This window comes from Antarctobacter aquimaris, from assembly GCF_900184945.1.
GTDB lineage: Bacteria > Pseudomonadota > Alphaproteobacteria > Rhodobacterales > Rhodobacteraceae > Maliponia > Maliponia aquimaris.
Genome location: NZ_FXYF01000010.1, coordinates 1 through 110,418, shown reverse-complemented (window position 1 = coordinate 110,418; position 110,418 = coordinate 1). Strand labels below are relative to the sequence as shown.

Annotated in this window: 118 protein-coding genes, 2 tRNA genes and 1 pseudogene (1 of these 121 only partly in view); 87 read left to right on the top strand and 34 right to left on the bottom strand. The window is 66.1% G+C overall.

From position 1 onward, the window contains the following. The 3 genes from MAA8898_RS17400 to MAA8898_RS17390 form a co-directional block, all read left to right on the top strand. Positions 1-33, top strand: the 3' portion of a protein-coding gene (locus MAA8898_RS17400) for a thymidine kinase (RefSeq protein WP_094022295.1). Its footprint begins 555 nt before the window's first position; 33 of the gene's 588 nt are visible here — the last part of the coding sequence; its start codon lies beyond the left edge, outside the window; it ends in the stop codon at positions 31-33. A 128-nt stretch (positions 34-161) separates the two neighbouring features. Further along, positions 162-791, top strand: coding sequence for an MSMEG_1061 family FMN-dependent PPOX-type flavoprotein (locus MAA8898_RS17395; protein WP_094022294.1), 630 nt, complete (start codon positions 162-164; stop codon positions 789-791). A 203-nt stretch (positions 792-994) separates the two neighbouring features. Then, a complete protein-coding gene (locus MAA8898_RS17390; protein ID WP_094022293.1) occupies positions 995-2,311 on the top strand; it encodes an MFS transporter in 1,317 nt (438 codons plus the stop codon). Here MAA8898_RS17390 and MAA8898_RS17385 read toward each other — a convergent pair. Further along, positions 2,275-3,393: a beta-ketoacyl-ACP synthase III gene (locus MAA8898_RS17385; protein ID WP_094022292.1), complete on the bottom strand. Its 1,119-nt coding sequence runs from the start codon at positions 3,391-3,393 to the stop codon at positions 2,275-2,277. The genes MAA8898_RS17390 and MAA8898_RS17385 overlap by 37 nt on opposite strands. 101 nt (positions 3,394-3,494) lie before the next feature. Between MAA8898_RS17385 and MAA8898_RS17380 the strand changes: the two genes are divergently transcribed. After that, positions 3,495-3,740 carry a hypothetical protein gene (locus MAA8898_RS17380; protein WP_094022291.1) on the top strand — a complete coding sequence of 82 codons (246 nt, stop codon included), beginning with the start codon at positions 3,495-3,497 and terminating at the stop codon, positions 3,738-3,740. Here the strand turns inward: MAA8898_RS17380 and MAA8898_RS17375 are convergent. The 4 genes from MAA8898_RS17375 to pcaQ form a co-directional block, all read right to left on the bottom strand. After that, positions 3,737-4,075: a tRNA-binding protein gene (locus tag MAA8898_RS17375; protein ID WP_094022290.1), complete on the bottom strand. Its 339-nt coding sequence runs from the start codon at positions 4,073-4,075 to the stop codon at positions 3,737-3,739. The two genes, MAA8898_RS17380 and MAA8898_RS17375, sit on opposite strands and share 4 nt — an antisense overlap. Further along, the gene (gene proC, locus MAA8898_RS17370; protein WP_094022289.1) at positions 4,068-4,880 is read right to left on the bottom strand and encodes a pyrroline-5-carboxylate reductase; all 813 of its coding nucleotides are present in this window, start codon (positions 4,878-4,880) and stop codon (positions 4,068-4,070) included. Before proC ends, MAA8898_RS17375 begins: the two co-directional genes overlap by 8 nt. Before the next feature lie 210 nt (positions 4,881-5,090). Next, positions 5,091-5,591, bottom strand: coding sequence for a type III secretion system chaperone family protein (locus MAA8898_RS17365; protein WP_094022288.1), 501 nt, complete (start codon positions 5,589-5,591; stop codon positions 5,091-5,093). Between the two features lie 184 nt (positions 5,592-5,775). After that, positions 5,776-6,699, bottom strand: coding sequence for a pca operon transcription factor PcaQ (pcaQ, locus tag MAA8898_RS17360; RefSeq protein ID WP_094022287.1), 924 nt, complete (start codon positions 6,697-6,699; stop codon positions 5,776-5,778). Positions 6,700-6,791: 92 nt separating this feature from the next. Here pcaQ and pobA point away from each other — a divergent pair, with 92 nt between their 5' ends. The 5 genes from pobA (at position 6,792) to MAA8898_RS17335 (ending at position 10,770) form a co-directional block, all read left to right on the top strand. Then, entirely contained in the window at positions 6,792-7,970 is a 1,179-nt protein-coding gene (gene pobA, locus MAA8898_RS17355; RefSeq protein WP_094022286.1) for a 4-hydroxybenzoate 3-monooxygenase, read from the top strand. Positions 7,971-8,010: 40 nt separating this feature from the next. Next, a complete protein-coding gene (gene pcaC / locus MAA8898_RS17350) occupies positions 8,011-8,412 on the top strand; it encodes a 4-carboxymuconolactone decarboxylase (protein WP_094022285.1) in 402 nt (133 codons plus the stop codon). 12 nt (positions 8,413-8,424) lie between these two features. Further along, a complete protein-coding gene (pcaH, locus tag MAA8898_RS17345) occupies positions 8,425-9,153 on the top strand; it encodes a protocatechuate 3,4-dioxygenase subunit beta (protein ID WP_094022284.1) in 729 nt (242 codons plus the stop codon). Positions 9,154-9,214: 61 nt separating this feature from the next. After that, entirely contained in the window at positions 9,215-9,835 is a 621-nt protein-coding gene (gene pcaG / locus MAA8898_RS17340) for a protocatechuate 3,4-dioxygenase subunit alpha (RefSeq protein ID WP_094022283.1), read from the top strand. Between the two features lie 104 nt (positions 9,836-9,939). Further along, positions 9,940-10,770: a 3-oxoadipate:acetyl-CoA acetyltransferase gene (locus tag MAA8898_RS17335; RefSeq protein ID WP_094022282.1), complete on the top strand. Its 831-nt coding sequence runs from the start codon at positions 9,940-9,942 to the stop codon at positions 10,768-10,770. A 111-nt stretch (positions 10,771-10,881) separates the two neighbouring features. On the opposite strand, the gene MAA8898_RS17330 is transcribed toward MAA8898_RS17335, so the two are convergent. After that, the gene (locus MAA8898_RS17330) at positions 10,882-11,427 is read right to left on the bottom strand and encodes a DUF3859 domain-containing protein (protein ID WP_094022281.1); all 546 of its coding nucleotides are present in this window, start codon (positions 11,425-11,427) and stop codon (positions 10,882-10,884) included. A 144-nt stretch (positions 11,428-11,571) separates the two neighbouring features. After that, a complete protein-coding gene (locus MAA8898_RS17325; RefSeq protein ID WP_094022280.1) occupies positions 11,572-13,170 on the bottom strand; it encodes a phosphoenolpyruvate carboxykinase in 1,599 nt (532 codons plus the stop codon). 324 nt (positions 13,171-13,494) lie between these two features. Here MAA8898_RS17325 and MAA8898_RS17320 point away from each other — a divergent pair, with 324 nt between their 5' ends. The 7 genes from MAA8898_RS17320 to MAA8898_RS17290 are packed head-to-tail and all read left to right on the top strand — an operon-like array spanning position 13,495 to position 18,901. Further along, positions 13,495-14,196: a response regulator transcription factor gene (locus MAA8898_RS17320; protein ID WP_094022279.1), complete on the top strand. Its 702-nt coding sequence runs from the start codon at positions 13,495-13,497 to the stop codon at positions 14,194-14,196. Positions 14,197-14,199: 3 nt separating this feature from the next. Further along, a complete protein-coding gene (locus MAA8898_RS17315) occupies positions 14,200-15,915 on the top strand; it encodes a sensor histidine kinase (RefSeq protein ID WP_094022278.1) in 1,716 nt (571 codons plus the stop codon). Between the two features lie 7 nt (positions 15,916-15,922). Then, a complete protein-coding gene (locus tag MAA8898_RS17310) occupies positions 15,923-16,339 on the top strand; it encodes an HPr kinase/phosphorylase (protein ID WP_094022277.1) in 417 nt (138 codons plus the stop codon). Positions 16,340-16,341: 2 nt separating this feature from the next. Beyond that, on the top strand, positions 16,342-17,271 hold the full coding sequence (rapZ, locus tag MAA8898_RS17305) for an RNase adapter RapZ (RefSeq protein WP_094022276.1): 930 nt from the start codon (positions 16,342-16,344) through the stop codon (positions 17,269-17,271). Continuing rightward, positions 17,268-17,666, top strand: coding sequence for a PTS sugar transporter subunit IIA (locus MAA8898_RS17300; RefSeq protein WP_094022275.1), 399 nt, complete (start codon positions 17,268-17,270; stop codon positions 17,664-17,666). Before rapZ ends, MAA8898_RS17300 begins: the two co-directional genes overlap by 4 nt. A gap of 33 nt (positions 17,667-17,699) precedes the next feature. Next, positions 17,700-17,978 carry an HPr family phosphocarrier protein gene (locus tag MAA8898_RS17295; protein WP_094022274.1) on the top strand — a complete coding sequence of 93 codons (279 nt, stop codon included), beginning with the start codon at positions 17,700-17,702 and terminating at the stop codon, positions 17,976-17,978. 44 nt (positions 17,979-18,022) lie between these two features. Further along, on the top strand, positions 18,023-18,901 hold the full coding sequence (locus tag MAA8898_RS17290) for a lysophospholipid acyltransferase family protein (protein ID WP_094022273.1): 879 nt from the start codon (positions 18,023-18,025) through the stop codon (positions 18,899-18,901). Between the two features lie 45 nt (positions 18,902-18,946). Here the strand turns inward: MAA8898_RS17290 and MAA8898_RS17285 are convergent, their stop codons facing one another. Continuing rightward, a complete protein-coding gene (locus MAA8898_RS17285; protein WP_094022272.1) occupies positions 18,947-19,822 on the bottom strand; it encodes a 3-hydroxybutyryl-CoA dehydrogenase in 876 nt (291 codons plus the stop codon). Positions 19,823-19,978: 156 nt separating this feature from the next. Here MAA8898_RS17285 and MAA8898_RS17280 point away from each other — a divergent pair, with 156 nt between their 5' ends. After that, on the top strand, positions 19,979-20,812 hold the full coding sequence (locus tag MAA8898_RS17280; RefSeq protein ID WP_094022271.1) for a DUF6473 family protein: 834 nt from the start codon (positions 19,979-19,981) through the stop codon (positions 20,810-20,812). Between the two features lie 74 nt (positions 20,813-20,886). On the opposite strand, the gene MAA8898_RS17275 is transcribed toward MAA8898_RS17280, so the two are convergent. The 7 genes from MAA8898_RS17275 to MAA8898_RS17245 form a co-directional block, all read right to left on the bottom strand. Further along, complete coding sequence (locus MAA8898_RS17275) at positions 20,887-21,813, bottom strand: electron transfer flavoprotein subunit alpha/FixB family protein (protein ID WP_094022270.1); 927 nt, start codon at positions 21,811-21,813, stop codon at positions 20,887-20,889. Further along, positions 21,813-22,571 (bottom strand): electron transfer flavoprotein subunit beta/FixA family protein, encoded by a 759-nt coding sequence (locus MAA8898_RS17270; protein ID WP_094022269.1) that lies wholly within the window; start codon positions 22,569-22,571, stop codon positions 21,813-21,815. Before MAA8898_RS17270 ends, MAA8898_RS17275 begins: the two co-directional genes overlap by 1 nt. Before the next feature lie 289 nt (positions 22,572-22,860). After that, a complete protein-coding gene (locus tag MAA8898_RS17265; protein WP_094022268.1) occupies positions 22,861-23,976 on the bottom strand; it encodes a M48 family metallopeptidase in 1,116 nt (371 codons plus the stop codon). Next, positions 23,976-25,199: a YjgN family protein gene (locus MAA8898_RS17260; protein WP_094022267.1), complete on the bottom strand. Its 1,224-nt coding sequence runs from the start codon at positions 25,197-25,199 to the stop codon at positions 23,976-23,978. The genes MAA8898_RS17265 and MAA8898_RS17260 overlap by 1 nt, the downstream gene beginning before the upstream one ends. 121 nt (positions 25,200-25,320) lie before the next feature. Beyond that, the gene (locus MAA8898_RS17255) at positions 25,321-26,433 is read right to left on the bottom strand and encodes a M48 family metallopeptidase (RefSeq protein ID WP_245853452.1); all 1,113 of its coding nucleotides are present in this window, start codon (positions 26,431-26,433) and stop codon (positions 25,321-25,323) included. Beyond that, the gene (locus MAA8898_RS17250) at positions 26,430-27,626 is read right to left on the bottom strand and encodes a DUF898 family protein (RefSeq protein ID WP_245853450.1); all 1,197 of its coding nucleotides are present in this window, start codon (positions 27,624-27,626) and stop codon (positions 26,430-26,432) included. The genes MAA8898_RS17255 and MAA8898_RS17250 overlap by 4 nt, the downstream gene beginning before the upstream one ends. Before the next feature lie 404 nt (positions 27,627-28,030). Further along, positions 28,031-30,454 carry a DNA topoisomerase IV subunit A gene (locus MAA8898_RS17245; protein WP_094022266.1) on the bottom strand — a complete coding sequence of 808 codons (2,424 nt, stop codon included), beginning with the start codon at positions 30,452-30,454 and terminating at the stop codon, positions 28,031-28,033. Positions 30,455-30,567: 113 nt separating this feature from the next. Between MAA8898_RS17245 and MAA8898_RS17240 the strand changes: the two genes are divergently transcribed. The 4 genes from MAA8898_RS17240 to MAA8898_RS17225 are packed head-to-tail and all read left to right on the top strand — an operon-like array spanning position 30,568 to position 33,093. Continuing rightward, entirely contained in the window at positions 30,568-31,395 is an 828-nt protein-coding gene (locus MAA8898_RS17240) for an SH3 domain-containing protein (protein ID WP_176445206.1), read from the top strand. Between the two features lie 32 nt (positions 31,396-31,427). Beyond that, positions 31,428-32,258 (top strand): SDR family NAD(P)-dependent oxidoreductase, encoded by an 831-nt coding sequence (locus tag MAA8898_RS17235; RefSeq protein WP_094022264.1) that lies wholly within the window; start codon positions 31,428-31,430, stop codon positions 32,256-32,258. A gap of 57 nt (positions 32,259-32,315) precedes the next feature. Further along, complete coding sequence (locus tag MAA8898_RS17230) at positions 32,316-32,516, top strand: twin transmembrane helix small protein (RefSeq protein ID WP_094022263.1); 201 nt, start codon at positions 32,316-32,318, stop codon at positions 32,514-32,516. A gap of 1 nt (position 32,517) precedes the next feature. Then, positions 32,518-33,093, top strand: coding sequence for a cob(I)yrinic acid a,c-diamide adenosyltransferase (locus MAA8898_RS17225; RefSeq protein WP_094022262.1), 576 nt, complete (start codon positions 32,518-32,520; stop codon positions 33,091-33,093). Positions 33,094-33,208: 115 nt separating this feature from the next. On the opposite strand, the gene MAA8898_RS17220 is transcribed toward MAA8898_RS17225, so the two are convergent. After that, positions 33,209-34,579, bottom strand: coding sequence for a cytochrome P450 (locus MAA8898_RS17220; RefSeq protein WP_094022261.1), 1,371 nt, complete (start codon positions 34,577-34,579; stop codon positions 33,209-33,211). A gap of 119 nt (positions 34,580-34,698) precedes the next feature. Here MAA8898_RS17220 and MAA8898_RS17215 point away from each other — a divergent pair, with 119 nt between their 5' ends. Both MAA8898_RS17215 and tuf (MAA8898_RS17210) read left to right on the top strand, forming a co-directional pair. Then, entirely contained in the window at positions 34,699-35,268 is a 570-nt protein-coding gene (locus MAA8898_RS17215; RefSeq protein ID WP_094022260.1) for a hypothetical protein, read from the top strand. A gap of 124 nt (positions 35,269-35,392) precedes the next feature. Beyond that, positions 35,393-36,568: an elongation factor Tu gene (tuf, locus tag MAA8898_RS17210; RefSeq protein ID WP_094022243.1), complete on the top strand. Its 1,176-nt coding sequence runs from the start codon at positions 35,393-35,395 to the stop codon at positions 36,566-36,568. A 139-nt stretch (positions 36,569-36,707) separates the two neighbouring features. Here the strand turns inward: tuf (MAA8898_RS17210) and MAA8898_RS17205 are convergent, their stop codons facing one another. Further along, the gene (locus tag MAA8898_RS17205; RefSeq protein ID WP_094022259.1) at positions 36,708-36,929 is read right to left on the bottom strand and encodes a hypothetical protein; all 222 of its coding nucleotides are present in this window, start codon (positions 36,927-36,929) and stop codon (positions 36,708-36,710) included. Positions 36,930-37,034: 105 nt separating this feature from the next. Beyond that, the gene (locus MAA8898_RS26335; RefSeq protein WP_094022259.1) at positions 37,035-37,256 is read right to left on the bottom strand and encodes a hypothetical protein; all 222 of its coding nucleotides are present in this window, start codon (positions 37,254-37,256) and stop codon (positions 37,035-37,037) included. Positions 37,257-37,664: 408 nt separating this feature from the next. On the opposite strand from MAA8898_RS26335, the gene MAA8898_RS17195 reads away from it, so the two are divergent. From MAA8898_RS17195 to rpoC, 14 genes are all read left to right on the top strand, one after another. Continuing rightward, a complete protein-coding gene (locus MAA8898_RS17195; RefSeq protein WP_094022258.1) occupies positions 37,665-38,588 on the top strand; it encodes a hypothetical protein in 924 nt (307 codons plus the stop codon). A 70-nt stretch (positions 38,589-38,658) separates the two neighbouring features. Then, positions 38,659-38,734, top strand: a tRNA-Trp gene (locus tag MAA8898_RS17190). Between the two features lie 120 nt (positions 38,735-38,854). Further along, on the top strand, positions 38,855-39,058 hold the full coding sequence (gene secE / locus MAA8898_RS17185) for a preprotein translocase subunit SecE (RefSeq protein WP_094022257.1): 204 nt from the start codon (positions 38,855-38,857) through the stop codon (positions 39,056-39,058). A 145-nt stretch (positions 39,059-39,203) separates the two neighbouring features. Next, positions 39,204-39,737, top strand: coding sequence for a transcription termination/antitermination protein NusG (nusG, locus tag MAA8898_RS17180; RefSeq protein ID WP_094022256.1), 534 nt, complete (start codon positions 39,204-39,206; stop codon positions 39,735-39,737). A gap of 134 nt (positions 39,738-39,871) precedes the next feature. Continuing rightward, positions 39,872-41,044, top strand: coding sequence for a winged helix-turn-helix domain-containing protein (locus MAA8898_RS17175; protein ID WP_094022255.1), 1,173 nt, complete (start codon positions 39,872-39,874; stop codon positions 41,042-41,044). Between the two features lie 187 nt (positions 41,045-41,231). Further along, entirely contained in the window at positions 41,232-41,684 is a 453-nt protein-coding gene (rplK, locus tag MAA8898_RS17170; RefSeq protein ID WP_094022254.1) for a 50S ribosomal protein L11, read from the top strand. 5 nt (positions 41,685-41,689) lie between these two features. Next, the gene (rplA, locus tag MAA8898_RS17165; RefSeq protein WP_094022253.1) at positions 41,690-42,388 is read left to right on the top strand and encodes a 50S ribosomal protein L1; all 699 of its coding nucleotides are present in this window, start codon (positions 41,690-41,692) and stop codon (positions 42,386-42,388) included. A 128-nt stretch (positions 42,389-42,516) separates the two neighbouring features. Next, complete coding sequence (locus MAA8898_RS17160; RefSeq protein ID WP_245853447.1) at positions 42,517-43,017, top strand: putative pterin-binding protein; 501 nt, start codon at positions 42,517-42,519, stop codon at positions 43,015-43,017. 10 nt (positions 43,018-43,027) lie between these two features. Further along, complete coding sequence (locus MAA8898_RS17155; protein ID WP_094022252.1) at positions 43,028-44,911, top strand: ATP-binding protein; 1,884 nt, start codon at positions 43,028-43,030, stop codon at positions 44,909-44,911. Between the two features lie 28 nt (positions 44,912-44,939). Further along, positions 44,940-45,779 carry a lipoprotein N-acyltransferase Lnb domain-containing protein gene (locus tag MAA8898_RS17150; RefSeq protein WP_094022251.1) on the top strand — a complete coding sequence of 280 codons (840 nt, stop codon included), beginning with the start codon at positions 44,940-44,942 and terminating at the stop codon, positions 45,777-45,779. A gap of 308 nt (positions 45,780-46,087) precedes the next feature. Next, positions 46,088-46,606: a 50S ribosomal protein L10 gene (rplJ, locus tag MAA8898_RS17145; protein WP_094022250.1), complete on the top strand. Its 519-nt coding sequence runs from the start codon at positions 46,088-46,090 to the stop codon at positions 46,604-46,606. A 74-nt stretch (positions 46,607-46,680) separates the two neighbouring features. Continuing rightward, positions 46,681-47,064, top strand: coding sequence for a 50S ribosomal protein L7/L12 (gene rplL, locus MAA8898_RS17140; RefSeq protein WP_094022249.1), 384 nt, complete (start codon positions 46,681-46,683; stop codon positions 47,062-47,064). A gap of 645 nt (positions 47,065-47,709) precedes the next feature. Further along, complete coding sequence (gene rpoB / locus MAA8898_RS17135; RefSeq protein ID WP_094022248.1) at positions 47,710-51,846, top strand: DNA-directed RNA polymerase subunit beta; 4,137 nt, start codon at positions 47,710-47,712, stop codon at positions 51,844-51,846. 119 nt (positions 51,847-51,965) lie between these two features. Continuing rightward, entirely contained in the window at positions 51,966-56,213 is a 4,248-nt protein-coding gene (rpoC, locus tag MAA8898_RS17130) for a DNA-directed RNA polymerase subunit beta' (RefSeq protein WP_094022247.1), read from the top strand. Between the two features lie 175 nt (positions 56,214-56,388). Here the strand turns inward: rpoC and MAA8898_RS17125 are convergent, their stop codons facing one another. After that, positions 56,389-57,192, bottom strand: a complete 804-nt coding sequence (locus MAA8898_RS17125; protein WP_094022246.1) for a putative rhamnosyl transferase — start codon at positions 57,190-57,192, stop codon at positions 56,389-56,391. Positions 57,193-57,559: 367 nt separating this feature from the next. Here MAA8898_RS17125 and rpsL point away from each other — a divergent pair, with 367 nt between their 5' ends. The 14 genes from rpsL to rplP all read left to right on the top strand — a co-directional run bounded on the left by rpsL (position 57,560) and on the right by rplP (position 67,728). After that, complete coding sequence (gene rpsL, locus MAA8898_RS17120) at positions 57,560-57,931, top strand: 30S ribosomal protein S12 (RefSeq protein ID WP_005862801.1); 372 nt, start codon at positions 57,560-57,562, stop codon at positions 57,929-57,931. A 14-nt stretch (positions 57,932-57,945) separates the two neighbouring features. Beyond that, positions 57,946-58,416 carry a 30S ribosomal protein S7 gene (rpsG, locus tag MAA8898_RS17115; RefSeq protein WP_094022245.1) on the top strand — a complete coding sequence of 157 codons (471 nt, stop codon included), beginning with the start codon at positions 57,946-57,948 and terminating at the stop codon, positions 58,414-58,416. Between the two features lie 25 nt (positions 58,417-58,441). Continuing rightward, positions 58,442-60,565: an elongation factor G gene (fusA, locus tag MAA8898_RS17110; RefSeq protein WP_094022244.1), complete on the top strand. Its 2,124-nt coding sequence runs from the start codon at positions 58,442-58,444 to the stop codon at positions 60,563-60,565. Positions 60,566-60,655: 90 nt separating this feature from the next. Then, a complete protein-coding gene (tuf, locus tag MAA8898_RS17105) occupies positions 60,656-61,831 on the top strand; it encodes an elongation factor Tu (RefSeq protein WP_094022243.1) in 1,176 nt (391 codons plus the stop codon). 161 nt (positions 61,832-61,992) lie between these two features. Further along, a complete protein-coding gene (rpsJ, locus tag MAA8898_RS17100; RefSeq protein WP_094022242.1) occupies positions 61,993-62,301 on the top strand; it encodes a 30S ribosomal protein S10 in 309 nt (102 codons plus the stop codon). A 14-nt stretch (positions 62,302-62,315) separates the two neighbouring features. Then, the gene (gene rplC, locus MAA8898_RS17095) at positions 62,316-63,155 is read left to right on the top strand and encodes a 50S ribosomal protein L3 (protein ID WP_094022241.1); all 840 of its coding nucleotides are present in this window, start codon (positions 62,316-62,318) and stop codon (positions 63,153-63,155) included. Continuing rightward, positions 63,152-63,769, top strand: a complete 618-nt coding sequence (gene rplD, locus MAA8898_RS17090; protein WP_094022240.1) for a 50S ribosomal protein L4 — start codon at positions 63,152-63,154, stop codon at positions 63,767-63,769. Before rplC ends, rplD begins: the two co-directional genes overlap by 4 nt. Continuing rightward, a complete protein-coding gene (locus MAA8898_RS17085) occupies positions 63,766-64,062 on the top strand; it encodes a 50S ribosomal protein L23 (protein ID WP_094022239.1) in 297 nt (98 codons plus the stop codon). The genes rplD and MAA8898_RS17085 overlap by 4 nt, the downstream gene beginning before the upstream one ends. Before the next feature lie 197 nt (positions 64,063-64,259). Further along, a complete protein-coding gene (locus MAA8898_RS17080; protein ID WP_094022238.1) occupies positions 64,260-64,730 on the top strand; it encodes a DUF995 domain-containing protein in 471 nt (156 codons plus the stop codon). A 339-nt stretch (positions 64,731-65,069) separates the two neighbouring features. Continuing rightward, entirely contained in the window at positions 65,070-65,912 is an 843-nt protein-coding gene (rplB, locus tag MAA8898_RS17075) for a 50S ribosomal protein L2 (protein WP_094022237.1), read from the top strand. Between the two features lie 3 nt (positions 65,913-65,915). Continuing rightward, on the top strand, positions 65,916-66,194 hold the full coding sequence (gene rpsS / locus MAA8898_RS17070) for a 30S ribosomal protein S19 (RefSeq protein WP_094022236.1): 279 nt from the start codon (positions 65,916-65,918) through the stop codon (positions 66,192-66,194). A gap of 3 nt (positions 66,195-66,197) precedes the next feature. After that, positions 66,198-66,578, top strand: coding sequence for a 50S ribosomal protein L22 (gene rplV, locus MAA8898_RS17065; protein WP_094022235.1), 381 nt, complete (start codon positions 66,198-66,200; stop codon positions 66,576-66,578). Next, positions 66,578-67,312 carry a 30S ribosomal protein S3 gene (gene rpsC / locus MAA8898_RS17060; RefSeq protein ID WP_094022234.1) on the top strand — a complete coding sequence of 245 codons (735 nt, stop codon included), beginning with the start codon at positions 66,578-66,580 and terminating at the stop codon, positions 67,310-67,312. Before rplV ends, rpsC begins: the two co-directional genes overlap by 1 nt. 2 nt (positions 67,313-67,314) lie before the next feature. Next, positions 67,315-67,728, top strand: a complete 414-nt coding sequence (gene rplP / locus MAA8898_RS17055) for a 50S ribosomal protein L16 (protein WP_094022233.1) — start codon at positions 67,315-67,317, stop codon at positions 67,726-67,728. A 75-nt stretch (positions 67,729-67,803) separates the two neighbouring features. Here rplP and MAA8898_RS17050 read toward each other — a convergent pair whose 3' ends face one another. Then, positions 67,804-68,532, bottom strand: a complete 729-nt coding sequence (locus tag MAA8898_RS17050) for a lysozyme family protein (RefSeq protein WP_094022232.1) — start codon at positions 68,530-68,532, stop codon at positions 67,804-67,806. A 102-nt stretch (positions 68,533-68,634) separates the two neighbouring features. Between MAA8898_RS17050 and MAA8898_RS17045 the strand changes: the two genes are divergently transcribed. From MAA8898_RS17045 to MAA8898_RS16975, 15 genes are all read left to right on the top strand, one after another. Beyond that, positions 68,635-69,252 (top strand): 2OG-Fe(II) oxygenase family protein, encoded by a 618-nt coding sequence (locus MAA8898_RS17045; protein WP_094022231.1) that lies wholly within the window; start codon positions 68,635-68,637, stop codon positions 69,250-69,252. 378 nt (positions 69,253-69,630) lie between these two features. Then, complete coding sequence (rpmC, locus tag MAA8898_RS17040) at positions 69,631-69,843, top strand: 50S ribosomal protein L29 (RefSeq protein ID WP_094022359.1); 213 nt, start codon at positions 69,631-69,633, stop codon at positions 69,841-69,843. A 3-nt stretch (positions 69,844-69,846) separates the two neighbouring features. Then, positions 69,847-70,092: a 30S ribosomal protein S17 gene (gene rpsQ, locus MAA8898_RS17035; RefSeq protein ID WP_094022230.1), complete on the top strand. Its 246-nt coding sequence runs from the start codon at positions 69,847-69,849 to the stop codon at positions 70,090-70,092. A 77-nt stretch (positions 70,093-70,169) separates the two neighbouring features. Further along, positions 70,170-70,538 (top strand): 50S ribosomal protein L14, encoded by a 369-nt coding sequence (gene rplN / locus MAA8898_RS17030; RefSeq protein WP_094022229.1) that lies wholly within the window; start codon positions 70,170-70,172, stop codon positions 70,536-70,538. Next, positions 70,538-70,849 (top strand): 50S ribosomal protein L24, encoded by a 312-nt coding sequence (gene rplX / locus MAA8898_RS17025; RefSeq protein ID WP_094022228.1) that lies wholly within the window; start codon positions 70,538-70,540, stop codon positions 70,847-70,849. Before rplN ends, rplX begins: the two co-directional genes overlap by 1 nt. Continuing rightward, positions 70,842-71,423, top strand: coding sequence for a 50S ribosomal protein L5 (gene rplE / locus MAA8898_RS17020; RefSeq protein ID WP_094022227.1), 582 nt, complete (start codon positions 70,842-70,844; stop codon positions 71,421-71,423). Before rplX ends, rplE begins: the two co-directional genes overlap by 8 nt. 11 nt (positions 71,424-71,434) lie before the next feature. Further along, entirely contained in the window at positions 71,435-71,740 is a 306-nt protein-coding gene (gene rpsN / locus MAA8898_RS17015; protein WP_094022226.1) for a 30S ribosomal protein S14, read from the top strand. Between the two features lie 13 nt (positions 71,741-71,753). Continuing rightward, on the top strand, positions 71,754-72,146 hold the full coding sequence (gene rpsH / locus MAA8898_RS17010; RefSeq protein ID WP_094022358.1) for a 30S ribosomal protein S8: 393 nt from the start codon (positions 71,754-71,756) through the stop codon (positions 72,144-72,146). Between the two features lie 12 nt (positions 72,147-72,158). Then, positions 72,159-72,692, top strand: coding sequence for a 50S ribosomal protein L6 (gene rplF, locus MAA8898_RS17005; RefSeq protein ID WP_094022225.1), 534 nt, complete (start codon positions 72,159-72,161; stop codon positions 72,690-72,692). Positions 72,693-72,703: 11 nt separating this feature from the next. Then, positions 72,704-73,063, top strand: coding sequence for a 50S ribosomal protein L18 (gene rplR, locus MAA8898_RS17000; RefSeq protein WP_094022224.1), 360 nt, complete (start codon positions 72,704-72,706; stop codon positions 73,061-73,063). A 190-nt stretch (positions 73,064-73,253) separates the two neighbouring features. Beyond that, complete coding sequence (rpsE, locus tag MAA8898_RS16995) at positions 73,254-73,835, top strand: 30S ribosomal protein S5 (RefSeq protein WP_094022223.1); 582 nt, start codon at positions 73,254-73,256, stop codon at positions 73,833-73,835. Between the two features lie 3 nt (positions 73,836-73,838). Continuing rightward, positions 73,839-74,027 (top strand): 50S ribosomal protein L30, encoded by a 189-nt coding sequence (gene rpmD, locus MAA8898_RS16990; RefSeq protein ID WP_094022222.1) that lies wholly within the window; start codon positions 73,839-73,841, stop codon positions 74,025-74,027. A 223-nt stretch (positions 74,028-74,250) separates the two neighbouring features. After that, on the top strand, positions 74,251-75,036 hold the full coding sequence (locus MAA8898_RS16985; RefSeq protein ID WP_094022221.1) for an MBL fold metallo-hydrolase: 786 nt from the start codon (positions 74,251-74,253) through the stop codon (positions 75,034-75,036). Positions 75,037-75,160: 124 nt separating this feature from the next. After that, positions 75,161-76,366, top strand: coding sequence for a cytochrome P450 (locus tag MAA8898_RS16980; RefSeq protein WP_094022220.1), 1,206 nt, complete (start codon positions 75,161-75,163; stop codon positions 76,364-76,366). Beyond that, positions 76,363-77,517 carry a cytochrome P450 gene (locus tag MAA8898_RS16975; protein ID WP_094022219.1) on the top strand — a complete coding sequence of 385 codons (1,155 nt, stop codon included), beginning with the start codon at positions 76,363-76,365 and terminating at the stop codon, positions 77,515-77,517. The genes MAA8898_RS16980 and MAA8898_RS16975 overlap by 4 nt, the downstream gene beginning before the upstream one ends. A gap of 60 nt (positions 77,518-77,577) precedes the next feature. On the opposite strand, the gene MAA8898_RS16970 is transcribed toward MAA8898_RS16975, so the two are convergent. After that, positions 77,578-78,837 carry a DEAD/DEAH box helicase gene (locus tag MAA8898_RS16970; RefSeq protein ID WP_094022357.1) on the bottom strand — a complete coding sequence of 420 codons (1,260 nt, stop codon included), beginning with the start codon at positions 78,835-78,837 and terminating at the stop codon, positions 77,578-77,580. A 485-nt stretch (positions 78,838-79,322) separates the two neighbouring features. Between MAA8898_RS16970 and rplO the strand changes: the two genes are divergently transcribed. The 7 genes from rplO (at position 79,323) to rplQ (ending at position 84,883) form a co-directional block, all read left to right on the top strand. Beyond that, positions 79,323-79,790 carry a 50S ribosomal protein L15 gene (rplO, locus tag MAA8898_RS16965; RefSeq protein ID WP_094022218.1) on the top strand — a complete coding sequence of 156 codons (468 nt, stop codon included), beginning with the start codon at positions 79,323-79,325 and terminating at the stop codon, positions 79,788-79,790. A 137-nt stretch (positions 79,791-79,927) separates the two neighbouring features. Then, positions 79,928-81,295: a preprotein translocase subunit SecY gene (secY, locus tag MAA8898_RS16960; protein WP_094022217.1), complete on the top strand. Its 1,368-nt coding sequence runs from the start codon at positions 79,928-79,930 to the stop codon at positions 81,293-81,295. After that, positions 81,292-81,936 carry an adenylate kinase gene (locus MAA8898_RS16955; protein WP_094022216.1) on the top strand — a complete coding sequence of 215 codons (645 nt, stop codon included), beginning with the start codon at positions 81,292-81,294 and terminating at the stop codon, positions 81,934-81,936. Before secY ends, MAA8898_RS16955 begins: the two co-directional genes overlap by 4 nt. Before the next feature lie 475 nt (positions 81,937-82,411). Next, a complete protein-coding gene (rpsM, locus tag MAA8898_RS16950; RefSeq protein WP_094022215.1) occupies positions 82,412-82,780 on the top strand; it encodes a 30S ribosomal protein S13 in 369 nt (122 codons plus the stop codon). A gap of 15 nt (positions 82,781-82,795) precedes the next feature. Beyond that, positions 82,796-83,191, top strand: a complete 396-nt coding sequence (gene rpsK / locus MAA8898_RS16945) for a 30S ribosomal protein S11 (RefSeq protein WP_094022214.1) — start codon at positions 82,796-82,798, stop codon at positions 83,189-83,191. A 116-nt stretch (positions 83,192-83,307) separates the two neighbouring features. Then, positions 83,308-84,324 carry a DNA-directed RNA polymerase subunit alpha gene (locus MAA8898_RS16940; protein WP_094022213.1) on the top strand — a complete coding sequence of 339 codons (1,017 nt, stop codon included), beginning with the start codon at positions 83,308-83,310 and terminating at the stop codon, positions 84,322-84,324. A gap of 139 nt (positions 84,325-84,463) precedes the next feature. Beyond that, entirely contained in the window at positions 84,464-84,883 is a 420-nt protein-coding gene (rplQ, locus tag MAA8898_RS16935) for a 50S ribosomal protein L17 (RefSeq protein ID WP_094022212.1), read from the top strand. 117 nt (positions 84,884-85,000) lie between these two features. On the opposite strand, the gene MAA8898_RS16930 is transcribed toward rplQ, so the two are convergent. The 3 genes from MAA8898_RS16930 to dapF are packed head-to-tail and all read right to left on the bottom strand — an operon-like array spanning position 85,001 to position 87,711. Continuing rightward, positions 85,001-85,624, bottom strand: a complete 624-nt coding sequence (locus MAA8898_RS16930; protein WP_094022211.1) for an FMN-binding negative transcriptional regulator — start codon at positions 85,622-85,624, stop codon at positions 85,001-85,003. 3 nt (positions 85,625-85,627) lie between these two features. After that, positions 85,628-86,884 (bottom strand): tRNA (N(6)-L-threonylcarbamoyladenosine(37)-C(2))-methylthiotransferase MtaB, encoded by a 1,257-nt coding sequence (gene mtaB, locus MAA8898_RS16925; RefSeq protein WP_094022210.1) that lies wholly within the window; start codon positions 86,882-86,884, stop codon positions 85,628-85,630. Continuing rightward, the gene (dapF, locus tag MAA8898_RS16920; protein ID WP_094022209.1) at positions 86,881-87,711 is read right to left on the bottom strand and encodes a diaminopimelate epimerase; all 831 of its coding nucleotides are present in this window, start codon (positions 87,709-87,711) and stop codon (positions 86,881-86,883) included. Before dapF ends, mtaB begins: the two co-directional genes overlap by 4 nt. A gap of 127 nt (positions 87,712-87,838) precedes the next feature. Here dapF and MAA8898_RS16915 point away from each other — a divergent pair. Continuing rightward, positions 87,839-87,914: transfer RNA gene (locus MAA8898_RS16915), tRNA-Lys, on the top strand. Positions 87,915-88,090: 176 nt separating this feature from the next. Here MAA8898_RS16915 and MAA8898_RS16910 read toward each other — a convergent pair. Beyond that, complete coding sequence (locus tag MAA8898_RS16910) at positions 88,091-89,119, bottom strand: substrate-binding domain-containing protein (RefSeq protein ID WP_094022208.1); 1,029 nt, start codon at positions 89,117-89,119, stop codon at positions 88,091-88,093. Positions 89,120-89,291: 172 nt separating this feature from the next. Between MAA8898_RS16910 and MAA8898_RS16905 the strand changes: the two genes are divergently transcribed. From MAA8898_RS16905 to MAA8898_RS16860, 11 genes are all read left to right on the top strand, one after another. Further along, entirely contained in the window at positions 89,292-90,332 is a 1,041-nt protein-coding gene (locus MAA8898_RS16905) for a sterol desaturase family protein (protein ID WP_094022207.1), read from the top strand. An 85-nt stretch (positions 90,333-90,417) separates the two neighbouring features. Continuing rightward, the gene (locus MAA8898_RS16900; protein ID WP_094022206.1) at positions 90,418-91,386 is read left to right on the top strand and encodes a substrate-binding domain-containing protein; all 969 of its coding nucleotides are present in this window, start codon (positions 90,418-90,420) and stop codon (positions 91,384-91,386) included. Between the two features lie 74 nt (positions 91,387-91,460). Continuing rightward, positions 91,461-92,489, top strand: a complete 1,029-nt coding sequence (locus MAA8898_RS16895) for an ABC transporter permease (protein WP_094022205.1) — start codon at positions 91,461-91,463, stop codon at positions 92,487-92,489. Positions 92,490-92,492: 3 nt separating this feature from the next. Then, positions 92,493-93,521: an ABC transporter permease gene (locus MAA8898_RS16890; protein ID WP_094022204.1), complete on the top strand. Its 1,029-nt coding sequence runs from the start codon at positions 92,493-92,495 to the stop codon at positions 93,519-93,521. Between the two features lie 45 nt (positions 93,522-93,566). Next, positions 93,567-93,692: a hypothetical protein gene (locus MAA8898_RS27090; protein ID WP_281252894.1), complete on the top strand. Its 126-nt coding sequence runs from the start codon at positions 93,567-93,569 to the stop codon at positions 93,690-93,692. A 9-nt stretch (positions 93,693-93,701) separates the two neighbouring features. Continuing rightward, positions 93,702-94,526, top strand: a complete 825-nt coding sequence (locus MAA8898_RS16885) for an ATP-binding cassette domain-containing protein (RefSeq protein WP_094022203.1) — start codon at positions 93,702-93,704, stop codon at positions 94,524-94,526. Positions 94,527-94,583: 57 nt separating this feature from the next. Next, positions 94,584-95,342: a Gfo/Idh/MocA family protein gene (locus tag MAA8898_RS16880; RefSeq protein ID WP_094022202.1), complete on the top strand. Its 759-nt coding sequence runs from the start codon at positions 94,584-94,586 to the stop codon at positions 95,340-95,342. 32 nt (positions 95,343-95,374) lie between these two features. After that, positions 95,375-95,602, top strand: a complete 228-nt coding sequence (locus MAA8898_RS26585; RefSeq protein ID WP_217900512.1) for a hypothetical protein — start codon at positions 95,375-95,377, stop codon at positions 95,600-95,602. 20 nt (positions 95,603-95,622) lie between these two features. Then, on the top strand, positions 95,623-95,934 hold the full coding sequence (locus MAA8898_RS16870) for a MocE family 2Fe-2S type ferredoxin (protein WP_094022200.1): 312 nt from the start codon (positions 95,623-95,625) through the stop codon (positions 95,932-95,934). 82 nt (positions 95,935-96,016) lie between these two features. Then, positions 96,017-96,790 carry a TIM barrel protein gene (locus tag MAA8898_RS16865; protein ID WP_094022199.1) on the top strand — a complete coding sequence of 258 codons (774 nt, stop codon included), beginning with the start codon at positions 96,017-96,019 and terminating at the stop codon, positions 96,788-96,790. Between the two features lie 193 nt (positions 96,791-96,983). After that, positions 96,984-97,802, top strand: a complete 819-nt coding sequence (locus MAA8898_RS16860; protein WP_094022198.1) for a 3-methyl-2-oxobutanoate hydroxymethyltransferase — start codon at positions 96,984-96,986, stop codon at positions 97,800-97,802. A 683-nt stretch (positions 97,803-98,485) separates the two neighbouring features. Here the strand turns inward: MAA8898_RS16860 and MAA8898_RS16845 are convergent. The 9 genes from MAA8898_RS16845 to MAA8898_RS16805 are packed head-to-tail and all read right to left on the bottom strand — an operon-like array spanning position 98,486 to position 107,611. Continuing rightward, entirely contained in the window at positions 98,486-99,454 is a 969-nt protein-coding gene (locus MAA8898_RS16845) for an ABC transporter ATP-binding protein (protein ID WP_094022195.1), read from the bottom strand. Continuing rightward, entirely contained in the window at positions 99,451-100,392 is a 942-nt protein-coding gene (locus MAA8898_RS16840) for an ABC transporter ATP-binding protein (RefSeq protein WP_094022194.1), read from the bottom strand. Before MAA8898_RS16840 ends, MAA8898_RS16845 begins: the two co-directional genes overlap by 4 nt. Next, the gene (locus MAA8898_RS16835) at positions 100,389-101,957 is read right to left on the bottom strand and encodes a gamma-glutamyltransferase family protein (protein ID WP_217900511.1); all 1,569 of its coding nucleotides are present in this window, start codon (positions 101,955-101,957) and stop codon (positions 100,389-100,391) included. Before MAA8898_RS16835 ends, MAA8898_RS16840 begins: the two co-directional genes overlap by 4 nt. After that, a complete protein-coding gene (locus MAA8898_RS16830) occupies positions 101,954-102,814 on the bottom strand; it encodes a polysaccharide deacetylase family protein (protein WP_094022193.1) in 861 nt (286 codons plus the stop codon). Before MAA8898_RS16830 ends, MAA8898_RS16835 begins: the two co-directional genes overlap by 4 nt. Next, on the bottom strand, positions 102,811-103,569 hold the full coding sequence (locus MAA8898_RS16825; protein WP_094022192.1) for an SDR family NAD(P)-dependent oxidoreductase: 759 nt from the start codon (positions 103,567-103,569) through the stop codon (positions 102,811-102,813). Before MAA8898_RS16825 ends, MAA8898_RS16830 begins: the two co-directional genes overlap by 4 nt. Continuing rightward, positions 103,570-104,418 carry an ABC transporter permease gene (locus MAA8898_RS16820; protein ID WP_094022191.1) on the bottom strand — a complete coding sequence of 283 codons (849 nt, stop codon included), beginning with the start codon at positions 104,416-104,418 and terminating at the stop codon, positions 103,570-103,572. Beyond that, a complete protein-coding gene (locus tag MAA8898_RS16815; RefSeq protein WP_094022190.1) occupies positions 104,415-105,341 on the bottom strand; it encodes an ABC transporter permease in 927 nt (308 codons plus the stop codon). Before MAA8898_RS16815 ends, MAA8898_RS16820 begins: the two co-directional genes overlap by 4 nt. Continuing rightward, positions 105,342-106,832 carry an ABC transporter substrate-binding protein gene (locus tag MAA8898_RS16810; RefSeq protein WP_094022189.1) on the bottom strand — a complete coding sequence of 497 codons (1,491 nt, stop codon included), beginning with the start codon at positions 106,830-106,832 and terminating at the stop codon, positions 105,342-105,344. After that, positions 106,829-107,611 (bottom strand): GntR family transcriptional regulator, encoded by a 783-nt coding sequence (locus MAA8898_RS16805; protein ID WP_094022188.1) that lies wholly within the window; start codon positions 107,609-107,611, stop codon positions 106,829-106,831. The genes MAA8898_RS16810 and MAA8898_RS16805 overlap by 4 nt, the downstream gene beginning before the upstream one ends. Before the next feature lie 439 nt (positions 107,612-108,050). Here MAA8898_RS16805 and MAA8898_RS16800 point away from each other — a divergent pair, with 439 nt between their 5' ends. Beyond that, on the top strand, positions 108,051-108,230 hold the full coding sequence (locus MAA8898_RS16800; RefSeq protein ID WP_094022187.1) for a hypothetical protein: 180 nt from the start codon (positions 108,051-108,053) through the stop codon (positions 108,228-108,230). Positions 108,231-108,917: 687 nt separating this feature from the next. After that, positions 108,918-110,418: pseudogene (locus tag MAA8898_RS16795) on the top strand (hypothetical protein); the annotation flags it as partial.

Here is a 110,418-nt window from a genome sequence, read left to right as displayed (position 1 = left end):
TGGCGCGAGGAAATGGGCGACGCCGCGGGCTGAGCCGGGGCATCGACGCCACGCGAGGACCAGGCCCGGCGGCAAGGGAAATGCCGCCGCTCCGGGCAATTGCCTTGGGGAATTGGCGCAACTTCCCCTAGCCTGTCTCCGTCGGAAAAGGAGACACCGCCATGCCGTTCGCCCTGAAGGACGAAATCACCACGCGGGACCGCCTGCGCGAGATCAACGAACACTGGGAAGGCAACGCAAGCCGCAAGGATCTGGACCATCTCAACGATGTTGCCCGCGCATTCATCGCGCGTTGTCCTTACGTTTTGATCTCCAGCGTCGGTGGCGACGGTCGGCACGACGTCTCGCCCAGGGGCGATGCGCCCGGGTTCGTCGAGGTGGTCGACGACCACACGCTGATCATTCCCGACCGCCTTGGCAACCATCGGCTCGATACCTTCGAAAACCTGTTGGTGAACCCCGGTCTGGGCCTCATCTTCCTGATCCCCGGCTACAAGGAAACCCTGCGCATTTCCGGCACGGGCCGCATCGCCGCCGATCATGACCTGCGCGCCCGTCATGCCGTGAACGGCCGGTTGCCGGACCTCGTGCTGGTGGTGCAGGTGGCGCAGGCCTTCATGCATTGTTCCAAGTCGTCCACCCGCGCGCGGCTCTGGGCGCCGGACCTCTGGCCCGTGCTCGACGGCGTGCCGACACTGGCCCAGTGGGTCAAGGCGGCGGTGGACACCGACCGGACGCTGGACGAGGTGCAGGCCATCCACGACAACGACGCGGCCACACGGCTTTACTGAACGGGACGTGGCCGTGCGTCCTGCCGGATGCCGCGCATGTCGCCCTGCGCCCGGACCTGAAGGCAAGCCCGTTCGGGACCGGGCGACCGCTGCGCAGGCCGCCGCACGCGGCCCTTGCTTGCAGGCCCATTCGCGGGCTGTTCGGGTGCCGAGGTGTTGCTGCCACCCCTTGCAGCTTTGTCCCGTTCCTCTACCCTGCCACGATGATCAGACAGCTTTTCCCCGTCAGCGCGCTTCTTTTCGGCTCCGCCCTCCTGCTGTTTGCCGGAGGGATGCACAGCCTCATCCTGCCGGTGCGCGGCGTGGCCGAAGGGTTTTCGTCCACCTCGCTGGGCCTGCTCGGCACCGGCTGGGCGGTGGGCTACGTTCTGGGCTGCCTCTACGTGCCGCGCATGGTGGGATCGGTCGGACACATCCGCACCTTCGGGGTCATGTGCGCCTTTGCCGCCGTCGCGATCCTGCTTCAGGCGCTGGTCGTGCGCCCCGAGGTCTGGATCCCGGTGCGCGCGGTGTCCGGTTTCTGCTTTGCCGGGGCGGCGATGATCGTCGAAAGCTGGCTGTCCGACCGCGCCAACCCGCAGAACCGCGGGCGCATCTTCGGCATCTACACAATGGTCAACCTGGGCGCGACGACGGCGGGCCAGATGGCCATTGCGCTGGGCGATGCCTCGGGCTTTCTGTTCTTTGCCGTCGCCGCCATCGTCTATTCTCTGGCGCTGGTGCCTACGGCGCTGTCGACCTCGGCCTCGCCCGCGCCGCTGACCTCGGTGCGGCTGAACCTGCCGCTGCTCTGGCGCAACTCCCCGGTGGCGGTGGCGGCGTGTTTCCTTGTCGGCATCTCAAACGGTTCCTTCGGCACGCTGGCGGCGGTCTATGCCGGACAGGTCGGGCTCACGCTGTCGGCCATCGCGCTGTTTTCCTCCATCCCGGTGCTGGCCGGGGCGCTGGCGCAGATCCCGGTTGGCTATGCCTCCGACCGGATGGACCGGCGCAAGGTGCTGGTCCTGGTCGCGGTCGTCGCGCTGGCTGCCGACCTGGGCTTTCTGTTCGCCACGCCGCAGGACCAGCTGACCAACCTGATCCTGGTGTCGGTGTTCGGTGCGGCAATCTATTCGATGTACCCGATCCTGATTGCCCACGCGAACGACCACGCGCCCCAGGGCACCGCGATCCAGGTCTCGGGCGGGCTGCTCATGGTCTTTGGCGTGGGCAACATCATCGGTCCGCTGATCGCCGGTGTCGCCATGGGGCAGACCGGGGCGCAGGGCCTGTTCCTGACCACCGTGGTGGGCCACGTGGTGATGATCCTTTACACCCTGCGCCGGATCACCAAGCGCGCGGCGGTCAAGGACAAGGACAAGACCAAGAAGGGGTTCCAGATCACCATCCCGGCCAAGGCCGCGACGCCCGAAACCATGGTGCTGGCCGAGGGCGAGGAGGAAGGTGGCTCGCTCGAGGAGGCGATGGCCGAGGAAGACGCCGCTCAGGCCCGCTCCAGCAGGACCGAGCCCACGGAATAACCCGCGCCAAAGGAACAGATCACCCCGCGGTCGCCCGGTTGCAGGTCGCCGGAATGGATCGAAAAGGCGATGATCGACCCGGCGGACGAGGTGTTGGCGTAATCTTGCAGGATGTTGGGCTGTTCGCCCGGCTCCGGCACGCGGCCCAGCACCTTCTTGCCGATGAAATCGTTCATCGTCTTGTTGGCCTGGTGCAGCCAGAGGCGTTTCAGCTGGTCCGCGTTCCAGCCCCTGTCCTCCAGGTGGCCCAGGATGTGGTCGGACACCAGCGGCAGCACCTCCTTGAAGACCTTGCGCCCGTTCTGCATGAACTGCATGTCGCGGCGGTCTTCCATCTGGTCGTGCGCCCGGCGGAGGAAGCCGTTGTTGTTGCGGATGTTGTTGGAAAACTGCGTCGCACAGCGGGTCGAAACGATGTCCCAGCGCGCGCCCGTCGCGTCGTCAGACGGTTCCAGCAGGACGGCGGTGCAGACGTCGCCAAAGATGAAATGGCAGTCCCGGTCGCGCCATTCCAGGTGACCCGAGCAGATCTCGGGGTTGACCACCAGGGCGCGCCGCGCGCTGCCCGCGCGGATCATGTCCGCCGCCGCCTGGATGCCGAAGGTGGCCGAGGAACAGGCCACGTTCATGTCGAAGGCAAAGCCGCGAGCGCCCAGCAGCTGCTGGATCTCGATGGCGATGGCGGGATAGGCGCGTTCGTGGTTGGAGGCGGCGCAGATCACCAGGTCCACCTCCGCGCCGGTCCGTCCGGCCATTTCCAGCGCCTTGGTGCAGGCGTCCACCGCCATCTCGGCCATGATCCCCGGTGCCTCGTCCGGCCGTGCGGGCAGGCGCGGGTACATGCGCGCGGGGTTCAGCACGCCGTCCTTGTCCATGACGAAACGCCGCTCGATCCCCGAGGCCGACAGGATGAAGTCGGCGCTGGAATGGGTCATCGGCTCGACCTCGCCCGAGGCGATCTCGGCGCCATGTTCGGCGTTCCAGCTGTCGGCATAGGCGTTGAACGCCACCACCAGCTCTTCGTTCGTGATGCTGAGTGCTGGGGTGAACACCCCGTGGCCGGTGATTGCGGGCGTGGTCATGGCGGCGTCCTCCTGCCATCGACCGAAGCCCAAGCCGGGCCCGAGGTCAAGGGAACCGCCCCCCGGAGCGGTGCGTTTCTCTCACGGAAAGGAGGCTCGACATGGACCGTCTCTCGCTGTTTCTGACCCTGATGAGCGGCAGCACCATCACGGGCACGCTCATCGTCACCTTCTTCAGCTTCGGCTGGTATAACTGGATCGCGATCGGTACCGCCGCCGTGATCGGTTTCGCCCTGGCATGGCCCAGCGCGCGGATCATCTCGAAGCGCATCAAGACGCGCGACCCGCTCTACAAGGTGCACAAAAAGGACGGGCTGATGCCTGACCCGAACGGACCCGAGATCTAGTGCATCCGCGACCCGTTCGGCGCGGCCAGGTCCGGCCCGATCAACACGATGGCGCCGTCCGCATCGGACACGCCCAGCACCAGCACCTCGGATTTCATCGGCCCGATCTGGCGCGGCGGAAAGTTCACCACCGCCATGACCTGCTTGCCGACGAGGCGCTCGGGCTCGTAGTGCACCGTGATCTGGGCCGAGCTTTTCTTTTCGCCGATTTCGGGGCCGAAATCGATCCACAGCTTGATGGCAGGCTTGCGCGCCTCGGGGAACGGCTCGGCCCGCACCACGGTGCCGAGGCGGATGTCGACCTTCAGGAAATCGTCATAGCTGATCTCAGCCATTGGCCAGCTCCTTGGACCGGCGCGTCGCCGCGGCCACGGTGGCATGCATCAGCGGCGGCAGGCCCTTGTCCGCGTCCATCAGCACCGCCAGCCCGGCCTGCGTGGTGCCGTTGGGCGAGGTCACGTTGCGCCGCAGTTGTGCAGGGTCCTCGCCCGTCTCCATCGCCAGCGCGCCTGCGCCCGCCACGGTCGCCCGCGCCAGCGCCAGGGCGAGGTCGGGCGCCAGCCCCTCGGCCTCGCCCGCTGCCGCCAGGCATTCGATCATGTGGAACACGTAGGCCGGGCCCGATCCGCTGACCCCGGTCACCGCGTCCATCTGCGCCTCGGACTCCAGCCGCACGACCTCGCCCACCGCGCGCAGCAACGCCTCGGCCAGGTCCAGATGTGCTGCGCTGCTCGCGCGGTTGCCGACAATCGCCGTGATCCCCTTGCCCACCGCGGCCGGCGTGTTCGGCATGGCGCGCACGATGGGCACCGTGCTCAGGTGCGCCTCGTAGGTCGCCATCGGGATGCCCGCCGCGACCGAGACGAACAGCGTTCCGCCCTTCGGCAAGGCCTTCAGCGCCGGCAGCGCTTCACCCATGACCTGCGGTTTGACCGCGATCAGCACCACCGCCGGCGCGTCGCCAAAGCCCTCGTTGATGTGCACCCCCTGCGCCTTCAGCCAGTCCGAGGGATTTGGGTCCTGCACCCGCACCGACCCCGCCGGCAGCCCGCGTGCCAGCCAGCCTGCCAGCATCGCCGACCCCATCTTGCCGCATCCCAGCAGCGCCAGCCCGCGCCGCGCCAGTTCGCCGTCCTGCATGGTATCCCCTTCTCGTGTCCGTGTTGGCGGGACACTAGGCAAGCCGCGCGCGCGGGGCAACACGGGGCCACCCAAGAATGCCGCGCGGACACCGTTCACCAGAAGCAGGGGCGCCGCCGTCGCGCCGCCCCTGCTTCGTCTTGGGTCAATTATCTCCGGGGGAGTCGCGCTCGGCGCGACGGGGGCAGCGCCCTCATGCCCGGTACGCGATCAGGCGCGCCCGTAGGCCTCGGCGATCGCGATCTGCAAGGCGTCCTTGGGTGTCTTGTCGGTCCAGACCATCAGCTGGAACGCAGGGTAATAGCGTTCGGACGCGGTCACGGCGGCGCCGATCATGGTGTCGATCTGCTCGGCGCTGGCCACGTTGCCGCCCGCCAGCACCAGCCCGTACTTGTAGACCATCAGCTTTTGCGCCGCCCAGTAGCTGAAGGCGCCGGCCCAGCACTGGTCGTTGATCGCGTTCAGCCCTTCGTAGAGCGCGGGCAGCTTGGCCTCGGGTGGCTCCATCTCGAAGGTGCAGATCATGCGCAATGTCTCGTCGTAGTGCGACCAGGCCAGGGTGATGGAGTAGGTCCGCCACTGCCCTTCGACGGCCATCGCGATCTGGTCATCCGCGACCCGCTCGAAGTCCCAGTCGTTGTATTCGGCGATATGCTCAACCAGGTCGATCGGGTGGATATCGTCGGTCAGATACTGCTCGGACAGGGCCATGGTGACACCCCTTTTTTGGTTATGGCGCTGTTGGACTGAAATGCCCCCAGCGCTTGCTGCCTGCTCTAGGGCCTGCGGGCATCCCCGAGGGCCCTTACAACATATGGTGCCTGTCCCCGGGGGGCTGTGTAAAGCAATAAATTGAGGATAACCTCATTAAGTTGTGGACGCGTCCGATTCGTGCTCATGATCTGGGTAAAGCCCCTGCTTCGTGTCGCAGCGCCCTTTCAAACAGCTGGCGGCTGCGCGAGGCGGTGCTTTCCGGCCGGGTCATCAGCCCCACGGGACCGGCCGTAAGCCCCAGGTCCAACGGCAGCGCAGCCAGCGCGCCATCGGCGATTTCCGGCGCGACCACGCCTTCGGAGATGAACCACAGCGCGTCCGACATGCGCAGGAACCGCCGCCCGAACGCGCCAGAGACGCAGTCGATCCGGTCGCGGAACGGCCCCAGCCCCTGCGCCAGGCACCAGCGGTCCACCAGTGGCCGGATCGCCGACCCTTCGGGCGGGTAGAGTACGGGCCAGGCCGCAAGGTCCTGCGGCGCCAGCCCGGGCCTTTCCAGCAGCGGATGCCCGGCGCGGGCCACGCAAACCACCGTCTCCTGGTAGAGCTGGGTAAAGGACACGCCCGCCATCATGTCGGGCGCGCCCATGCGCCCGATCACCAGGTCCAGCGACCCGGCCAGCAGTTCCCGCGTCAGCGCGCCATGCGTGCCGTCGCGCAGCACCAGCAGCGTCGCGGGCGACAACTGGCGAAAGCGGGCCACCACGCGCGGCATCAGCCGCACCGCAACGCTGGGCAGCGATCCCACGCGCAGCACCTCACCCCCGCCCGCGCGCACCTCTGCCACCCCGGCCACGCCCCGGCGCAGCGCGGCCAGGCTCTGGCCCGCGAACTCGAGAAAGACCTCGCCCTCCGGCGTCAGCCGAACGCCGCCCCGGTCGCGGATCATCAGCGCCGCGCCCAGCACCTGTTCCAATTCCTTGAGGGTCTTTGACAGCGCGGGCTGCGTCAGGTTCAGTTCCAAACAGGCCTCCTTGAGGCTGCCCTGGCGTGCAATGGCGGTCACCGCCTCCAGGTGGCGCAGCTTGATCCGGCGGTCCAACATCACGTTTTCCTTTTTCGACAAGTATATCGGCGAAAGCGTCATTTTACATGCCCAAATCCGTCAGCCTAGATGGCGCCCAAAGGGAGGAGCCCATGCGCACCCAGGTTTGTATCATCGGCGGCGGCCCGTCCGGCCTGTTGCTGGCGCAACTGCTGCACCACAGCGGGATCGAGGCTGTCGTGCTGGAGCGCCGGTCGCGCGACCACGTGCTGTCGCGCATCCGGGCCGGGGTGCTCGAACAGGGCTTTTTGCGCCTGCTGGAGCAGGCGAAGGTCGCCACCCGCATGGATACGCTGGGCTATCCGCACGACGGCACCGTGCTGGCCTTTGAAAACCTCCAGGTGCGCGTCGACTTCCGCAAGCACACCGACACGCCCGTCATGGTCTACGGCCAGACCGAGGTGACGCGCGACCTCTACGACGCCCGCGGCGCCACCGGCGGGCTGACCCTGCACGGGGTCGAGGACGTGGAGATCGGCAACGCCGCGCTGGACGGCGACGCGGGCTGCACCGTCAGTTTCACCCACGACGGCCAGCGCAAGCAGATCGCCTGCGACTACATCGCCGGCTGCGACGGCTTTCGCGGCGTGTCGCGCCAGGCGATCCCGGCGGACAAGCGGCAGGAGTTCGAACGGGTCTACCCCTTTGGCTGGCTGGGCATCCTGTCGGAAACCGCCCCCGTGCACCACGAATTGATCTATGCCAATTCCGAGCGCGGCTTTGCCCTGTGTTCCATGCGCAACGACCGGCTGTCGCGCTACTACGTGCAGGCGCCGCTGACAGACCGGCCCGAAGACTGGTCCGACACGGATTTCTGGGACGAGTTGCGCCGCCGCATCCCGGCCAGTTTCGCCGAGACCATCGAAATGGGGCCGTCGATCGAAAAAAGCATCGCGCCGCTGCGCAGCTTTGTCTGCGAGCCGATGCAGTATGGCCGCCTGTTCCTGGCCGGGGACGCCGCGCACATCGTGCCGCCGACCGGCGCCAAGGGGCTGAACACCGCCGCCAGCGACGTCCACTACCTGCACCAGGCGCTGCGCGCGCGCTACCTGGAGCAATATGCGCAGGCACTGGGCCGCTACTCGGAACAGGCGCTGGCGCGGGTCTGGAAGACGCAGCGCTTCAGCTGGTGGATGACCAAGCTGCTGCACCGTTTCCCCGACACCGACCCCTACGAGCTGCGCATCCAGCGCGCCGAGATCGAACACCTGGCCCAGACCGAGGCCGCGCAGGCCACGCTGGCCATCAACTACGTCGGCCTGCCATACTGAGGCGCGCCGCCCTGCGCGCCCGGCCCGACCGGAGGACAGAATGACCGACCGTTACGACACCGGGATGAAAGTGCGCCGCCACGTTCTGGGCGACGCCCACGTCGACCGCGCCGAGGCCGCCAGGACGCCCTTTGACACGCCCTTCCAGACCATGATCACCGAAACCGCCTGGGGCACGGTCTGGGCCTCGGACGGGATCAGCGACCGCGAACGTTCGATGTTGACGCTGGCGCTGCTGGCGGCCTTGGGCAACTTCGAGGAAATCCCGATGCACATCCGCGCCACGGCGCGCACCGGGGCCAGCCGGACCGACGTGCTGGAGGCGTTTCAGCACGTGGCGATCTATGCCGGTGTGCCGCGCGCCAACCACGCGCTGAAACTGGCCAAGCAGACCTATGCCGAGATGGACGCCGAGAGCGGCGCCGCGTCCGGGGACACGTGAGGAGAGACCGAGATGCCGAAACAAGGCGAATTCTACCAGCGGGACCGGCAGCGCCACCCCCCGGCCCATGACCCCAGGTACAAGACCAGCGTCGCGCGCTCGCCGCAATATTCGCTGATCAGCCTGGAGAACACGGTTTCGGAGATCACCGGCCCGGTCTTTGGTCACAACGACATCGACGAGATGGACCGCGACCTGATCTACAACTACGCGCAGCCGGGCGAGAGCGCGATCGGTGAGCGGATCATCCTGCACGGACGGGTGCTGGACGAGAACGCCCGCCCGGTGCCCAACACGCTGGTCGAGATCTGGCAGGCCAACGCGGGTGGACGCTACCGGCACAAAAAGGACACCTACCTCGCGCCGATCGACCCCAACTTTGGCGGCTGCGGGCGGACCCTGACAGACGAGAACGGCTACTACTATTTCCGCACGATCAAGCCGGGCGCCTACCCCTGGCGCAACTACGTCAACTCCTGGCGGCCGGCGCATATCCACGTCTCGGTCTTTGGCACCAGCTTTGCCCAGCGGCTGATCTCACAGGTCTATTTCGAGGGCGATCCGCTGATCCCGAAATGCCCGATCGTGCAGACCATCCCCAGCCAGGAGGCCATCGACAGCCTGATTGCCCTGCTGGACATGAACGCGACCATCCCGCTGGACACCATCGCCTACAAGTTCGACATCGTCCTGCGCGGCCGCCGCTCGACACTGTTCGAAAACCGGCTGGAGGGGAACTGATGCATCTTCAGGAAAAGTGGGAGCCGGTTTTCCGCCCGGAAGAGGCGCAAGGAGAATGACCATGGTCCAGAAACTCGACTACCTCAAGGAAACCCCCTCGCAGACCGCCGGTCCCTACGTGCATATCGGCCTCGCCCCTGGCGCGGCGGGCTTCGACATCTACGAACGCGAGCTGGGCTGGGACATCGCCGGGCCGAACGCCGCCGGAGAGCGCATCCGCATCGAAGGCTTGGTGATCGATGGCACCGGCTCGCCGGTCAAGGACGTCATGCTGGAGGCCTGGCAGGCCAATGCGGCGGGCATCTACGCGCATCCCGAAGGCGGCGGTGCGGTCGAGGAGGGGTTTCGCGGCTGGGGCCGGGTGATCACCGATTTCGCCACCGGCGAATGGGGGTTCGACACCGTCAAGCCGGGCAAGGTGCCGGGGCGCAACCCCACCACGCAGGCGCCGCACATCACCCTGTGGATCGTCGCGCGCGGCATCAATGTCGGGCTGAACACCCGGCTCTACTTCGACGACGAAGGGGAGGCCAACGCCAGCGACCCGGTGCTGAACCTGATCGAATGGGAACGCCGCCGCGGCACCCTGATCGCGAAGCGCACCGAGAAGGACGGCAAGGTGGTTTACCGCTTCGACATCCGCCTGCAGGGCGAGGATGAAACCGTCTTCTTCGACATCTGACAGCCGAGGGGCCGGGGCGGAGAACCGCCTCCCCGGCTTCTTCTCTGGAAAAATACCCACCTCTGTCCTGACCGGCCCTTGCGCCGGCGCCATGGGAGCCCGCCATGACCAAACCCTGCATCATCTGCGTCGCGATCACCGGGTCGGTGCCGCAGAAATCCGACAACCCCGCCGTTCCGATCACCGTCGAGGAACAGGTCGAAAGCACGCAGGCCGCCTTCGAGGCCGGCGCCAGCATCGCGCATTGCCATGTGCGCAACGATGACGGATCCACCACCTCGGACCCGGACCGCTTTGCCCGCCTTGTCGAGGGGCTGAAACGGCACTGCCCGGGCATGATCATCCAGCTGTCGACCGGCGGGCGGTCGGGCGCAGGGCAGGCGCGGGGCGGGATGCTGCCGCTGCGGCCCGACATGGCCTCGCTGTCCGTGGGCTCGAACAACTTTCCGACCCGGGTCTACGAAAATCCGCCGGACCTGGTGGACTGGCTGGCCTCCGAGATGCGCACCTACGAGGTCAAGCCCGAGATCGAGGCCTTCGACTTGTCGCACATCTTCAAGGCGGCCGAGATGAACCGCGACGGGCGCATCTCGGGCAAGCTGTATGTGCAGTTCGTCATGGGGGTAAAGAACGCGATGCCCTGCGACCGCGACGTCTTTGACTACTACATCAAGACGGTGCAGCGGCTGGCGCCGGAGGCCGAGTGGTGCGCGGCCGGGATCGGGCGGCACCAGGTCGAGGTCAACGAATGGTGCATCGCCGCCGGGGGCCACACGCGGACGGGGCTGGAGGACAACGTGCGCTGGGACAAGCAGCGCCTCGCGCCGTCGAACGCGGCGCTGGTGCAGCGGGCTGTCGCCCTGTGCGAGAAATACGAGCGTCCCGTCGCCACTTGGCAACAGGCGCGCGAGATACTGGGGTTGCGGCCGGCCTGAGGCGGTCTGGTTTGGGTGGCGGCGTGGCGGGGTAACCCCGCCCTGCGCACTGGGACGGAGGGCAGGCGGTCCCGGGTCAGGCCCGGGGCGGGATCTGCCCACGGTGTGGTGTCAGGAGATGACCTCGGCGGCGAAACACGCTTTCTGCACCGCCGGAACGCTGCCCGGGGCCGTCACCTCGAAGGGCTGCTGCAACAGCGTCCGGCCTTCGAATTCCAGCTTGAACAACCAGGCGCCCTCGACCAGTTCGTAGTCATGTTCGAAGGTGAAGAGGTTCAGCGAGGGTTCGCCAAAGTTCATCGCCGCTGACCACCGCTCGGTCGTGACACCATCCGGCCCCATCGGCGGATGGATCACGATCACCGTCACCTCGGGCACCGATGCCCCCGGCGTCAAAGTCGTGCGGATGCCAAAGCTGAGGCCGATCTCGGCCGGCACCAGCAGCGAGTCCACGTCGATCGCGCGGTCCTGGTCGATCAGGTTCAGCGTGCCGGACAGCGTCTCTGGCGCGGGGCGGGTGCCTTGCAGTTCCACTTCGCAGATCACGCCGGAGGACTCGAGCACCAAGGGCGGCTCGACAAAGGCGCCGACCTCGGACGCGGCGGCCGTCGCGGCGGACAGAAGGGCGAGCAGGGGGGGAACCAGTCTTGCTAACATGTCGTCTTTTCTCCCGTCGGGGTGGATCGCCAGTCTAGCATGTATCCGAAGTGGGCGCAGGGGCAGGATATGCCGACCCCGCCGCCTCTTGAAACGAAAAAAGCCCCCCGTGAGGGAGGGCTTTTCGACGCTGCCGCGACCAGGTCAGCCGATGGCGACGGCCTTCACGTCATCGTCGATATAGGGCACGTACTGTTCGAAGTTGTCGGCGAACATGTGCACCAGCTTGGCGGCCTGCGCGTCGTAGGCGGCCTTGTCTTCCCAGGTCTTGCGCGGGTCCAGCAGCAGTTCGGGCACGCCCTCGACATGGACCGGCACCTCGAAGCCAAAGTTCGGGTCCTTGCGGAACTCGGCATTGGCCAGCTTGCCCTCCAGCGCGGCATGCAGCAGCGCGCGGGTCGCCTTGATCGGCATGCGCGAGCCGGTGCCGTAGGCGCCGCCGGTCCAGCCGGTGTTGACCAGCCAGCAGGTTGCGCCGTGCTTGGCGATCTTGTCGCGCAGCAGGTTGCCGTAGACCTCGGGGCGGCGCGGCATGAAGGGCGCGCCAAAGCAGGTGCTGAAGGTCGGCTCGGGCTCGGTCACGCCGCGCTCGGTCCCGGCCACCTTGGAGGTGAAGCCGGACAGGAAGTGGTACATCGCCTGCGCCGGGGTCAGCCGCGCGATCGGCGGCAGCACGCCGAAGGCATCGCAGGTCAGCATGATGATGTTCTTGGGGTGACCGCCCAGCGCCGACCTGGACGCGTTGGAGATGTAGTGAAGCGGGTAGGCGCAGCGCATGTTCGCGGTCAGGCTGTCGTCCTCGAAGTCGAGCTCGAAGGTCTCCGGATCGTAGACCATGTTTTCGATCACGGTGCCGAACATCTGCGTGGTGGCGTAGATTTCCGGCTCGGCCTCGGGCGACAGGTTGATGGTCTTGGCATAGCAGCCGCCTTCGAAGTTGAAGGTGCCGCGGTCCGACCAGCCGTGTTCGTCGTCGCCGATCAGCACGCGCGCGGGGTCGGCCGACAGGGTCGTCTTGCCGGTGCCCGACAGGCCAAAGAACACGGCGGTGTCGACCGGGTTGTTGGGCGCATGGTTGGCCGAACAGTGCATCGCCATGATGCCCTTGCCGGGCAGGATGTAGTTCAGCAGGGTAAAGACCGACTTCTTGTTTTCGCCGGCGTATTCGGTGTTGCCGATCAGGATCAGCTTCTTGTCGAAGTTCAGCGCGATCACCGTCTCTGTGCGGCAGCCGTGCCGGGCCGGATCGGCCTTGAAGCTGGGACAGTTGATGATGGTGTAATCGGCGGTAAAGCTGTCCAGGTCCTCGCGGTCGGGGCGGCGCAGCATGTGGCGGATGAACAGGTTGTGCCAGGCCAGTTCGGAAATCACCCGCACGTCGATGGCATTGGCCGGGTCGGCGCCGCCGACGAGGTCCTGCACGTAGTAGTCGCGGCCCTTCATGTGCTCCAGCATGTCGGCGTGCAGCAGGTCAAAGGCGCCGGCCTCCATCGGCTGGTTGTTTTCCCACCAGATGGTGTTTTCGACCGCGGGGGTGCGGACGACGAACTTGTCCTTGGGCGACCGGCCCGTGTACTTGCCCGTGGTCACGAGAAACGCGCCGCCCTTGCCCAGCGTCCCTTCGCCGCGTTTCAGAGCCGCTTCGATCAGCGCTGGCTCCATGAGGTTGTAATAGACATTGCCGAGCCCTTCGATCCCTTGATCTTCAAGCCGGAACTGCGGGTTCACCCGTCCAAATGTCATCTGCCTTGCTCCTGTCGCAGCACTGTTCGAGAATGCGAACCGGCGTCGAAATCTGCCGGTGTCTGAACTCTTAACACGTCGCTTTCCGGCATGAACAGGACGCATGTGCGCAGTTTGCGCTATCAAGAGCCGGATTAGCGATACCATGCCCAGACGTTGTGAATGCAATGGAAACAGGTGAGGCTTTTTAGCCATTCCTTTGCCAAATTCGCGTCACCTGAGGACAGGAGGGTCGCCTGATTCGCAGATTGGCGTTGCTGTAAAGCGGAAAATCGCTGATAGTCGGAAAAAAACAGGCAACCAGAGCAGTACAAGGACAGAACAATGTCAAAAATCGCCCTTGTGGACGATGACAGGAATATCCTGACATCCGTATCGATGACCCTCGAGGCGGAGGGGTTCGAGGTGGAGACCTACAACGACGGTCAGGCGGCGCTAGACGCCTTCAACAAGAAGATGCCCGACATGGCCGTCTTCGACATCAAGATGCCGCGCATGGACGGCATGGACCTGCTGCAGCGGGTGCGGCAGAAATCGAAGATGCCGGTGATCTTTCTGACCTCCAAGGACGACGAGATCGACGAGGTGCTCGGCCTGCGCATGGGCGCGGACGACTACGTCAAGAAACCCTTCTCGCAGCGCCTGCTGGTGGAGCGCATCCGCGCGCTGCTGCGCCGGCAGGAAGCGGTGGCCGGCGACGCGGTGGGCGACACCGAAGAGACCAAGCTGATGGTGCGCGGATCGCTGACCATGGACCCGCTGCGCCATGCCGTGACCTGGAAGGGGCTGGACGTGTCGCTGACCGTGACCGAGTTCCTGCTGCTGCAGGCGCTGGCGCAACGCCCCGGCTTCGTCAAGTCGCGCGATCAGCTGATGGACGTCGCCTATGACGACCAGGTCTATGTCGACGACCGGACCATCGACAGCCACATCAAGCGCCTGCGCAAGAAGATGCGCACCGTCGATACGGAGTTCTCGGCGATCGAGACGCTGTATGGCATCGGTTACCGGTACAACGAAGAGTAAGGGATGGCCCTGGCCGAACAGATCCCCGTGCAGAACGATCGCGAGGGCGCGCGCCGGGATGCCGACGTCGTGCTTGGTGACGATTGGGTCGCGCCGCAAAGCACCGTCGAGAAGGAGCTGCGCGACAGCCGTGCGCGGCGGGGTCTGTTCACGCTGAACCGCTCGCCGCTGGCGCGCAAGATCATCACCTTCAACCTCATCGCGCTCAACGTGTTGGTGGCCGGGATCCTCTGGCTGAACGCGTCGCGCGATACCCTGGCGGTGCAGCGGGTCAACGCGCTGGCCGCCGAGGTCGAGCTGATCGCCGACGTGTTCGAGGCGCAGCTGCCCACCGGTGCGCCGGTCAACCTGGGCACCGGGGACGGGATCGACGTGGACGCCACCGTCGCCGGGATCGACCTGCGCGACGGCGTCACGCTGATGGTCTTCGACAGCGCCAGCTTCCTGGTCGGCGAGACGCAGGGCAACCTCGCACCGCTCATCCCCGCGGTGGAGGAAGACCAGCCGACGCTGATCTCGGACTTCCTCAACACGGTCTGGGACGGCGTGGCGGGCCTGTTCAATCCCGCGAGCGGCCCCGAACTCGTGCTCGAGGACCAGCTGCGCCGCGCCATCGAGGCCGGCGATCCGGCCAGGACGCGGGTCGAGACCGCGGGTGGCGAGGGCCTGACGCTGTTTTTCGCCTTCAGCCCGATCCGGCAGGGTGACCGGCTGATCGGCACCATCGCGCTGGTCTCTCCGGCGGCCGAGATCGACGCCGCGGTCAAGACCGAGCGTGAACGTGTCTTGCAGATGTTCGTCATCGCCACGCTGGTCTCGATCGGCCTGTCGCTGGTGCTGGCCTCGACCATCGCCAACCCGATCTCCGACCTTGCCGACGCGGCCGAGATCGGCCGTGATCGCAACCGCCGAGCCCGCACCCCGGGCCGCGTCCGCATCCCCGACCTGACCGCGCGCCCCGACGAGATCGGCCGCCTGTCGGGCGCGTTGCGCGGCATGGTCGGCGCGCTCTACGACCGGATCGACGCGAACGAACAATTCGCCGCCGACGTCTCGCACGAGATCAAGAACCCGCTCGCCTCGCTGAGCTCGGCGGTGGGCAGCCTGCGCATGGTCAAGAAGGAAGAGCACCGGACCAAGCTGCTGGACGTGATCGAACATGACGTGCGCAGGCTGGACCGGCTGGTCAGCGACATCTCCAACGCCTCGCGGCTGGACGCGGAACTGGTCAAGGAAGAGGAGCAGGAGTTCAACCTGCTCGACATGCTGGGCAACCTGACGGAGATCCTGGGCCAGGACGCGCGCAAGAAGGGCATCGAGTTCATCACCGACCTGCCCAAGAAACCGGTTGTCATCACCGGGCTGGAGCCGCGCCTGGCGCAGGTGTTCATCAACCTGATCACCAATGCCACCAGCTTTTGCGAGGATGGCGACGCGATCCGCGTCTGGGCGCGGCGGCGTGACAATCGCGTGCTCGTGGTGGTCGAGGACACCGGCCCCGGCATCCCCGAAGAGGCGCTGCAGAAGATCTTCAAGCGCTTCTACACCTCGCGGCCGCAGCAGGATTTCGGCAACAACTCGGGCCTCGGGCTGGCGATCTCCAAGCAGATCGTCGAGGCGCACGGCGGCGTGATCTGGGCCGAGAACATCCGCCCGACCGAGGCCGACGTGACCTCGGAGCCGCTGGGCGCGCGTTTCGTGGTCGGCCTGCCGGTCTGACCCGGTCATGCAGACGGTGCTGCACGCCACGTCGGTTGCCGTGGCAGGGCGCGGCCTGCTGATCCGCGGTGCCTCTGGCAGCGGCAAGTCCGGCCTCGCGCTGGAGCTCATGGCGCGGGGCGCAACCCTCGTCGCCGATGACCGGACCATCGTCCGCCGGGTCGGGGACGGCCTGCGCCTGGACGCCCCCGAGGCGATCCGCGGCCTGATCGAGGCGCGTGGGCTTGGCCTCCTGACCGCCGAGGCCGCCGGGAATGTGCCCCTGGCCGCCGTGCTGGACCTGGATGTGGCGGAAACGCACCGCTTGCCGCCCATCCGGGCGGTCCGGCTGCTGGGAGTGGATATCCCATTGCTTCACAATTCTGCGTCGCAGTATTTTCCCGCGCAGCTTCTGCAATATCTAAAGGCCAGTCGTCGAGAGTAGTCATGGGCCAGAGGATCCCCGGAAACGCACGCATCGTCTTTGTCACCGGCCCCTCGGGCGCCGGGCGGTCCAGTGCGATCAACGTGCTGGAGGATCTGGGCTTTGAAACCATCGACAATATCCCGCTCAGCCTGATCCCGCGCCTGCTGGATGGCGACCTGCCATCGGCCCGCCCGCTGGCGCTGGGCATCGACGTGCGCAACCGCGATTTCAGCGCCGAAGGGCTGATGCAGCTCTACGAGACGCTGACCGAGCGGCTGAACGCGCCGGTCGACCTGCTGTATGTCGACTGTTCGACCGAGGTGCTGGTGCGCCGCTATTCCGAAACGCGCCGCCGCCACCCGCTGGCCCCGGACGAAACGCCGGGCGATGGCGTGGTGCGGGAAAAGGCGCTGCTGACCGACGTCCGCAACCGGGCCGACATCCTGATCGACACCTCGGAAATGACGGTGCATGACCTGCGCGCCGAGATGGAGGGCTGGTTCGGCGCAACCACCGGGCAGGGCATGGCCGTCTCGGTCCAGAGCTTTTCCTACAAGCGGGGCCTGCCCCAGGGGCTGGACATGGTGCTGGACTGCCGGTTCCTGCGCAACCCGCACTGGAAGCCGGACCTGCGCCCCTTCACCGGGCTCGATCCCGAGGTGGCGCAGTTCGTGGCCGGCGATCCGCACTACCAGGAGTTCATCGACCGGACCCTTGGGTTGTTGCTGCTGGTCCTGCCCGCCTGCATCGCCGAGGGAAAGGCGCATTTCGCGATCGGTTTCGGCTGTACCGGGGGCAAACACCGGTCGGTTGCCGTCACGGAAAACGTCGCGGCGGCCCTTGCGCCGGAAGGCTGGCGGGTGTCAATTAGGCACCGCGAACTGGAGCGGCGAGGGGCGGCGCCGACGTCCGACCGAATGGTCGGCTTGAGTGGAAAGGTGTCCGGGTGATCGGGATCGTCATTGTCGCGCACGGGGGGCTGGCCCGCGAGTATCTGGCCGCGGTCGAACATGTGGTCGGCCACCAGCCCGGCATGCAGGCCATCTCGATCGAGGCGGACGCCGACCGGGCGCAGAAACAGGCCGAGATCAGCGCCGCCGCGGATGCCGTCGACACCGGCGGCGGTGTGGTGATCGTGACCGACATGTTCGGCGGTTCGCCGTCGAACCTGTCGCTGAACGCCTGCCGCCCGGACAACCGTCGCATCCTCTACGGTGCCAACCTGCCGCTGCTGATCAAGCTCACCAAGAGCCGCCACCTGCCGGTCCCCGAGGCCGTGCGCCACGCCCTCGAAGCCGGGCGCAAGTACATCGACAGCCAGAACATTCCGCCCGAGGCCCCCTGAGCGCGCTGTCTGCCCCAAGGAATACCCCCACCCATGACCTCCACCGTCCGCCGCGCCCTGAAGATCATCAACGAAAAGGGCCTGCACGCCCGCGCTTCGGCCAAGCTGGTCGAGGTTGTCGAAGGTTTCGACGCCCGGGCCGAGGTCAGCCGCGACGGTCAGTCGGCCAGCGGCGACAGCATCATGGGGCTTTTGATGTTGGCAGCCGCCAAAGGAACCACTATTGAGGTTCAAACCTCTGGACCGGATGCCGAGGCGCTGGCCGATGCGGTCGAAGCGCTGGTCGCGGACCGTTTCGGAGAAGACAATTAGGTCCGGCGCCCGGGCCTTGGCTTGAGCGGGACAGTGACAGGCGCATGGTCGACAGCACCCAATCGACATCCCTGAGGGGGCGGAGCGTGTCCAGGAATCCCGCACCATTCGACAAGCGCAAGGTCAGCTACGCGAACACCTTTCCCAACCCGTGGAAGGCGAACACGATCCGCACGCTGGAGTGGCTGACCGGCAAGATCCCGATGCTGCGCATGGTGCGCCGGTTCGAACGGCTGGGCCCGGTCGAGGGGCAGGCGTTCTGGAGTCAGGCGCTGGGCATCATGGGCATCGACCTGCTGACCCCGCCCGAGCAGATTGCCCGGATCCCGGCCAAAGGGCCTGTGGTGATCGTCGCCAACCATCCGCATGGCCTGGTCGACGGCATGGTGCTGGCAGAATTGATCGGCCGGGTGCGCACCGATTACAAGATACTGACGCGCTCGTTGCTGACCGGGGTCAGCGAGATCGAGGAATTCATGATCCCCGTGCCCTTCCCGCACGAAGACGACGCGCGCGAGCAAGGGCTCGAAATGCGGGCGCAGGCGATGGCGCATCTGCGGGCGGGCGGAGTGATCGTGCTGTTTCCGTCCGGGGTCGTCGCCTCGTCGGACAGCTGGTGGGGGCCGGCGGTCGAGCGCAGCTGGAACCCGTTCACCGCCAAGATGATCCAGCGCTCCGGCGCGACGGTGGTGCCGGTCTTCTTTCCCGGCCAGAACAGCCGCGTCTACCAGATCGCCAACCGGGTGTCGGCAACGATCCGTCAGGGTTTGCTGATCCACGAGGTGGTGCATGCCTGCCGCCGGCCGCAGAAACCCGTCGTGGGCGTGCCGATCACCCCGCAGGAGGTCAGCGGCTTTGACGGCGGTCAGCGCGAATTCGTGGCCTGGCTGCGGGACCGGACCCTGGCGCTGCGCGAGGATTGAGCGCGGGCGGTGGGTTGAAAACCCACCCTACCCATTGGGTTGCGGTCAGCGCGTCGGCACCGGCACCTCGCCGCGGTAATCGTAGAATCCGCGCTGCGTCTTGCGGCCCAGCCAGCCGGCCTCGACGTACTTTGTCAGCAGCGGGCAGGGGCGGTATTTCGTGTCGGCCAGCCCGTCGTGCAGCACGTTCATGATCGCCAGGCAGGTGTCCAGCCCGATGAAATCGGCCAGCTCCAGCGGCCCCATCGGGTGGTTCGCGCCCAGCTTCAGCGCCATGTCGATCGACTGCACGTTGCCCACGCCTTCGTACAGCGTGTAGCAGGCTTCGTTGATCATCGGGATCAGGATACGGTTGACGATGAAGGCGGGAAAATCCTCGGCGCTGGCGGCGGTCTTGTCCAGCCGCTCGACCACCGCGAGGCAGCTGTCGTAGGTTTCGCGGTCGGTGGCGATGCCGCGGATCAGCTCGACCAGCTTCATCAGCGGCACCGGGTTCATGAAGTGGAAGCCCATGAACCTTTCCGGCCGGTCGGTGCGCGAGGCCAGCCGGGTGATCGAGATCGACGAGGTGTTCGAGGTCAGGATGGTGTGCGGCAGCAGTTCGGGCACCAGCGCGGCAAAGATCTTGTTCTTGACGGCCTCGTTCTCGGTCGCGGCCTCGATCACCAGGTCGGTCTTGCCCACGTCGGCCAGCGCCTGCGTGGTGCGGATGCGGGCCATGGCGGCGTCGCGATCCTCGGCGCTGATCTTTTCGCGGCTGACCTGGCGGTCCAGGTTCCTGCGGATCAGCTGCACGGCGTTGTCCAGCGCCTCGGCGCTGATGTCGTTGAGGCAGACCTCATAGCCCGCCAGCGCCATCACATGCGCGATGCCGTTGCCCATTTGCCCCGCGCCCACGATGCCGACCGACTTGATCTCCATGGCCCTGTCCTTTGTTGCCCGCGCCACCATGGACCGCGCCGCGAAGCGCTGCAAGACCGCCCGGACCGGGGGCATTCGACTCGCATTGTCGCATTAGCGAAATGGCAAGAGCTTTGCCCGATTCTCCTCTGTGGGTGAGAATATGAGGTGGGTGAAATGTCTGTACATGGCGGGGGCCATGGGGCCCTTGAATACTATCCGTGCCGCTACGGCACGTCACGCGTGCTGTTCCGCGGTCCGCGGCGGCAGCTGGATGGCCCCTACGTGGCCTTCCTGGGCGGGACCGAAACCTATGGGCGGTTCATCGAAACGCCCTTTCCAGTCCTGCTGGAACAGCGGGTCAAGGTCGCCTGCGCCAATTTCGGCGTGGTCAACGCCGGGGTCGATCTGTACCTGAACGACCCCGCGGTGATGGAGATCCTGTCCGAAGCGGACGCCAAGGTGATCCAGGTCATGGGCGCACAGAACCTGTCGAACCGCTACTATTCCGTGCATCCGCGCCGGAACGACAGGTTCCTGCGCGCGTCCGAACGGCTTCAGGGGCTGTACCCCGAGGTGGACTTCACCGAGTTCCACTTTGTCCGGCACATGCTGGGCCGCCTGGCGGAGATCTCGCAGGAGCGCTTTGGCAAGGTGGTGGATGAGCTGCGCATGGCCTGGACCGCCCGGATGAAGCACCTGCTGACGCAGATGCGGGGGCCGGCGGTGCTCTTGTGGTTCGCCGATCATCCGGTGCCGACGGAGATCCCCGCCACGCTGGAGGGCGATCCGCTGTTCGTGAACCGCGACATGATCGAGACGCTGCGCCCGCGGGTAAAGCGGGTGGTCGAGGTCGTGGCCACTGCCGAGGCGCGGATGGAGGGCACGAACGGCATGGTCTTCAGCGATTTCGAAGCCTGCGCGGCGGCCGAACTCATGGGACCCCTGGCGCATGACGAAGTGGTCGCGGCGCTGGAGCCGGTGCTGGCCTCCCTGGTCGGGCCGGTCTGAACGGAAAAAGGCCCGCCGGTAGGGGCGGGCCTTTCGATCACGGGGTAGGGTGGGTTTTCAACCCACCGGGCGCCTCACAGCTTTTCGGTCAGTTCCGGCACGGCCGTGAACAGGTCCGCCACAAGCCCGTAGTCGGCCACCTGAAAGATCGGCGCCTCCTCGTCCTTGTTGATGGCGACGATGACCTTGCTGTCCTTCATGCCAGCCAGGTGCTGGATCGCGCCCGAGATGCCCACGGCGACGTAGAGATTCGGCGCCACGACCTTGCCGGTCTGGCCTACCTGCCAGTCGTTCGGGGCAAAGCCCGAGTCCACGGCGGCGCGGGATGCGCCCACTGCGGCGCCCAGCTTGTCGGCCAGCTTCTCGATCAGGGCAAAGTCTGCCTGCGACCCCACGCCGCGGCCACCCGACACGACGATCCCGGCCGAGGTCAGCTCGGGGCGATCGCTTTCCGCCACCTTGTCCTCGATCCATTCGGACAGGCCCGGGTTGTCGCCCGAGGCGAGATCCTCGACGGGGGCGGATCCGCCGGTGGCGGCCGCCTCGAAGGTCGAGGTGCGGAAGGTGATGACCTTTTTCGCGTCCTTCGACTTCACGGTCTGGATCGCGTTGCCGGCGTAGATCGGGCGCTCAAACGTGTCGGCGTCCACCACGGCTGTGACGTCGGTCAGCACCATGACGTCCAGCAGCGCGGCGACGCGCGGCAGGATGTTCTTGGCGTCGGTCGTGGCGGGCGCGACGATGTGCGAATAGTCCCCCGCCATCGAGGCGATCAGCGCCGAAACAGGCTCGGCCAGGCGGTGGCCGTAGATCGCGTCTTCGGCGACCAGCACCCTGGACACGCCCTGGATGGTCGCGGCCTCGGCGGCGGCGGCCTTGGCCGAGGCACCGGCGGCCAGCACGGTCACGTCGCCCAGCGCCTTGGCGGCGGTCACGGTCTTGGCGGTCGCGTCCATCGACAGCGCGCCATCGGTAATCTCGGCAATCAGCAGAACGGCCATCAGACGATCCCCTTCTCTTTCAGCTTCGCCACCAGTTCGTCGACCGACTTGACGATCTCGCCCGCCGCACGCGACGCCGGTTCCGTGGTCTTGACGATCTCCAGCCGCGGCGCGACGTCGACGCCGTAGTCGGCGGCGGTCTTTTCATCCAGCGGCTTTTTCTTGGCCTTCATGATGTTCGGCAGCGAGGCATAGCGCGGCTCGTTCAGGCGCAGGTCGGTCGAGATGATGGTCGGCATCTTGACCTTGATGGTCTGCAGGCCGCCATCGACCTCGCGGGTCACCACGGCATGGTCGCCCTCGACGTCCACCTTGTTGGCGTACATGGCCTGCGACCAGCCCAGCAGCGCCGACAGCATCTGCCCGGTGGCGCCCAGGTCGTTGTCGATCGCCTGCTTGCCGCAGAGCACGAGGCCCGGCTCTTCTTCCTTGACGATCGCGGCCAGGATCTTGGCCACGGCCAGCGGCTCGATGTCGTTGTGCACGTCATCGGCGGCGACGACGAGGATGGCGCGGTCCGCCCCCATGGCCAGCGCGGTGCGCAGGGTTTCCTGGCTCTGCTTGACGCCGATCGAAACAGCGATGATCTCGGTCGCCTTGCCGGCTTCCTTCAGGCGGATCGCCTCTTCGACGGCAATCTCGTCGAAGGGGTTCATCGACATCTTCACGTTCGCCAGATCGACACCCGATCCGTCCGCCTTGACGCGGACCTTCACGTTGTAGTCGATCACGCGCTTGACGGGTACAAGGACCTTCATCTGCGTGTCTCTCCTCAGGTCAAAATTCGCCGCGGGCGGACCCGCGGGGTTTCCTTGCCCGGTGGTGTAGCCTGCACGCGCGGGTGGAAACAGCGAAAAATCGTCGCGTTGAGGCCTGTCCGCGTCGCCGTGACGGGACGTTTCGCGCCTGGAACGCCGTCCCGGGCCAGACGTGCAGCAACGCCGATCTCGCCCGCTGGCTCGATGGGTTCAAAAGGTCCCGACAACATTCCGCACCCAAGGGCCTGCCGACGCTCTCAGCGGTGAACACCCTGATGAGAGCCCAATCCTAGCGGCAGATGTTGCGCAGCGCGGTCCACTCGGCATCGGTCAGCACCGGGCTGGTCGCGCCCTGGGCCCCGGCAAAGCCGCGCGCCTGTGCGGCGCGTTGCGCGGTGACCGGATGCGTCGCCAGGTAGGCGGGCAGTTTGATGCCGATGTCGTCGAGGTCGTCGAAAAACCGGGCAAAGCCGATGGCGCTGACGCCCGCGTCGTCCAGCATCTGCAACGCAAACAGGTCCGCCGCGGCCTCGGCCTCGCGCGTGTAGGCGGCGGTCATCAGGTGTTCGCCCACCAGCGCGATGGCCGCGCCGCCGGTGAAGTCGCCCAGCAGCATCGACAGCAGCCCGGCCGATCCGGCGGTGCGCAGCGCGTGCCGGGTGGCGTCGCGCGATTCGACATGCGCGATCTCGTGCGCCAGCACGCCGGCCACCTCGTCCGGCCCCCTGGCCTGCTGCAACAGCCCGTCGATGATCACCACCTGCCCGCCGGGCGCGGCGAAGGCATTGACCATCTCGTGATCAAAGACCTGGAGCTGGATGTCGTACTGCATCTCCTGCCCGTCGGTCAGCCGCGTCAGCATCTTTTGCAGCGCCGCCTGACCGGCCAGGTCGTCGCAGCGCAGCCCGCCCAGTTTGGACGCGCCCAGAATGCGCTCCATCTGCGCGGTCACGGTCTTGCCAAAGGCGACCTCGCGCTCGACCGGGATGATTCGCGCCAGCGTGTCGGCCATGGCGGGCAGGATGACGAACAGCATCAGCGCCGAGGCGACCGCCGCGCCGCCGGCGTAGGTCAGCAGCTTTTTCCAGGTGCCGGGGTGCAGGTCGGCCTTGAACAGGCCGGGCCGCGTGCGGCGCATCCAGTCGATCAGCTCGGCATCCTGCAGGATCAGGCGGGCGGGGTCGCGCGGCGCCTCGTCGTCGCTCTCGGCCTTGCGGGTCAGGGTCAGCCGGTCCTTGCGCGCGGTGTCGGCCAGCGCGCGCAGGTCCATCAGCGGCCAGCGCAGCGGAGCGGGCAGGGTGTCGCCGGTGATCTCCAGCGCCATGCGATCCCCCGTCAGGGCGACCTGCACGTCGTGCCGCCCCGCCGTCAGGCCATCAAAGAACTGCGCCTGGCCCGGTTGCATCAGATCGCGCCGCCCACGTCCAGCGCATCGGCAAAGCCTTCGGCATCGACGCCGGTCTCGGCCGCGCGCTGCACGATGCGGTTCAGCGCCGAGGCGTTCCGGACGGTGACGCTCTGGATATAGTGCGCCAGGATCGGCTGGGTGATCAGGATCAGGCTCAGCGCCTGCACCAGCACCAGCGCCACCAGGTAGCCGATGGCCATGACGCCGAAGATCAGCCCCATCTGCACCATGCCGACCGGTCCGCCCGCCAGCATCGGGATGAAGGCGGTGAAGATCGCGCCGACGATGCCGAAGGCGACCGAGGCCAGCAGGCTTAGCAGCAGGCCGCCCAGGATGTAGGTCTTGATCACCGTGCCGGCGCGCGGTTCGGCGTCAAAGCGGATCGCGCCATCCAGCACCTTGTTCCGGGTCAGGTAGCCGAAGGACCGCACGCTGTAGATCACCGACCCGACGATCGTCCAGATGTAGCCGACAAAGACCGCAATGCCGCCCAGCACCACCAGCGCGTCGATCCCGGACAGACTCGCGGCGATCAGCAGCGCGCCGACCACCAGCAGGCCGACGCCGATCAGGATATGCGTCATCGCGGCATAGAGGTCGGTCCACTTGCCCTCCTGCACAAAGCGGCCCGAGCCATAGTAGCTGCGGTCGGCCATGTATTTTTCCAGCCGGAAGGTCGCCAGCGGGGTCAGCGCGCCCAGCGTGACGGCGGCCAGCAGGTAATAGCCCAGCGCGCGCCAGACATAGCCCCAGGCGCCCTTTTCCATGCCAAAGCGGATGCCCCGCCAGCGGGTGCGCGCCATCTTGTAGCGCCGCGCGCGGTAGACCGCGAACAGCAGGAAGGGCAGCACCGCCAAGAAGGTGATGTAGATGGCCAGCGTCTGCGCCAGCATCTCCTGCGGCGAGGCGGTCTGCGTGTCCACCATCACGCTGAGGCCGACGTAGAACAGCACCATCTGCACCAGGCCGATGTAGACCGCGAGGAAGACCACTGCGACAAGGAAGCCCAGGAACTTCTCGATGCCGGTGCCGGTGTATTCGAAGCCGTCGCCATCCGCCTCGACCGAGGACCAGATGTACTTGCGGATCCGGGTCTTCTGCCAGAAGCGGTAGATGCCCACCGTCAGCACGGTCAGGAGCCCGGTCTTGAAGGCAAGGTTGAACAGCGGGCCTTTTTCGCCCGTGTAGCGGAAGGTCAGAATGTCCTGGTCGGAATGCATCGGCTCTACTCTTTGGTCTGCGGAAATGTTGGACGTTGCGTGTGTGGCCTGACCACGATGGGCGAGCCGTTTGCCAAGGTAAAGTGGGGAATGCCTGCCCCCTTGGCGGGAAAGGCGGTGTTCAGAACAGCGAGTCGCCCTTGCAGATGTCCTTGAGCGCCGCCCATTCGGCCGGCGTCAGCAGCGGGCGGGGGACAAAGCCCGGCGGCGTCGCCTCCTGTGCGGCGGCGATGCGGTCGCCCAGCTGCGGATGCGACATGAAATGCGCCAGCAGGCCCTCGGCATCGCCCCCCAGCTTGCGGAAGGTTTCGAACATCGCGGCCAGCGACGATGGCGCGATCTGCGCCTTGCGCATCATGTCGTGGGCAAAGCCGTCCGCCGCAGCCTCGGCATCCTGGCTGTATTGCGCCTGGATCAGCTGTTCGGTCAGCATCAGCACGACAAAGCCGCCGGCGAAATCGCCAAAGATCAGCCCCAGCACCCCCAGCGACCCGGCCGAGCGCAGCGCGTGCCGGGTGGGATCGCGGCTGACCACGTGGCCGATCTCGTGCGCAAAGACGGCGGCGATTTCTTCCGGCGTGCCGGCCTCGTCCAGCAGCCCGCGAAAGAACACCACGTGCCCGCCCGGCAGCGCAAAGGCGTTGACCATCTCGTGGTTCAGCACGTGCACCGTGATGTCGACCGGCGGGTCCATGGTGGCGACCAGCCGCGCCTCGATCTTTCTCAGCGCGGCCTCGCCGTAGGGATCGGTGCAGAAGCTCAGCGCCCCCAGCCCGGTTTCGTCCAGCGCCTCGCGGATCTGGGTCAGCGTCACCTCTCCCAGCGCCTTTTCGCCCTCGGGCGGGATGAACTCGGCCAGCTGGTCGGCCATGGTGGGCACCAGCACGAAGAGGATCAGCGCGACCGAGGCCACCGCCCCCACCGCCCAGGCCATCAGCCGCCCACGCCGGACCAGCGGCGCGGCGCGGGTGCGGTTGGGCAGGCGGGGGCGGATCGACGCGTCCTTCAGGATCAGCCGGGCGACCTCGTCGTCCTTCAGCCGCAGGATCACCAGGTCCGCCCCCGCCACGTCGGTCAACTCGCGGATCTCGTCCAGCGGCCAGTCGATCCCCTCGGCCACCAGAGCGCGGCGGTCCTCGTCGATCCGCAGGGTGACGGGGCGCGCTTCGGCGGTGAGACCGTCGAAATACAGGCCCTCGGCCTCGAACGGGCCGGTGTGCAGCGGCAGGATCACAGCGAGGCCCCCACGTCCAGCGCATCGGCAAAGCCTTCGGCCTCCACATGCTCGTCACGCGGGCGCTGGCGGATGCGGGGCAGCATGTCGGCGCCTTCGATGGTCAGGCTGCGCGCATAGTGGCGCGTCAGCGGCAGCGTCAGCAGCGCGGTCGACACCGCCGACCAGACCAGGAAGATGGCAAAGTAGCTCATCACCGCCAGCGCGATCAGCACCCAGGTGTCGGCATCCTCCAGCGCCGGGGCGATGTCGCCTACCTCGGTCCCGCCCAGCGCGCCCAGCGATTGCATCTCGACAAACAGCAGCGCGAGAAAGCCGGTGGGGATCGAGGCCAGGAACAGCGTCGACAGGTAGCCGAAGAAGAAGATCAGGAAGACGTGAAAGGGACTGGCCTCCAGCCGCAGCCGCATCTCGCCCAGCCGCTTGGCCGAGGTCAGGCGTTTCAGCGTCTCGACCCGGTAGTAGACCAGGGCGTAGAGCAGCAGCAGCCCGGCCACGGCATAGAGCGTGATCGCCAGCGGTGCGATCCCCGCGCCCAGCAGCAGCGTGGCCAGCACAACCAGGCCCAGCGTCACGAAATGCCATTTCAGCGCGCCAAAGAGCATCGTCCACTTGCCGCCCTGTTCCATCTTGTGGTCGCCGAACCATGTGCGGTCGGTGCGGTATTTCTCCAGCCAGAAGGTCATGCGCGGCCACAGGAGGCCCAGCGTGATGATGGTCAGGAAGCCATGCCACAGCGCGCGGCCCGCGTAGCCCCAGGCGCCCGGCTCCAGGCCAAAGCGCAGGCCCATCCAGCGGGTGCGCGCCAGCACGTAACGCCGCGCGCGGTAGCGGGCATAGAACCAGATCGGAAAGACGCCGATCAGGCTGAGCAGGTAGGCCGTCACGTTGCCCTGGAACAGCGAGAAACTGACGAACATCAGCGCCAGGTTCACGATGCCGATGTAGAAAGACAGGATGACGACGGCGATCAGGAAGCCCAGCAGCTTTTCCCAGGGATCGCCGACGTATTCCAGAGGATGGCCGCCCGGGCGCACCGCCGACCAGTACCAGCGCCGCACGCGGGTCTTTTGCCAGAACCGGTAGATGCCCAGGGTCAGCACGGTCAGGATGCCGGTCCACAGCGTCAGGCCGAAGATGCGCCAGCGTTTGCCGGAAAATGCCGTGGCCAGAGGGTCTTCCCGCGTTGCCAAGGTCGTTTCGGCCGGGGTGGCCGCCGCGGGGGGTGTTTCATCGCCTGGCAATCGGGTGTCCGCCCTGTCTCGACCGTCTGGCCGCAGATTGGCGCTTTGCAGCCGGGGGCGCAACAGGGAGCAGGGCGGGCAGGCGCCCGGATTGACGTGGTAACACCCCCAAATCCCGGAACACGCCCGCAGGGCGCCGGGCGAGCGGCGGACCGTCCCGGCGGTCTGCCGCTTTGCTGAGGTCGCGCACCGCACGGGTACTTCGGATGTGTCCCGAAAGAGCGCACCCGATCACCCGTTGGCGCGGCATCCAATGGTCCGCCGCCCGCCCGGTTCGTGCAGTGACTTGCAGGGCGGATCGAGGTGCCAGGTTAACCATCTGTTAACAAACGGATGTTTCGCGCGCGAAACGCTCAGGTAAAGCGGTTGTCCCGGGGAAAGCCGCGCGGCGCCATGCGACCGGCGCTGGCGCGCTTGCCGATCCATTCCTCGAGGTCGGTCTCGGTCCTTGTGCGCCCCGCCGGGTCCAGCCAGCTGAGCCCCTCGGCCAGCGTGAAGGTCCGCGCGTCCGACAGCCCGCCGTCCTTGTACTTTTGCAGCCGCACGCCCTTGCCGCGCCCCATCTCGGGCAGTTCGTCCAGCGCGAACACCAGCACCTTGCGGTTGTCGCCCACCACGGCCACATGGTCGCCCGACACCGCACGGCAGACCCGCGCCCGTGCCGGCGCGCGCACGTTCAGCACCTGCTTGCCGCTGCGCGTCTGGGCGATGACCTCGTCCTCGGGCACGACAAAGCCATCGCCCGCGTCGGAGGCCACCAGCAGCTTGCGCCCTGGCAAATGGATGAAGATGTCGATGATCTCGGCCTCGTTGGGCAGGTCCACCATCAGGCGCAGCGGCTCACCCATGCCGCGCCCGCCTGGCAGGCTGGCCGCCGAGACGGTGTAGAATCGCCCCGTCGAGGCGAACACCAGCAGCCGGTCCGTGGTTTCGGCGTGGAAGGTAAAGCGCGGGCCATCGCCGTCCTTGAACTTCAGCTCCGAGTTCAGGTCGATGTGCCCCTTCATGGCGCGGATCCAGCCCATCTGCGAACAGACCACGGTGATCGGCTCGCGCTCGATCATCGCCTCGATCGGCACTTCTTCGGCTTCGGTCGCCTCGGCAAAGGCGGTCAGGCGCGCGCCGCGCTCCAGCCCCTTGCCGAACTTCTTCTTCACGTCCTTCAGCTCTTCGGAGATGCGCGCCCACTGCAACTCGTCGCTGTCGAGCAGGTCCTCGAGGTCGGCGCGTTCGGCCATCAGGGCGTCACGCTCGTTGACCAGCTCCAGTTCCTCCAGCCGGCGCAACGACCGCAGGCGCATGTTGAGGATCGCCTCGGCTTGCACGTCCGACAGCCCCTCGGAGCGGCCGACGAAACGGGCGGGCACCTTGGCGTCGGTGCCGTCATCGGCCAGCACGCCGCGCGCGATGGCCTCCGGGTCTTCGCGCAGGTCCAGCGTCCTGACGTCGATCCCGGCCAGCGGCGAGACATAGTCGGTTTCATCGTTGGCGCGGACGATCGTGGCCTGGTGCGGCTTCGACCAGTCCTCGTACATCAGCGCGGCCTTGGGGTCGTCATCGTAGCGGATGATGTCGATCACCCGGTCGAGATTCAGAAAGGCGACGATCAGCCCCTCCAGCACCTCCAGCCGGTTGTCGATCTTGGCCATGCGGTGTTTCGCCCGGCGGATCAGCACCTCGCGGCGGAAGTCGAGGAAGGCGCGCAGCACCTCCTTGAGCGAGCAGACCTTGGGCGTCACGCCGTCGATCAGCACGTTCATGTTCAGCGAAAAGCGGATTTCCAGATCCGAGTTGCGGAACAGCATCGCCATCAGCGTGTCGGGATCGACGCCGCGTGACTTCGGCTCCAGCACCATGCGCACGTCCTCGGCGCTCTCGTCGCGCACGTCGGCGAGAATCGGCACCTTCTTGGTCTGGATCAGTTCGGCCAGCCGTTCGACCAGCTTGGACTTCTGCACCTGGTAGGGGATCTCGGTCACGACGATCTGCCAGGTGCCGCGGCCCAGGTCCTCGACATGCCATTTCGCGCGCAGGCGGATGCTGCCGCGCCCGGTGCGGTAGGCCTGCGCGATGTTGTCCGCCGGTTCGACGATCACGCCGCCGGTCGGGAAATCCGGCCCCGGCACGTATTGCATCAGGGTGTCGTCCACCGCGTTCGGCGACTTGATCAGGTGCAGGCAGGCGTTGATCAACTCGCCGATATTGTGCGGCGGGATGTTGGTCGCCATGCCGACCGCGATGCCGCTGGACCCGTTGGCCAGCAGGTTCGGGTAGGAGGCCGGCAGCACGATGGGTTCCATCAGGCGGCCGTCGTAGTTGGGGCGGAAATCGACCGAGTTCTCGTCCAGCCCTTCGATCAGCGCCTCGGACATCACGGTCATGCGCGCTTCGGTGTAGCGCGAGGCGGCGGGGTTGTCGCCGTCGATGTTGCCAAAATTGCCCTGACCGTCGACCAGCGGGTAGCGGATGGTGAAGTCCTGCGCCAGCCGCGCCATGGCGTCGTAGATCGCCGCGTCGCCGTGCGGGTGGAAATCCCCCATCGTGTCGCCGCTGATCTTGGCCGATTTCAGAAAGCCACCGGTGGAACTGAGACGCAGCCTGCGCATTGCATAGAGGATGCGGCGGTGCACCGGCTTCAGCCCGTCGCGGGCGTCCGGCAGGGCGCGGTGCATGATTGTGCTGAGCGCATAGGTGAGATAGCGCTCGCCAATCGCGCGGCGCAGTGTCTCGGAGGTGTTGCGCGGGGTGATGTTGGGGGTATCGGCGTCGTCATCCATAGATGTTGTGATAGCGACGCGTTGCCGGCGCAGCAAGCGGTGGGGCGGGAAAAACCGGGGGATTTTCCCTTAGAGGAACGCCGGGAATCGGTTAACAACAGGCGATGCTGCGAATGAGACACATACTTGGGTCGGTGCAGGCCGGTGGGCGCGACGCGTTGCGGCGCGTCCGGGGGGCTGCCTGGCGTCTTGGCCTGATGGGCGTGACCTTCGCCGCGCTGGGCTGGGCCTGGTACGCCATGTCTGGTGGCAGTGAGTTCGAGCCCGGCGAGCATGGCGTCACGATCCTGGCCGAGGTGAAGCCCGCCGCGCCCGTCGTCGCGCCGCGCCCGGCCGGGCTGACGATCCAGCCGCGCGAACTGGCCCCGGTGGTCGAGGTCGAGCCGCGCGTCAGTTCCTTGCAGACGCGCGATCCGCTGCCATCGAAATCCGTGCGCGTGCCCGAGCGCGTGGTAGAAGCGCCCGCGCCCGCCGCCCCTGCACCCGAACCCCTGGTCGAAACGCCCGACCCCGAGACGCTGCGCGACCAGCTGGGCGACGATTTCACGCTGGCGATCACGCAGGCGATTCAGGACAGCGACGTCACGCCGCCGCCGGCCGAGAGTTTTGACATCGGCGAGCCTGTGGACCCGGCGGCCGAGACACCCTTCATCGCCGGGCTGGGGGCTGCGCAGCCGCTGGGCACGCCGCTGGCCGAAGGGACGCCTGTTCTCGCACAACCCGACCTGCTGTCCGCTGAGCCGGAGTTTCGAACCGTGACGGGCACCCGGGTGAACCTGCGCGACGGCCCCGCCACAAGCTTTGACGTGGTGACGCAGCTGTTCGAGGGCGACGAGGTCGAGGTGCTGGAGGACAGCGGTGACGGCTGGGTCAGGCTGCGCACCCTGAACGGCGAACAGGTGGGCTGGATGTCCGACGATTTCCTGGAACGGCGCAACTAGCTTTTGCCGCCGGGCTGATCTACAGCGCGCGGATGACCGACCGTTCCATTCTCATCACCGGCTGTTCCTCGGGGATCGGTTTCGACGCGGCGCAGGGACTGCGGGCGCGCGGCTGGCGGGTGTTTGCCTCCTGCCGTCAACAGGCGGACTGCGACCGCCTGCGCGCGCTGGGTTTCGAGGCCCCGCAACTGGACTACACCGACCCCGCCAGCATCGACCGGGCCCTGGCCGAGGTGCTGGAGGCGACCGGCGGCACGCTGGGGGCGCTGTTCAACAACGGCGCCTACGCCATGCCCGGCGCCGCCGAGGACCTGCCGACCGAGGCGCTGCGCGCGATCTTCGAGGCCAACGTCTTTGGCTGGCACAGCCTGACCCGCGCGGTGATCCCGGTGATGCGGGCGCAGGGATACGGGCGGATCGTCAACCATTCCTCGGTGCTGGGGCTGGTCTACGCGCCCTGGCGGGCGGCCTACACGGCGACGAAATTCGCCACCGAGGGGCTGACCGACACCCTGCGGATCGAGATGCGCGACACGCCGATCCACGTCGTCACGCTGAACACCGGGCCGGTGACGTCGAAGATCCGGCAGAACGCGATCCCGCATTTCGAACGCTGGATCGACTGGCAGGCCAGCCCCCGCCGCGCGCAGTACGAGGCGAAACTGCTGAAGCGTCTGTACGAAGAGCGCGGTCCGGACGCCTTTGAACTGCCGCCCTCGGCGGTGACGGCCAGGCTGATCCACGCACTGGAAAGCCCGCGCCCGCGCCCGCGCTACTACATTACCAAGGTGACCTGGATGATGTCGGCGGCGCAGCGGCTGCTGCCGACCCGGGCGCTGGACTGGTTGACGGCCAAGGGCTAGGACTCTTCGCTTTTCCCCTGGGCTCCGCTATGTCCTGCCCAAACCACGGGAGTCGTCATGACCAAGGACCCATTGTTCATCGTCATCGCCGTCGTCATGCTGGGCGTCGTCGGTATCCTGCTCTTTGGCATCGGCAGTTTTGCCAAGGGCGGGGAGTTCAACAAGAAACATGCGAACAGGGCGATGCGCTGGCGGATCGGGGCGCAGTTCGTCGCGGTCCTGCTGATCCTGCTGTTCGTCTGGCTGCGGAGAAGCTGACATGGTCGTGCTGAGCAAGATTTACACCAAGACCGGCGATGCCGGCGAAACCGCGCTGGGCAACGGCGCGCGGGTGGCCAAGTTTGCCACCCGGGTCACCGCCTATGGCACGGTGGACGAACTGAACTCGGTCGTCGGGTTGGCGCGTTTGCAGGCCACGGGGGACCTGGACGGGCAACTGAGCCGCATCCAGAACGACCTGTTCGACCTGGGCGCGGACCTCTGCACGCCGGACATGGAGAAGGACGCGGAAAAGGAATACCCGCCGCTGCGCATGGTGGCAGGGCAGGTCACCCGTCTGGAGCGCGAGATCGACGCGATGAACACCCGGCTGCAACCGCTGCGCAGTTTCATCCTGCCGGGCGGGTCGGCGCTGGCGGCGCACCTGCACCATTGCCGCACGGTGGCGCGGCGGGCGGAACGCTTTACCGTCGAACTGGCGACGATGGAGACGGTCAACACCGAGGCGGTAAAGTACCTCAACCGCCTGTCGGACTGGTTCTTTGTCGCCGCGCGCATCGCCAACGACGACGGCAAGGCCGATGTCTTGTGGGTTCCGGGCGCGAACCGGTCGTAGACCGGCGGGGCGTCCAGTGGACGCCGCGGCGACCGGAAGGGCGCAGCCCTGGCCCAAAGGGCGGGCGCGAATCGCGAGTGACCTTTTGCGGCGGAGCGGCTGGGTTGTCCTGCGCTCAGAGCCTTTCCGCCTCCAGCCAGACGCCGCCCTCGGGGCGCAGGGTCAGGATCATCACCGGTTTCGGGTCGCGGCCCTTCACGGCGGTAAACCGGAAGTTGGCCAACAGGGTGGCCAGCACGATCACCGTCTCCTGCAAGGCAAAGCTGGCGCCGATGCAGATGCGGGGGCCGTCGCCGAAGGGCAGGTAGGCGTAGCGGTCGGGCTTGCGCGCGCTCCAGCGGTCCGGGCGGAAGGCGTGCGGCGCCTCCCACAGGTCGAAATGCCGATGCACGGCATAGATCGGAATCATCACGGTGTCGCCCGGCTCGATCCGCGTACCGCACAGCTCGTCCACCCCCTGCGCGGTGCGCGAGACCAGCCCGCCCGGCGGATAGAGGCGCAACGCCTCGTCCACCACCTGCCGGATGAAGGTCAGGCCGGGCAGGTCCGCGCCCTGCGCCACGCCGTCCCGGACAACTGCCCGCGCCTCGGCCCGTGCCCGATCTTGCGCCGCCTGGTCAAAGGCCAGCAGGTACAGCGACCAGGACAGCGCCAGCGCCGTCGTCTCGTGCCCCGCCACGATGAAGGTCAGCAGGTTGTCGCGCAGCTCGGCCGGGGTCATGCGCCGGCCGCTTTCGGGGTCTGTCCCGTCGCGCAACAGGTCCAGCAGATCGGGAACACCTTCGGTCCCGCGCCGCGCGCGATCGGCGATGGCGCGGTCGGCAACCTTGCGCATGTCCGCCACCCCGCCCGCCCCGAAGGCACGGCCAGGTCGCGGCACCCAGTCCGGGAAGCCGAGTATGTCAAATAGCGAGATCTTGCCCGCCTCGGCGATATAGGCGTCGATCGCGCGGTGCACGGCATCGCGCTCGAACCCTGCGCCTGACGAAAACGTGACCGCCGAGATCACGTCAAAGGTGACGGTGACCATCTCCTGCATCAGGTCCACCGCGCGCGGTCCGGCCGCGGCGATGCGGTCCACGGAGCGCGCCGCCGCCGCCGACATGACCGGGGCCAGGTTCATCACGTTGCGGTGCGAAAAGACCGGCGCGGCGGTGCGCCGCTGCCAGCGCCAGTGCGCCCCCTCGGCGATGAACAGGCTTTCGCCCACGGCGGGGCGCAGCAAGTTCTTGGTGATCACCGATTTGGGGTAATTGTCCAGGTTTTCCAGAAGGATGCGTCGAATCGCGGCGGGTTGCATCAGCATGTGCCAGCGTTTGCCCGTCCGGCCCGAGACGATCGGCAGGCGCAGCGCGACCTCGGGGATGATCGACAGCACGTTCTCGCGCGAGGCACGCAGGCTGGCGAGCATGTTCAGCGGACGGGTCGCCAGGGGCACCTGCACGGGCAGCGCGGCGGGTCTGCCGAGGGGAGGCTTGAGGGTCATCTGTGGCTCCACGGTCTCTGTCGTCAACATAGCGGTGCGCGGGGGGTCGACAAAGGGGCGCGCCGATTGCAGGCAGGTGCAGGCCGCGCTATCGGAGGCGCGGTTTTGGAGGGATGTCGATGATCCGTATCGCTGCCGCCCTGGCTTTCGTGCTGGGACTCGCCGCCTGCACCGACGCGACCAGGGACCTGTCGGAGCCGACAGAGCCGCTGGGCAATTTCGTGCTGGGCTATGTCGCGGCCGTCGCGGAAAAACCGGAACCGGCCAAGCTGCTGGTGTCGCGCGACGCCACCGCCGAAGAGTGGATCGCGGTCGTCGACACGGCGGCCAAGGCGCGGTTCGAACGCTTCGAGGGGGACAGTATCTACCACCTCGGGCTGAAGGTGATGGCCTATTCGCTGCCGCCGCCGGTGGTGCCGGGGAAATCGGCGCTGCACCTGGCGGTGACGGTGTTCGACGACGCCAATTGCATCAAGATGAACCCCAAGGTGCACGACGTGATGGTCATCCAGGTGTTCGAATCCCGTCTGAACCTGACGCGCGAACAGCAGATGCAGCGCCTGGCCGAAACCGCGGCCAAGGAGATCGAGACCTGGCTGCGCGAGCAGATGGAAAGCGACGGCTGGTTCACCGAGGGCTACAAGCCGCCGAGGGGCGCGACCCGCGTCGCCGGTGGCTGCGGCGCCTGATCCCGGCGGATCGGCGGGGCAATTATCCAAGTGGTGCTTGATTTTCGCTGCCCGACTCAATAAACGGCGCGCGATGAAACCGGGGCGCGTCAGCGGCCCCCTCAACCCGTGAGGCGTCTGGAAGATGGCAAAGGAAAAGTTCGCGCGCAACAAGCCGCACTGCAACATCGGCACGATCGGTCACGTCGACCATGGCAAGACGACGCTGACGGCGGCGATCACGAAGTATTTCGGCGACTTCAAGGCCTACGACCAGATCGACGCGGCGCCGGAAGAGAAGGCGCGCGGGATCACGATCTCGACCGCGCACGTGGAGTACGAGACCGAGGCGCGGCACTACGCGCACGTCGACTGCCCCGGCCACGCCGACTACGTCAAGAACATGATCACCGGTGCGGCGCAGATGGACGGCGCGATCCTGGTGGTGAACGCGGCTGACGGCCCGATGCCGCAGACCCGCGAGCACATCCTGCTGGGCCGCCAGGTCGGCATTCCGGCGATGGTGGTGTTCCTCAACAAGGTCGACCAGGTGGACGACGCGGAACTGCTGGAACTGGTCGAGATGGAAGTGCGCGAACTGCTGTCCGTGTACGATTTCCCGGGCGACGACATCCCGATCATCGCCGGCTCGGCGCTGGCCGCGCTGGAAGGCCGTGACCCGGAGATCGGCGAGAACAAGATCCGCGAACTGATGGCCGCCGTGGACGATTACATTCCGCAGCCGCCGCGCGCCACCGACCAGCCGTTCCTGATGCCGATCGAGGACGTGTTCTCGATCTCGGGCCGCGGCACCGTGGTGACCGGCCGGGTCGAGCGTGGCGTGGTGAACGTCGGCGACGAACTGGAGATCGTGGGCATCCGCGACACCCGCAAGACGACCTGCACCGGCGTCGAGATGTTCCGCAAGCTGCTGGATCGCGGCGAGGCCGGCGACAACATCGGCGCGCTGCTGCGCGGCGTGGACCGTGAAGGCGTGGAGCGCGGCCAGGTGCTGTGCAAGCCCGGCTCGGTCAAGCCGCACACCGAGTTCGAGTGCGAGGTCTACATCCTGACCAAGGAAGAAGGCGGCCGCCACACGCCGTTCTTCAAGAACTACCGGCCGCAGTTCTACTTCCGCACGACGGACGTGACCGGGACGGTGAACCTGCCGGAAGGCACCGAGATGGTGATGCCGGGCGACAACCTGAAGTTCAACGTCGAACTGATCGCCCCGATCGCCATGGAAGACGGCCTGCGCTTTGCCATCCGCGAAGGCGGCCGGACCGTCGGTTCGGGCGTCGTCACCAAGATCCTGAAGTAACCGGACCGCCTGCCTGCCGCCGCATGGGTGGCAGGCATGGCGCTCAGGCTGACACGGAAAAGCCGCCCCTCGGGGCGGCTTTTTTCTTGGCTGCCCACCTGCCGCGCGACCGGACGCGCGGCAGGTGGCGCGGTGCGCGTCAGCGCAGCAGTCCACGGATGGCGGCCTGCTTGTCGCCGTTGCTGCCGTCGCCGTGCACGATGTTGATCAGCGCGTGGATCTCGGCGTTGGTCAGGCCGGAGAAATCCGCACCGGGCACGATGGCGCTGGCTTCGCTGGGGATAGACGGGGCGGTCATGGCCTGGGCGGTACCGGCGATGGTGGCGGCGGCGATCAGGGCGGAAGCGATGAAGGTTTTCATGAGGGGTTCCTTTCTTGAGGGGTCGGGGGCGCAACGCGGCCCGCCGGTCGTCAGGAAGTGCCAGTCAGTCTGCCTGGCAGGGTGCAATTCTGGTCGGCTGAGATGTCAGCGCAGCAGCCCGCGGATGGCGGCCTGCTTGTCGCCGTTGCTGCCGTCGCCGTGCACGATGTTGATCAGCGCGTGGATCTCGGCGTTGGTCAGGCCAGAGAAATCCGCGCCGGGCACGATTGCGCTGGCTTCGCTGGGGATAGACGGGGCGGTCATGGCCTGGGCGGTGCCGGCGATGGTGGCGGCGGCGATCAGGGCGGAGGCGATGAAGGTTTTCATGTCTGTTTCCTTTTCTGCTGTTGTCCGTGCGGCGGATCGTTCCGCCGCGGTCGTCTGGGTGCCGGTCTGTCTGTCCGACATCTCAGCAGGTAGGGGCTCCGGATCGGGGAGGGAAATCACGTCGCGCTCGCGCGGCTTCACGCCGATTTCATGTTGATTTTCATTTTGTTGAACAGGTCAGTGTGAGGTTTTGCACAGGCTTGGTGCGGGTCAGGATTTGCAGGGGCACGCGCCGGTTCCCTCGCCTGGCGATCCTTGTGATCGGCGGCGAGGACTGCGGCGTTGTCAGGCTTTTCACATGTTTTTGAGAACGGCCATTGGGGTGCGGCGCATCTGCCCGGCGCTTGTTCCCGGCGCGACTTGGCCGCATGGTACACACAAACCGCAACGTCAGACCCGAGGTCCCGCGTGACACCACCCCCTGAAGGCTCCGCAGACCCTCTGCCGAGGTTTTTCGCCGAGAAAAGCTGGGAGCGGGCCACCGCCGCCGACATCGGGCGGGCCGCGCTGGTGCCGACCATGCTACAGTTCGACGAACAGGCCTACTATGTCGCGCTGACGCGGGACTGGGCGCGCGGTGACGGGGCGATCGTCGACCTTGGCTCTTTCGCCGGCGGCTCGGCGGCCTGCCTGGCCGAAGGCGTTGCCCAGGCCGGGCGTCAGCAGGTGGTCTACGGCTACGACAAGTTCGACGTCACCGATTACGATGTCTTCGCCGAACGCTACCGCGCCTATTGCGCCAGCCCGCCCGCCAGCGAATGCGGCCTGCCCCCGATGCCACTGCCAGAGCCGCACGGCACCGACCTTCTGCCCGTCGCGGCAGAGTTCCTGCGGCCCTGGGGGCAGGGAATCGAGCTGCGCAAGGGGCAGATCGAGGACATCGGCTGGCCGGGCGGCGAGATCGAGGTGCTGGTCATGGATGCCTCCAAGACCGCCGAGTCGATGGACCAGATGAGCGCGCAGTTCCTGCCGCACCTGATCCCGGGGCGGTCCGTGGTGGTGCAGCAGGATTTCCTGTGGTGGCAGCAGCCCTGGATCGCCGCGCAGATGGCGCTGTTGCGCGATTACCTGGTGCCGCTGGTCCATGTGCCACGGGATTCGGTGTCGTTTCTCTGCGTGCGGGCGATTCCCTCGGGCCTGCTGGAGGGGCTGACCCTGGCCGCCATGCCGGACGAGGAGATGATCCGCCTGCACCGGGAGATGAAGCAGATGGTCAAGCCGCTGCGCATCGACCGCCAGATGCGCCGCCTGACGGCCTCGGTCCGGGCCAATCCCGGCGTGCGCAAGGCGTTCGGCTTTCGCAACAAGCCGGAAACCGGCGACAAGGGGTGATTTCCGCGCTGCGGGGCGGAGTTTCGCTCTTGAATTCCGCGGGACGATTCCGTAACTCTCGGCGCACTCGAGGGGTATAGCTCAGCTGGTAGAGCGACGGTCTCCAAAACCGTAGGTCGCGGGTTCGAACCCTGCTGCCCCTGCCAACTCTCCGGACATCCTTGGCGGACTGCATCACGGGACGCTTTGACCGGGGCTTGGCCTTGTATTTGCCGGCGGCTGGGCGTATCTCCGGGCAAACCTTGGAAGGCACGGGAACACCCAGCATGGCAACCACCAACCCGCTTCAGTTCATCCAGCAGGTGCGGACAGAGGTCGGCAAGATCGTCTGGCCGACCCGCCGCGAAGTGCTTCTGACCACCATCATGGTCTTCATCATGGCGACGCTGACGGCGATCTTCTTCGCGCTGGTGGACCTCGGGATCCGGTCCGGCCTGCAGGGCCTGCTGTCGGTCATCGGCCACAGCTGAGCGCTGCCGCGGGCGCGAGAAGCGCTTGCATCGGGTCCGAAACGACGGTAGGACCCCGCCGAGAAGGGCGCGCGGCGGAAAGGTTGCGCGCCGCTTTTTTGTTTCTGGAACGCCCGTCCGGGGCAGGCAAGATCACAGGTGGACTATGGCAAAGCGGTGGTATTCGGTGAGCGTCCTCTCGAACTTCGAGAAGAAGATCGCTGAACAGATCCGGACGTCGGTCGAGGAGCAGGGGCTTCAGGACCAGATCGACGAGGTGCTCGTGCCCACCGAAGAGGTGATCGAGGTGCGCCGCGGCAAGAAGGTCACGACCGAGCGCCGCTTCATGCCCGGCTACGTCCTGGTGCACATGGAAATGTCCGACCGGGGCTATCACCTGATCAACTCGATCAACCGCGTTACCGGCTTCCTGGGGCCGCAGGGCCGCCCGATGCCGATGCGCGACGCCGAGGTCGAGGCGATCCTGGGCCGCGTGCAGGAGAACGAGGACCAGCCGCGCACGCTGATCCACTTCGAGATCGGCGAGCGGGTCAAGGTCAACGACGGCCCGTTCGAAGGCTTTGACGGCATGGTCGAGGGCGTCGACGACGACAACCAGCGCCTGACGGTGGCGGTGTCGATCTTTGGCCGCGAAACCCCGGTCGAGCTGGAGTTCACCCAGGTGTCCAAGCAGGGCTGAGCCTTTTCTGTCAGGATGTAAGAGGGCGCGTTGCGAGGGCAGCGCGCCTTTTGCGTTGTGGGCCGTCGCGTCATTGCGCACTGGCGCAGGGTGTCGCATTCAGGGGCATTCTCTGAGGTCGTGCCGGGGTCGCCGTGACGGAACTGCGAATTTCCAACCAGGACGCCCGGCGGCTGTGGCTGGCCGCGCACGGGCTGGCCGAGCCGCCGGTCGGCGCGCGCGAGACGATGGCGATCATCCGCGACCTGGGGTTCGTGCAGCTGGACACGATCCAGGTGGTCAGCCGCGCCCATCATCATATCCTGTGGAGCCGCAACCAGAGCTACCGCGAGCCCGACCTGGACCGGCTGTTGCGCGGCCGCAATGTGTTCGAGCATTTCACCCACGATGCCTCGGTCCTGCCGATGGAGATGCTGCCGCTGTGGCGGCGGCAGTTCGACCGGATGCGGCAGAAGGCCGAACGCTGGTCCTGGTACGTCGGGCGCGGCGACGATGCCCTGATGGACGAGATCCGGGGGCGAATCCGCGACGAGGGGGCGCTGTGCACGCGCGATTTCGACACGCAGATTGAGGGCGAGCGTGCCATGTGGCAGCGCCCGCCGCACAAGAAGGCGCTGGATTACCTGTGGTATGCCGGCGAACTGGCGACCTGCCACCGGGACGGCGTCATCAAGTACTACGATCTGGCCGAACGGGTCTTTCCCGAGGACTTGCGGTTCGAGGTGCTGCCCGACCAGGCGCAGGTCGACGGGCTGTGCCGCGCGGCGCTGGCGCGTCTGGGCTTTGGCACCCTGGGCGAGATCCGCAAGTTCTGGGAGGCGGCAGAGGTCGACGAGGTGGCGTCCTGGGCCGAGCGGGATGCGGGGCAGCTGGTGCCGGTGCTGATCGAGGGCGTGGACGGCCGTTGGACCAGGGGGGTTGCCTGCGTCGATATCGAGGACCGCCTGGCCAGCGCGCCCCAGCCCACGTCGCGCCTGCGCATCCTCAACCCGTTTGATCCGGCCATCCGTGACAGGGCGCGGGTGCGGCGGCTGTTCGGCTTCGACTACACGGTCGAGATGTTCGTGCCGGCGGCGCAGCGGCAATGGGGCTATTACGTCTATCCCCTGCTGGAGGGGGACCGGCTTGTCGGCCGCGTCGAGGCCAAGGCCGAGCGCGCCAATGGCCGCCTGACGGTGCAGAACCTGTGGTGGGAGCCGGGGGTGCGGCCCGGCGCGGGGCGTCTGTCGCGGCTGGAGGCGGAACTGTCCCGCCTGGCCCGGCTTGCCGGGGTCGAGGATGTCGTCTGGACCTGCGACCGCGTCTGACCGCGGCGGCGGTTGCGGCCCCTTGCCAAGGACCCGGCCTTGGTCTAGACGGCGCCTTCATGCTGTCCCGAGGTGACTCGGGGTGCATCCGCAGTGGGAGGCGAGGGCGTCGCGATGTCCGGACCGCACCACGCCACATCAACGCCCCGAGGTCGCGACCGAGGGGAGATGGACAAGGAGAAAGCTCATGGCCAAGAAGCTGATGGGCAAGATGAAGCTGCAGATCCCTGCAGGCAAGGCCACCCCCTCCCCGCCGGTGGGCCCTGCGCTGGGTCAGCGCGGCATCAACATCATGGAATTCTGCAAGGCGTTCAACGCCAAGACGCAGGAGATGGATCCCGGCGCGCCGTGCCCGACCGTGATTACCTACTACCAGGACAAGTCCTTTACCATGGACATCAAGACGCCGCCGGCGTCGTGGTTCCTCAAGCGCGCGGCGGGCCTCAAGCCGGTCGGCAAGCGTAACCGCCCCAAGGGCGCCGTGAAGCCGGGACGCGAGACCATCGCCACCGTCACCGTGGCCCAGGTGCGCGAGATCGCCGAAGCCAAGATGAAGGACCTGTCGGCGAACGACGTCGAGGCAGCAATGCAGATCATCCTTGGCTCGGCCAAGTCGATGGGCATCGAGGTGAAGGGGTAACTACCATGGCAAAGCTTGGAAAACGCACCCGCGCATCCCGCGAGGCCTTTGCCGGCAAGGACAACATCACCGTCGAAGACGCGGTGAAGCTGATCAAGTCGTGCTCGGCCACCAAGTTCGACGAAACCGTCGAGATCGCGATGAACCTGGGCGTCGATCCGCGCCACGCGGACCAGATGGTGCGCGGCGTGGTTTCGCTGCCCAACGGCACCGGCAAGGTGACCCGTGTCGCCGTGTTCGCCCGTGGCGCCAAGGCCGATGAGGCCAAGGCGGCAGGCGCGGACATCGTCGGCGCCGAAGACCTGATGGAATCCATCCAGGGCGGCACCATCGATTTCGACCGCTGCATCGCGACCCCGGACATGATGCCGATCGTCGGTCGCCTGGGCAAGATCCTGGGCCCGCGCAACCTGATGCCGAACCCCAAGGTCGGCACCGTGACCATGGACGTCACCGAGGCCGTCAATGCGGCCAAGGGCGGCCAGGTGCAGTTCAAGGCCGAAAAGGCCGGCGTGGTGCACGCAGGCGTCGGCAAGGTGTCCTTTGACGAGGCCAAGCTGGTCGAGAACATCCGCGCCTTTGTCGGCGCGGTCTCGGCCGCCAAGCCGACGGGCGCCAAGGGCACCTACATGAAGAAGATCTCGCTCAGCTCGACGATGGGCCCGGGTGTGACACTGGACATCGCGAGCGCGACCGGCAACTGAGCCGCTTGCGTGACCGGACGGATAGGGCGGGCCTTCGGGTCCGCCCTTTTTCGTTGCGGGGAAACCCGCCGTTAAGGGCGCTGGCGTATGCGGGTTGTCAGGACCATCCCGGACAGGAGCCGCTGCCCATGCCCCGATACCTGATCTTAGCCCTTTCCATGCTGGCCAGCCTGGCCTGCGGACCGGTTCTTGCGCTGGATGCGCCCGCCGGCAGCCCGCTGCTGACCGTGTCCGGCGACCTGACCGTCACCAACGCCGATGATGTCGCGGTCTTCGACCTCGACATGCTCCACGCCCTCGAGTGGCGCGAGATCGACACGTACACCCCCTATTCCGAGGGGCCGCAGCGCTTTGCCGGTCCGACCCTGGCGTCGCTGCTGGAGGCGCTGGGCGTCACGGAGGGCACGCTGCTGGCCATTGCGCTGAACGATTACGCCATCGACATCCCGGTGTCGGATGCGCGCGACTTCGACGTGCTCTTGGCGATCGAGCATAACGGCGAGGCCATGCGCCCGCGCAACAAGGGGCCGATCTGGGTGATTTACCCGATGAACGGGACGGAACCGCTGACCGAGGCGCATGGCTCCCGCATGATCTGGCAATTGAACCGGATCACGGTCAGGCCCTGAGACCAGATTGATGTGGCGCTGGCTGTCCGACTACGCGCGCGCGATCAGGGCGCTGCTGGCGCTCTGTTGCGCCCTGGGGCTGGCGCTCATGCTCTACGAGTTCGAGCAGACGCACCAGCGCAACCGGGCAGAGACCGTCAACGAGGTCAACAATACCCTCTGGGCGATGAGCGAACTGCAGTTCGAAAGCCAGCGCCTGGTGGGCGCGGTCGAAACCTATGCGGCCGGCCGGGCCGACCTCACCCAACTGCGCCTTCGGTTCGACATCCTGTGGAGCCGGGTCGACGTGGCCGAGCGGGAATCGGTCAGCCTTGGCGGGACCTTTCTGCCGGTCCTGGCCGACTACCGCCGCGTCCTTCAGCACTACGATCCGGTCGTGTACGCCCCGGCCACCGATACAGAAGACCTGTTCCGGATGGCCGAGGATGTCGGTGCACTGGTGCTGCACTCGCGGGACATCTGGACACAGGCGTTCGGCACCCAGAGCCCGGCCGATCGTTTTGCCGCGTCCCAGGAGGTCATCGACCGCCGCAAGCAGACCGAAATGGCGGCGATATTCCTGATCGCTGTGCTGATGATCTACGTGCTGGCCGAGGTCTATTTCGCCAACAAGGGCATGCAGGCAGAGGCCACGCTGCGCAGGGCCGCGGCAGAGGCCAGCGCGGCCAAGTCACGCTTTCTCGCCAATGTCAGCCACGAGATCCGGACCCCGCTGAACGGCATCCTCGGCATGGCCTCGGAACTGGCCGAGACCCCGCTGTCGACCGACCAGGCGCAATGCCTGCGGGTGATCGAACAGTCGGGCAACGTGCTGCTGGGCACGATCAACGACGTGCTGGACCTGAGCCGGGTCGAGGCGGGCCAGCTGTCCACCGAGGATCGCCCCTTTGTGCTGCGCGACCTGGTCGAGGCGGCCTGCGCGCTCTACAGCGCCCGCGCCCGGGAAAAGCAACTGACGCTGACCTTGCAGGTGCAGGAAAACCTGCCGCCCGTCGTCGTGGGGGACGAAACCCGCATCCGGCAAGTGCTGCACAACCTCGTCGCCAACGCGGTCAAGTTCACCGAGGCCGGCAAGGTGACGGTCCGCGTCCGCGCCGACCTGAACGGGCAACGGCTGGTCATCGCGGTGCAGGACAGCGGGCCAGGCATCGAACGCGAGGCGCAGGCGCGCATCTTCGAACCCTTCGTGCAGGCCGATGCCAGCGTCACCCGGCGGCATGGCGGCAGCGGCCTGGGGCTGACGATCTCGCGTCAGCTGTGCCAGGCGATGGGCGGCGACCTGTCCGTGGTCAGCCGGCCCGGGCACGGCGCGACCTTTTTCTGCGACCTGCCGCTGCGCACGGCGAGCACCGAACAGATGCGCGCCATCCGCAACGAGCCGCTGCAAATCCCCGATCTGTCCGGGGTGAGCGTGCTGATCGCCGACGACAACGCGACCAACCGGCTGATCCTGCGGCGGTTCATGGGGGCCACGCGGGCCGACCTGCGCTTTGCCGAGACCGGCGAAGAGGCGGTCGAGCAGTGCCGCGCCGCTGCCTGCGAGGTGGTGCTGATGGACGTCCAGATGCCGGTGCTGGACGGGGTCGCGGCCACGCAGCAACTGCGGCAACTGGAGCGGGAGACCGGGCGCGCGCCGTCGCTGATCGTGGCGGTGACGGCGAATGTCCTGAGCCACCAGGTCGACGGCTATGTCGCGGCCGGCATGAACGAGGTCCTGGGCAAGCCGGTGTCCAAGCGCGACCTGATGGCGCTGCTGGCACGGCACCTCGACGGGATCAAGGCACCCGACGGCCAGGCCGCGCCGACACAGGACCGGCAGACGCAGGCCCGGCAAGCAGGGGAGGGGCAGACGCGCGAAAGGCAGACGCGCGAGGGGCGCAGGCAGACTTCCTGATCGCGGCGCTTTCGGCTAGACCTGCCGCATGAAATGGTATTTTGCCCTGCTCCCGCTTGCCCTGGTCGGGGGGCTGTTGCTGAACTGGCAGCTGTCGCAGCCCTCGCACACGCGCGCCTGGCGCGCCGACCACAGCCGCCTGCCCGAGGTGACCGAAGCCGGCGGCATCTACCGCGTGGCGAACATCCGCAACTGGGACTACGCGACCGACGGGTCGGTCACGCGGCAGGAGTGGATCGCGGCCGAGATCGACCCGGACAGGCTGGTTGGCACCGGCTTCCTGGTCGAGCCTTTCGGCGGTCATGACGCCATCGCCCACACCATGTTGAGCTTCAGCTTTTCCGACGGCGCCAGCTATATCGCCTCGATCGAGGCGCGGCGCGAGGTGGGCGAGGAGTACAGTGCGGTCAAGGCGGCGGTCCTGCCGATCTTCGAGTACCTGTTCGTCTGGACGACCGAGCGCGACATGTACCTCAACAGCGAATTCATGTCCGGCGACCAGCTGTACCTGTATCCCCTCGACATCCCGCTGGATCAGCAAAGGGCGGTGCTGAAAGCCATGCTCGCGGAAACGGCCGAGATCCAGGCGCAGCCGCGCTGGTACAACACGCTGTTTTCCAATTGCACCAACGTGCTGGCACGCACGGTCAACAAATTCGCGCCAGACGCGGTGCCCTTTGACAAGGCATGGGTCCTGACCGGCTACGCCGCCGAGTTTCTGTACGAACAGGGGTTTTTCGGGACCGCGCTGACCTTTCACGAGGCACGGGCGCGGGCCCACATCTCGCCGCTGATCCGCGAGTTTCACGGCATCGCGGACCCGGTCGCGTTCTCGCAGGCGATCCGGGCGCGGCGGTCCGGAGGCTGACACGCCGGCGCGGAAAATCGCGATCGCCCCTTGGCTTTGCGGCCAATGATGGTATTGGACTGCCTTGCTTGCCGGTCGCGATTCGTCGCGGCCACGCGGGCATTTCGTCCGAGACGGTGGGTTGGACCCTGGTCCTGTAATTCCTGCCCGAGACGGGAAGAGACATCTTTCGGAACGGCTCCACCCGTTCCGGTCGGAACGGCCCCGGCCTTTCCGTGATGCGTCGACCCTCATCGGACATGCCGTCCGGGGTAACCCCCGGGCAAAATGAGCCGGAGGGTCCGCCCTCCAACAACTGGAGTGAAACTGTGGATAGAGCTCAGAAAGAAAAGGTGGTCGAGGAACTCGGCCAGATCTTCGAAAGCTCTGGCGTCGTGGTGGTTGCCCGCTACGAAGGTCTCACGGTTGCCGAGATGACGGATCTGCGCGGTCGCGCCCGCAAGGGTGAGGCCCAGGTCCGTGTCGCCAAGAACAGGCTCGCCAAGATCGCCGTCGAGGGGACGCCGTGCGCAGGCATCGCGTCGCTGCTCGAGGGCATGACCGTTCTGACCTTCTCCGAGGATCCCGTGGCTGCGGCCAAGGTCGTCGAAGAGTTCGCCAAAGATAACAAGAAGTTCGAAATCCTTGGCGGTGCAATGGCTGGAACGGCCCTGGACCGGGCCGGTGTCGAGGCCGTGTCGAAAATGCCGTCGCGCGAGGAGCTCATCGCTTCGATCGTCGGCTGCATCGGCGCACCTGCTTCGAACATCGCCGGTGCGATTGGCGCACCTGCATCGAACATCGCTTCGATCCTCTCGACCATCGAGGAAAAGGCCGAAGCGGCCTAAGGCAAACCGGAACGATCTGCGTGGGGTGAATGCCCCGGCGTTGGAACACAACAACCTACGGAAAGAGTCTCAAAATGGCTGATCTGAAAGCACTTGCAGAGCAAATCGTCAACCTGACGCTGCTCCAGGCACAAGAACTGAAAACCATCCTCAAGGATGAGTACGGCATCGAGCCCGCCGCTGGCGGCGCCGTCATGATGGCAGGCCCGGCCGGTGGTGGCGAAGCCGCCGCAGCCGAAGAGGAAAAGACCGAGTTCGACGTCATCCTCAAGACCGCTGGCGACAAGAAGATCAACGTGATCAAGGAAGTCCGCGCGATCACCGGCCTGGGCCTGAAAGAAGCCAAGGACCTGGTCGAAGCCGGAGGCAAGGCCGTCAAGGAAGGCGTGTCCAAGGCCGAAGCCGAGGACATCAAGAAGAAGCTCGTCGAGGCTGGCGCCGAAGTCGAGATCAAGTGATCGCGGGAGGCCTGGCCTCCTTCGCACTGTCGGGGCGCTTCCGGATCATCCGGGAGCGCCTTTTTCGTTGCGTGTCAAGGATCCGCGCGCAAGGGTGGGTGCCCGCCCGCGCCCCGGTGCTGCCGCTTCCCGGCTTGACGATCGAGGCAACATTTGTCATTGTCGGGGAATGTGGATAAACGCAAATCCCGTTGTCGGGGGTTGCGTTCGCGTGCTTCACCGAATATTCGGAAATCTCCCGCGGGGTCGAGCGATTCGAACCCGCCATTCGTCTGTTTCCGGATCGGGAGGTGTCGGCGCGATCACTTGAATTGTCTCAACATCGTCCCCGGCTTGCAGCGGTTCCCGGAATTTGCAGGTGCCAGGCGGAGGCCCGGACAGGGAAGGGATGTTCTCCACAAGGACACAAGGCCCACGAGACAAGGCCCACGAGACAAGGCCCACTAGGACACACGGCACGCCCCGGACTTGGCAAGCCCCTCTGCGAGAGGGGTTTTCCAAGGCAGGGCAGACCGGATCGAGTGGTGCGCGGTGGGACGCGCGCCGAGAATGGATCCGGTTGTCTGTCATCACTGACGCGCCGACGGCTGTGGCCCCCGACAGCCAGTCCGCGCGGACAGAGAACACGAAAGGGTGGCTCCACTCATGGCGCAAAGTTTCCTCGGGCAGAAACGCCTTCGTCGGTATTACGGCAAGATCCGCGAAGTCCTTGAAATGCCGAACCTCATCGAGGTTCAGAAATCGAGCTACGAGCTGTTCCTGAAGTCCGGCGACCAGCCGAAACCGATGGACGGCGAAGGCATCAAGGGTGTCTTCCAGTCGGTCTTTCCGATCAAGGACTTCAACGAGACGGCGGTGCTGGAATTCGTCGACTACGAGCTGGAAAAGCCCAAGTACGACGTCGAAGAATGCATGCAGCGCGACATGACCTACAGCGCGCCGCTGAAGGTCACCCTGCGGCTGATCGTGTTCGATATCGACGAGGACACCGGCGCCAAGTCCGTCAAGGACATCAAGGAGCAGGACGTCTTCATGGGCGACATGCCCCTGATGACGCCGAACGGCACCTTCATCGTCAACGGCACCGAGCGCGTCATCGTTTCCCAGATGCACCGTTCGCCGGGCGTGTTCTTTGACCACGACAAGGGCAAGACGCATTCCTCGGGCAAGCTGCTGTTCGCCTGCCGGATCATTCCCTACCGCGGCTCCTGGCTGGACTTCGAGTTCGACGCCAAGGACCTGGTGTTCGCCCGCATCGACCGCCGCCGCAAGCTGCCCGTGACGACCCTGCTCTATGCCCTTGGCATGGATCAGGAAAACATCATGGACGCCTATTATGACACGGTGACCTTCCGGCACCGCAAGGGAGAAGGCTGGGCGACCAAGTTCTTCCCCGAGCGGGTCCGCGGCACGCGTCCGACCTTTGACCTGGTCGACGCCGACAGCGGCGAAGTGATCGGCGAAGCCGGCAAGAAGGTGACCCCGCGCGCGGTCAAGCAGCTGATCGACGACGGCAAGGTCAAGAACCTGCTGGTGCCGTTCATGCACATCGTCGGCAAGTATGTCTCCAAGGACATCATCAACGAAGAGACCGGCGCGATCTACGTCGAGGCCGGTGACGAGCTGACCTGGACCGTCGACAAGGACGGCGAAGTGACCGGCGGCACCCTCAAGGAGCTGCTGGACGCCGGCGTGACCGAGATCCCGGTGCTGGACATCGACAACATCAACGTCGGTCCGTACATCCGCAACACCATGGCGAACGACAAGAACATGAACCGCGACACCGCGCTCATGGACATCTACCGCGTCATGCGTCCGGGTGAACCGCCGACCGTCGAGGCCGCCTCGAGCCTGTTCGACACGCTGTTTTTCGACAGCGAACGCTATGACCTGTCCGCCGTGGGCCGGGTCAAGATGAACATGCGCCTGGCGCTGGACAAGCCCGACACCCAGCGCACGCTGGACCGCGAGGACATCGTGGCCTGCGTCAAGGCGCTGGTCGAGCTGCGCGACGGCAAGGGCGAGATCGACGACATCGACCACCTCGGCAACCGCCGGGTGCGCTCGGTCGGCGAGCTGATGGAAAACCAGTACCGCGTCGGCCTGCTGCGGATGGAGCGCGCGATCAAGGAACGCATGTCCTCGGTCGAGATCGACACCGTGATGCCGCAGGACCTGATCAACGCCAAGCCAGCCGCCGCTGCGGTGCGGGAATTCTTCGGCTCCTCGCAGCTGTCGCAGTTCATGGACCAGACCAATCCGCTGTCCGAAGTGACGCACAAGCGTCGCCTCTCGGCCCTCGGGCCGGGCGGCCTGACGCGCGAGCGCGCCGGCTTCGAGGTGCGCGACGTGCACCCGACGCACTATGGCCGGATGTGCCCGATCGAAACGCCGGAAGGCCCGAACATCGGCCTGATCAACTCGCTGGCGACCTTTGCCCGCGTGAACAAGTACGGCTTTATCGAGACCCCGTACCGCGTGGTCAAGGACGCCAAGGTCACCGACGAAGTCCACTACATGTCCGCGACCGAGGAAATGCGCCACACCGTGGCGCAGGCCAACGCCTCGCTGGACGAGGAAGGCCGTTTCCGCAACGACCTCGTCTCGACTCGCAAGTCGGGCGACTACACCCTCAGCCCGCGTGAGAACGTGGACCTGATCGACGTGTCGCCGAAACAGTTGGTGTCGGTCGCGGCCTCGCTGATCCCGTTCCTCGAGAACGACGACGCGAACCGCGCGCTGATGGGCTCGAACATGCAGCGGCAGGCGGTGCCGACGCTGCGTTCCGAGGCGCCGCTGATCGGCACGGGCATCGAGGAGGTCGTGGCACGCGACTCTGGCGCCGCCGTTCTGGCCAAGCGCGCCGGGGTAATCGACCAGGTCGACGCCATGCGCATCGTGGTCCGCGCCACCGAAGACATGGACCCGGGTGACCCGGGGGTCGACATCTACCGGATGCGCAAGTTCCAGCGCTCGAACCAGAACACCTGCATCAACCAGCGTCCGCTGGTGAAGGTGGGTCAGAAGGTCGAGAAGGGCGAGGTCATCGCAGACGGCCCGTCCACCGACATGGGGGAACTGGCGCTCGGCAAGAACGTCGTCGTCGCCTTCATGCCGTGGAACGGCTACAACTACGAGGACTCGATCCTGATCTCCGAGCGGATCGCGCGGGATGACGTGTTCACCTCCGTCCACATCGAGGAATTCGAAGTGGCGGCGCGCGACACCAAGCTCGGCCCCGAGGAAATCACCCGCGACATCCCGAACGTCGGTGAAGAGGCGCTGCGCAACCTCGACGAGGCGGGCATCGTCTACATCGGCGCCGACGTGGAGCCGGGCGACATCCTGGTGGGCAAGATCACCCCAAAGGGCGAGAGCCCGATGACGCCGGAAGAAAAGCTGCTGCGCGCCATCTTCGGCGAAAAGGCATCGGACGTGCGCGACACCTCGCTGCGGGTGAAGCCGGGCGACTACGGCACCGTGGTCGAGGTCCGCGTGTTCAACCGCCACGGGGTGGAGAAGGACGAGCGCGCCCTGCAGATCGAGCGCGAAGAGATCGAACAGCTGGCCCGTGACCGGGACGACGAGCTGGCGATCCTCGACCGCAACATCTACGCGCGTCTCAAGGACATGATCCTGGGCAAGACCGCCGTGAAGGGCCCGAAAGGCATCAAGGCGAACTCGGAGATCACCGAGGAGCTGCTGGACACGCTGACCCGCGGTCAGTGGTGGCAGCTGGCCCTGGGCGAGGAAGAGGACGCCAAGCACGTCGAGGCGCTGCACGACCAATACGAAGCCCAGAAGCGGGCGCTGGACGCGCGTTTTGAGGACAAGGTCGAAAAGGTCCGTCGCGGCGACGACCTGCCTCCGGGCGTGATGAAGATGGTCAAGGTCTTCATCGCGGTGAAGCGGAAGCTTCAGCCGGGCGACAAGATGGCCGGCCGTCACGGCAACAAGGGCGTGGTCAGCCGCGTGGTGCCGATGGAGGACATGCCGTTCCTCGCCGACGGTACGCCGGTCGACTTCTGCCTCAACCCGCTGGGCGTGCCTTCGCGCATGAACGTCGGGCAGATCCTCGAGACCCACATGGGCTGGGCCGCGCGCGGCCTGGGCATCCAGGTGGACGAGGCGCTGCAAGAGTACCGCCGGTCGGGTGACCTGACCCCGGTGCGCGAGGCGATGCGCATCGCCTATGGCGACGAGGTCTATGACGAGGGTCTTGCCGGGATGGACGAGGACCACCTCGTCGAGGCGGCGTCGAACATCATCAACGGCGTGCCGATCGCGACGCCGGTCTTCGACGGCGCCAAGGAGGCGGACGTGAACGACGCGCTGCGCCGTGCCGGCTTCGACGAGAGCGGCCAGTCCGATCTCTTCGACGGCCGCACGGGCGAGCAGTTCTCGCGTCAGGTGACGGTGGGGGTGAAGTACCTGCTCAAGCTGCACCACCTGGTCGACGACAAGATCCACGCGCGCTCCACCGGGCCGTACAGCCTCGTCACCCAGCAGCCGCTGGGCGGCAAGGCGCAGTTCGGCGGCCAGCGTTTCGGCGAGATGGAGGTCTGGGCGCTGGAAGCTTACGGCGCGGCCTACACCCTGCAGGAGATGCTGACGGTGAAGTCGGACGACGTGGCGGGCCGGACCAAGGTCTACGAGAGCATCGTCAAGGGCGAGGACAACTTCGAGGCCGGCGTGCCGGAATCGTTCAACGTTCTCGTCAAAGAGGTCCGCGGCCTGGGTCTCAACATGGAACTCCTGGATGCGGAGGAAGACGAGTGAGGAGAAAGGCGTTTGGAAACGCCTTTCAAAGCGGCTTTGCAGCCGCTTTGCGAAGGGCCTTCGAAGGCCCTTCCCCCGCCCTCGCCCCCACCGCACCCTCTGAACTCTGAGGACAAGACATGAACCAGGAACTCACCAACAACCCGTTCAACCCGGTTGCGCCGGTCAAGACCTTCGACGAGATCAAGGTCTCGCTGGCCTCGCCCGAACGGATCCTCTCGTGGTCCTTCGGCGAGATCAAGAAGCCCGAAACCATCAACTACCGCACGTTCAAACCCGAGCGTGACGGCCTGTTCTGCGCGCGCATCTTTGGCCCGATCAAGGACTACGAGTGCCTCTGCGGCAAGTACAAGCGCATGAAGTACCGCGGCGTCGTCTGCGAGAAATGCGGCGTCGAAGTCACCCTGCAGAAGGTCCGGCGCGAGCGCATGGGCCATATCGAGCTGGCGGCGCCCTGCGCCCACATCTGGTTCCTCAAGTCGCTGCCCTCGCGCATCGGCCTGATGCTGGACATGACACTGCGCGACCTCGAGCGCGTGCTCTACTTTGAAAACTACGTGGTGATCGAGCCCGGTCTCACCGACCTGACCTATGGCCAGATGCTGACCGAGGAGGAATTCCTCGACGCGCAGGACCAGTATGGCATGGACGCCTTCACCGCCAACATCGGCGCCGAGGCGATCCGCGAGATGCTGGCCGCCATCGACCTGGAGTCCGAGGCCGAGACCCTGCGCGCCGACCTCAAGGAAGCCACCGGCGAGCTGAAGCCCAAGAAGATCATCAAGCGGCTGAAGGTCGTGGAATCCTTCCTCGAGTCGGGCAACCGCCCCGAGTGGATGATCCTGACCGTGATCCCGGTCATCCCGCCGGAACTGCGCCCGCTGGTACCGCTGGACGGCGGCCGCTTTGCCACCTCCGACCTGAACGACCTGTACCGCCGCGTGATCAACCGGAACAACCGCCTCAAGCGGCTGATCGAACTGCGCGCGCCGGACATCATTGTCCGCAACGAAAAGCGGATGCTGCAGGAATCGGTCGACGCCCTCTTTGACAACGGCCGCCGCGGCCGCGTCATCACCGGTGCCAACAAGCGCCCGCTGAAGTCGCTGTCGGACATGCTGAAGGGCAAGCAGGGCCGCTTCCGCCAGAACCTTCTGGGCAAGCGGGTCGACTTCTCCGGCCGTTCGGTCATCGTGACCGGCCCGGAATTGAAGCTGCACCAGTGCGGCCTGCCCAAGAAGATGGCGCTGGAACTGTTCAAGCCGTTCATCTACTCGCGGCTCGAGGCCAAGGGCCTGTCGTCGACCGTCAAACAGGCCAAGAAGCTGGTGGAAAAGGAGCGTCCCGAGGTCTGGGACATCCTCGACGAGGTCATCCGCGAGCACCCGGTGCTGCTGAACCGCGCGCCGACGCTGCACCGCCTGGGCATCCAGGCGTTCGAGCCGATCCTGATCGAGGGCAAGGCGATTCAGCTGCACCCGCTGGTCTGCTCGGCCTTCAACGCGGACTTCGACGGTGACCAGATGGCCGTGCACGTCCCGCTGAGCCTCGAGGCCCAGCTGGAAGCGCGCGTGCTGATGATGTCGACGAACAACGTCCTGTCGCCGGCCAACGGCTCGCCCATCATCGTTCCGTCGCAGGACATGATCCTGGGCCTGTACTACGTGTCGATCCAGCGCGAGGGCATGATTGGCGAAGGCATGGTCTTTTCCTCGCCGGAAGAGGTCGAGCACGCGCTCAACGCCGGCGAAGTGCACCTGCACTCCAAGATCCAGTGCCGCGTCAAGCAGATCGACGAGGAAGGCAACGAGGTCTGGCAGCGGTTTGAAACCACTCCGGGCCGCGTGCGGCTGGGCGGCCTGCTGCCGCTCAACGCCAAGGCACCGTTCGAACTGGTGAACCGGCTGCTGCGCAAGGGCGACGTACAGACCGTCATCGACACCGTCTACCGCTACTGTGGGCAGAAGGAGTCGGTCATCTTCTGCGACCAGATCATGCGGCTGGGCTTTGTCGAGGCGTTCAAGGCGGGCATCTCGTTCGGCAAGGACGACATGGTGATCCCCGACAACAAGTGGACGCTGGTCGACGAGACACGCGACCAGGTCAAGGATTTCGAACAGCAGTACATGGACGGCCTGATCACCCAGGGTGAGAAGTACAACAAGGTCGTCGATGCCTGGTCGAAGTGCAACGACAAGGTCACCGAGGCCATGATGAACACCATCTCGGCCAAGCGCTACGACGAGCAGGGCCGCGAGCAGGAGCCGAACTCGGTCTACATGATGGCGCACTCCAAGGCGCGGGGCTCGGTCACGCAGATGAAGCAGCTGGGTGCCATGCGCGGCCTGATGGCCAAGCCCAACGGCGACATCATCGAGACGCCGATCATCTCGAACTTCAAGGAAGGCCTGACCGTTCTCGAGTACTTCAACTCGACCCACGGCGCCCGCAAGGGCCTGTCCGACACCGCGCTCAAGACGGCGAACTCGGGCTACCTGACCCGCCGTCTGGTGGACGTGGCGCAGGACTGCATCATCCGCCTGAACGATTGCGGCACCGACCGGGCGATCACCGCCGTGGCCGCGATCAACGACGGCGAAGTGGTCGCCACGCTGGGCGAGCGCATCCTGGGCCGCGTCGCGGCCGAGGACCTGGTGCACCCGGAGACCGGCGACATGCTGGTGCGTGAAGGCGAGCTGATCGACGAACGCACCGCGGATCTCGTCGAGGATTCGGGCCTGCAATCGGCGCGCATCCGTTCGCCGCTGACCTGCGAGGCCGAGGAGGGTGTCTGCGCCACCTGCTACGGCCGCGACCTGGCGCGCGGCACCAAGGTGAACGTCGGCGAGGCTGTCGGCATCATCGCCGCGCAGTCGATCGGTGAACCGGGCACGCAGCTGACCATGCGGACCTTCCACATGGGCGGCGTTGCGCAGGGCTCGTCGCGCTCGTTCCTCGAGTCGAGCCAGAACGGCAAGGTGGCCTTTGCCAATCCGCTGCTGATCTCGAACGCGGCGGGCGAGCAGATCGTCATGAACCGCAACATGCAGATCCTCATCCTGAACGACCAGGGCGAGGAGATCGCGTCGCACAAGCTGGGCTACGGCTCCAAGCTGTTCGTGACCGAAGGCCAGCAGGTCAAGCGCGGCGACAAGCTGTTCGAGTGGGACCCCTACACCCTGCCGATCATCGCCGAGAAGGACGGTATCGCCAAACACGTGGACCTGGTGACGGGTATCGCCGTGCGCGACGAGACCGACGATGCCACCGGCATGACCCAGAAGATCGTGATCGACTGGCGGGCCGCGCCCAAGGGCAACGAGCTCAAGCCCGAGATCATCCTGATGGATGCCGACGGCGAGCCGGTGCGCAACGACCAGGGCAACCCGATCACCTACACCATGTCGGTGGACGCCATCCTGTCGGTCGAAGACGGGCAGGAGATCAAGGCCGGCGACGTCGTGGCGCGTATCCCGCGCGAAGGTGCGAAGACCAAGGACATCACCGGTGGTCTGCCGCGGGTGGCCGAACTCTTCGAGGCGCGCCGTCCGAAGGATCACGCGATCATCGCGGAAATCGACGGCTACGTGCGGTTTGGCAAGGACTACAAGAACAAGCGCCGGATCACCATCGAACCGGTGGACGAGAGCCTCGAGCCCAAGGAATACATGATCCCCAAGGGCAAGCACATCCCGGTGGCTGAAGGCGACTTCGTCCAGAAGGGCGACTACATCATGGACGGCAACCCGGCCCCGCACGACATCCTGTCGATCATGGGGATCGAGGCCCTAGCCAACTACATGATCGACGAGGTGCAGGACGTCTACCGGCTGCAGGGCGTGAAGATCAACGACAAGCACGTCGAGGTCATCGTCCGCCAGATGCTGCAGAAGTGGGAGATCCAGGACTCGGGTGACACCACGCTGCTGAAGGGCGAGCACGTCGACAAGATGGAGTTCGACGAGGCGAACGCCAAGGTCGAGAAGAAGGGCGGCCGCCCCGCACAGGGCGAACCGATCCTGCTGGGCATCACCAAGGCCTCGCTGCAGACCCGCTCGTTCATCTCGGCGGCCTCGTTCCAGGAGACGACCCGCGTGCTGACCGAAGCCTCTGTTCAGGGCAAGGTCGACAAGCTGGTGGGCCTCAAGGAGAACGTCATCGTCGGCCGTCTGATCCCGGCGGGCACCGGTGGCGCGACCAAGAAGGTGCGCCGCATCGCGCAGGAGCGGGACAACGTGGTGATCGAGGCCCGCCGCGAGGAGGCCGAAGCCGCCGCCGCGCTGGCGGCCCCGGACATGATGGAAGACGTGGTGGGCGGCGACGAGTTCGACACCCTGATCGTCGACACGCCCGAGAGCCGCGAGTAAGCGCCGCTTTCAGGCCTGAACATGACAAAGCCCGCTCCTCAGGAGCGGGCTTTTCTTCGCGTGCATGGGAACGGGGCGGACCAAGGCCATTCGAATGGCCTTGGAAAAACGCGTTTGCAAACGCGTTTTGAAAGCGGTTTCGAAACCGCTTTTTCAAGCCGCTTCGAAGCGGCTTTCAGCCCCCGAACACCCGGCGCACATGGTCGACATCAATGGCGAAACGCGCCTTCACATCGGCCTCGCCCTCGGCGTCCAGACGGGGAAGTTTCACCCGCTTCACATGTTTCCCTTGGCGCGAGTCGTTGTGGTCATTGTGTCCGCGCAGGTACATGATCTCATCGGTGAAGGTCACGGTGGGCATGAACTGGTTCAGCTTGTTGTGGCCAAAGTTCATGATGCTCTGGCGCACGCCTGGCTGCACCGCCACGGCCTGCGCCACGCCCCAGTAGGGGGTCACCTGCACCTCGGCGCAGAGGCCCTGCGCGTCCGGCCTGCCGACATAGCCGCGGTTCCAGTCGAAACCCACCAGCCGGTGCCGCGCCAGCAGTGGCGCCACGTCGACCGCCGCCTGGCGCAACTTCGCCACGAAATCCACCGACACCGCGTCGTCGTCGTCGTGGCGGAACTCCAGGCAGGGCCGGGACAGGTCGCGCAGCCCGTTGATCACCTCCTGGCAGACCTTGCGGTGCGGACCGGGCGGGCGGGACACCACCATGGCCTGCGGAAAATCCGCGATCAGCGCCGCCAGCCGCTCCCTCCACGGCGCGGGCATGGCGTCGCCCACCAGGATCGCAAAGACGAAATCGGGGTCGGTCTGGGCCTTCAGGCCGGGCAGGCAGAGGCACTCGAAATGGCGCAGCCGCTCTTCCATCCGGGCCGGCGCATAGAGGTAGTCCATGCGTTCCGACAGCGAGCCGTGCTCGACCTGGAAACCGCCCTCGGCGGGATAGGAAAATCGACAGAATCCGATGACTTGCATGTTCCGGTCCGGCGGTGCATGACACTCTCTCCTGCATGACACCGGCGCGTGCCGGGGGCAAGCCCGGTGGGCTGTTGACAAGGTCCGCGACTCCCCCTATACGCGCCGCTAATTCGCATCGGCCGTGGCCTTTGCGCCTTACAGAACCAAGCGGTCAAGATCCGGGCCTTGTGCCCCGATCCTCTGGACACCCACCGCGTCGTTCCCGTGTACGAGGGAACGCATGCGGTTTTTTGCGTCGTCGGGATTTTTCCTCGCGGGCGCGACCGAACCGGGGCAGCGCGCCATCGCGGGGCCCCACAACATGAACCTCCGCACGGGATGACCCGTGCAGCACAAATGTGAGAAGCACGGGGAAGTATCCGGAATGCCCACGATCCAGCAGCTGATCCGCAAGCCGCGGCAGCCCAAAGTCAAGCGCTCGAAGTCGCAGCACCTCGAGCAGTGCCCGCAGAAGCGCGGCGTCTGCACCCGCGTCTACACCACCACACCGAAGAAGCCGAACTCGGCCATGCGGAAGGTGGCCAAGGTGCGTCTGACCAACGGCTACGAGGTGATCAGCTACATCCCCGGCGAAAGCCACAACCTTCAGGAACACTCCGTGGTCCTGATCCGGGGCGGCCGGGTGAAGGACCTTCCCGGCGTGCGTTACCACATCCTGCGCGGTGTTCTGGACACCCAGGGCGTCAAGGACCGGAAGCAGCGCCGCTCGAAGTACGGCGCGAAGCGTCCCAAGTAAGAGGATAATCACAGATGTCTCGTCGTCACGCCGCCGAAAAACGCGAAGTCCTGCCCGACGCCAAGTATGGCGACCGCGTTCTGACCAAGTTCATGAACAACCTGATGTACGACGGCAAGAAGTCCGTCGCCGAAAGCATCGTGTACAACGCGCTTGAGCGGGTCGAAACCAAGGTCAAGCGCGCCCCCGTGGAAATCTTTCACGAAGCGCTGGACAACATCAAGCCGTCGGTCGAGGTCCGCTCGCGCCGCGTCGGTGGTGCCACCTACCAGGTTCCGGTCGAAGTGCGCCCCGAGCGCCGCGAGGCACTGGCCATCCGCTGGCTGATCAACGCCGCGCGCGCCCGCAACGAACACACCATGGAAGAGCGCCTTGCCGGCGAACTGATCGACGCCGTGCAGTCGCGCGGTGCCGCGGTCAAGAAGCGGGAAGACACCCACAAGATGGCCGACGCCAACAAGGCGTTCAGCCATTACCGCTGGTAAACTCATTAGCTCAAGGACCTGACACATGGCCCGCGATTATCCCCTCACCCGCTACCGCAACTTCGGGATCATGGCGCACATCGACGCCGGCAAGACCACGACGACGGAGCGTATCCTTTACTACACCGGCAAGTCCCACAAGCTCGGCGAAGTGCATGACGGCGCCGCGACGATGGACTGGATGGAGCAGGAGCAGGAACGCGGGATCACCATCACGTCCGCCGCGACCACCACGTTCTGGCAGCGTCAGGAAGATCCGACCGCCGAAGGCACCTCGGACACCAAGTACCGCTTCAACATCATCGACACCCCCGGACACGTGGACTTCACCATCGAGGTCGAACGTTCGCTCGCCGTTCTCGACGGCGCGATCTGCCTGCTGGACGGCAACGCCGGTGTCGAGCCGCAGACCGAAACCGTGTGGCGTCAGGCTGACCGCTACAAGGTTCCGCGCATCGTGTTCGTCAACAAGATGGACAAGATCGGCGCCGACTTCTTCAACTGCGTCAAGATGATCAAGGACCGCACCGGTGCGATCCCGGCCCCCATCGCGCTGCCGATCGGCGCCGAGGACAAGCTGGAAGGCATCGTCGACCTGCTGAAGATGGAAGAGTGGGTCTATCAGAGCGAAGACTTGGGCGCCTCGTGGAAGCGTCAGCCGATTCGGGACGAGCTTCAGGACCTGGCCGAAGAATGGCGCGCCAAGCTGATCGAGGTTGCCGTCGAAGTCGATGACGACGCGATGGAAAAGTACCTCGACGGCATCGAGCCCGACGAGGCCACCCTGCGCAAGCTGATCCGCAAGGGCACGCTGTCGCTGGCCTTCGTTCCCGTGACCGCCGGTTCGGCGTTCAAGAACAAGGGTGTGCAGCCGCTGCTGAACGCCGTGATCGACTACCTGCCCTCGCCGCTGGATGTGCCCGCCTACATGGGTTTCAGCCCGGACGACGAGACCGAAGAGCGCAACATCGCCCGTTCGGCGGACGATGCACAGCCCTTCGCGGCGCTGGCGTTCAAGATCATGAACGACCCCTTTGTCGGCTCGCTGACCTTCACCCGGATCTACTCGGGCACCCTCAAGAAGGGTGACAGCATGATCAACTCGACCAAGGGCAAGCGCGAGCGTGTCGGCCGGATGATGATGATGCACGCCATCAACCGCGAAGAGATCGAAGAGGCCTTTGCCGGCGACATCATCGCGCTGGCCGGTCTGAAGGAAACCACCACGGGCGACACGCTCTGCGATCCGCAGAAGCAGGTGGTCCTGGAAACCATGACCTTCCCCGAGCCGGTGATCGAGATCGCCGTCGAGCCGAAGACCAAGAACGACCAGGAAAAGATGTCGGCGGGCCTGGCCCGTCTGGCGGCAGAAGACCCGTCCTTCCGCGTCGAGACCGACCTCGAGTCCGGTCAGACGATCATGAAGGGCATGGGCGAACTGCACCTCGACATCCTGGTCGACCGTCTGAAGCGCGAGTTCAAGGTCGAGGCCAACATCGGCGCGCCGCAGGTGGCCTACCGTGAAACGATCTCGCACAAGATCGAGCACACCTACACCCACAAGAAACAGTCGGGTGGTTCGGGCCAGTTCGCCGAGGTCAAGCTGCAGATCATCCCGACCGAGCCGGGCGAAGGCTACTCGTTCGAGAGCAAGATCGTCGGTGGTTCGGTGCCCAAGGAATACATCCCCGGTGTCGAAAAGGGCATCAAGTCGGTCATGGACTCCGGTCCGCTGGCAGGCTTCCCGGTGATCGACTTCAAGGTGGCGCTGATCGACGGCAAGTTCCACGACGTGGACTCCTCGGTCCTGGCCTTCGAGATCGCCGCGCGGATGTGCATGCGCGAAGGTCTCAAGAAGGCCGGCGCCAAGCTGCTCGAGCCGATGATGAAGGTCGAAGTGGTGACGCCGGAAGAATACACCGGCAACGTCATCGGCGACCTGACTTCGCGCCGGGGCATGGTGCAGGGGCAGGACACCCGCGGCAACGCGATCGCGATCACCGCGATGGTGCCGCTGGCCAACATGTTCGGCTACATCAACAACCTGCGCTCCATGTCCTCGGGCCGCGCGCAGTTCACGATGCAGTTCGACCACTACGACCCGGTGCCGCAGAACATCTCCGACGAGATTCAAGCCAAGTACGCTTAAACGGGATGCCGGGCTGACGCCCGGCCTACCCATCACCGTAGGCCGGGCCCCGCGCCCGGCACCCGACAAGAAGAAAAGGGAGCCACTTCCATGGCAAAGGAAAAGTTCGCGCGCAACAAGCCGCACTGCAACATCGGCACGATCGGTCACGTCGACCATGGCAAGACGACGCTGACGGCGGCGATCACGAAGTATTTCGGCGACTTCAAGGCCTACGACCAGATCGACGCGGCGCCGGAAGAGAAGGCGCGCGGGATCACGATCTCGACCGCGCACGTGGAGTACGAGACCGAGGCGCGGCACTACGCGCACGTCGACTGCCCCGGCCACGCCGACTACGTCAAGAACATGATCACCGGTGCGGCGCAGATGGACGGCGCGATCCTGGTGGTGAACGCGGCTGACGGCCCTATGCCGCAGACCCGCGAGCACATCCTGCTGGGCCGCCAGGTCGGCATCCCGGCGATGGTGGTGTTCCTGAACAAGGTCGACCAGGTGGACGACGCGGAACTGCTCGAACTGGTCGAGATGGAAGTGCGCGAGCTTCTGTCCGTCTACGACTTCCCGGGCGACGACATCCCGATCATCGCCGGTTCGGCGCTGGCCGCGCTGGAAGGCCGTGACCCGGAGATCGGCGAGAACAAGATCCGCGAACTGATGGCCGCCGTGGACGATTACATTCCGCAGCCGCCGCGCGCCACCGACCAGCCGTTCCTGATGCCGATCGAGGACGTGTTCTCGATCTCGGGCCGCGGCACCGTGGTGACCGGCCGGGTCGAGCGTGGCGTGGTGAACGTCGGCGACGAACTGGAGATCGTGGGCATCCGCGACACCCGCAAGACGACCTGCACCGGCGTCGAGATGTTCCGCAAGCTGCTGGATCGCGGCGAGGCCGGCGACAACATCGGCGCGCTGCTGCGCGGCGTGGACCGTGAAGGCGTGGAGCGCGGCCAGGTGCTGTGCAAGCCCGGCTCGGTCAAGCCGCACACCGAGTTCGAGTGCGAGGTCTACATCCTGACCAAGGAAGAAGGCGGCCGCCACACGCCGTTCTTCAAGAACTACCGGCCGCAGTTCTACTTCCGCACGACGGACGTGACCGGGACGGTGAACCTGCCGGAAGGCACCGAGATGGTGATGCCGGGCGACAACCTGAAGTTCAACGTCGAACTGATCGCCCCGATCGCCATGGAAGACGGCCTGCGCTTTGCCATCCGCGAAGGCGGCCGGACCGTCGGTTCGGGCGTCGTCACCAAGATCCTGAAGTAACCGGACCGCCTGCCTGCCGCCGCATGGGTGGCAGGCATGGCGCCGATACCAGGAACTCTTAGGGCGGGGCCCGGCCCCGCCTTCCATATTCCGGGTTCGACGAGGGGGACGGGTGGTCCGTCCTCCTCCTCTCAACCCCAACGCCAAGATAGGCTGAGAACATGCAAGGCCAGAATATCCGTATCCGGCTCAAGGCGTTCGACTACCGCGTCCTCGATGCGTCGACGCAGGAGATCGTGAACACCGCCAAGCGCACCGGCGCAACGGTCCGGGGCCCCATCCCGCTGCCGAACAAGATCGAGAAATACACCGTTCTGCGTGGTCCGCACGTCAACAAGAAGTCGCGCGACCAGTTCGAGATCCGCACCCACAAGCGGATGCTGGACATCGTCGATCCGACTCCGCAGACCGTGGACGCCCTGATGAAGCTCGACCTCGCCGCCGGCGTGGACGTCGAGATCAAGGTTTGAGGGGGGCTGATCAGATGCGCTCTGGAGTGATCGCAAAGAAGATCGGCATGACCCGTCTCTTCATGGAAGACGGCCGCCAGGTCCCCGTAACCGTTCTGCAGTTGGACAGCCTCCAGGTTGTCGCGCAGCGCACCAATGACGAGCACGGCTACACCGCCGTCCAGCTGGGCGCCGGCAATGCCAAGCCCAAGCGCGTGAGCCAGGCAATGCGCGGCCACTTTGCCGTTGCCAACGTCGCGCCCAAGCGCAAGGTGGCCGAGTTCCGTGTCAGCCCCGAGAACCTGATCGGTGTGGGCGAGGAAATCATCGCCGACCATTACTTCGAAGGTCAGTTCGTCGACGTGTCGGGCATCACCATCGGCAAGGGTTTTGCCGGCGGCATGAAGCGCCACAACTTCGGCGGCCTGCGTGCCTCGCACGGCGTGTCGGTGTCGCACCGTTCGCACGGTTCGACCGGCCAGTGCCAGAACCCCGGCAAGGTGTTCAAGGGCAAGAAGATGGCCGGCCACATGGGCTCTGTCCGTGTCACCACGCAGAACCTGCAGGTGGTCAAGACCGACAGCGACCGTGGCATCATCATGATCAAGGGCGCCGTTCCCGGCCCCAAGGGATCCTGGGTGACCGTCAAGGACGCCGTCAAGAAGCCGTTCCCGGACAACGCCATCCAGCCCGCGGGCCTGATGAGCTCCCGCAAGGAAGCGCAGCGCATGGCCGAAGAAGCCGCCGCGGCCGCAGCCGCCGAGGCCGAAGCCGAAGCCAAGCGTCTGGCCGAAGAACAGGCCGCAGTAGAAGCCGCCGCGCTGAAGGCAGCTGAAGCCGGCGACGCCACCGAGAAGAAGGAAGGCGACGAATGAAACTCGACGTGATCAATCTCGACGGCTCCGCTGCCGGTGAGGTCGAGCTGGACGAGGCGCTTTTCGGTCTCGAGCCGCGCGCCGACCTCCTGCACCGCGTGGTCCGCTGGCAGCGCAACAAGGCGCAGGCCGGCACCCACAAGGTCAAGACCCGCTCGGAAGTCAGCTACTCGACCAAGAAGATCTATCGCCAGAAGGGCACCGGCGGCGCACGCCACGGGTCCCGCAAGGCGCCGATCTTCCGCAAGGGCGGCATCTACAAGGGTCCGACCCCGCGCAGCCACGCGCACGACCTGCCCAAGAAGGTCCGCAAGCTGGGCCTGATGCACGCGCTGTCGTCCAAGGTGAAGGACGGCGCGCTGGTCATCATCGCGACGGCGGACTGCGACGGCAAGACCAACACGCTGGCCAAGCAGATCGCAAACCTCGGCTGGAAGCGCGCGCTGATCATCGACGGCGCCGCGGTCAACGAGAACTTTGCCCGCGCAGCGGCCAACATCGACGGTCTCGATGTGCTGCCGAGCATGGGCGCAAACGTCTATGACATCCTCAAGCGCGACACGCTCGTGCTGACCAAGGCGGGTGTCGAAGCACTGGAGGCCCGGCTGAAATGAGCGCGAAGGCAGAACACTACGACGTGATCCGCAAGCCGATCATTACCGAAAAGGCAACCATGGCGTCCGAGCACGGCGCGGTTGTCTTCGAAGTGGCGATGGATGCGGCCAAGCCGCAGATCAAGGAAGCGGTCGAAGCGCTGTTCGGCGTCAAGGTGAAGTCGGTCAACACGACGATCACCAAGGGCAAGGTCAAGAAGTTCCGCGGCATGCTGGGCCGTCGGAACAACGTGAAAAAGGCCTACGTGATGCTCGAAGAGGGCAACACGATCGACGTGAACACCGGCCTGTAAGGCAGGCTCCACGTCCCGAGCGAAGTCATCCGGAAGCCCCCGCACAGCGGGGGCTTTCTGTTCTTGGCGCCACGGATCGGTGCCACGACCCGCGCCGATCTCACATTGTATTGCAGGGTCAGCAGCCATTTGACGCCACCCGGTTTTTGGCAGAAAGATCGTACGTTCCTGGGGCGGAGCACGCATCGGAGGGTGCCATGAAGACATTTCTGAAAACAATCCTGATCGCCGTCCTGGCTTTGGCCGCAGTACCCGGGTTGGCCGCCGGTCCCGACCAGAAAAACGCCGTCAGTGCGGAAGAGGTGGCCGCCCTCTACGCGGACAAGACCTGGATTTGGTCGGACGACTCCGATGAGTCGGGCAGTTACTGGGGCCCCAAGGGCCAGTTCGAGGCCGTCTGGAAAGGCTCCGTCGGTGTCGGCAAGTGGTATGCAACCGACAAGGGAAACCTCTGCTACGAGGCCAAGTGGAAGCGCAACGCCAAGGACAGGGAAGTGGTGGTCAAGCGCTGCTGGCGCCACGTCAAGGACAGCACCGGCGCCTGGTGGAAGCAGGACCCCGAAACCCGGAAATGGTACGACGCGGGGGAAGAGTTGACCGAGAGCATGCAGGACGGCAACCAGATGAAGGCCTCGGTCGAGAAGCTGCGCAAGAAATTCGGTCTTTGATCTCTTGAGCAGGACGGGGCGACGGGGGACTGCCTGAAAGGGCAGGGGCGGATGCACCAGGCAACCCACGGCATTGATTCGCCCGACGATCGGAGGCAGCAACACGCCTTGTCGGTTGACCTGGCGAACCCACCCGTCGGGATGAGCCCTTGACCCCCGGTCTGTCCTCCCATAAACGACCTCATCCGCAACGGCCCCGGATTCGTCCGGGGCTTCGTTTTTGTCCGCGGACCTGACGAACCGGGCACCTTCGGGGGCCTATACCACTGGCCACCTTCGGGGGGCTGAAACATAACCCCGGATCAAGTCCGGGGTGCTAGCTAACGGAAGACAGAAAGCATGGCACTCAAGTCGTACAAGCCGACGACGCCGGGCCAGCGCGGGCTGGTGCTGATCGACCGTTCGGAGCTGTACAAAGGACGTCCCGTCAAGGCCCTCACCGAGGGTCTGACGAAATCGGGCGGCCGCAACAACACCGGACGGATCACGATGCGTCGGACGGGCGGGGGCGCAAAGCGTCTTTACCGCATCGTCGATTTCAAGCGGAACAAACTCGATGTCGAAGGCATCGTGGTCCGCATCGAATACGACCCGAACCGCACCGCCTTTATTGCGCTGATCCAGTACAACGACGGCGAACAGAATTACATCCTGGCGCCGCAGCGCCTGGGGATCGGCGACAAGATCGTCGCGTCGCAGAAGGCCGACATCAAGCCGGGCAACGCGATGCCGTTCAGCGGCATGCCGATCGGCACGATCGTCCACAACATCGAGCTGAAGCCCGGCAAGGGCGGCCAGATCGCACGCGCCGCGGGCACCTATGCCCAGTTCGTCGGCCGTGACGGCGGCTACGCCCAGATCCGCCTCAGCTCGGGCGAACTGCGCATGGTCCGCCAGGAGTGCATGGCAACGGTTGGCGCGGTCTCGAACCCCGACAACTCGAACCAGAACTTCGGCAAGGCCGGCCGGATGCGCCACAAGGGCATTCGCCCTTCCGTCCGCGGCGTCGTCATGAACCCGATCGACCACCCGCACGGTGGTGGTGAAGGCCGGACTTCGGGCGGCCGTCACCCGGTGACCCCGTGGGGCAAGCCGACAAAGGGCAAGAAGACCCGCAACACCAACAAGGCGTCGCAAAAGCTGATCATCCGCTCGCGCCACGCCAAGAAGAAGGGGCGGTAATCCATGTCGCGCTCTGTTTGGAAAGGTCCCTTCGTCGACTCCTACGTCCTGAAAAAGGCCGAGAAGGTTCGCGAATCGGGCAAGAACGAAGTCATCAAGATCTGGTCGCGCCGCTCGACGATCCTGCCCCAGTTCGTGGGCCTGACGTTTGGCGTCTACAACGGCCAGAAGCACATTCCGGTCAACGTGTCCGAGGACATGATCGGCCAGAAGTTCGGTGAATACGCGCCGACCCGGACCTACTACGGTCACGCGGCGGACAAGAAAGCCAAGAGGAAGTAAGCCATGGGCAAGGATAAGAATCCCCGCCGCGTGGCGGAAAACGAAGCGATGGCCAAGCTGCGCATGCTGCGCACCAGCCCGCAGAAGCTGAACCTCGTCGCCGCGATGATCCGTGGCAAGAAGGTGGACAAGGCCCTCACGGACCTGACCTTCTCGAACAAGCGGATCGCCGGTGACGTCAAGAAGTGCCTGCAATCCGCGATCGCCAACGCCGAGAACAACCACGGCCTGGACGTCGATGAACTGGTCGTCGCCGAGGCCTACGTCGGCAAGAACCTGATCATGAAGCGGGGTCGTCCGCGGGCCCGTGGCCGCTTTGGCCGGATCAACAAGCCGTTCTCGGAACTGACCATCAAAGTGCGTCAAGTTGAGGAGCAAGCCTGATGGGTAACAAGACCAATCCGATCGGCATGCGCCTGCAGGTGAATCGCACCTGGGACAGCCGCTGGTACGCCGACACCAAGGACTACGGGAACCTGCTGCTCGAGGATCTCAAGATCCGCGACTTCATTTTCTCGGAGTACAAGAACCCGCCGAAGCAGGCCGGCATCAGCCGCGTGATCATCGAACGTCCGCACAAGAAGTGCCGCGTCACGGTGCACACCGCGCGTCCGGGCGTCATCATCGGCAAGAAGGGCGCGGACATCGAGGTGCTTCGCAAGAAGCTCGCGTCGATGACCAAGTCCGAGCTGCACCTCAACATCGTCGAGGTCCGCAAGCCGGAGCTGGACGCGCAACTGGTGGGTGAATCGATCGCCCAGCAGCTTGAGCGTCGGGTGTCCTTCCGCCGCGCGATGAAGCGGGCCGTTCAGAACGCCATGCGCATGGGCGCCCTGGGAATCCGGGTGAACGTCGCGGGCCGTCTGGGTGGCGCGGAAATCGCACGGACCGAATGGTACCGCGAAGGCCGCGTGCCGCTGCACACGCTGCGCGCCGACATCGACTATGCCAACGTCGAGGCCACCACACCTTACGGCATCATCGGCATCAAGGTCTGGATCTTCAAGGGCGAGATCATGGAACATGATCCTCAGGCCCGTGATCGCAAGGCACAGGAAATCCAGGACGGTCCGGCACCTCGTGGTGCTGGTGGCGGCCGCCGGGATGATCGGAGGTAATCATGCTTCAGCCTAAGCGCACAAAATTCCGGAAGATGTTCAAAGGCCGCATCAAGGGTGAGGCCAAGGGCGGTTCGGATCTCAACTTTGGCCACTTCGGTCTGAAGGCTCTCGAGCCCGAGCGTGTCACCGCACGCCAGATCGAAGCAGCCCGTCGTGCCATGACGCGTCACATGAAGCGTCAGGGTCGCGTCTGGATCCGCATCTTCCCGGACACCCCGGTGACGGCAAAGCCGATCGAAGTCCGGATGGGTAAGGGCAAGGGCTCGGTCGACCGCTGGACCTGCAAGGTCAAGCCCGGCCGCGTCATGTTCGAGATCGACGGCGTGGGTGAGGACGTTGCCCGCGAGGCGCTGCGTCTGGCAGCCATGAAGCTGCCGATCAAGACCCGCGTCGTGGTCCGCGAGGACTGGTAAGCGGCGGGGTAACCCCCGCCCTGCGAAATCAAACCCCCGGCGCGGAAGCGGCGGGGGTTTTTCGTTGTCGCTGCGTCAGCCGGGAAAGATTCGTGCCATCGCGCCATCGAAACGCGCCCATGTCATCGTGGCCTTGTTGCCGGCGTAGCCTTGGTAATAGCTCTCGCCCGAGGGCAGCGGGAATCCTGCCCAGATCTTGGCCAGCCGGTACATGAAGCTGCGGCGCGTGATCTCGCCATTCTCCAGCGCGTTGATCCCGGCCTCGGCCAGCAGTTGGTCGGCCAGGCGATCCTGCACGTCAGGGGTGAAGCGCGCGCGCGGGCTGATCCCGGTCTCTTTCACGACACGGCGCAGGGTGTCGGGGATGAACTGGTATCGGCCGATGGCATGTGGCTGGCCCGGGGTGGCGTCGATCCAGTCGTAGATTTCCTGCACAGTCATCTCGGTGGGCAGTTTCGGCGTCTTGACTCGCGCGCCGTGAATGACGGCGTCGTAGTCGGCGGGCCCAGCCTCGGCCTCGGCGATGAGGGCGCGCAACTGTTCGACGGCTGAGCCGGACAGCGCGCGATAGGCGGGCGCACGGTCGGGGTCGCGGCTGCGGGGTTCCTCGGGCAGGGGGGCAAAGAGACCGGCCCGGGGTGCTGTCGAAAACAGGCTGGCGGCGTGGCCGGGCGCGGGATGGGCTGCCGGGCGCATGGCGATCAGGGGCGCACGGGCCGCGCCCTCGGCCGCAAAGAGCGAGGCGGACTGGGCCCACAGCGGCCCGGCAAGGACCAGTGCGGCCAACAGGATGAAAAAGCGCATGGGCGAACGTTCTGCTCGATGAGTTCCGTGTGGCAGGCAGACTGGCGCGCAGAGGTTGAGATTCCATTTCCCCCGGCCATCGGCTTGGGATAAAGCGCGGCAATGACCCAGATCCGTTCGCTTTTCGCCACCCGCCTCTACCACGCCGCCCTCTCCGAGCAGGGCAAGATCGACACTTCCGAGCTGGAGGCGTCGTGCTATTCCATCGCCGAGGACGACGAGGCCGGGCAGGACTGGTGCGACGAGAACGGTTATCCCGGCTACACCTCCTATGCCTCGCTGACGGATCTGCCCTGGCGGTTTCCGATCTTCGCCGAGTTGCAGAAGGTGCTGGACAAGCACGTCGCCGCCTTTGCCCAGGATCTCGAGTTCGACCTCGGCGACAAGGCGCTGGTGCTGGAGGACATCTGGATCAACATCCTGCCCGAGGGCGGCACCCATTCCAGCCATATCCACCCGCATTCGGTGATCTCCGGCACGACCTACGTCGCCATGCCCGAGGGCGCCTCGGCGCTCAAGCTGGAGGACCCGCGGCTGGCCATGATGATGGCCGCGCCGACCCGGAAAAAGGGCTGCCGCGAGGAACTGAAGTCCTTCATCTACGTCGCGCCGCAGGTGGGCGACGTGCTGCTGTGGGAAAGCTGGCTGCGCCACGAGGTGCCGCTGAACATGGCCGAGGACAACCGCGTCTCGGTCAGCTTCAACTACAAGTGGGAGTGAGGCGCGACGGCGGCCCGCTCGCGCGACGGAAAAAGGGCTTTCGAAAGCCCTTTTGAACGCGCTTCGAAGCGCGTTTTCCCCTGTGGGCCTGTCAGCAAGGACCTCATCGGTCGCTCCGCCTGCGTGCGCAACGGCCATTCGCACGCCGCGCTCGCGCGCGTCATTCCGCAAAGACCCTGAGGGTGGCCATTGCGCTCGGACACCACGCCCAGCAAGCAGACCGCTCCGCCAATCGGCCCTGGCACCACTCGGGCCTTGCCAATCCGCCCGATCCCGCCTATAGCGGCCGCTCATCCACGGACTCCACCGGAATCAGGGTGACCCTGTATGCACGCAAGCAGGGGCCTACCGGTGATGTTGCTCAAAGAGGAGAGGCGCATGAACGCCCACGAACTCCGTGACAAGACCCCGGACGAGCTCCGGGACATGCTTGTCCAGCTCAAGAAGGAGGCCTTCAACCTCCGCTTCCAGCAGGCCACCGCCCAGCTGGAAAATTCCGCGCGTGTGCGTCAGGTCCGCCGTGACGTCGCCCGCGTGAAAACCGTCCTGAATGAAAAAGCCGCTGCTGCGGCCTCGACTGCGGAGGCATAACAGATGCCCAAGCGTATCCTGCAAGGCACCGTGACCTCCACGGCCAACAAGCAGACGGTCACCGTCCAGGTCGTCCGCCGCTTCAAGCACCCGGTTCTTCAGAAGACGATCAAGAAGTCCAAGAAGTACCGCGCCCACGACGAACACGAGCAGTTCAACGTCGGCGACAGCGTGCGCATCATCGAATGCGCGCCGAAGTCGAAAACCAAACGCTGGGAGGTTCTGGTCGATCAGCCTGCAGAGGCCTGAGACACCGAACCGTTCCGGTTTGATCGAAACCCGGTGGCCAACAACAGAACAGCCACCGAAGGTCGGGAGAAACCATAATGATCCAGATGCAGACCAATCTGGATGTCGCTGACAACTCCGGCGCTCGCCGGGTGCAGTGCATCAAGGTCCTCGGCGGTTCGCATCGCCGCTATGCATCGGTCGGCGATATCATCGTCGTCTCGGTGAAGGAGGCCATTCCGCGCGGCCGCGTGAAAAAGGGGGACGTCCGCAAGGCCGTCGTCGTGCGCACCGCCAAGGAAGTCCGCCGTGAAGACGGCACCACGATCCGCTTTGACCGCAACGCCGCCGTGATCCTGAACAACGCGGGCGAGCCGGTCGGCACCCGTATCTTCGGGCCGGTCGTGCGCGAACTGCGCGCCAAGAACTTCATGAAGATCATCTCGTTGGCTCCGGAGGTGCTCTGATGGCTGCGAAACTCAAGAAGGGTGACACCGTCATCGTCCTGACCGGCAAGGACAAGGGCAAGACCGGCGAGATCGTCAGCGTCGACCCCAAGGCCGGCAAGGCCGTGGTTGACGGGCTGAACATCGCCATCCGTCACCAGCGCCAGACCCAGAACAGCCAGGGCGGCCGCCTGCCCAAGGCCCTGCCGATCGACCTGTCGAACCTCGCCTTCGTCGATGCCAACGGCAAGCCGACGCGCGTGGGCTTCCGCATGGAAGGCGACAAGAAGGTCCGCTACGCCAAGACCACGGGGGACGTGATCGATGCTTGATACTGCGAACTATACCCCGCGCCTGAAGTCCCAGTTCCGGGACACGATCAAGGCCGCGATGCGCGAGCAGTTCGGTTACACGAACGACATGCAGATCCCGCGCCTGGAAAAGATCGTGCTGAACATCGGCTGCGGCGCCGAGGCCGTGCGCGACTCCAAGAAGGCCAAGTCGGCCATCGAGGACCTGACCAAGATCGCCGGCCAGCAGGCCGTCGGCACCAAGGCCAAGCAGTCGCACGCGCCGTTCCGCCTGCGCGAAGGCATGACCATCGGCGCCAAGGTCACCCTGCGTGACGTGCGCATGTACGAATTCCTCGACCGCCTGATCACCGTGGCCATGCCGCGCATCCGCGACTTCCGCGGTGTGAAGCCGGCCTTCGACGGCCGTGGCAACTTTGCCATGGGCCTCAAGGAACACATCGTGTTCCCGGAGATCGATTTCGACAAGGTCGACGAGGTGTGGGGGATGGACGTGATCATCACCACCAACGCCAAACCCTATGGCGAACACACCGCAGACGCGCAGGCCAAAGCCCTGCTCACCGCATTCAACATGCCGTTCACCAAGGCGTAAGAGGACAGAACATGGCGAAAAAATCCATGATCGAGCGCGAGAAGAAGCGCCAGCGCCTGGTGGCCCGGTATGCCGCCAAGCGCGTTGAACTGAAAGAAATCGCAACCGACGAAGCCCGTCCGATGGAGGAGCGCTTCAAGGCGCGCCTCAAGCTGGCCAAGCTGCCGCGCAACTCGGCCCCGAGCCGCCTGCACAACCGCTGCCAGCTGACGGGCCGTCCGCACGCGTACTACCGCAAGCTGAAGATCAGCCGGATCATGCTGCGCGAGCTCGGCTCGAACGGTCAGCTGCCCGGCGTCGTGAAATCGAGCTGGTAAGGGAGGGTATATGATGAACGATCCTATCGGCGATATGCTCACCCGGATCCGCAACGCGCAGATGCGCGGCAAGTCCACCGTTTCGACGCCGGCCTCCAAGCTGCGCGCCTGGGTGCTGGACGTGCTGGCGGACGAAGGCTACATCCGCGGCTACGAGACGGGGACCGACGCGACCGGCCACCCGACGCTCGAAATCAGCCTGAAGTACTTCGATGGCGCCCCTGTCATTCGCGAGGTCAAGCGGGTTTCCAAGCCCGGCCGCCGCGTCTACATGAGCGTCAAGGACATTCCGCTGGTCCGTCAGGGCCTGGGTGTGTCGATTGTCTCCACCCCCAAGGGTGTGATGTCGGACGCAAACGCACGCGCAGCCAACGTTGGCGGCGAAGTGCTTTGCACCGTGTTCTAAGGAGGCGCACAGATGTCTCGTATTGGTAAGAAGCCGGTCGACCTGCCTTCGGGCGTTTCGGCCAGCATGTCCGGCCAGACCATCGAAGTGAAGGGGCCGAAAGGCACCCAGACCTTCACGGCCACGGACGACGTGACCATCACCATCGCGGACAACGCGATCAGCGTGACCCCGCGCGGCAGCTCCAAGCGCGCGCGCCAGCAGTGGGGCATGTCCCGCACGGTGGTCGCGAACCTGGTGCACGGTGTCCAGAACACCTTCAAGAAAGAGCTGGAAATCCAGGGCGTGGGTTACCGGGCGGCGCTGGCAGGCAATGTCCTGAAGCTGAACCTGGGCCTGTCGCACGATGTCGACTTTCCGATCCCGGACGGCGTCACCGTGACCTGCCCGAAGCCCACCGAGATCATCATTGAGGGGCACGACATCCAGCAGGTTGGCCAGGTGGCCGCGGACATCCGCGACTGGCGGCGGCCGGAGCCGTACAAGGGGAAGGGTATCCGCTACAAGGGCGAATACATCTTCCAGAAGGAAGGCAAGAAGAAGTAAGGACGCGGAACATGGCAAACAACAAACGTACGTTGTTCCTCAAGCGCCGTATGCGCGTCCGGAACAAACTCCGTCAGGTGAACGCGGGCCGCGTTCGACTTTCGGTTCATCGCTCGAACAAGAACATCTCCGTCCAGCTGATCGACGACGTGGCCGGGCGCACGCTCGCCGCCGCATCGACGCTGGAACCGGCGCTGGGCATGGTCGGCAAGAACAACGTCGAGGCCGCGGCCAAGGTGGGTGCGGCGATCGCCGAGCGCGCCAAGGCGGCCGGTGTCGAGGAAGCATACTTCGACCGTGGCGGTTTCCTCTTCCACGGCAAGGTGAAGGCCCTGGCCGACGCCGCCCGCGAAGCGGGTCTGAAGATCTGATGGTCGGGCCGGGTGCAAGCCCGGCCTGCCGTCCTTTCCGGCGTTCGACGCCGGGCATGTAGGCCGGGCCCGGTCCCGGCGTGCGGTGCAGGCGGAAACGCCTCGATGATCCGGGCCCGGACCTGATCCGGCGCACCATGGATTGGACCAGTCAGGTGCTCTTGGGCACCACGAGATAAAGGAATGCCTAATGGCAGAACGTGATAACCGCCGCGAAGGTGGCCGGGGCCGCCGCGACCGCGAAGAGCAGGCGCCCGAATTCGCCGATCGCCTTGTCGCGATCAACCGTGTGTCCAAGACCGTCAAGGGCGGCAAGCGCTTCGGCTTTGCCGCGCTCGTCGTCGTCGGCGACCAGAAGGGCCGCGTCGGCTTTGGCAAGGGCAAGGCCAAGGAGGTCCCCGAGGCCATCCGCAAGGCCACCGAGCAGGCCAAGCGCAAGATGATCCGCGTGCCGCTCAAGGAAGGCCGCACGCTGCACCATGACGGCAAGGGCCATGCCGGCGCCGGTCACATCGTGATGCGGACCGCGCCGCAGGGTACCGGCATCATCGCCGGCGGCCCGATGCGCGCCGTGTTCGAGATGCTGGGCATCCAGGACGTGGTTGCCAAGTCGACCGGGTCGCAAAACCCTTACGCGATGATCCACGCCACGCTGGACGCCCTCAAGCACCAGCAGTCGCCGCGCCTGGTCGCGCAGCGTCGTGGCAAGAAGGTCGCCGACATCCTGCCGAAGCGCGACGAAGCGCCGGCGGCCGAGACCGAGGAGGCTTGATCCATGGCCAAGACTATCGTTGTGAAGCAGGTCGGCTCTCCGATCCGTCGTCCCGCCATCCAGCGCCAGACGCTGATCGGCCTGGGCCTGAACAAGATGCACCGCGTCCGGGAACTCGAGGACACGCCCTCGGTCCGCGGCATGGTCAACAAGATCCCGCACCTGGTCGAGATCATCGAAGAGCGCGACTGACGCAAATTCCTTGACCAAGGAATTTGCAAATCGCGTCAACGCGATTTGTCGCTCTGCGTGACGAACAGGCGCCCCCGGGAAACCGAGGGGCGCTTTTTTGTATCGGGACTGCGGCAGACACATGTGCGTGCAGGCAGGGTGACGGTTTTGCGGCGGGTTGAATTGGCAGTTTCCCTGTTGCGCACTACCATAGAGGCATTGGCTTTACCTGGAGTGTCTTCTCATGGACATGAACCGTCGTAGCTTTCTGTCCAGCACCGCCGCCGCGGGCGGGATCACCGTGTTGCCCTTTGGCGCCCGCGCCGGCGGCCATCTGCCGAACGAATTCAAGACCTCGCAGGGCACGCTGACTGTCCACCCGGTGCATCATGCCTCGATCGTGATGGAGACGCCGGCCGGAGTGCTCTACGTCGACCCGGTCGGCGACATCGCCGACTATGCGGATTTCCCGGCCGCCGACCTGATCCTGGTAACGCATGAGCACGGCGACCACTACAACATGGACGTGCTGAAGGCGCTCAAGGCCGAGTCGACCCCGCTGTTGGCCAATCCGGCCGTGTTCGACATGCTGCCGGCCGAGCTCAAGCCCAACGCCAGCGCGCTTGCGAATGGCGCCACGGCCAGCCTGACCGGCGTGCAGGTGGACGCGATCCCGGCCTACAACATCACCGAAGAGCGCAAGAACTTTCACCCGCAGGGCCGCGACAACGGGTACATCCTGACGATGGACGATTTCCGTGTCTACGTGTCGGGCGACACCGAGGATACGCCGGAAATGCGTGCCCTGCAGGGCGTCGACCTCGCCTTTGTCTGCATGAACCTGCCCTTTACCATGCCGGCCGAGGCCGCGGCGGACGCCGTGCGCGCCTTCCGCCCGACCTTTGTCTATCCCTACCACTTCCGCGGCCGCGATGGCGGCACGCAGGACCCGGCGAAGTTCGCCGAACTGGTGGGCGATGCCGCGACGGTCAAGTTCGGCGACTGGTACGCGCCGGGCGAGTTGGGCTGACACCTGGTCACAAGACCAGGCGTTTGGGCGGGCGGGGAATTCCCCGCCCGTTGCATGTTCGCGGGATATCCTCCCCCTTGCCTTGATCAAGGGTGCCGCGCAGGATGATCGGGGAGGAGCGATCATGCTGGATGTCGCGGGATTCGACCTCAACCGCATCGGGCCGGCGTTCATCGAGAACCCGCACCCGGTGCTGCACCGGCTGCGCGCCGAACGTCCGTTGCACCGCAACGCGGATGGATCGGTCTACCTGACCCGGCATGACGATTGCCTCAAGGTCTACCAGAGCCGCCACATGTCGTCGGACAAGACCGAGGCCTTTGGCGCCAAGTTCGGCCGTTGCCCGCTCTTCACCCACCACACCACGTCCCTGGTCTTTACCGATCCGCCCTACCACACCGTGGTGCGCAAGCTGATCTCGGGCGCCTTCACCCCGCGCAAGCTGGCCGAGTTCGAGCCGCTGATCGACGGCATCGTCGACCGGCTGCTGGACCGGGTCGAGGAGCTGGGCGAGTTGGACCTGATCGAGGATTTTGCAAAGGTCCTGCCGACCGAAATCATCAGCTTCATGCTGGGCATCCCCGAAGAATATCGCGCGCGCCTGCGCGGCTATTCTCTGGCGATCCTGGGCGCGCTGGATCCTGTGGTCTCACCCGAGCGGCTGGCGGCGGGCAACAGGGCGGTGGAGGAATTCGGCGCGATCCTGAACGACCTCATCAGTTTCCGCCGTGCCCACCCCGAGGGCGCGCACCAGGGCGAGGTGCTGGACGCGCTGATCTTTGGTGAACATGACGGCCGGCGGCTGACGCAGGAGGAACTGATCCAGAACTGCATCTTTTTGCTGAACGCGGGGCACGAGACGACGACCAGCTTTGTCGGCAACTCGGTGGGCCTGCTGCTGGACAATCCAGTTCAGCACAGGATGCTGCGGGACGATCCGGACCTGATCACCCCCGCGGTGGAGGAATTCCTGCGGCTGGAGAGCCCCTTGCAGATTGGCAACCGGCTGGCGGGGGAAGACATCGAACTGTCCACCGGCGTGCTGCCCAAGGGGACCTACATCCACACCTCCATCGCGGCGGCAAACCGCGATCCGGCGGTCTTTGCCGATCCCGACCGGATGGACATCACGCGGCGGCCGAACCGGCACATTGCTTTCATCACCGGCATCCACGTCTGCCTCGGCGCGTCGCTGGCGCGGGTGGAGGGGCGCATCGCGCTGGGGAAATTCGTGGCGCGCTTTCCCAGGGTCCAGCCGAACGGGCCGCGCGTGCGGGTGCCGCTGGCGCGGTTCCGGGGCTATGCCACCCTGCCGGTGCGCGTGTCATGAGCGATGCGCCCGTTGTGGACCTGGACCCGGTGGACCTGACCGCCGACCCCTATCCCGCCTTGGGGCGCTTGCAGGCGGAGACGCCCATTGCCTACGTCCCGCAGCTGGGCGCGACACTGATCACCCGGCGCGACGTGATCCATGCGCAGGAAAAGCGGATCGAGGTATTTTCCTCGCACCAGCCGCAGGGGCTGATGACCCGCCTGATGGGCGAGAACATGATGCGCAAGGACGGCGAGGCCCACCAGGCCGAGCGGCGCGCCTGCTTCCCGGCCTTCAGCCCGCGCACGGTGAGGGACCGCTGGGCGGCGCAGTTCCGCGCGGCGGCGCAGGAGATCCTGGCCGAGTTGAAACCGCGCGGCCATTGCGACCTGGTGGCAGACTACGCCATGCGCCTGTCGGGCGAGGCGCTGCGGATCATCACCGGGGTGCGCGGCCTCAGCTGGCAGGAAGTGGACGCCACCAGCCAGGCGATGATCGACGGAATCGCCAACTACGCCGGTCACCCGGAGGTCGAAGCGCGCTGCCATGCCGCGACGGCGCGGATCGACGCGGCGATCGAAGCGCAGGTAGCCGACCCGCCGGACCTGTCCCTGCTGGATGTACAGTTGCGCGCGGGCCTGCCGATGGACAGCGTCAAGGCCAACATCAAGCTGGCGATTTCCGGCGGCCAGAACGAGCCGCGCGACGCCATCGCCGGTTGTGTCTGGGCGCTGCTGACCCACCCGGACCAGTTGGCGCTGATCGGCAGCGGCAAGGCGCGCTGGCAGGACGCCTTCGAGGAATACGCCCGCTGGATCGCCCCCATCGGGATGAGCCCGCGCCAGGTGGCGCGGCCGGATACCGTCGAGGGAGTGCGCTTTGACACCGGCGACCGGGTGTTCCTGATGTTCGGCATCGGCAATCGCGACCCGGCGGTGTTCGACCGGCCGGATGATTTAGACATCACGCGCGACACCGGGCCCAGCCTGGCCTTTGGCGCGGGGCCGCATTTCTGCGCCGGGGCGGCGGCTTCGCGCAGCCTGATCGCCGAGGTGGCGCTGCCCATGCTGTTCGACGCCTTGCCGGGGATGGCGCTGGACGGGCCCGTGCAATTCACCGGCTGGGCGTTCCGGGGGCCAAGGGCGGTGCCGGTGCGCTGGGAGACCTGACAGCAATAGACCCGCCGGAGAGGCTCCGACGGGTCCAGGTCTTGTCACCGACGTGAAGTGTCAGGCGGCCTTGCGGCGATTGCTGTTGCGACGCGGGCGTGCCGACTTGGGCGCGCCCTCGGAGCGGTAACCGCCGCCACCGCCACCGCCATTGCGACGGCCACGGCCGCCACCGCCACCGCCGCCGCGCGCGGGACGTTCCACTTCCCAGATCTCGCCGCCGGCCACGTCGATCTCGCGGCCCACCAGCTTCTGGATGGCGCGGAATTCGCCCATCTCCTCGGGCGAGCAGAAGGCGACGGCGGTGCCGTCACGCCCGGCGCGGGCGGTCCGGCCGATGCGGTGGACGTAGTTGTCCGGCACGTTCGGCAGGTCAAAGTTGTAGACATAGCGCACCGAGGGGATGTCAATGCCGCGCGCCGCCACGTCGGTGGCCACGAGCACAGTCAGTTCCCCTTCGCGGAAGGCGCTGAGGGCGCGGTCGCGCTGCCCCTGGCTCTTGTTGCCGTGGATCGACCCGGCGGAAAAGCCCTTGGCCTCGAGGTGCTTTTTCAGCCGCTCGGCGCCGTGCTTGGTGCGGGCAAAGACCAGCGCCGCCTCGGTGCGGTGCGCGTCCAGGTGGTTGGCCAGCAGCGAGGTCTTGTTCGACTGCTCGACGAAATGCACGCTCTGCGCGATCTTTTCCACCGGCTTGCCCGGGGGCGATACCTCGATCCGGATCGGATCCTTGAGATAGGCGGCGGCAATCTCGGACATCTGCTTGGGCATGGTGGCCGAGAACAGCATGGTCTGACGCTGCGCCGGCAGCAGCTTGGCGATCTGGCGCAGGGCGTGGATGAAGCCCAGATCAAGCATCTGGTCGGCCTCGTCCAGCACCAGGAAACGGGTCTGGTCTAGGTGCAGCGACTTGCGCTCGAGGTGGTCGATCAGCCGGCCGGGTGTGGCGACCAGCAGGTCGAGCCCCTTGGCCAGCTTCTGCGTCTGGGCGCCGATCGAGGAACCGCCGACCACGAGACCGATGCGCACCTGGGTGCCTTCGGCGTAGTCGCGCAGGTTGTCGAGGATCTGCTTGGCCAGTTCGCGCGTCGGCGCGAGGATCAGGCCGCGCGTCGTCTTGGGCGCGGCGCGCCCTTCCATCCGCATCAGCGCAGACAGCAGCGGCAGGCCAAAGGCAGCGGTCTTGCCGGTGCCGGTCTGGGCAAGGCCCATCACGTCACGGCCGTTCATGGCGTGAGGGATGGCCTGTTTCTGGATCGGGGTCGGGTCGGTGAAGTTCAGTGCGGCCAGGTTGGCCTGAAGGCGGGACGGAAGTCCCAGCATGTCGAAATCCAAAAGATCGTCCTTTGTGCGCAAAAGCGCGTGATGGCCCGGCGAATGTATCGCGCGGACGCTGGGTGCCCGGAACGCCGGACCTGCGCCGGATGCGCAAGGCCTGTCTCGGGTCTGGACCCATGCGTGATGTGGGAGCCATGTCAGGGATGGTTGCCGTGCGGACCAATGCGCCCAGCTGCCCCGCTCACGCGGCGGGTGCGGCAATAGGGGGGATATGGCGGCGAACCCCTCTCGAGTCAATGATTTATTCTGCGACGCAGCGGATGAACGCTGCGTGCCTTCGACATCAGGCCATCGGGCGGCGACAGCGGCAAGGCCCGCACAAGGGGGTGTCCGCCCGCGCCGCGCCCTTGCCATGTGCAGTCTCGCCCGCTATACGCGCCCGGTGGCCATCCGGCCCGACTCACAACAGCAAGAAAAGCCGTGGTTGACCCGTTACGCTTCGGGGGTCACATCCGGCAAGGAGAAGCGACATGAAACTGCATGAACTCCGGGACAATCCCGGCGCCACCAAGACCAAGAAACGCGTCGCGCGCGGCCCGGGCTCGGGCAAGGGCAAGACCGCCGGTCGCGGTATCAAGGGTCAGAAATCGCGCTCGGGCGTGGCTCTCAACGGCTACGAAGGCGGCCAGATGCCGCTGTATCAGCGTCTGCCCAAGCGGGGCTTCAACAAGCCCAACAAGAAGCATTTCGCCGTGGTGAACCTGGGCCTGATCCAGAAGTTCGTCGACGCCGGCAAGCTGGACGCCGCCAACATCACCGAGGAAACGCTGGTGTCGTCGGGCCTCGTGCGCCGCGCGCTGGACGGCATCCGCGTGCTGGCCAAGGGCGAGGTTTCCTCGGCACTGACCATCACGGTCACCGGCGCTTCGGCCTCCGCCATCGAGGCGGTCGCCGGCAAGGGCGGCTCGCTGACCGTTGCTGCGGCAGCCGCGGAATAACGCCCCGCGCCGCACCTGCGGCGCAATCGCGGCTTGTGAGCGGCGTCCCAGCCGCTTACATGTCCATTAAGTTTTCCAATGCGCGCCGCCCGACGGAAAACCGTCCGGGCGGCGTTTGAGCGAAAAGAGAGATCCGCATGGTATCCGCTGCAGAGCAAATGGCCGCCAACACCAGCTGGGCGGCGCTTGGCAAAGCCACCGACCTGCGCAACCGCATCTTCTTCACCCTCGCACTGCTGATCGTCTACCGCCTGGGCACCTACATCCCCGTTCCGGGGATCGACGGTGCGGCGCTGCGCCAGTTCGTCGAGGCGGCAGGGCAGGGCGTTGCAGGCATGGTGTCGATGTTCACCGGCGGCGCGCTGGGACGCATGGGGATCTTCGCGCTGGGGATCATGCCCTACATCTCGGCCTCGATCATGGTGCAGCTCCTGACGGCCATGGTGCCGGCGCTGGAGCAACTCAAGAAAGAGGGTGAGCAGGGCCGCAAGAAGATCAACCAGTACACCCGCTACGGCACCGTGGCGCTGGCGATCCTCCAGTCCTATGGCCTGGCCGTCAGCCTCGAGGCCGGCGACCTGGTGACCGATCCGGGCTGGTACTTCCGCGCCTCGTGCATGATCACCCTGGTCGGCGGCACCATGTTCCTGATGTGGCTGGGCGAGCAGATCACCCAGCGCGGCATCGGCAACGGCATTTCGCTGATCATCTTCGTCGGCATCATTGCCGAGGTTCCCGCCGCGCTGGCGCAGTTCTTTGCCTCCGGCCGGTCGGGCGCAATCAGCCCGGCGCTGATCGTCGGGGTGATCCTGATGGTCGTGGGGGTGATCACCTTCGTGGTGTTCATGGAGCGGGCGCTGCGCAAGATCACCATCCAGTACCCGCGCCGCCAGGTCGGCATGAAGATGACCGAGGCGCAGTCCAGCCACTTGCCGGTCAAGGTCAACCCGGCCGGCGTGATCCCGGCGATCTTTGCCTCGTCGCTGCTGCTGCTGCCGGTCACCATCTCGACCTTCTCGGGGGGTGACAGCGCCAGCCCGATCATGTCGACGATCCTGGCCTACTTCGGCCCCGGACAGCCCCTGTACCTGCTGTTCTTCGGCAGCATGATCGTGTTCTTCGCCTACTTCTACACCTTCAACGTCTCGTTCAAACCCGATGACGTTGCCGACAACCTCAAGAACCAGAACGGTTTCGTTCCCGGCATCCGCCCCGGAAAGAAGACGGCGGAATACCTCGAATACGTCGTGAACCGCGTGCTTGTTCTGGGGTCGATGTACCTGACGGCGGTCTGCCTGCTGCCCGAGATCCTGCGCACGCAATATGCCATTCCGTTCTACTTTGGCGGCACCTCTGTCCTGATCGTGGTCAGCGTGACCATGGACACGATCCAACAGGTCCAGAGCCACCTGCTGGCTCATCAATACGAAGGTCTTATTCAGAAATCGCAACTGCGCGGCAAGGGTAAGACACGCAAGAAACGGGGAGCGCCGGCGCGTCGATGAACATCATACTGTTGGGACCGCCAGGGGCGGGGAAGGGGACGCAGGCGCGCCTTCTGGAAGAAGAGCGCGGCATGGTGCAGCTGTCCACCGGGGACATGCTGCGCGAGGCCAAGGACAGCGGCACCGAGATGGGCAAGATCGTCGCCGACGTGATGGCACGCGGCGAACTGGTCACCGACGAGATCGTGATCGGGCTGATCCGCGAAAAGCTGGAAACCGTGAAGTCGAACGGCTTCATCTTCGATGGCTTCCCCCGCACGCTGGCGCAGGCCGACGCGCTGGGCGACCTGCTGCGCGAGGAGGGCCAGTCGCTGGACGCGGTGATCGAGATGCAGGTGGACGATGCCGCGCTGGTGGCGCGCATCACCGCCCGCGCGACCTGCGCCAATTGCGGCGAGGTCTACAACGACCACACCAAGCCGATCCCGGCGGATGGCGTCTGCACCGCCTGCGGTGAAAAGGCCGAGTTCAAGCGCCGCGCCGACGACAACGAGGACAGCCTCAGGACCCGGCTGATGGAATACTACAAGAAGACCTCGCCGCTGATCGGCTACTACTATGCCAAGGGCGACCTGAAGTCGATCGACGGCATGGGCGACATGGCCACGGTCAAGGCCGAGATCGACGCCATCCTGGGCTGAGGTCAGACCTCGTGGACAAAAGCGCCGCGCCTGATCCGGGTGCGGCGCTTTTTCGTGTTCGGGGGACAATGGGGCGGTCAGCCATCAAGCTCCAGGTTCATGCGGAACTCTGCCGTCGTGTCGCCGGAAGGGCAGGGTACATCGGGCACCGGCACGCCCGGACCGGCGCCGATGACAGACAGGGGCATGTGGATATCCCGAAGAATGCTGTGTTAGGCCAGCTTGGCAAGCGCCGCGTCCCGCCTCTGGCAAAACGTCGAAGGGCCGTTGGAACAATGTGCTTGACAGGGGGTTGACGTTCTGCGCCTGCCCCCATAGTTAGCCCCATCCCGCTGGGATACCCACGTCCGAATCGTGTCTTGCGGTTAGGGCAGATCACCTGAGATATGACAGACGCCCGGCGGCCGCGCGCTCCGGGCTTCCGTTGTGAAAAAAGGGCCTGGAGCTACGGGCTCGCAACGAAAGGAATACAGACTTGGCACGTATTGCCGGCGTCAACATCCCGACCAACAAGCGCGTCCCGATCGCGTTGACCTACATCCACGGCATTGGCCCGGCTGTCGCCAAGGCCATCTGCGACGCGACCAACATCGACCAGTCGCGCCGCGTGAACCAGCTTTCGGACGCCGAAGTGCTGGCGATGCGCGAATACATCGACGCGAACCTGACCGTCGAAGGCGACCTGCGCCGCGAAGTGCAGATGAACATCAAGCGCCTGATGGACCTCGGCTGCTACCGCGGCCTGCGCCATCGCCGCAATCTCCCCGTGCGCGGTCAGCGTACCCATACCAACGCCCGTACCCGCAAGGGCCCGGCCAAGCCGATCGCCGGCAAGAAGAAGTAAGGGGAGAACGGAAACATGGCACGCGATACACGCCGCGCTGGCGGCAAGAAGAAGGTTTCGAAGAACATTGCTGCCGGTGTGGCGCATGTGAACTCGTCCTTCAACAACACCAAGATCCTGATCTCGGACGTGCAGGGCAACGCGATCTCCTGGTCGTCCGCCGGCACCATGGGCTTCAAGGGCTCGCGCAAGTCGACCCCCTACGCCGCCCAGCTCGCCGCCGAAGACGCCGGCAAGAAGGCGCAGGAACATGGCGTCAAGACACTGGAAGTCGAAGTTCAGGGCCCCGGTTCGGGCCGTGAATCGGCGCTGCGCGCTCTGGCTGCCGTCGGCTTCAACATCACGTCGATCCGTGACGTGACCCCGATCGCGCACAACGGATGCCGGCCGCCGAAGCGCCGCCGCGTCTGACCAGCGGAACAGGATAATACGGGGCCGGGTCTTTGCCCGGCCTCGTGTCGTCGTTTTGAAACCTCGGGCGTCGGCTCCTTTGGACATGAGGGGCTGGCAGGTATGGAGGGAACTGCATGATCCACAAGAACTGGGCTGAACTGATCAAGCCGACGCAGCTTGAGATCAAGCCGGGCGCCGATCCGTCGCGCATGGCGACCGTCGTCGCAGAACCGCTGGAGCGTGGCTTTGGCCTGACGCTGGGCAACGCCCTGCGCCGGGTGCTGCTGTCGAGCCTTCAGGGCGCGGCCATCACCTCGGTGCAGATCGACAACGTGCTGCACGAGTTCTCCAGCGTGGCCGGTGTGCGTGAAGACGTCACCGACATCATCCTGAACCTCAAGGGTGTGTCGCTGCGCATGGAAGTCGAAGGACCCAAGCGCCTGTCGGTGACCGGCAAGGGCCCGGGCGTCGTCACCGCCGGGGACATCGCCGAGACCAACGGCATCGAGATCCTGAACCGCGAACACGTGATCTGTCACGTGGACGAAGGCGCCGAAGTGTACATGGAGTTCACCGTGAACACCGGCAAGGGCTATGTCTCGGCCGACAAGAACAAGCCGGAAGACGCCCCGATCGGCCTGATCCCGATCGACGCGATCTATTCGCCGGTCAAACGGGTCGCCTACGAGGTGCAGCCGACCCGCGAGGGCCAGGTGCTGGACTACGACAAGCTGACCATGAAGGTGGAGACCGACGGCTCGGTCACGCCCGAGGATGCCATCGCCTTTGCGGCGCGCATCCTGCAGGATCAGCTGTCGATCTTCGTGAACTTCGAAGAGCCCGAGTCGGCCACCCGTCAGGATGACGACGACGGCCTCGAGTTCAACCCGCTGCTGCTCAAGAAGGTGGACGAGCTGGAACTGTCGGTGCGCTCGGCCAACTGCCTGAAGAACGACAACATCGTCTACATCGGCGACCTGATCCAGAAGACCGAAGCCGAGATGCTGCGCACCCCGAACTTTGGCCGCAAGTCGCTGAACGAGATCAAGGAAGTGCTGTCGGGCATGGGCCTGCACCTGGGCATGGACGTCGAGGACTGGCCGCCGGACAACATCGAGGACCTGGCCAAGAAGCTGGAAGACTCGTTCTGAGTAAAGGTGGGTTGAAAACCCACCCTACGGCGAGGCGGAGACGCCTCGTCCGGGCCACGTGCCCCAAGGAGAGCGGCCCGCACGCATGGGCTGCCGGACAAAGCAAAACCGCCCGTAGAGGGCAAACGGAGTAAGACACATGCGTCACGCAAAAGGCTACCGCCGCCTGAACCGCACCCACGAGCACCGCAAGGCGCTGTGGGCGAACATGGCCGGCTCGCTCATCGAACATGAGCAGATCAAGACCACCTTGCCCAAGGCCAAGGAACTCAAGCGCGTCGCCGACAAGCTGATCACCCTGGGCAAGCGCGGCGACCTGCACGCCCGCCGCCAGGCGGCCGCGATCCTGAAGGAAGACAAGGACGTCGCCAAGCTGTTCGAGATCCTCGGCCCGCGCTACGCCGAGCGTGCAGGTGGTTACACCCGCGTGCTGAAGGCCGGCTTCCGCTATGGCGACATGGCGCCGATGGCGATCATCGAACTGGTCGACCGCGACGTCAGCGCCAAGGGCGCCGCCGACAAGGCGCGCGTGGCGGCTTTGGAAGAAGTCGAAGAGTAACTTCGCCTCTTCAACGGATTGAGGGCCCTGCCGGCGACGGCGGGGCCTTTTTCTTGATGCGAGGCGCAGTTGTCGGCGCGGCGCCGGGGAGTATTTGAGCAGAGAAGAAGCCCGGGGTCAGTCCTGTCGCGGCGGGGTGCGCATCCATCGGGCCAGCGCGGCGAGGTCGCTGCCCAGCCCGGTCTGCACGCTGTCGGCGGCGGCGTGGCGCGCGGCATCGGGCTTGTTCTGGTTGAGCTTGAAGGTGCTCTGGACGTCGTCAATCTGCAGCCTGAAGGGCAGGATCATGCGCAGGAAGCGTGTCCTGGTGTCGGCGGTCATCTTGTCCATCGTCCAGGGCGGTTTGGGCTGCAGGCGTGCCTCAAAGGCGGCGCTCTGGTCCGCCAGCATGGGTTCCAGGTCTTCGATCGGCAGCGGGTGCAGCGTGCCGGTCAGGTGGACTGCGAGGTAATTCCAGGTCGGTACCTGGTCATCCAACCCGTACCAGTCGGGCGAGATGTAGCCGTCCGGCCCGCTGACGGCCAGCGTGGCGGCGAGCGGCTGCGCGCAGGCGCGGCAGATCGGGTTCGAGCGGACAAGGTGCAGCCGGGCCTGCGTGCCATCGTCCGACAGCAGGAACGGCACGTGCGACAGCAGCGGCGCGCCCTGCGCAGAGAGCGCCAGCAGGCCAAACCCGCGCGTCCGGGCAAGGCTGAGAGCCTCCTGCGCGGCGGTCTGGCGGAAGGTGGGGTTCGGGTGCACGTCTCAGGCCGTCAGCTGGTGGCCGGACTGGCCGGTGATCGTGCAGCGCACGATCTGGCCGACCGGCTGCGGCGTGGCAAAGCGGACCTCGGTGAACTGTTCGGTGCGGCCCATGTCCGGCGCCTCCGTCAGCACCGCATGGGCGCGGCCCTGCTGCGCTTGCAGGTGGGTCTGCACGCGGGCGTCACCGGCGGCGCGCAGGCGGGCGGCGCGGTCCTTGATCACGGCGCCGTTGACCTTCTGCGGGATGCGGGCGGCGGGGGTGCCGGGGCGGGACGAGTAGGGGAAGACGTGCAGCCAGGTCAGGCCGCAGTCCTCCACCAGCTTAAGGCTGTTGTCGAAATGCGCCTCGGTTTCGGTCGGGAAGCCTGCGATGATGTCGGCGCCAAAGGTCATGTCGGGCCGCAGCTTGCGCGCCTCTTCGCAGAAACGGATGGCGTCGTCGCGCAGGTGGCGGCGCTTCATCCGCTTGAGGATCAGGTCATCGCCGTGTTGCAGCGACAGGTGCAGGTGGGGCATCAGGCGCGGCTCGCTGGCGATGGCAAGCATCAGGTTCTCGTCCGCCTCGATCGAATCGATGGACGACAGGCGGAGGCGGGGCAGGCCGGGGACAAGGCGCAGGAGGCGCATCACCAGGTCCCCCAGGCGCGGCGCGCCGGGCAGGTCCGCGCCCCAGGAGGTCAAGTCGACCCCGGTCAGCACGACCTCGTTGTAGCCCTGGTCGACCAGTCGCAGGACCTGGTCCACGACCACCCCGGCGGGGACCGAGCGCGAGTTGCCGCGGCCATAGGGAATGATGCAGAAGGTGCAGCGATGGTCGCAGCCGTTCTGGATCTGGACGTAGGCGCGCGAGCGGGTGCCAAAACCGTCGATCAGGTGGCCGGCGGTTTCGGTCACCGACATGATGTCGTTGACCTGCACCTTTTCCGTCTCGCCGATGAAGTCGGCGGCAAGGCCCTGCCAGGTCTCCGGGGCCATCTTTTCGGTATTGCCGATGACGGCGTCGACCTCCGCCATGGCGGCAAAGCTGTCCGGGTCGATCTGCGCCGCGCAGCCGGTGACGATCAGCCGGGCGTCGGGGTTTTCGCGGCGCAGGCGGCGGATTTCCTGCCGGGCCTTGCGGACGGCCTCCTGCGTGACGGCGCAGGTGTTGATCACCACGGCGTCGCCCAGCCCGGCCTGCTCGGCCAGCGCTTTCATGGCCTCCGTCTCGTAGGCGTTCAGGCGGCAGCCCAGGGTGGTGAACCTGGGCGCGCTCACGGGTGCGCCCTCAGCCAGGCGGCAGTGAACTGGCCGTCGAAGACATGGGCGGAGGCGCCGGTCATCCAGACGCCATCCTCGCGCCAGTCGACGTGCAGCGTGCCGCCGTCGAGGTCGATCCGCACCTTGCGCCCGGTCAGCCCCCGGCGCGCGGCGGCGACGGCGGTGGCGCAGGAGGACGAACCGGAGGCCAGCGTCACGCCGACCCCGCGTTCCCAGACGCGCATGCGGATGTGATCGGGGCCTATGATGCTGGCCACCTGCACGTTGGTGCGCTGCGGGTAGAGCGGGTGGTATTCGTAACGCGGGCCGAACTGCTCCAGCGGGATCGCCTCGGCATTCTCGACAAAGAAGGTGCAATGCGGGTTGCCCATGCCGGTCGCCGTCGGGCTGCCCTCGATCGGCAGCTCCAGCGTGTCCATGGCCTCGGCCAGCGGGATCTCGGGCCAGTCCAGCTGCGGCGGCCCCATGTTGACCGAGGTCAGCCCGTCGCCCGCGTCCACCGCCCGAAGCGTGCCGCGATCTGTGGTCAGGGTCAGCTGGGCCTGGCCGGTCTGGTCCATGATGTGCCGCGCGATGCAGCGCGTGGCGTTGCCGCAGGCGGCCGAGGTGGAGCCGTCCGAGTTGTAGAAGGTCAGGTGTGGCTGGTCGCCGCGCAGCGCGATCACCGCCAGCTGGTCAAAGCCGACACCTGTGTGCCGGTCGGCGATGGCGGTGATCCGGGCAGGGGACAAAGGGACGGCGCCCGTGCGGGCGTCGATCACCACGAAATCATTGCCGAGCCCGTGCATCTTCATGAAGGGCAGAGGGTGCGCATCCTGTGTCATGGCGCGGCATATACGCCCCTTGCTCGGCGCTTTCCAGTGGCGGTGCAAGCACGGCGGCCGGACCACGAAAAAAACGTGATTTTATGGCTTGACCATGTCGGGCGCTCTTCTTAGACAGGCGCTCCGTGGGCCGTTAGCTCAGTTGGTAGAGCAACTGACTTTTAATCAGTGGGTCGCAGGTTCGAATCCTGCACGGCTCACCACTGAAATCAGAGAGTTGGACTGATGATTTGCGTGCCGCAGGCGCGTCCCGGCGTCGTTTTCAGGTCTTTGAGGAACTGCATTTCAAGCGGAATACAGGGCCCCCTGTGAGCAACCCGGTATTTGAGCCCAATTGCCCGGTCGAAATGCGGGCTGGTTTAAGCCTCGCGACCGGGCTTCATACGTTTTCCGGAGTATAGATATCAAAACTCAGGGCGACGCGTTGCGCGCCGCCATCGGCACCGGATCGCCGTGCCTTGATCATGGTCTGGATCGTCTCGGTCGCGAGGGTCTGCATGGGGTGAGAGATGACCATGCTGAGCGTCCCGTCGATCAGCGCGGCGCGGGTGGCATCGAACAACTCATACCCGACAGCGACAAAATCCGAGCGGTGAGGCGCGTCGCGCAGCGCGGCGATGGCACCGGTGATCCCGCCGCCTGATACAAACAGCCCGCAGAGGTCGGGATGCTGCTTCAGCAGTCCTTCGACCAACTCGCGCGCCGCAGCGGCCGATTCATAGGTGGCAATGGGCTCCAGCAGGGTGAAGGCGCTGTTGTGTTCGCGGAAATAGGACCGAAAGCCACTCTCGTTCATTTCCTGGTTCCGGTAGCGGTGGTTGCCGAGGAGGATGCCGATCTTGCCCGGTTGCCTGACGATGTTGACAAAGGCCCAGGCGGCGGTGCGCCCGACCTTCCAGTTGTCCAGCCCGACAAAGCTCACGTTGCCGGAGGCGGACAGCGGGGCGATGATGGCGGTGACGGGCACGCCGCGGGCCATGACCGTGTCGATGGCATCGGCAACCAGGGGATGCTGCGCAGCGACCAGCGCGACAGAGTCCGCTTCGTTCGACAAGGCCACCAGTTGCGCTGCGACCTTGTCGGGGGAAAGGTCGTCCATGTAGCTCAAGGTCAGTTCGACCGAGCACCCTGTCTGCGCCGAGGCCGCCCGCCGCAGGGCAGCCCCGAGGTTGTTGTAGAAGGTCCGGCCTTCCTGTTGCAAAAGGATGCCCAGCCGGTGGGTTTCCTGGCCGGCGCGCACCGCGTGCTGGATCGTGCCAAGCCCGTAAAAACCGATTTCCTCGGCGGCGTTCATCACCCGTTGGCGGGTCGGTTGGCGGACTGAGTCGGGCTGGTTCAGAACCCGGTTCACGGTCGACACGGAAACGCCCGCCGCTTCGGCCAGGTCGGGGATGGTCGGTCGTTTCATCGCGCGCCCTCGGTTCATTTGGTTTCAAAAGCTGGCCAAGTTGATCTGAAATGATACGAAAAGGGCCGATAGGTTTAAGATATCTTGATTTGATCTGGATCAACCTGTCAAGAAAATCTGCATCGCGGGGACATCATTTAAGTTCGAGTCGCCGCTTGTGGGAGGATGCAGAATGGACGACCTGCAATACGGCGCCCGAGACAAGCGCGGCAACTGGACGCCCGGCACGCCTCTTCATGTCGCGCCTTTCTGGGAAGGGCGCTGGAGCCGGATGGGCCATTTCGTGGTGGAGTACCTGTGGCCGTGGAACGCCTTTCACATGACGGTCACGCTGGCCTATTGGTTCCTGATCATCCAGCCCAACCTGGCTGAGTTCTCCACCTGGTCGTGGAAATGGGTCGCGATCCTCTATGCGATCAACGCGGGCGGCATCTTTGTCATGTATGGCTCGATCGAGCTGTTTTACTACGTCAAGCGCATCCAGGGCACGCGCTTCAAGTACAACGCCAGGTTCCCGGCCGAAAACCCGTCTGACGTGTTCTGGTTCAAATCCCAGAACCTCGACAACTTCCTGCGCAGCTTTTTCGTGTCGATCCCGATCTGGACGCTGATCCAGGTGATCTTCTTCTGGTGCCATGCCAACGGCTACCACGCCTTTGCCTGGCTGGGCTGGGAACAGCACTGGCTGTGGTTGGTCGTGCTGACGCTGCTGGTGCCTGCCATCCACGAAATCCACTTCTTCTGCGGCCACTGGCTGATCCATCAGGGCGCGCTCTACAAGCATGTCCACTCGGTCCACCACAACTCGATCAACCCAAGCCCGTGGTCCTCGATGTCGATGCACCCGGTGGAATCCGCGATCTTCTTTTCGGAAATGCTGTGGCACCTGCTGATCCCGTCGAACCCGGTGGTGGCGCTGTTCCAGCTGAACTCGACGGCCTATGGCGCGATCAACGGGCACATCGGCTTTGAAAAGCTCGAGTTCGACGGCGAAGCGGGCGACAAGGCGATGAACAGCCACGCCTACGCCCATTACCTGCACCACAAGTATTTCGAGGTGAATTACGGCGGTGAGGGGCTTGTTCCGCTCGATAAGTGGTTCGGCACCTGGCACGACGGCTCCAAGGATGCCGACGAACAGATGAAGGCCCGTTTTCGCGCCAAGAAGGAGCGCCTGAAGGCCAAACAGTCCAAGGCGACCCCGGCGGAATAGCCGGATCGGCCCGCGAAGAGGCGGGCCGAAAGACCCCAAGCACAACCAATCGCCGCACTGCGCGGCACATCGGGAGGAGACCCACATGAAACCGAGCAAGATCCTTGCCACCGCGGTGGTCATGGCGCTGGGCGCCGGCACGGCCCATGCCGAAGGCGCAAACATCTTTGTCATCGGCGGCAAGCCCGACGATCCGTTCTGGTCCATCGTCAAGAAAGGCGCCGAGGATGCCGGTCTGGTCGTCGAAGCGCAGGGCGGAAAGGTGACGTGGCTCGGGCCGCAGAACTACGACAACCTGGGTGTCGACGCGGCGGAACTGATCCGCCAGGCGATCGACCAGGGCGCCACCGGCGTCGTCGGTCCCAACTGGGTGCCCGAAGCGATGGACCCGGCGTTCCAGGCGGTTGTCGATGCGGGCATTCCGCTGGTGATCTACAACGCCGGTGGGATCGCGGCAGCGGACCGTCTGGGCGCGCTGAACTACGTGGGGGCGGTCGACTACAAGGCTGGCGTCGCTGGTGGCGAATGGCTGGGCAACAATGGCGCAACCAACGGGTTGTGCGTGAACTCGCTGCCGGGTGCGGCCAACATCGAAGACTACTGCAACGGCTTTGCCGAGGGCATGGCCAACGCGGGCAAGACCGCCTCGACCATGCCGCTGCCCGCCACCGCGCAGGGCAATGTGACCGCTGTCGCCCAGGCCGTGCGCGCGCATCTGCTGCAGAACCCGGAGATCGACGCCGTGTTCGCCACCGCCAACCTCGACGCCGTCGGCATCGTGCAGGGCATCCAGCAGGCGGGCAAGGCCGGTCAGGTGCAGGTCTGCGGCATCAACTTCGATGAAGCGATCCTGAACCAGATCTCGACCGGCGCACAATCCTGCGCCATCGACCAGCAGGGCTATCAGCAGGGCTTTTACGCCGTGTCGATCCTGAACGGTCACATCAACTACGGCCTGTCGATCCCGACGCGTGAAATCCTGACCGGCCCCGGCGTCGTCGATGCCACCAACATCGCGGCCACGATGACCGGTGCCAAGTCCGGCACGCGCTGAGCGTCCAAGACATGGGGTCGCGTCCGTCGCGGCCCCATCAAGGCAGGACCGACAGGCTGTCCGGGGGGAGAAACATGTCAACTGATCCAACAGAGAAACGCGACATGGCCGATACGGTCGGCCAGCTGATCCGGCGGCCCGAATTCGGCACGCTGATCGGGACGGTCGTCGTGTACGTGTTCTTTGCGTCACTCGGTGGCTCGGTCTTTCTGGGTGCGCCGGGCTGGTCGGCCTTTCTGACCATGGCGGCCGAGGTCGGCATCATCGCCTTGCCCGTGGGCCTGCTGATGATCGCGGGCGAACTCGACATCTCGGTTGGCGCGGTCGTGCCTGCCGCGGCCCTGACCACGGCGCTTGTCTCCGGCCATTATGACCTGCCCACGTGGTATGGCGTCTTTGCCGGGCTGGCGGTTGGACTTGGCGTGGGTTTCGTCAATGGCCAGCTTGTGACGCGCACGGGCATTCCATCGCTGATCATCACCATCGGAACGATGTTCGGCACGATGGGCCTGACGCTGGGCTTTACCGTGATGATCGCCGGATCGACCGGTGTCTTCATGACCCCGGACCCCTCGGCCAAGGCGCTGCTGGGGTCGTCGATCAACTTCATGTTCCGCGCGACGATCTTCTGGTGGATGGGTTTCGCCGGGCTGGTCTATTTCTTCCTGCACCTGTCACCCTGGGGGAACTGGGTGTTCGCCCTGGGCGGCGACCGCGAAAGCGCGCGCAACGCGGGTATCCCGGTCACCCGCACCACGATCGGGCTGTATATGCTGAGCGGGTTCGCGGCGGCCTTTGTCGGGGTCAGCCAGGTGCTGACCTTCGGCAGCGCGCAGGTCGCGGCGGGGCAAGCCTTCATCTTCAACTCGATCATGTGCGTGGTGATCGGCGGCGTGCTGCTGACCGGCGGATCGGGGTCGGTGATCGGCATCGTTCTGGGCACCCTGACATTTGCCATCGTCAACCAGGGCATCTTCTTTTCCGGGATCGACCCGAACTATGGCTCGATCATCATCGGCGCGCTGCTGCTGATCGCGGTAATGTCGAATGATAGCTTCCGCAGCCTGGCGCTGTCCTATGCTACCAAGAAAAAGGCGGGCTGAGCCATGCGCGATGCTTTCGGAACCTTCCTCCGCCAGCCCGGTGCGGGCGCCGTCCTGAGCCTGATCGGCATCCTGCTGTTCTTTGTGATTTTCGGCGGCGTCGACCTGGTCAGCCTCATGGGGGCGGCAAGCTGGGTGAACTTCGCGGCCAACATGGGCCTCGTTGCGATCCCGGTCGGGCTGCTCATGATCGCCGGGGAACTGGACATCTCGATCGGCGCGATGATCCCGGCCGGCTCGATGACGGTCGCCATCGTCTCCGGCCACTACGAACTGCCGATCATCTTCGGCATGATCGCGGCGCTGGGGCTGGGGGTGATCGTCGGCACCATCAACGGTATGCTGACGATCCGCACCACGGTGCCGTCGCTGATCATCACGCTGGGCACGCTGGTGGCCATGCAGGGGATCGTGCTGACCGCCTCCAAGGTGCTGACCGGCGCCGCGAGCGTCGCCGTCACCGCGCCGGGCTGGGCCAAGTTCGCCTTTGGCAGCCTGATGGGGGCCAGTCACCAGGTGATCATCGTCTGGTGGGTGATCGCGGCGGTCGTCTTCTGGTTCGTGGTCCACAAGCAGCGCTTTGGCAACTGGCTGTTCGCCATGGGCGGCGACCGCGAAAGCGCGCGCAACGCCGGTATCCCGGTAGACCGCATGACAATCACGCTGTTCATCCTGTCCGCCACCGCCGCCAGCTTTGTCGGCATGTGCCAGGCGATCCTGTTCAACTCGGCCCAGGTGTCGGGCGGCATGGGGATCATCTTCAACGTGATCGTCAGCGTGGTCGTCGGAGGCACACTGCTGTCCGGCGGGTTCGGATCGGTGATCGGCATCTTTGTCGGCACGTTGACCTTCGCGGTGGTCAACCAGGGCATCTATTTTACCGAGATCGACCGCAACTGGTCGAACCTGATCATCGGCGCGACGCTACTGGTTGCCGTCGCCATGAACGAGAGCTTTCGCTCGCTGGCCCTGTCACTGGTCCCGCGAAAGAAGAAACCGGTAACCGCGGCAAAAGCCGTCGCCCGGCTGTAAGCAATATCGACCGGCGTTGTCTCTGGGAAGCTGACCTTTGGCATCGTGTTCCAGGGGATCAAATTCACCGCCTTCGACAAGGACCTGAACATGCACTTCATCGGGGCGATGATTGTGAGCGACACCTTCCGAAACCCGGCGACCAGCGCGTCGACCACCAAGACAAAGTGAGGGCAACAGATGTCTGACAAGACCCCCGTTCTGGAGATGCGCAAGGTCGACAAGAGCTTTGGCCCGATCGACGTGCTTCATGAAATCAGCCTGAAGGTCAACGAAGGCGAGGTGCTCTGCCTTCTGGGCGACAACGGTGCCGGCAAATCGACGCTGATCAAGACGCTGTCCGGTGTCTATCAGCCGACCCGAGGTGAGATGCTGATGGACGGCAAGCCGGTCCGCTTTGACCGCCCCCGCGACGCGCAGGAAATGGGCATCGCCACGGTGCACCAGTTCGGCGGCACCTACCCGCTGATGTCCATCGGGCGCAACTTCTTTGCCGGCAATGAGCCCACCAGGGGGATCGGCCCGTTCAAGGTCTTTGACCGGCACAAGGCGAACCGGATCGCCGTGGACGAGGTCCAGAAGATGGGCATCACCCGCATCACCGATGGCGACCGTCTCGTCGGGGGCCTGTCGGGGGGCGAACGGCAATCGCTGGCCATCGCCCGCGCGGTGTATTTCGGCGCGCGCGTGCTGATCCTGGACGAGCCGACCGCCGCGCTGGGGGTGAAACAGGCCGCGCACGTGCTCCGCATCGTGAACGAGGCCAAGCGGCGCGGTCTGGCGGTGATCTTCATCACCCACCAGGTCATGCACGCGATGGCGGTGGGCGATCACTTTGCCGTTCTGATCCGGGGCGCCATCGCCGCCGACTTCCGCAAGGGTGAAAAGACCCGCGAGGAAATTGCCGACCTGATGGCCGGGGGCGAATCCATGGCCGATCTCGAAGCGAATATCGAAGGCTACATGGACACTCATGACGGACATGTGCCGGAACCCGCGCATTGAGGCACCCGCCCGGGGCCTGACCCGGGATCACCACACTTCATCGAAAGCACGAAACGAATGACCCTTCGCATTGCCGTCATCGGCGCCGACCACGCCCGCATCGTCGCCGAGGCGCTTCCCGGCGCAATCCTTCAGGTGGTTTGCGACATGGATGCTGCCCGCGCCAGGTTCATCGCCGACCGGGACGGGGCCGAGTCTGCAAGCGACGCGCAGGCCACCATCGCCCGCGACGACGTGGACGCCGTGATCGTCACCTCGCCCGATTTCACCCACGCGCCGCTGAGCCCCGCCTGTATCGAGGCGGGCAAGGAGGTGATGCGCGAAACGCCCCTCTCGCAGTCCTCGGCGGAACGCCTTGACGTGATGCAGGCCGAAGAGACTGCTGGCGAGCGGCACATCATGCAGGGCTTCATGCGCCGCAACGATCCGGCCTGCCGGCAGATGCGCAAGGTCCTGCACCATGGCAGGATCGGCCGCGCGCTGATGAGGCACAACTGGCACCGCAACGTGGCGACGCCCGCCGCCGCTTTCGCCGGCACGATCTCGACCAACCTAGTCAGCCATGCGCGCGTCGATCAGGACGGCGCCAGGACCCTGGGACACGATCCCGACTGGCGCGACCGCGACGCCGAGGCCTGTCGCCGGCAGAACCGGGCCTTTGTCAAATGGGCGCGGGGCGGGGCCTATCCCGAATTGGCGTCCTCCGCCTGGGACGGCTACGCCGCCGCCGGGATCGCCGAGGCGGGCGCGCGCGCTTTGGCGAGTGGTGCGCGTGAAGACACCTCCCTGGTCTCCAGGCCGGCGTTCTGTACATGAAACCGGGTTTCGTATCCGACAGCTACGGGGGCATGTCCTTCACGGCCGTGGTGGACAATGCGCAGCGCATGGGTGTCGGCAGGGTCGAGGTCAACGCCTGCGGCTGGTCTGCTGCGCCGCATTGCTGGGTGGCTGGCCTCACGAACAATGCCAAGGCGTTGCCCGCGCCCTGCCGTCAGGGCAAAGATCCCCATCTCCGGCACGCGATGCCGGAGACCGCAAACCCCTGTCACGATGGACCGGCCACCCCGGCCGCCTGACACCAACGAGGAGAACAATCATGGCACAATGGGTAGATGCCTGCGCGACGGGCGATGTCGACGCCGAGGACGTGATCCGCTTTGATCACGGTGCGCGGACCTTTGTCATCATCCGCGATCACGAGGACAATTACTATTGCACCGACGGTCTGTGCACCCACGAGGATGTGCACCTGGAGGGCGGGCTGGTGGTCGAGGCGACCATCGAATGCCCCAAGCATTCCTCGATCTTTGATTGCAAATCCGGCGAGGTCGAAACCCCGCCGGCCTGTGAGAGCCTTTGCACCTACCCCGTCAAACTCGACGGCGGCCGGGTTTTCGTCGAGATATGAACCGGGCGAGCAAGCGCCTGCAAAGACGCTTGTCCAAGGCGCTCCGAAGCGCCTTGCCCCCGTCCCAAATGGAGCGCGCGACATGACGTTTCAACTGGCTGCCTGCGCCGAGATGCTCTGGCGTGACAAGCCCATCGACTGGCGGGCCTCGCGCCTGAAGGAGATGGGCTTTGGTGTCGGTCTCTGGAACTGGCCGGAACACGACCTGGCCAGGCTGGAGGCCACGGGCGCGAATTTCACCATCATGAACGGATACTTGGTGGGGCGGCTGTCGGATGCCGAGGGCGCCGATGCGCTGCTGGCCTCTGCGCATGAAACCGCGCAGGTCGGCAAGCGGCTGGGCGTCGACCGGCTGAACCTGCACGGCACGGGCCTGGGCGACAGGGGCGTGCCGATCCCGCTGATCGGGTCCTTTGCGCCGGGCTTTGAACAGCGCGCCCGCGACACGCTGCACCGCATCTGCGATATGGCCGAGGGGGAGGGCGTGACCTTCACCCTGGAAAACCTCAACCCGATCGACCATCCCGGTTGCCCGTTTGGCAGCACCGCCGAGGTGCTGGCGCTGGTCAGCGCCGTCAACCGCCCGCAGTTGCGCATCAACCTCGATCTCTACCACACGCAGATCGGCGAGGGCGACCTGATCCGCTGGTGCCGGGCCTGCCTGCCATGGATCGGCGAAGTCCAGGTCGCCGACAACCCGGGCCGCTGCGAACCGGGCACGGGCGAGATCAACTACGCAGGTGTCGCCAAGGCCCTGAACGACATGGGCTATCGCGGCCCGGTCGGGATGGAGGCCTTTGCGGCAGGCGATCCCGAAGCCGCGCTCGACGCCTTTCGTGCAGCCTTCACGGTTTAGTGGTGGGGGGCATGGTCATCCTCGGGGCAGGGGGGCGCGGCGGGCATCGGGCCGGACAACGCCACGTCGAAGGACATCCGCGTCTTCGACGAACTCGATGACCGGGCGGCCGTCGACGCCGACGTGTTGGCCGACCCCGAACAGAACCTCAAGCGGCTGATGAAAGCCGCGTGAGCCAACACAGGATTGACACATGTATCACAACCGTCCGCACGTCGAAGACATCCGCGCCATGAAGGCGCGCGGCGAGAAGATCTCGATGCTCTTCGTCACCACCCCCGAGGAAGCCGCCGCCGCCCACGCCGCGGGCATCCACATGCTGTCCATCGAGGGCAAGTTCTTTGACGCCGAGATGCGCGAGGCGGCGGGCGATTGCTTTGTGCAGGTCGGTCTTCCCTACGGCGGCTGGGGCCGGTTCGAGGGCCGTGCCATCGCCACCGGCGAGGACTACCTCCGCGCGGCCTTCCACTACGCGGGCCTGGGCGGCGACGCCTATTACTGCTCGGCCAGCTATGACATCCAGAAGCTGCTCTGCGACAACCACTTGCCGGTCGTCGGGCACATCGGCCTGATCCCGTCCTACATCACCTGGACCGGGTGGCGCGCCGTGGGCAAGACGGCGGACGAGGCCGCGAAGCTGTGGAAACACGCCCGGATGCTGGAAAGGATCGGTGTCTTTGCCGCCGAGCTGGAGGTTGTTCCGGATCGCGTGGCCAGGTTCCTGACCGAGAATTCGTCGCTCGTCATGCTGGGCATGGGCGCGGGCAGATATGCCGACGCGCAATACCTGTTCACCGAGGACGTGTGCGGCTATGGCAGGAACCACATGCCACGTCACGGCAAGGCCTATCGCAACTTCGCCCCCGAATTCGAACGCCTGCAAAACGAACGCATCGCCGCGTTCCGGGAATTCAAGGCCGACGTCGATAGCGGTGGCTATCCCGAGGCGGGTCATTCCGTGGCCATCAAGGATGACGAATTCGACGCCTTCATGGCACAGGTGCAGGGCTGATGCTTTGGATCGGCGCTGTGCCGACCTCGATGACGGACCGATCATCGCGCGGGACATCATTCCTGTCACGCATGTGCACGGCTGCGAGGATGAGGTGTCGCTGGGCCGCGATGTCGGGGCACAGGTGATTGCCCGCGCCATCCATACCCGTATTCATGGCCGCGTTTTCTTGAACGGGACCAAATCCGTGCTCTTTCCAGCCTGTTCGGGTCCCTGCGCGTCGGAGCGCATGGGCAGATGAAAGGGGATGGCAAAAGGTCCAGCCCCCTGCATCTGATCACGATCGGCCGCGCGGGCGTGGATATGTACGGCGCGCAGATTTGCGGACGGCTGGAGGATATGTCCTCTTTCGGAAAGGCGATCAGCCGCGCCGGTGACGAGCATATGAGGCGGACCCTCGTCTTTGCGGGCGAGGACAGCGGTGCGGAGGGTTGTTCGACTGGCGCTCTGACGATCCCGCCTCGCCGCTGAACTGCTTTACGCCAAGGGCGCCGACCAGGACAGCGCGATCGACCAGCGTGCGGTCCATCCGGTGCGTGATCACGCACTGGATCCCGCCGCCGCCCCAGCGGTCGACTCCACGCAAGGGGCGGTGCGGGCTGACGAACCAGGGACAGGCGTTCGGCGCCGATCTGCCCGGCCAGTACGCCGCCAAGTCCTGCCGGTCCTGGCAAGCCTGGGACCTACCCGAGGCTTCGGCGCAGGCAGGCGACCTGGTGTTTGCCCATACCGGGCGCCAGGTCCGGGCGCACTTCGGCGCAGCCCGGTTCGGCGATCGGGCAGCGCGTGCGGAACGGGCAGCCAGAGGGGGGCGAGATCGGGCTTGGCAGGTCGCCCTGCAACAGGATTCGGTCCCGCCGCGCGCCTGGCTCGGGGCGGGGGATCGCGGACAGCAGCGCCTCGGTATAGGGGTGGACCGGATTGCCAAAGACCTCGGCGGCGGGGCCGATCTCGACCACGGTGCCCAGGTACATGACGGCGACCCGGTCGGCGATATGGCGCACCACGCTCAGGTCGTGGCTGATGAACAAGTAGCTCAGCGACAGTTCGGATTGCAGGCGCATCAGCAGGTTCAGGATCTGGCTCTGGATCGACACGTCGAGCGCGCTGACCGGCTCGTCGCAGATCACCAGCCGGGGGTTCAGCGCCAGCGCGCGGGCGATCACCACGCGTTGCCTCTGGCCGCCTGACAGCGCGCCGGGCCGCCGGTCGCGCTGGTCGGGGTTGAGGCCGACCAGGTCCATCAACTCGTCGACCCGGGGGCGGATCTGGCCGCGCGGGGTGCCGTGGATCTCCAGCGGTTCGGCGATGGACTGCGCGATGCTGCGGCGCGGGTTCAGCGCCGAGACCGGGTCCTGAAAGACGACCTGCATGTCGCGCCACACGCCCTTGCGGCCCTCAGCATCCAGCGTCGACAGGTCGCGCCCGTCAAAACGGATGCGCCCCGAGGTCACCGGCGCGAGGCCCAGCACCGCGTTGCCGGTCGTGGACTTGCCACAGCCGGACTCGCCCACCAGGGCCAGCGTTTCCCGTGCCGCCAGCGTCAGCGAGACGCCGTCGACCGCCTTGACCACGGCCTTGTCGCCGCCAAAGCGGCCGGTGCGCACCGGGAAATGCACCTTGAGGTTCTCGATCTCCAGCAGGGCGGTCATGGCGCCTCCATTGGATGGACGCAGGCCACGCGATGGCCTGTCCCGGTCAGCACAGGACGCCGGCGACAGGCCGCGTCCGCGCGCGGACAGCGGGTGCGAAAGCGGCAGCCTTCGGGCCAGTCGCGCGGGCTGGGCACGTTGCCGCGGATCACGAACAGCTCCTGCCGGGGCGGATCGGTCAGGCGCGGGATCGTGCGCAGCAGCATCGCCGTGTAGGGATGGCGCGGCGCGGCGAACAGGTCGGCGACCGGCCCCTGTTCGACGACGCGGCCGCCGTACATGACGCAGACGCGGTCGGCGAGTTCCGCGACCACGCCCATGTCATGCGTGATGAACAGCACGGCGGTTCCCACTTCGCGCGCCAGATCGCCGATCAGCGCGAGGATCTGCGCCTGGATCGTCACGTCCAGCGCGGTGGTTGGCTCGTCCGCGATCAGCAGGCGGGGGCGCGAGATCAGCGCGGCCGCGATCATCACGCGCTGGCACATCCCGCCCGAAAGCTCGGCGGGCAACTGGTCGGCGCGGCGCTCGGGGTCGGGGATGCCGACGCGGCGCAGCATGTCGATGGCCTTGATGCGCGCCTCGGCGGCGGAGGCGCGGCCATGGACGATCAGGCTCTCGGCCACCTGCGCGCCCACCGGCATCAGCGGGTTGAGCGACGACACCGGCTCCTGGAAGATCATCGCGAGGTCGAGGCCCCGCAACCGGGCCAGACGCCGGGCGGTCAATGGCTCGCCGTCCAGCCGCACCTGACCGCCGGTCACCTGCAACCCCTCGGCCAGCAGCCCCATGATCGACAGCGCGGTGAGCGACTTGCCCGAGCCGCTTTCGCCCACCAGCGCGACCACCTCGCCCGGCCGGATGTCGAGGTCGACGCCCTCGACCAGCGACAGGTCCCCCGCCTGCACCGACAGACCTTCGACCTGCAACAGGGTCATGCCGCGCCCTCGGCCACCGCGGCGGCCCAGGGGCTGGGCGGGTGCGCGGCGCCGATGTTGGGCCCGCGCCCCTGACCGGATACCGCCAGCGACGGGATCGAGAACCGCACCGGGTAGACGCCGTCTTCGGTGATCTGCACCGGGTGGTTGGCCGAGATCGCGGTCGCCACGTCCCGTGCGGCGCGCCGGTTGACCAGGATCGTCGGCGTGCTGGCGTCGAGGCGCGGCGCGTGCAGCGCGTCCTGCGGCGACCGGCCAAGGTCGATCAGCCCGGACAGCACCTGGAGGACGGCGGGAAAGATCTGCCGCCCGCCCGCCGCACCCAGCGCGATCTCGGGTTTGCCGTCCTGTGTCACGATCACCGGGCACATGTTGGCAAGCGGCCGCGCGCCCGGCGCGATGCCGTTGGGCTGGCCGGGGCGCGGGTCGAACCACATCATGCCGTTGTTGAGCAGCAGGCCCAGCGAGGGAGATATCACCTTGGAGCCGAAGCGCGACAGCAGCGTATTGGTCAGCGCGACCATGTTGCCATGCCGGTCGACGACCGAGACATGGCTGGTGCAATCCCCCGCGCCCGCGGCGTGGCCCATCGTCTTCAGCCGCTGTTCGTAGGCGGCGCGGATGGTGTCGGCGTAGAGCGCGGCGCGCGCTGCCTCGTCCAAGGCGCCTATCTCGTGGTGCGACAGCTGCGCCAGCGCCTCCAGCAGGCTTGGTCCGCCGGACAGACCCGGGATCGCGTGTACCTGCCGGTCGCGATAGGGGGCGCTGACCGGCGCGCGCCATTCGGCACGGTAGCGGGCAAGATCGGCAGAGGTGACGGGTGCGCCCATTGCCGCGAGGTCGGCCGAAAGCGCCCGGGCGATCTGGCCTTCGTAGAAGTCGCGCGCGCCCGCCTCGGCCAGGCGGCGCAGCATCGCCGCCTTCTTCGGCATCGGCAGCAGGTCGCCGCCCGGCCCGGCCGGGTCCGCCACGCGCCTGTCCGGGTCCAGGAACAGCCCCCGCGCCTCGGGGTCGCGCGACAGGCCGGGGCGGTCGATGGCAAAGGCGAGGTCGGCGAACCAGTCCACCCGCATCCCGCGTTCGGCGATCTCGATCGCCGGGGCCAGCGCCTCGGCCCAGGACAGGCGGCCATGCTGTTCCAGCGCCGTGGACAGCCCCGCCACCGCCCCCGGCACGCAGATCGACGTCGGTCCGACCAGGTTGCGGTCGTCCTTGACCGCCGGCCAATTGAACCAGTCGCCCCCGGACCCGCCCGCCAGCGGATAGGCGGCGGGGTCGACTCCCTGACCGGCGACCAGGTTGAAATCCAGCGTTTCGACCGTGCCGTTCGCGGCGCCGTGCACCAGGAACCCGCCGCCGCCCAGGCCCGACAGCCAGGGTTCGACCACCGAGAGCACGCAGGCGGTGACCACCGCCGCGTCCATCGCGGTGCCACCGGCCTCCAGCACACGCGCCCCGGCGCGCGCGGCCTCGGCGTTCTGGGCGACCACGATGCCGCCGTCGCTGACGACCTGCGGTTTCGTCAGCGTCCAGGTCTGCGCGGGCGGGCGGCTGTCCTGCATCATGATGGCCGCTCCCCGACCGGCGTGATCGGCGCGGTCGTCGTCTCGAACCCGCCTTGGCGCGCGTGATGCGCCGCGATCTCGCCGCAGGTGGCGATCCAGACATCGCCCCGCTCGGCGATCCCCTGCCACAGGCGTTCCAGCATCCGCACCCGCGCGGCCCGCCCCGAGATCCAGTCATGGACCGTCAGCATGAACAATCCTCCGTCTTCGACCTGCGCCTCCGCCTCGTCGGCCCAGGTCGCGCCGATCTCAAGGTGCCCGCGCGGCGCGCGGTCGCCCGCGCCGAGGAACTTGAAGAAGATCGCGTCGTCGTTGTCCCAGCGCACCGGCACCTCGGTCACGCCGTCGATGGTGTAGGGCAGGTCATGCCCCATCAGCGAGCTGTCCCAGAGGCCAAAGCGGCGCAGGTCGGCCAGCATGTGCGGCGTCATTTCCCAGGCGGGCGAGCGGAATCCGGCGGGCGCCTGCCCGGTCTGGGCCTTGAAGAGCGCGATGGAGCGTTCCAGCGCCTCGGTGAACTGCGCGTCGCTGATGTCGGCCACGATCTCGTGGAAATAGCCGTGCAACCCGATCTCGTGCCCGCGTGCCAGCAGGCCCGGCAGCAGGCCGGGGTTTTCTTCGGCCACGACGCCGGGGACGAAGAAACTGCCGCGCAGGCCCAGCCGGTCCAGCATGTCGACCATCCGCGCCAGCCCTCGGCGCATGCCGTAGCGCCGGTGCTCGACGGCGGCCAGCGTCCCCGGCACACCGTCGCGCATCTGCCAGAGCCAGGGCGACAGCGCGTCCACGTCGACGCTGAAGCAGGCGGCGGCGCGCTTGCCACTGGGCCAGCGATAGTCAGGCGCCTCCCAGATCATAGCGGGTGCTTCTTGGCCTGGTAGACGTCCATGACGCCCGCCGAATTGCCGCCATCCACCGCAAGCGAGGTGCCGGTGACATTCCTGGCCGCCGAGGACGCGAGGTACAGCGCCGCCTGGCCGATATCCTCGGCAGTGGTCTGCGCCTTGAGCGGGATGTTGTTGGTCACGCGGTCGATGTGCTCCTGGCTGAGGGACGACACCGCGCTGCCCGGTGCGAAACCGGGTTCCAGGCAGTTCACCCGGATGCCGAATTCCGCCAGTTCCAGCGCAAAGCCCTTGGACATGCGGTCCAGCGCCGTCTTGGACATGCAGTAGGTCACGGCCGTGCGCCGCATCTTGCGCGCCGCACCCGAGGAGATGTTGATGAAGTTGCCCTTTACCCCGGCCTTGATCATCTGCAGCGCAAAGCCGCGCATCAGCACCATCGGGGCGCGCACGTTCAGGTCCATGATGCGGTCCCAGTCGGCGATGCTCATGTCGAGGAGGAAGGCCGAAGGGTACAGTGCGGCGTTGTTCACCACCACGTCCGGCGCGCCCCATTTTACCGCGACCGCGGACAGCAGCGTCTCGAGCCCATCGTCCGTGGTCAGGTCGGCGGCGACGGCAAGGCCCGGCAGTCCCTCGGTCGTCAGGTCCGAGGCGCAGACCTCGGCGCCTGCGGTGGCGAACTGGTCCACCAGCGCGCGGCCCATGACACCCGCCGCCCCTGTGACGACCACGCGTTTGCCCTTGAATTCGTCTCCGAAGTCCATTCAGCGTCCCTTTCCGATTGCGTCGCCCATCCGGTCGCCGATCATGTTGGCCGAAAGGACAAGCAGAAACAGAGCAAGCCCCGGAAAGGTGGCGATCCACCAGGCCGTGGCGATGTAGTTGCGGCCCGTCGACAGCATCGCGCCCCAGCTGGCCATCGGCGGCTGCACCCCGAGGCCGAGGAACGACAGACCCGCCTCGAACAGCACCATCAGGCCGAATTCCAGCGTCGCGACCACCAGCAGCGGACCGGCGATGTTGGGCAGGATGTGGCGCAACAGGACACGCGGCGTGCCCGCGCCCATCGCCCGCGACAGCTGTACAAAGGGCCGGTCGGCGAGCGCCAGCGTCTGGCCATAGGCGACGCGCGCGTAGCGCGGCCAGCGGGTCAGCGCCAGCACGAGGATCACGTTGACAAAGCCGGGGCCCAGCACCGCCACGGTGATGATCGCCAGCAGGATCGCCGGGATCGACAGGAAGATGTCCACCAGCCGCATCAGCACCGTCTCCGTCCAGCCGCGCAGGTAGCCCGCCGCCATGCCCACGGTCACGCCCACAACGCCCGACAGCAGCACCGACAGCACCGCGACAGAGATCGACACCCGCGCGCCATGGATCACGCGCGACAGCACGTCGCGCCCCAGCTCGTCCGAGCCCAGCCAGTAGACCGCGCCGCGCGCCTCGAAACCCGGCGCCTTGAGCCGCGCCAGCAGGTTCTGGCGGTCCGGGTCCAGCGGTGCCAGCCAGGGCGCGAAGACGGCGCAGAGCGCCAGCAGGGCCAGCAGCCAGGCCGGCCACCAGGACAGCGCCCCGCCCAGGCGCGCCCGCGCAGAGAGGGCGGCGACGCTCATGCCTTGCCCGTCAGCCGCACGCGCGGGTCGACCACGGTGTAGAGGATGTCGGCGGCAAGGTTCGCCGCGATGGTGACGAAGGCGCCCAGCAGCACCACCGCCTGCACCACCATGAAGTCGCGCGCCGCGATGCTCTGCACGGTCAGCAGACCCAGGCCCGGCCAGGCGAATACCGTCTCGACGATGACCGCCCCGGCCAGCAGCTGCGACAGCTCCAGCGCGGTGATGGAAATGACCGGAATCGCGGAATTGCGCAGCAGGTGGCGGCGGACCAGCCGCCCGGTGCCGACGCCCCGCGCGCGGGCCGAGCGGACGTAGTCCTTGCCCAGTTCGTCGATCACCGAGGCCCGCGCGATCCGCGCATAGGTCGCCAGCGACAGCAGGCCCAGCGCGATGGAGGGCATCACCAGGTGCGCCGGCGTGCCGGTGCCGGAGGGCGGCAGCCATTTCAGCCAGACGCCGAAGACGAGGATCATCATGATCCCGCTCCAGAAGGTCGGCAGCGACTGAAAGGCCAGCACCACGCCCATGATCAGCCGCGACACCGCCTTGCCCTGCGTCAGCGCCATCACCAGCCCCAGCGGCAGGCCGATCAGCAACGCCACCGCCAGCGCTCCGGCGGCCAGTTGCAGGGTGTGCGGGATGCGGCTGAGCAGGATGTCCCAGACCGGCGCGTTCTGGACAAAGCTGCGGCCGAGGTCCAGGCACAGCATGTCATAGAGAAAGTCGAGGTATTGCACGCCCAGGGCGCGATCGAGGCCAAGCGTCACGCGCATGGCCTCGATGTCCTGCTCGGTCGCGGTTTCCGGCACCAGAAGCAGCACGGGGTCGCCGGTCAGGCGCTGGATGAAGAACACCAGCGTCACGACCCCGAACACCGCCACCAGCGCCTGGCCGCCCCGTCGCAGGAGAAAGCGCTGCATTTACTCGGACCAGCTCATGCGGTTGAGGAACAGGCTTTCGTTGGCCGTGGGCGTGAACTGCAACTCGGCCTTGGCGCCATACAGCACCGCCGCCTGGTAGATCGGCCGCACGAGGTAGTCGTCGCGCACGATCTGGTGCACCTTGTCATAGGCGGCCTGCCGCACGCTTTCGTCCAGCGAGGTGCGGGCCTCGTCCAGCAGCGCGTCCAGTTCGGGGCGGCTGACCCGGCTCCACGAGCTTTCCGAATGCAGCAAGGGGTAGGCGATGCCATCCGCGTCCTGGCAGGCGCAGGACCAGCGGCCAAAGTTCAGCTCGGGACGCTCGGCCCGGTCGGGCGCGCGCGCGGCGGCAAGGTAGGTCGGCATGTCGGTCATGCTGATCGAGACGTTGAAGCCGACGTCGTTCAGCATCTGCTGGAGCGCCTGCACTACCCGCTGATCGAACACCGGCGCGGTGGCAAAGGTGGCGGGCGTTGCCGCAATCTCGGCCTTGCCGGCGACGATCTCGGCCGCCTGCTCCGGGTCGTATTCGTAGGGCGCGATGCCAGGGGCATAGCCAAAGTGCGTCGGGCTGGCCAGCTGTGCCACCGGCACTTCGCCCGCGCCAAGCAGCCCCTCTGCGATGGCGACCGAGTCGATGGCCAGGCTGGCCGCGCGCCGCAGGTCGGGGTCGTTGAACGGCGGCTTGTCCAGGTTCATGCCCATGAAGGCGACACGCTCGGTCGGGGCGGACAGCGTCTTGACCGCCGGGTTGCCGTCCAGCTGCATCGCGCCGTCGCTGTCGAGCCCGACGACAAGATCGGCCGCGCCGGCCTGAAGGTCAGCGATGCGGGTCGCGGCGTCCGGCACGGCACGGAAGGTCACCATGTCGAACGGCCCGGCGTCGCCCCAGTAGGCGGCGTTCTTTTCCAGCGTCACCGACACGCCGCGGTTCCATTCGTCAAAGCTGTAGGGGCCGGACCCGACCGGGGCGAGGTTGAAGGCGTCGTTGCCGACCTCCTCGACCACGTGGCGCGGCACGACCGACAGCTTGACCAGCTGCGCCAGCAGCGCGGGGTAGGGGCTGGTGGTGGTCAGCTTGACCTTGTTGCCGTCGATCACCTCGGCGCTCGAGATCTGGTTGAACTGGCCCAGCTGCGGCGAGCCGAAGTCCGGGTTGATGATGCGGGTCACCGAATAGGCCACGTCCTCGGCGGTCAGCGGCGCGCCGTCGTGAAAGGTGACGCCCTCGCGGATGGTCAGCACCAGTTCGGTGTCGCTGACGTATTCCCAGTCGGTGGCGATCTGCGGCACGATGGTGCCGTCGTTGTCGCGCGTCACCACGTTGTCAAAGATGTTGCGGTAGACGTAGTAGCTGTCCGGGTTCCACTGCATGTGCGGATCGAGCGACGAGGGCTCTCCGGTCAGGTCGACGGTCAGATCCCGCGCGAGGGCGGGCAGGGCGAACACCGCAAGAGCGACACCCGTAAGCAGTCCGGTCAGGGCTTTCATGAAGACCTCCTGTTGTCGGCAGCCTGTCTGTACTGCGCGCTCAACCCGCTGCCGGGGCCAAGCGCGGCTTTGCTTTTCAGCATCTGCTGCAGGAAGAACGCCTCCTGCGCATCGATCAGGGCGTGACGCGCCCGGGCGATCTGGGGCTGGTCCTGCGCCGTGACCGCGCGGACCAGGGCAAAGACATCGTCCCTCTGGAACAGGTGGCCCGCCGTGGCGTCCTCGAGGAAACGGGTCATCCGGGCCGAGTGGTGCCAGAGCTTGCGCAGGTGCCGCGCGGTGAAGCGGTCGATGCCGGACAGCAGCAGGCTGTCGATCTCGTCGACGAAATGGCGAAACGCGACAGAGACGCCCTCGGAGGGCTGGTGCTGCACCGCCGCCAGGACCTCGCCGATGCGGCGGACCTCGCCGATCTGCTGCGCGGTCAGGTCGGCGCGCGACAGCGCCTCGGGCTCGACCACCCGCCGTGCCGTCAGGACCTGTCCGATCAGGTCGCCGGTGACCGGGGCGACCTGCCAGCCCATGCGCGCCAGCGGTTCGGCCCAGCCGTCGTAGCCCAGCCGGGTCAGCGCCGCCCGCGCCGCGGCGCGGGTCAGGCCGAACCGATCCATCACGTCGGATTCGGTGATGGTTTCGCCCGGCAGCACCTCGCACCACAGGACGGCATCCAGCAGCCGGTCCTCGGCAAAGCGCGCTTTTGCCTCCGGCTGCGGCAGGCCGTCATCGCTGGTGCCGTTGCGCAGGAGGGGAGAGACAGGATCATACATCAGGGCCACCATTTTCTCGTAACATGTGAACAAGCGTGCTCTGACATGTCAACACGCGCGTTGTGAAATTCCGTCCACGCCGCCCGGCCTTGGTCAGCCTGTTGGCAAAACCGGCCTGCTGTGGGTTTTCGGCTGGATCGCAGGGTTTCACGGGCGGCGGACGTCAGGTGCTCTCCGGTGCGTTGCGCCTCTGCCTCGGGGTCCGGTTCCCTGACCGTGCTCAAGGTGGCGGTCGCAAGGCCCGCGAGGCCCTTGGCGGCAGGTCAAGCCACCGGCGACGGTGAGCCGCCGATCAGTGCGGCGCCCGTGGTGTCGAACAGCGCATATCCCACCGCGACAAAGCCCTTGCGGCACCAGCACAATCCTGGACGTCTTCCTGCGGTCCTTCGCGGTCGGTCACTCGATCTGGACCGTGGTCGAGGTGGTCGTGCCAGGGTGCGCGGGGAATGGCATGCAAGCCTTCGGCTGTCTGGGCCGGCAGGACAACCGGCTGCGACAGGCGGTGCTACCGCCGCTGGGGCCCGCGATCCACGAGGTTCGCATTTTCTGCATCCCCCGGCCGCCCCACATGCCGGTCCTCTTCGAGCCCATCCAGTCGGCGCATCCCGCCTCGATCAACTCGCTGCCCTGATCCTCACGGTCGTTGCTCTGGATCAAACACAGGCTCGAACTCGGCGCGAACAACGGGTACTCCGGGTTTGACAAGCCGGACCTGACCGAGTCGAGCGCGCTCAGGGGACCCGCCCAGGCGCGGCAGATGCCTGCGGGACATCGTGACCATCCCGAAGGGCATGCTCTTCGCGCCGCGGCTGGGAGTGATCATCGTCACGCTCAACGGCATGCTGGCCACGCCCCACCCACGGACAAGGTTACCAGCATCCGCATCTGCGGCGCCGAACGCATCGCCGCCATCTGGTACAACTAGGCCGACGGCGACGTCGTCCGATGGCCGAGCCGCCGCACAGGCGGAGACCTGTGGCGGATGAACCCTCCGGAGAGAGGCGCCAGTATCGGCAAGGGGGTTTTCGGGTGCGTCCTGACCCGCCGTGCGCCCTTGGTCACGACGGATTTGCCCTGGCGATCCCCCATTCAGCACACCATGCCATCGTGTCACCCCGCAGGGGCGCGGCCCGATGGTTTTCGCGGCACCGCGCCGGTTGCCGCGCAGCCCGTCTGCTAACCCGTCAAGGCCTTGACCGGGCTCTTGAAATGGCCAATTTTCCCCGCGCCGGGCGGGCGGAAGCCGTCCGTCGGGGCACTGTTGATTGTGCGGACCGTTTGACATGTCCGCGCGTGCTTTTTTTGGAGACCCGCCTGTATGGCCATCGCCTTCCTTCCTTTCGTCAGCCTTGACGGAGACAACCAGACAACAGCCGAACGGCGCTTTACCGGAACGACCTTCGACCTCGGCGATGGACGAGTCGTCTACGCCTGGCAGGTCGAATTCCGCGACGCCGCCGCGCTTCTCTATACCGAAACCGCGTTCTTTTCCGTGGTCGACCTGTCGGGCAACGTGCTGGTGCCGCCGACCCAGGTGGATGCCACCAATCTGCCCGATCCCACCGGCACCTTCGGATTTACCCAGGCGGTCTACGGCGCGACGCCGACCCCCGAGGGCGGCTTTGTCCTGCACTACAGCCTGGAGCCGAACCGCGGCGCCGTCTTTGCGGCCGAGGGCTACCTGCGCAGTTTTTCCGCGGATGGCACGCCGCAGGGGCCGGGCACGCCGATCCCGGGGGGCGACCTGTTCCTGTTCCCCGAGCAGGTGACCGCGCAGGTGCTGTCCACCGGTGCCCTGGCCGTGGCGCACGAAGGGGGGCTGACCGTGATGGACGGGCAGACCGGCGTCTACATCGGCGGCGAGACGGTCGATGGCCCGGTCAGCCGGACCCGGGACGGCGGCTTTTCCATCATCGAGACCGGCGGCGGCATCGTCACCTTCACGATGGACCGCTTTGGTGTCATCACCGCGCAGCGCCATGACATGACAGGCACGCCGCAGGGCGCTCCGGCCATCATCGACAGCGCGGGCGCACTGGGCGCCGGGGCCGAGCCGAACGGCTCCGAGGTCAATTCGATCATTCCGGCGGTGGTTCTGGACGACGGGCGAATCGCGCTGGCCTGGACCGTGGCCAGCATCGAGGGCGACGATATTCCGGGCCCGTTCTTCAACCCGAACTCGGCGGTCGCCATGACGATCCTGAACCCCGACCTCAGCGTGTCGGTCCCGGTCTTCCGCGGCAATGACACGGTCGGCAACGCGCAGGGCGCGCCGCGGCTGTTTGCGCTGCCCGACGGGTTTGTCCTGGGGTACGAGACGGCGGATGTGGTCAACGTGCCTGCAGCCTATTCGCCGAACTGGCGCCTGCAGCTGTTTTCCAATGACGGCACGCCAATCGGAGCCTCGGAATTTGCCGTGGTGCCGGGGGCCAACCCGGTCGGCAGCCAGCATGGATCGGTGATCGGCCCGGACGGGCGCGGTCTGATCGTGGACGAGTTCGGCAATGCGATCCCGATCGGCATCGACCTGTCGGTGTTGTCGGTGCAGGACCTGGTCGTGACCGGCACCCCGGCGCCCGAAGACCTGCCCGGCGGCGCCGGAAACGACATCATCACCGGCCGAGGCGGGGCGGATTCGCTGTCCGGGGCCAGGGGCTTCGACATCCTCGTGGGCGACTCCCGCGGCCTCTACCACCTGGCCGAATCCGCGCAGGTCTATCGCCTCTACGACTCGGTCTTCGGCCGCCAGCCGGACGGCGGCGGGCACCACGTCTGGACGCTCGGCCTGCTGGGAAGCACCACGCTGGCGCAGGCCGCCG

Coding starts and splice junctions, on each gene's coding strand:
- MAA8898_RS17395 (WP_094022294.1), top strand. CDS start 162: ATGCCGTTCGCCCTGAAGGACGAAATCACCACGCGGGACCGCCTGCGC.
- MAA8898_RS17390 (WP_094022293.1), top strand. CDS start 995: ATGATCAGACAGCTTTTCCCCGTCAGCGCGCTTCTTTTCGGCTCCGCC.
- MAA8898_RS17385 (WP_094022292.1), bottom strand. CDS start 3,393: ATGACCACGCCCGCAATCACCGGCCACGGGGTGTTCACCCCAGCACTC.
- MAA8898_RS17380 (WP_094022291.1), top strand. CDS start 3,495: ATGGACCGTCTCTCGCTGTTTCTGACCCTGATGAGCGGCAGCACCATC.
- MAA8898_RS17375 (WP_094022290.1), bottom strand. CDS start 4,075: ATGGCTGAGATCAGCTATGACGATTTCCTGAAGGTCGACATCCGCCTC.
- proC (WP_094022289.1), bottom strand. CDS start 4,880: ATGCAGGACGGCGAACTGGCGCGGCGCGGGCTGGCGCTGCTGGGATGC.
- MAA8898_RS17365 (WP_094022288.1), bottom strand. CDS start 5,591: ATGGCCCTGTCCGAGCAGTATCTGACCGACGATATCCACCCGATCGAC.
- pcaQ (WP_094022287.1), bottom strand. CDS start 6,699: ATGTTGGACCGCCGGATCAAGCTGCGCCACCTGGAGGCGGTGACCGCC.
- pobA (WP_094022286.1), top strand. CDS start 6,792: ATGCGCACCCAGGTTTGTATCATCGGCGGCGGCCCGTCCGGCCTGTTG.
- pcaC (WP_094022285.1), top strand. CDS start 8,011: ATGACCGACCGTTACGACACCGGGATGAAAGTGCGCCGCCACGTTCTG.
- pcaH (WP_094022284.1), top strand. CDS start 8,425: ATGCCGAAACAAGGCGAATTCTACCAGCGGGACCGGCAGCGCCACCCC.
- pcaG (WP_094022283.1), top strand. CDS start 9,215: ATGGTCCAGAAACTCGACTACCTCAAGGAAACCCCCTCGCAGACCGCC.
- MAA8898_RS17335 (WP_094022282.1), top strand. CDS start 9,940: ATGACCAAACCCTGCATCATCTGCGTCGCGATCACCGGGTCGGTGCCG.
- MAA8898_RS17330 (WP_094022281.1), bottom strand. CDS start 11,427: ATGTTAGCAAGACTGGTTCCCCCCCTGCTCGCCCTTCTGTCCGCCGCG.
- MAA8898_RS17325 (WP_094022280.1), bottom strand. CDS start 13,170: ATGACATTTGGACGGGTGAACCCGCAGTTCCGGCTTGAAGATCAAGGG.
- MAA8898_RS17320 (WP_094022279.1), top strand. CDS start 13,495: ATGTCAAAAATCGCCCTTGTGGACGATGACAGGAATATCCTGACATCC.
- MAA8898_RS17315 (WP_094022278.1), top strand. CDS start 14,200: ATGGCCCTGGCCGAACAGATCCCCGTGCAGAACGATCGCGAGGGCGCG.
- MAA8898_RS17310 (WP_094022277.1), top strand. CDS start 15,923: ATGCAGACGGTGCTGCACGCCACGTCGGTTGCCGTGGCAGGGCGCGGC.
- rapZ (WP_094022276.1), top strand. CDS start 16,342: ATGGGCCAGAGGATCCCCGGAAACGCACGCATCGTCTTTGTCACCGGC.
- MAA8898_RS17295 (WP_094022274.1), top strand. CDS start 17,700: ATGACCTCCACCGTCCGCCGCGCCCTGAAGATCATCAACGAAAAGGGC.
- MAA8898_RS17290 (WP_094022273.1), top strand. CDS start 18,023: ATGGTCGACAGCACCCAATCGACATCCCTGAGGGGGCGGAGCGTGTCC.
- MAA8898_RS17285 (WP_094022272.1), bottom strand. CDS start 19,822: ATGGAGATCAAGTCGGTCGGCATCGTGGGCGCGGGGCAAATGGGCAAC.
- MAA8898_RS17280 (WP_094022271.1), top strand. CDS start 19,979: ATGTCTGTACATGGCGGGGGCCATGGGGCCCTTGAATACTATCCGTGC.
- MAA8898_RS17275 (WP_094022270.1), bottom strand. CDS start 21,813: ATGGCCGTTCTGCTGATTGCCGAGATTACCGATGGCGCGCTGTCGATG.
- MAA8898_RS17270 (WP_094022269.1), bottom strand. CDS start 22,571: ATGAAGGTCCTTGTACCCGTCAAGCGCGTGATCGACTACAACGTGAAG.
- MAA8898_RS17265 (WP_094022268.1), bottom strand. CDS start 23,976: ATGCAACCGGGCCAGGCGCAGTTCTTTGATGGCCTGACGGCGGGGCGG.
- MAA8898_RS17260 (WP_094022267.1), bottom strand. CDS start 25,199: ATGCATTCCGACCAGGACATTCTGACCTTCCGCTACACGGGCGAAAAA.
- MAA8898_RS17245 (WP_094022266.1), bottom strand. CDS start 30,454: ATGGATGACGACGCCGATACCCCCAACATCACCCCGCGCAACACCTCC.
- MAA8898_RS17240 (WP_176445206.1), top strand. CDS start 30,568: ATGAGACACATACTTGGGTCGGTGCAGGCCGGTGGGCGCGACGCGTTG.
- MAA8898_RS17235 (WP_094022264.1), top strand. CDS start 31,428: ATGACCGACCGTTCCATTCTCATCACCGGCTGTTCCTCGGGGATCGGT.
- MAA8898_RS17230 (WP_094022263.1), top strand. CDS start 32,316: ATGACCAAGGACCCATTGTTCATCGTCATCGCCGTCGTCATGCTGGGC.
- MAA8898_RS17225 (WP_094022262.1), top strand. CDS start 32,518: ATGGTCGTGCTGAGCAAGATTTACACCAAGACCGGCGATGCCGGCGAA.
- MAA8898_RS17220 (WP_094022261.1), bottom strand. CDS start 34,579: ATGACCCTCAAGCCTCCCCTCGGCAGACCCGCCGCGCTGCCCGTGCAG.
- MAA8898_RS17215 (WP_094022260.1), top strand. CDS start 34,699: ATGATCCGTATCGCTGCCGCCCTGGCTTTCGTGCTGGGACTCGCCGCC.
- tuf (WP_094022243.1), top strand. CDS start 35,393: ATGGCAAAGGAAAAGTTCGCGCGCAACAAGCCGCACTGCAACATCGGC.
- MAA8898_RS17205 (WP_094022259.1), bottom strand. CDS start 36,929: ATGAAAACCTTCATCGCTTCCGCCCTGATCGCCGCCGCCACCATCGCC.
- MAA8898_RS26335 (WP_094022259.1), bottom strand. CDS start 37,256: ATGAAAACCTTCATCGCCTCCGCCCTGATCGCCGCCGCCACCATCGCC.
- secE (WP_094022257.1), top strand. CDS start 38,855: ATGGCAACCACCAACCCGCTTCAGTTCATCCAGCAGGTGCGGACAGAG.
- nusG (WP_094022256.1), top strand. CDS start 39,204: ATGGCAAAGCGGTGGTATTCGGTGAGCGTCCTCTCGAACTTCGAGAAG.
- rplK (WP_094022254.1), top strand. CDS start 41,232: ATGGCCAAGAAGCTGATGGGCAAGATGAAGCTGCAGATCCCTGCAGGC.
- rplA (WP_094022253.1), top strand. CDS start 41,690: ATGGCAAAGCTTGGAAAACGCACCCGCGCATCCCGCGAGGCCTTTGCC.
- MAA8898_RS17160 (WP_245853447.1), top strand. CDS start 42,517: ATGCCCCGATACCTGATCTTAGCCCTTTCCATGCTGGCCAGCCTGGCC.
- MAA8898_RS17155 (WP_094022252.1), top strand. CDS start 43,028: ATGTGGCGCTGGCTGTCCGACTACGCGCGCGCGATCAGGGCGCTGCTG.
- MAA8898_RS17150 (WP_094022251.1), top strand. CDS start 44,940: ATGAAATGGTATTTTGCCCTGCTCCCGCTTGCCCTGGTCGGGGGGCTG.
- rplL (WP_094022249.1), top strand. CDS start 46,681: ATGGCTGATCTGAAAGCACTTGCAGAGCAAATCGTCAACCTGACGCTG.
- rpoB (WP_094022248.1), top strand. CDS start 47,710: ATGGCGCAAAGTTTCCTCGGGCAGAAACGCCTTCGTCGGTATTACGGC.
- rpoC (WP_094022247.1), top strand. CDS start 51,966: ATGAACCAGGAACTCACCAACAACCCGTTCAACCCGGTTGCGCCGGTC.
- MAA8898_RS17125 (WP_094022246.1), bottom strand. CDS start 57,192: ATGCAAGTCATCGGATTCTGTCGATTTTCCTATCCCGCCGAGGGCGGT.
- rpsL (WP_005862801.1), top strand. CDS start 57,560: ATGCCCACGATCCAGCAGCTGATCCGCAAGCCGCGGCAGCCCAAAGTC.
- rpsG (WP_094022245.1), top strand. CDS start 57,946: ATGTCTCGTCGTCACGCCGCCGAAAAACGCGAAGTCCTGCCCGACGCC.
- fusA (WP_094022244.1), top strand. CDS start 58,442: ATGGCCCGCGATTATCCCCTCACCCGCTACCGCAACTTCGGGATCATG.
- tuf (WP_094022243.1), top strand. CDS start 60,656: ATGGCAAAGGAAAAGTTCGCGCGCAACAAGCCGCACTGCAACATCGGC.
- rpsJ (WP_094022242.1), top strand. CDS start 61,993: ATGCAAGGCCAGAATATCCGTATCCGGCTCAAGGCGTTCGACTACCGC.
- rplC (WP_094022241.1), top strand. CDS start 62,316: ATGCGCTCTGGAGTGATCGCAAAGAAGATCGGCATGACCCGTCTCTTC.
- rplD (WP_094022240.1), top strand. CDS start 63,152: ATGAAACTCGACGTGATCAATCTCGACGGCTCCGCTGCCGGTGAGGTC.
- MAA8898_RS17085 (WP_094022239.1), top strand. CDS start 63,766: ATGAGCGCGAAGGCAGAACACTACGACGTGATCCGCAAGCCGATCATT.
- MAA8898_RS17080 (WP_094022238.1), top strand. CDS start 64,260: ATGAAGACATTTCTGAAAACAATCCTGATCGCCGTCCTGGCTTTGGCC.
- rplB (WP_094022237.1), top strand. CDS start 65,070: ATGGCACTCAAGTCGTACAAGCCGACGACGCCGGGCCAGCGCGGGCTG.
- rpsS (WP_094022236.1), top strand. CDS start 65,916: ATGTCGCGCTCTGTTTGGAAAGGTCCCTTCGTCGACTCCTACGTCCTG.
- rplV (WP_094022235.1), top strand. CDS start 66,198: ATGGGCAAGGATAAGAATCCCCGCCGCGTGGCGGAAAACGAAGCGATG.
- rpsC (WP_094022234.1), top strand. CDS start 66,578: ATGGGTAACAAGACCAATCCGATCGGCATGCGCCTGCAGGTGAATCGC.
- rplP (WP_094022233.1), top strand. CDS start 67,315: ATGCTTCAGCCTAAGCGCACAAAATTCCGGAAGATGTTCAAAGGCCGC.
- MAA8898_RS17050 (WP_094022232.1), bottom strand. CDS start 68,532: ATGCGCTTTTTCATCCTGTTGGCCGCACTGGTCCTTGCCGGGCCGCTG.
- MAA8898_RS17045 (WP_094022231.1), top strand. CDS start 68,635: ATGACCCAGATCCGTTCGCTTTTCGCCACCCGCCTCTACCACGCCGCC.
- rpmC (WP_094022359.1), top strand. CDS start 69,631: ATGAACGCCCACGAACTCCGTGACAAGACCCCGGACGAGCTCCGGGAC.
- rpsQ (WP_094022230.1), top strand. CDS start 69,847: ATGCCCAAGCGTATCCTGCAAGGCACCGTGACCTCCACGGCCAACAAG.
- rplN (WP_094022229.1), top strand. CDS start 70,170: ATGATCCAGATGCAGACCAATCTGGATGTCGCTGACAACTCCGGCGCT.
- rplX (WP_094022228.1), top strand. CDS start 70,538: ATGGCTGCGAAACTCAAGAAGGGTGACACCGTCATCGTCCTGACCGGC.
- rplE (WP_094022227.1), top strand. CDS start 70,842: ATGCTTGATACTGCGAACTATACCCCGCGCCTGAAGTCCCAGTTCCGG.
- rpsN (WP_094022226.1), top strand. CDS start 71,435: ATGGCGAAAAAATCCATGATCGAGCGCGAGAAGAAGCGCCAGCGCCTG.
- rpsH (WP_094022358.1), top strand. CDS start 71,754: ATGAACGATCCTATCGGCGATATGCTCACCCGGATCCGCAACGCGCAG.
- rplF (WP_094022225.1), top strand. CDS start 72,159: ATGTCTCGTATTGGTAAGAAGCCGGTCGACCTGCCTTCGGGCGTTTCG.
- rplR (WP_094022224.1), top strand. CDS start 72,704: ATGGCAAACAACAAACGTACGTTGTTCCTCAAGCGCCGTATGCGCGTC.
- rpsE (WP_094022223.1), top strand. CDS start 73,254: ATGGCAGAACGTGATAACCGCCGCGAAGGTGGCCGGGGCCGCCGCGAC.
- rpmD (WP_094022222.1), top strand. CDS start 73,839: ATGGCCAAGACTATCGTTGTGAAGCAGGTCGGCTCTCCGATCCGTCGT.
- MAA8898_RS16985 (WP_094022221.1), top strand. CDS start 74,251: ATGGACATGAACCGTCGTAGCTTTCTGTCCAGCACCGCCGCCGCGGGC.
- MAA8898_RS16980 (WP_094022220.1), top strand. CDS start 75,161: ATGCTGGATGTCGCGGGATTCGACCTCAACCGCATCGGGCCGGCGTTC.
- MAA8898_RS16975 (WP_094022219.1), top strand. CDS start 76,363: ATGAGCGATGCGCCCGTTGTGGACCTGGACCCGGTGGACCTGACCGCC.
- MAA8898_RS16970 (WP_094022357.1), bottom strand. CDS start 78,837: ATGCTGGGACTTCCGTCCCGCCTTCAGGCCAACCTGGCCGCACTGAAC.
- rplO (WP_094022218.1), top strand. CDS start 79,323: ATGAAACTGCATGAACTCCGGGACAATCCCGGCGCCACCAAGACCAAG.
- secY (WP_094022217.1), top strand. CDS start 79,928: ATGGTATCCGCTGCAGAGCAAATGGCCGCCAACACCAGCTGGGCGGCG.
- MAA8898_RS16955 (WP_094022216.1), top strand. CDS start 81,292: ATGAACATCATACTGTTGGGACCGCCAGGGGCGGGGAAGGGGACGCAG.
- rpsK (WP_094022214.1), top strand. CDS start 82,796: ATGGCACGCGATACACGCCGCGCTGGCGGCAAGAAGAAGGTTTCGAAG.
- MAA8898_RS16940 (WP_094022213.1), top strand. CDS start 83,308: ATGATCCACAAGAACTGGGCTGAACTGATCAAGCCGACGCAGCTTGAG.
- rplQ (WP_094022212.1), top strand. CDS start 84,464: ATGCGTCACGCAAAAGGCTACCGCCGCCTGAACCGCACCCACGAGCAC.
- dapF (WP_094022209.1), bottom strand. CDS start 87,711: ATGACACAGGATGCGCACCCTCTGCCCTTCATGAAGATGCACGGGCTC.
- MAA8898_RS16910 (WP_094022208.1), bottom strand. CDS start 89,119: ATGAAACGACCGACCATCCCCGACCTGGCCGAAGCGGCGGGCGTTTCC.
- MAA8898_RS16905 (WP_094022207.1), top strand. CDS start 89,292: ATGGACGACCTGCAATACGGCGCCCGAGACAAGCGCGGCAACTGGACG.
- MAA8898_RS16900 (WP_094022206.1), top strand. CDS start 90,418: ATGAAACCGAGCAAGATCCTTGCCACCGCGGTGGTCATGGCGCTGGGC.
- MAA8898_RS16895 (WP_094022205.1), top strand. CDS start 91,461: ATGTCAACTGATCCAACAGAGAAACGCGACATGGCCGATACGGTCGGC.
- MAA8898_RS16890 (WP_094022204.1), top strand. CDS start 92,493: ATGCGCGATGCTTTCGGAACCTTCCTCCGCCAGCCCGGTGCGGGCGCC.
- MAA8898_RS16885 (WP_094022203.1), top strand. CDS start 93,702: ATGTCTGACAAGACCCCCGTTCTGGAGATGCGCAAGGTCGACAAGAGC.
- MAA8898_RS16880 (WP_094022202.1), top strand. CDS start 94,584: ATGACCCTTCGCATTGCCGTCATCGGCGCCGACCACGCCCGCATCGTC.
- MAA8898_RS26585 (WP_217900512.1), top strand. CDS start 95,375: ATGTCCTTCACGGCCGTGGTGGACAATGCGCAGCGCATGGGTGTCGGC.
- MAA8898_RS16870 (WP_094022200.1), top strand. CDS start 95,623: ATGGCACAATGGGTAGATGCCTGCGCGACGGGCGATGTCGACGCCGAG.
- MAA8898_RS16865 (WP_094022199.1), top strand. CDS start 96,017: ATGACGTTTCAACTGGCTGCCTGCGCCGAGATGCTCTGGCGTGACAAG.
- MAA8898_RS16860 (WP_094022198.1), top strand. CDS start 96,984: ATGTATCACAACCGTCCGCACGTCGAAGACATCCGCGCCATGAAGGCG.
- MAA8898_RS16845 (WP_094022195.1), bottom strand. CDS start 99,454: ATGACCGCCCTGCTGGAGATCGAGAACCTCAAGGTGCATTTCCCGGTG.
- MAA8898_RS16840 (WP_094022194.1), bottom strand. CDS start 100,392: ATGACCCTGTTGCAGGTCGAAGGTCTGTCGGTGCAGGCGGGGGACCTG.
- MAA8898_RS16835 (WP_217900511.1), bottom strand. CDS start 101,957: ATGATGCAGGACAGCCGCCCGCCCGCGCAGACCTGGACGCTGACGAAA.
- MAA8898_RS16830 (WP_094022193.1), bottom strand. CDS start 102,814: ATGATCTGGGAGGCGCCTGACTATCGCTGGCCCAGTGGCAAGCGCGCC.
- MAA8898_RS16825 (WP_094022192.1), bottom strand. CDS start 103,569: ATGGACTTCGGAGACGAATTCAAGGGCAAACGCGTGGTCGTCACAGGG.
- MAA8898_RS16820 (WP_094022191.1), bottom strand. CDS start 104,418: ATGAGCGTCGCCGCCCTCTCTGCGCGGGCGCGCCTGGGCGGGGCGCTG.
- MAA8898_RS16815 (WP_094022190.1), bottom strand. CDS start 105,341: ATGCAGCGCTTTCTCCTGCGACGGGGCGGCCAGGCGCTGGTGGCGGTG.
- MAA8898_RS16810 (WP_094022189.1), bottom strand. CDS start 106,832: ATGAAAGCCCTGACCGGACTGCTTACGGGTGTCGCTCTTGCGGTGTTC.
- MAA8898_RS16805 (WP_094022188.1), bottom strand. CDS start 107,611: ATGGTGGCCCTGATGTATGATCCTGTCTCTCCCCTCCTGCGCAACGGC.
- MAA8898_RS16800 (WP_094022187.1), top strand. CDS start 108,051: ATGCAAGCCTTCGGCTGTCTGGGCCGGCAGGACAACCGGCTGCGACAG.